105 protein-coding genes, 1 tRNA gene, 1 other RNA gene and 1 riboswitch (2 of these 108 running past the window's edge) are annotated in these 115343 nt (G+C 46.8%); of the genes, 49 read left to right on the forward strand and 58 right to left on the reverse strand.

The window, feature by feature from the left end; all coding sequences use genetic code 11:
• The 4 genes from ASJ33_RS01555 to ASJ33_RS01575 all read left to right on the forward strand — a co-directional run.
• Window positions 1-379, forward strand: the final stretch of a protein-coding gene (locus ASJ33_RS01555) for a hypothetical protein (protein WP_072555556.1). 431 nt of this gene lie to the left of the window's left edge; 379 of the gene's 810 nt are visible here — the last part of the coding sequence; its start codon lies off the left edge, out of view; it ends in the stop codon at window positions 377-379.
• Window positions 380-940: 561 nt separating this feature from the next.
• Window positions 941-1456: a hypothetical protein gene (locus tag ASJ33_RS01560; protein WP_236886615.1), complete on the forward strand. Its 516-nt coding sequence runs from the start codon at window positions 941-943 to the stop codon at window positions 1454-1456.
• A gap of 420 nt (window positions 1457-1876) precedes the next feature.
• Window positions 1877-2437, forward strand: a complete 561-nt coding sequence (locus tag ASJ33_RS01565) for a hypothetical protein (RefSeq protein WP_041330534.1) — start codon at window positions 1877-1879, stop codon at window positions 2435-2437.
• 681 nt (window positions 2438-3118) lie between these two features.
• Complete coding sequence (locus ASJ33_RS01575) at window positions 3119-3913, forward strand: IS1595 family transposase (RefSeq protein WP_158407976.1); 795 nt, start codon at window positions 3119-3121, stop codon at window positions 3911-3913.
• A 1312-nt stretch (window positions 3914-5225) separates the two neighbouring features.
• Here the strand turns inward: ASJ33_RS01575 and ASJ33_RS01595 are convergent.
• Genes ASJ33_RS01595 through ASJ33_RS01605 form a run of 3 tightly spaced genes read right to left on the reverse strand, consistent with a single transcriptional unit; the run spans window position 5226 to window position 8229 of the window.
• On the reverse strand, window positions 5226-5906 hold the full coding sequence (locus tag ASJ33_RS01595) for a response regulator transcription factor (protein ID WP_012881514.1): 681 nt from the start codon (window positions 5904-5906) through the stop codon (window positions 5226-5228).
• Window positions 5907-5909: 3 nt separating this feature from the next.
• Complete coding sequence (locus tag ASJ33_RS01600) at window positions 5910-7679, reverse strand: sensor histidine kinase (RefSeq protein WP_148311289.1); 1770 nt, start codon at window positions 7677-7679, stop codon at window positions 5910-5912.
• Complete coding sequence (locus ASJ33_RS01605) at window positions 7663-8229, reverse strand: hypothetical protein (protein ID WP_236886616.1); 567 nt, start codon at window positions 8227-8229, stop codon at window positions 7663-7665. Before ASJ33_RS01605 ends, ASJ33_RS01600 begins: the two co-directional genes overlap by 17 nt.
• A 272-nt stretch (window positions 8230-8501) precedes the next feature.
• On the opposite strand from ASJ33_RS01605, the gene ASJ33_RS01610 reads away from it, so the two are divergent.
• From ASJ33_RS01610 to ASJ33_RS01625, 4 genes are all read left to right on the forward strand, one after another.
• A complete protein-coding gene (locus tag ASJ33_RS01610) occupies window positions 8502-9869 on the forward strand; it encodes a reductive dehalogenase (protein WP_041330544.1) in 1368 nt (455 codons plus the stop codon).
• Between the two features lie 49 nt (window positions 9870-9918).
• Window positions 9919-10206, forward strand: coding sequence for a hypothetical protein (locus tag ASJ33_RS01615; RefSeq protein WP_041330546.1), 288 nt, complete (start codon window positions 9919-9921; stop codon window positions 10204-10206).
• A 454-nt stretch (window positions 10207-10660) separates the two neighbouring features.
• Window positions 10661-12346 (forward strand): DEAD/DEAH box helicase, encoded by a 1686-nt coding sequence (locus tag ASJ33_RS01620; protein ID WP_023651847.1) that lies wholly within the window; start codon window positions 10661-10663, stop codon window positions 12344-12346.
• A 166-nt stretch (window positions 12347-12512) separates the two neighbouring features.
• Window positions 12513-13475 carry a TerC family protein gene (locus tag ASJ33_RS01625; protein ID WP_023651848.1) on the forward strand — a complete coding sequence of 321 codons (963 nt, stop codon included), beginning with the start codon at window positions 12513-12515 and terminating at the stop codon, window positions 13473-13475.
• A gap of 161 nt (window positions 13476-13636) precedes the next feature.
• On the opposite strand, the gene ASJ33_RS01630 is transcribed toward ASJ33_RS01625, so the two are convergent.
• The 3 genes from ASJ33_RS01630 to fdnG form a co-directional block, all read right to left on the reverse strand.
• Window positions 13637-14485: a formate dehydrogenase accessory protein FdhE gene (locus tag ASJ33_RS01630; protein ID WP_041330548.1), complete on the reverse strand. Its 849-nt coding sequence runs from the start codon at window positions 14483-14485 to the stop codon at window positions 13637-13639.
• Complete coding sequence (gene nrfD, locus ASJ33_RS01635) at window positions 14486-15697, reverse strand: NrfD/PsrC family molybdoenzyme membrane anchor subunit (protein ID WP_023651850.1); 1212 nt, start codon at window positions 15695-15697, stop codon at window positions 14486-14488. It lies immediately after the preceding gene.
• An 87-nt stretch (window positions 15698-15784) separates the two neighbouring features.
• Entirely contained in the window at window positions 15785-18766 is a 2982-nt protein-coding gene (fdnG, locus tag ASJ33_RS01640; RefSeq protein ID WP_041330550.1) for a formate dehydrogenase-N subunit alpha, read from the reverse strand.
• Between the two features lie 379 nt (window positions 18767-19145).
• On the opposite strand from fdnG, the gene rsmD reads away from it, so the two are divergent.
• The 3 genes from rsmD (at window position 19146) to ASJ33_RS01655 (ending at window position 20518) form a co-directional block, all read left to right on the forward strand.
• Window positions 19146-19724, forward strand: a complete 579-nt coding sequence (gene rsmD, locus ASJ33_RS01645; protein WP_012881524.1) for a 16S rRNA (guanine(966)-N(2))-methyltransferase RsmD — start codon at window positions 19146-19148, stop codon at window positions 19722-19724.
• On the forward strand, window positions 19696-20175 hold the full coding sequence (coaD, locus tag ASJ33_RS01650; protein ID WP_041330552.1) for a pantetheine-phosphate adenylyltransferase: 480 nt from the start codon (window positions 19696-19698) through the stop codon (window positions 20173-20175). The genes rsmD and coaD overlap by 29 nt, the downstream gene beginning before the upstream one ends.
• Window positions 20176-20263: 88 nt before the next feature.
• On the forward strand, window positions 20264-20518 hold the full coding sequence (locus ASJ33_RS01655; protein ID WP_012881526.1) for a YfhL family 4Fe-4S dicluster ferredoxin: 255 nt from the start codon (window positions 20264-20266) through the stop codon (window positions 20516-20518).
• A 108-nt stretch (window positions 20519-20626) separates the two neighbouring features.
• Here the strand turns inward: ASJ33_RS01655 and ASJ33_RS01660 are convergent, their stop codons facing one another.
• From ASJ33_RS01660 to leuS, 3 genes are all read right to left on the reverse strand, one after another.
• On the reverse strand, window positions 20627-21115 hold the full coding sequence (locus ASJ33_RS01660; RefSeq protein ID WP_041330554.1) for a CvpA family protein: 489 nt from the start codon (window positions 21113-21115) through the stop codon (window positions 20627-20629).
• 96 nt (window positions 21116-21211) lie between these two features.
• Entirely contained in the window at window positions 21212-22015 is an 804-nt protein-coding gene (gene proC, locus ASJ33_RS01665) for a pyrroline-5-carboxylate reductase (RefSeq protein WP_023651855.1), read from the reverse strand.
• Window position 22016: 1 nt separating this feature from the next.
• Window positions 22017-24458 carry a leucine--tRNA ligase gene (gene leuS / locus ASJ33_RS01670; RefSeq protein ID WP_023651856.1) on the reverse strand — a complete coding sequence of 814 codons (2442 nt, stop codon included), beginning with the start codon at window positions 24456-24458 and terminating at the stop codon, window positions 22017-22019.
• Window positions 24459-24637: 179 nt separating this feature from the next.
• Here leuS and ASJ33_RS01675 point away from each other — a divergent pair, with 179 nt between their 5' ends.
• The 6 genes from ASJ33_RS01675 to ASJ33_RS01700 all read left to right on the forward strand — a co-directional run bounded on the left by ASJ33_RS01675 (window position 24638) and on the right by ASJ33_RS01700 (window position 28983).
• Window positions 24638-25945 (forward strand): NAD(P)/FAD-dependent oxidoreductase, encoded by a 1308-nt coding sequence (locus ASJ33_RS01675; RefSeq protein WP_023651857.1) that lies wholly within the window; start codon window positions 24638-24640, stop codon window positions 25943-25945.
• Between the two features lie 6 nt (window positions 25946-25951).
• Window positions 25952-26482 (forward strand): GrpB family protein, encoded by a 531-nt coding sequence (locus ASJ33_RS01680; protein WP_023651858.1) that lies wholly within the window; start codon window positions 25952-25954, stop codon window positions 26480-26482.
• Between the two features lie 241 nt (window positions 26483-26723).
• On the forward strand, window positions 26724-27026 hold the full coding sequence (locus tag ASJ33_RS01685; RefSeq protein ID WP_012881532.1) for a DUF2769 domain-containing protein: 303 nt from the start codon (window positions 26724-26726) through the stop codon (window positions 27024-27026).
• 179 nt (window positions 27027-27205) lie between these two features.
• Window positions 27206-27481 carry a glutaredoxin family protein gene (locus ASJ33_RS01690; RefSeq protein ID WP_012881533.1) on the forward strand — a complete coding sequence of 92 codons (276 nt, stop codon included), beginning with the start codon at window positions 27206-27208 and terminating at the stop codon, window positions 27479-27481.
• The gene (locus tag ASJ33_RS01695) at window positions 27478-27984 is read left to right on the forward strand and encodes a ferredoxin-thioredoxin reductase catalytic domain-containing protein (RefSeq protein ID WP_041330555.1); all 507 of its coding nucleotides are present in this window, start codon (window positions 27478-27480) and stop codon (window positions 27982-27984) included. The genes ASJ33_RS01690 and ASJ33_RS01695 overlap by 4 nt, the downstream gene beginning before the upstream one ends.
• A gap of 87 nt (window positions 27985-28071) precedes the next feature.
• Complete coding sequence (locus tag ASJ33_RS01700; protein ID WP_023651860.1) at window positions 28072-28983, forward strand: DUF1616 domain-containing protein; 912 nt, start codon at window positions 28072-28074, stop codon at window positions 28981-28983.
• A gap of 12 nt (window positions 28984-28995) precedes the next feature.
• On the opposite strand, the gene ASJ33_RS01705 is transcribed toward ASJ33_RS01700, so the two are convergent.
• Window positions 28996-30003 (reverse strand): glycosyltransferase family 4 protein, encoded by a 1008-nt coding sequence (locus ASJ33_RS01705; protein WP_023651861.1) that lies wholly within the window; start codon window positions 30001-30003, stop codon window positions 28996-28998.
• Between the two features lie 201 nt (window positions 30004-30204).
• Between ASJ33_RS01705 and ASJ33_RS01710 the strand changes: the two genes are divergently transcribed.
• From ASJ33_RS01710 to ASJ33_RS01720, 3 genes are all read left to right on the forward strand, one after another.
• Window positions 30205-31041, forward strand: a complete 837-nt coding sequence (locus ASJ33_RS01710) for an HAD-IIIA family hydrolase (RefSeq protein WP_236886617.1) — start codon at window positions 30205-30207, stop codon at window positions 31039-31041.
• Window positions 31042-31126: 85 nt separating this feature from the next.
• Entirely contained in the window at window positions 31127-31954 is an 828-nt protein-coding gene (locus tag ASJ33_RS01715; protein ID WP_236886618.1) for a PIG-L deacetylase family protein, read from the forward strand.
• A gap of 250 nt (window positions 31955-32204) precedes the next feature.
• Complete coding sequence (locus ASJ33_RS01720) at window positions 32205-33179, forward strand: aldo/keto reductase (RefSeq protein WP_023651863.1); 975 nt, start codon at window positions 32205-32207, stop codon at window positions 33177-33179.
• Here the strand turns inward: ASJ33_RS01720 and ASJ33_RS01725 are convergent.
• Window positions 33176-33529, reverse strand: coding sequence for a DUF134 domain-containing protein (locus tag ASJ33_RS01725; protein WP_023651864.1), 354 nt, complete (start codon window positions 33527-33529; stop codon window positions 33176-33178). The two genes, ASJ33_RS01720 and ASJ33_RS01725, sit on opposite strands and share 4 nt — an antisense overlap.
• Before the next feature lie 151 nt (window positions 33530-33680).
• Here ASJ33_RS01725 and ASJ33_RS01730 point away from each other — a divergent pair, with 151 nt between their 5' ends.
• Window positions 33681-34175 carry a HEAT repeat domain-containing protein gene (locus ASJ33_RS01730; RefSeq protein WP_023651865.1) on the forward strand — a complete coding sequence of 165 codons (495 nt, stop codon included), beginning with the start codon at window positions 33681-33683 and terminating at the stop codon, window positions 34173-34175.
• Window positions 34176-34630: 455 nt separating this feature from the next.
• Window positions 34631-36823: a lysine 2,3-aminomutase gene (gene ablA / locus ASJ33_RS01735; protein WP_023651866.1), complete on the forward strand. Its 2193-nt coding sequence runs from the start codon at window positions 34631-34633 to the stop codon at window positions 36821-36823.
• Between the two features lie 80 nt (window positions 36824-36903).
• Here ablA and ASJ33_RS01740 read toward each other — a convergent pair whose 3' ends face one another.
• The gene (locus ASJ33_RS01740) at window positions 36904-38184 is read right to left on the reverse strand and encodes a serpin family protein (protein WP_041330560.1); all 1281 of its coding nucleotides are present in this window, start codon (window positions 38182-38184) and stop codon (window positions 36904-36906) included.
• A gap of 195 nt (window positions 38185-38379) precedes the next feature.
• On the opposite strand from ASJ33_RS01740, the gene trhA reads away from it, so the two are divergent.
• A complete protein-coding gene (gene trhA, locus ASJ33_RS01745; RefSeq protein ID WP_236886619.1) occupies window positions 38380-38958 on the forward strand; it encodes a PAQR family membrane homeostasis protein TrhA in 579 nt (192 codons plus the stop codon).
• Here trhA and ASJ33_RS01750 read toward each other — a convergent pair.
• From ASJ33_RS01750 to ASJ33_RS01775, 6 genes are all read right to left on the reverse strand, one after another.
• Entirely contained in the window at window positions 38955-40946 is a 1992-nt protein-coding gene (locus tag ASJ33_RS01750; protein ID WP_023651869.1) for an ABC-F family ATP-binding cassette domain-containing protein, read from the reverse strand. The two genes, trhA and ASJ33_RS01750, sit on opposite strands and share 4 nt — an antisense overlap.
• A 131-nt stretch (window positions 40947-41077) precedes the next feature.
• A complete protein-coding gene (locus ASJ33_RS01755; RefSeq protein ID WP_023651870.1) occupies window positions 41078-41944 on the reverse strand; it encodes a DUF6612 family protein in 867 nt (288 codons plus the stop codon).
• 93 nt (window positions 41945-42037) lie between these two features.
• Window positions 42038-43222: an NAD(P)/FAD-dependent oxidoreductase gene (locus tag ASJ33_RS01760; RefSeq protein ID WP_041330562.1), complete on the reverse strand. Its 1185-nt coding sequence runs from the start codon at window positions 43220-43222 to the stop codon at window positions 42038-42040.
• Window positions 43223-43419: 197 nt separating this feature from the next.
• A complete protein-coding gene (locus tag ASJ33_RS08615) occupies window positions 43420-43836 on the reverse strand; it encodes a zinc ribbon domain-containing protein (protein WP_335582862.1) in 417 nt (138 codons plus the stop codon).
• Window positions 43778-43957, reverse strand: a complete 180-nt coding sequence (locus tag ASJ33_RS01770) for a zinc-ribbon domain-containing protein (protein ID WP_023651874.1) — start codon at window positions 43955-43957, stop codon at window positions 43778-43780. Before ASJ33_RS01770 ends, ASJ33_RS08615 begins: the two co-directional genes overlap by 59 nt.
• A 159-nt stretch (window positions 43958-44116) precedes the next feature.
• Window positions 44117-44440: a zinc-ribbon domain and TM2 domain-containing protein gene (locus ASJ33_RS01775; RefSeq protein ID WP_023651876.1), complete on the reverse strand. Its 324-nt coding sequence runs from the start codon at window positions 44438-44440 to the stop codon at window positions 44117-44119.
• 346 nt (window positions 44441-44786) lie between these two features.
• Window positions 44787-44871: riboswitch (cyclic di-GMP riboswitch) on the forward strand.
• A gap of 106 nt (window positions 44872-44977) precedes the next feature.
• Between ASJ33_RS01775 and ASJ33_RS01780 the strand changes: the two genes are divergently transcribed.
• Window positions 44978-46939, forward strand: coding sequence for a DUF7507 domain-containing protein (locus ASJ33_RS01780; protein ID WP_023651878.1), 1962 nt, complete (start codon window positions 44978-44980; stop codon window positions 46937-46939).
• A gap of 741 nt (window positions 46940-47680) precedes the next feature.
• On the opposite strand, the gene ASJ33_RS01785 is transcribed toward ASJ33_RS01780, so the two are convergent.
• The 6 genes from ASJ33_RS01785 to ASJ33_RS01815 all read right to left on the reverse strand — a co-directional run bounded on the left by ASJ33_RS01785 (window position 47681) and on the right by ASJ33_RS01815 (window position 54961).
• Window positions 47681-48154, reverse strand: a complete 474-nt coding sequence (locus tag ASJ33_RS01785; protein ID WP_148311290.1) for a hypothetical protein — start codon at window positions 48152-48154, stop codon at window positions 47681-47683.
• 76 nt (window positions 48155-48230) lie between these two features.
• A complete protein-coding gene (locus tag ASJ33_RS01790) occupies window positions 48231-49427 on the reverse strand; it encodes a 4Fe-4S binding protein (protein ID WP_041330571.1) in 1197 nt (398 codons plus the stop codon).
• Window positions 49428-49489: 62 nt separating this feature from the next.
• Entirely contained in the window at window positions 49490-49780 is a 291-nt protein-coding gene (locus ASJ33_RS01795) for a hypothetical protein (RefSeq protein ID WP_041330573.1), read from the reverse strand.
• Window positions 49781-49810: 30 nt separating this feature from the next.
• On the reverse strand, window positions 49811-51373 hold the full coding sequence (locus tag ASJ33_RS01800; protein ID WP_052465191.1) for a reductive dehalogenase: 1563 nt from the start codon (window positions 51371-51373) through the stop codon (window positions 49811-49813).
• 1663 nt (window positions 51374-53036) lie between these two features.
• Complete coding sequence (locus ASJ33_RS01810) at window positions 53037-53708, reverse strand: response regulator transcription factor (protein ID WP_041330576.1); 672 nt, start codon at window positions 53706-53708, stop codon at window positions 53037-53039.
• An 8-nt stretch (window positions 53709-53716) separates the two neighbouring features.
• Window positions 53717-54961, reverse strand: coding sequence for a PAS domain-containing sensor histidine kinase (locus tag ASJ33_RS01815; RefSeq protein ID WP_072555569.1), 1245 nt, complete (start codon window positions 54959-54961; stop codon window positions 53717-53719).
• A 391-nt stretch (window positions 54962-55352) separates the two neighbouring features.
• Here ASJ33_RS01815 and ASJ33_RS01820 point away from each other — a divergent pair, with 391 nt between their 5' ends.
• Window positions 55353-55946, forward strand: a complete 594-nt coding sequence (locus ASJ33_RS01820; protein WP_041330578.1) for a YkgJ family cysteine cluster protein — start codon at window positions 55353-55355, stop codon at window positions 55944-55946.
• Window positions 55947-56275: 329 nt separating this feature from the next.
• On the opposite strand, the gene ASJ33_RS01825 is transcribed toward ASJ33_RS01820, so the two are convergent.
• Entirely contained in the window at window positions 56276-56923 is a 648-nt protein-coding gene (locus tag ASJ33_RS01825; RefSeq protein WP_236886621.1) for a response regulator transcription factor, read from the reverse strand.
• A 26-nt stretch (window positions 56924-56949) separates the two neighbouring features.
• A complete protein-coding gene (locus tag ASJ33_RS01830) occupies window positions 56950-58152 on the reverse strand; it encodes a PAS domain-containing sensor histidine kinase (RefSeq protein ID WP_041330582.1) in 1203 nt (400 codons plus the stop codon).
• 414 nt (window positions 58153-58566) lie between these two features.
• Between ASJ33_RS01830 and ASJ33_RS01835 the strand changes: the two genes are divergently transcribed.
• Both ASJ33_RS01835 and ASJ33_RS01840 read left to right on the forward strand, forming a co-directional pair.
• A complete protein-coding gene (locus tag ASJ33_RS01835) occupies window positions 58567-60093 on the forward strand; it encodes a reductive dehalogenase (RefSeq protein ID WP_041330584.1) in 1527 nt (508 codons plus the stop codon).
• A gap of 33 nt (window positions 60094-60126) precedes the next feature.
• On the forward strand, window positions 60127-60399 hold the full coding sequence (locus ASJ33_RS01840) for a hypothetical protein (RefSeq protein WP_041330586.1): 273 nt from the start codon (window positions 60127-60129) through the stop codon (window positions 60397-60399).
• Window positions 60400-60894: 495 nt separating this feature from the next.
• Here ASJ33_RS01840 and ASJ33_RS01845 read toward each other — a convergent pair.
• The 6 genes from ASJ33_RS01845 to ASJ33_RS01870 all read right to left on the reverse strand — a co-directional run bounded on the left by ASJ33_RS01845 (window position 60895) and on the right by ASJ33_RS01870 (window position 65916).
• Window positions 60895-60970 (reverse strand) — tRNA-Ala (locus ASJ33_RS01845).
• 35 nt (window positions 60971-61005) lie between these two features.
• Window positions 61006-61833 carry a patatin family protein gene (locus tag ASJ33_RS01850; RefSeq protein WP_023651896.1) on the reverse strand — a complete coding sequence of 276 codons (828 nt, stop codon included), beginning with the start codon at window positions 61831-61833 and terminating at the stop codon, window positions 61006-61008.
• Window positions 61811-62446: a GNAT family N-acetyltransferase gene (locus ASJ33_RS01855; RefSeq protein ID WP_041330587.1), complete on the reverse strand. Its 636-nt coding sequence runs from the start codon at window positions 62444-62446 to the stop codon at window positions 61811-61813. The genes ASJ33_RS01850 and ASJ33_RS01855 overlap by 23 nt, the downstream gene beginning before the upstream one ends.
• 4 nt (window positions 62447-62450) lie before the next feature.
• A complete protein-coding gene (locus ASJ33_RS01860; RefSeq protein WP_041330588.1) occupies window positions 62451-64043 on the reverse strand; it encodes a helicase HerA domain-containing protein in 1593 nt (530 codons plus the stop codon).
• On the reverse strand, window positions 64040-64639 hold the full coding sequence (locus ASJ33_RS01865; protein ID WP_041330589.1) for a hypothetical protein: 600 nt from the start codon (window positions 64637-64639) through the stop codon (window positions 64040-64042). The genes ASJ33_RS01860 and ASJ33_RS01865 overlap by 4 nt, the downstream gene beginning before the upstream one ends.
• Before the next feature lie 71 nt (window positions 64640-64710).
• Window positions 64711-65916 carry a DNA double-strand break repair nuclease NurA gene (locus ASJ33_RS01870; RefSeq protein ID WP_041330591.1) on the reverse strand — a complete coding sequence of 402 codons (1206 nt, stop codon included), beginning with the start codon at window positions 65914-65916 and terminating at the stop codon, window positions 64711-64713.
• A gap of 126 nt (window positions 65917-66042) precedes the next feature.
• On the opposite strand from ASJ33_RS01870, the gene ASJ33_RS01875 reads away from it, so the two are divergent.
• Window positions 66043-66666, forward strand: coding sequence for a LysE family transporter (locus tag ASJ33_RS01875; protein ID WP_041330592.1), 624 nt, complete (start codon window positions 66043-66045; stop codon window positions 66664-66666).
• Between the two features lie 26 nt (window positions 66667-66692).
• Entirely contained in the window at window positions 66693-67718 is a 1026-nt protein-coding gene (locus ASJ33_RS01880) for a histone deacetylase (protein WP_023651902.1), read from the forward strand.
• Here ASJ33_RS01880 and ASJ33_RS01885 read toward each other — a convergent pair.
• The 8 genes from ASJ33_RS01885 to trmD form a co-directional block, all read right to left on the reverse strand.
• Complete coding sequence (locus ASJ33_RS01885) at window positions 67692-68627, reverse strand: cation diffusion facilitator family transporter (RefSeq protein WP_041330593.1); 936 nt, start codon at window positions 68625-68627, stop codon at window positions 67692-67694. The two genes, ASJ33_RS01880 and ASJ33_RS01885, sit on opposite strands and share 27 nt — an antisense overlap.
• Window positions 68628-68645: 18 nt before the next feature.
• Window positions 68646-69554: a protein translocase subunit SecF gene (gene secF / locus ASJ33_RS01890; protein WP_012881611.1), complete on the reverse strand. Its 909-nt coding sequence runs from the start codon at window positions 69552-69554 to the stop codon at window positions 68646-68648.
• Complete coding sequence (secD, locus tag ASJ33_RS01895) at window positions 69547-70896, reverse strand: protein translocase subunit SecD (protein ID WP_041330595.1); 1350 nt, start codon at window positions 70894-70896, stop codon at window positions 69547-69549. Before secD ends, secF begins: the two co-directional genes overlap by 8 nt.
• 13 nt (window positions 70897-70909) lie before the next feature.
• Window positions 70910-72415: an HD domain-containing protein gene (locus ASJ33_RS01900; protein ID WP_041330596.1), complete on the reverse strand. Its 1506-nt coding sequence runs from the start codon at window positions 72413-72415 to the stop codon at window positions 70910-70912.
• Between the two features lie 146 nt (window positions 72416-72561).
• Window positions 72562-72963 (reverse strand): helix-turn-helix domain-containing protein, encoded by a 402-nt coding sequence (locus ASJ33_RS01905; RefSeq protein ID WP_012881614.1) that lies wholly within the window; start codon window positions 72961-72963, stop codon window positions 72562-72564.
• Window positions 72964-73220: 257 nt separating this feature from the next.
• Window positions 73221-75668, reverse strand: a complete 2448-nt coding sequence (priA, locus tag ASJ33_RS01910) for a primosomal protein N' (protein WP_041330597.1) — start codon at window positions 75666-75668, stop codon at window positions 73221-73223.
• Between the two features lie 22 nt (window positions 75669-75690).
• Window positions 75691-76101, reverse strand: a complete 411-nt coding sequence (gene rplS, locus ASJ33_RS01915; protein WP_012881616.1) for a 50S ribosomal protein L19 — start codon at window positions 76099-76101, stop codon at window positions 75691-75693.
• Window positions 76102-76224: 123 nt separating this feature from the next.
• Window positions 76225-76971, reverse strand: coding sequence for a tRNA (guanosine(37)-N1)-methyltransferase TrmD (gene trmD, locus ASJ33_RS01920; RefSeq protein WP_012881617.1), 747 nt, complete (start codon window positions 76969-76971; stop codon window positions 76225-76227).
• Between the two features lie 182 nt (window positions 76972-77153).
• On the opposite strand from trmD, the gene mraZ reads away from it, so the two are divergent.
• From mraZ to ASJ33_RS01960, 8 genes are all read left to right on the forward strand, one after another.
• Window positions 77154-77582 carry a division/cell wall cluster transcriptional repressor MraZ gene (mraZ, locus tag ASJ33_RS01925; RefSeq protein ID WP_012881618.1) on the forward strand — a complete coding sequence of 143 codons (429 nt, stop codon included), beginning with the start codon at window positions 77154-77156 and terminating at the stop codon, window positions 77580-77582.
• A gap of 6 nt (window positions 77583-77588) precedes the next feature.
• A complete protein-coding gene (gene rsmH, locus ASJ33_RS01930; RefSeq protein WP_023651907.1) occupies window positions 77589-78638 on the forward strand; it encodes a 16S rRNA (cytosine(1402)-N(4))-methyltransferase RsmH in 1050 nt (349 codons plus the stop codon).
• Between the two features lie 70 nt (window positions 78639-78708).
• Window positions 78709-79935 (forward strand): cell division protein FtsA, encoded by a 1227-nt coding sequence (gene ftsA, locus ASJ33_RS01935; RefSeq protein ID WP_041330600.1) that lies wholly within the window; start codon window positions 78709-78711, stop codon window positions 79933-79935.
• Window positions 79936-79975: 40 nt separating this feature from the next.
• The gene (gene ftsZ, locus ASJ33_RS01940) at window positions 79976-81106 is read left to right on the forward strand and encodes a cell division protein FtsZ (protein ID WP_012881621.1); all 1131 of its coding nucleotides are present in this window, start codon (window positions 79976-79978) and stop codon (window positions 81104-81106) included.
• A gap of 146 nt (window positions 81107-81252) precedes the next feature.
• On the forward strand, window positions 81253-81780 hold the full coding sequence (gene nrdR / locus ASJ33_RS01945) for a transcriptional regulator NrdR (RefSeq protein ID WP_012881622.1): 528 nt from the start codon (window positions 81253-81255) through the stop codon (window positions 81778-81780).
• A gap of 316 nt (window positions 81781-82096) precedes the next feature.
• Window positions 82097-84382 (forward strand): vitamin B12-dependent ribonucleotide reductase, encoded by a 2286-nt coding sequence (locus ASJ33_RS01950; RefSeq protein ID WP_072555836.1) that lies wholly within the window; start codon window positions 82097-82099, stop codon window positions 84380-84382.
• Between the two features lie 229 nt (window positions 84383-84611).
• Complete coding sequence (locus ASJ33_RS01955; protein ID WP_012881624.1) at window positions 84612-85196, forward strand: NYN domain-containing protein; 585 nt, start codon at window positions 84612-84614, stop codon at window positions 85194-85196.
• Window positions 85165-86799, forward strand: a complete 1635-nt coding sequence (locus tag ASJ33_RS01960; protein ID WP_041330602.1) for a radical SAM protein — start codon at window positions 85165-85167, stop codon at window positions 86797-86799. The genes ASJ33_RS01955 and ASJ33_RS01960 overlap by 32 nt, the downstream gene beginning before the upstream one ends.
• A gap of 48 nt (window positions 86800-86847) precedes the next feature.
• On the opposite strand, the gene ASJ33_RS01965 is transcribed toward ASJ33_RS01960, so the two are convergent.
• The 3 genes from ASJ33_RS01965 to ASJ33_RS01975 all read right to left on the reverse strand — a co-directional run bounded on the left by ASJ33_RS01965 (window position 86848) and on the right by ASJ33_RS01975 (window position 89440).
• On the reverse strand, window positions 86848-87297 hold the full coding sequence (locus tag ASJ33_RS01965; protein WP_023651912.1) for a GatB/YqeY domain-containing protein: 450 nt from the start codon (window positions 87295-87297) through the stop codon (window positions 86848-86850).
• 1 nt (window position 87298) lies between these two features.
• The gene (gene rpsU / locus ASJ33_RS01970; RefSeq protein WP_010936130.1) at window positions 87299-87493 is read right to left on the reverse strand and encodes a 30S ribosomal protein S21; all 195 of its coding nucleotides are present in this window, start codon (window positions 87491-87493) and stop codon (window positions 87299-87301) included.
• Window positions 87494-87667: 174 nt separating this feature from the next.
• Window positions 87668-89440: an IPT/TIG domain-containing protein gene (locus tag ASJ33_RS01975; RefSeq protein ID WP_023651913.1), complete on the reverse strand. Its 1773-nt coding sequence runs from the start codon at window positions 89438-89440 to the stop codon at window positions 87668-87670.
• A 207-nt stretch (window positions 89441-89647) separates the two neighbouring features.
• On the opposite strand from ASJ33_RS01975, the gene ASJ33_RS01980 reads away from it, so the two are divergent.
• The 4 genes from ASJ33_RS01980 (at window position 89648) to ASJ33_RS01990 (ending at window position 92301) form a co-directional block, all read left to right on the forward strand.
• Window positions 89648-89989 (forward strand): hypothetical protein, encoded by a 342-nt coding sequence (locus ASJ33_RS01980; RefSeq protein WP_041330603.1) that lies wholly within the window; start codon window positions 89648-89650, stop codon window positions 89987-89989.
• Complete coding sequence (locus ASJ33_RS08460) at window positions 89973-90539, forward strand: phage portal protein (protein ID WP_172812213.1); 567 nt, start codon at window positions 89973-89975, stop codon at window positions 90537-90539. Before ASJ33_RS01980 ends, ASJ33_RS08460 begins: the two co-directional genes overlap by 17 nt.
• Before the next feature lie 93 nt (window positions 90540-90632).
• On the forward strand, window positions 90633-92078 hold the full coding sequence (locus tag ASJ33_RS08465; RefSeq protein WP_236886623.1) for a hypothetical protein: 1446 nt from the start codon (window positions 90633-90635) through the stop codon (window positions 92076-92078).
• 10 nt (window positions 92079-92088) lie between these two features.
• Window positions 92089-92301 carry a hypothetical protein gene (locus ASJ33_RS01990; RefSeq protein WP_023651915.1) on the forward strand — a complete coding sequence of 71 codons (213 nt, stop codon included), beginning with the start codon at window positions 92089-92091 and terminating at the stop codon, window positions 92299-92301.
• A gap of 106 nt (window positions 92302-92407) precedes the next feature.
• Here ASJ33_RS01990 and ASJ33_RS01995 read toward each other — a convergent pair whose 3' ends face one another.
• Together ASJ33_RS01995 and ASJ33_RS02000 are read right to left on the reverse strand one after the other, a co-directional pair.
• Window positions 92408-93781 carry a hypothetical protein gene (locus ASJ33_RS01995; protein WP_023651916.1) on the reverse strand — a complete coding sequence of 458 codons (1374 nt, stop codon included), beginning with the start codon at window positions 93779-93781 and terminating at the stop codon, window positions 92408-92410.
• Window positions 93771-94133 (reverse strand): hypothetical protein, encoded by a 363-nt coding sequence (locus ASJ33_RS02000; RefSeq protein WP_023651917.1) that lies wholly within the window; start codon window positions 94131-94133, stop codon window positions 93771-93773. The genes ASJ33_RS01995 and ASJ33_RS02000 overlap by 11 nt, the downstream gene beginning before the upstream one ends.
• Window positions 94134-94240: 107 nt before the next feature.
• Here ASJ33_RS02000 and ASJ33_RS02005 point away from each other — a divergent pair, with 107 nt between their 5' ends.
• From ASJ33_RS02005 to rnpB, 3 genes are all read left to right on the forward strand, one after another.
• Window positions 94241-94936, forward strand: coding sequence for a zinc ribbon domain-containing protein (locus tag ASJ33_RS02005; protein WP_023651918.1), 696 nt, complete (start codon window positions 94241-94243; stop codon window positions 94934-94936).
• Window positions 94937-95014: 78 nt separating this feature from the next.
• Complete coding sequence (locus ASJ33_RS02010) at window positions 95015-95359, forward strand: ribonuclease HI family protein (RefSeq protein WP_231854745.1); 345 nt, start codon at window positions 95015-95017, stop codon at window positions 95357-95359.
• 93 nt (window positions 95360-95452) lie between these two features.
• Window positions 95453-95807, forward strand: an RNA gene (gene rnpB / locus ASJ33_RS02015) — RNase P RNA component class A.
• A 68-nt stretch (window positions 95808-95875) separates the two neighbouring features.
• On the opposite strand, the gene ASJ33_RS02020 is transcribed toward rnpB, so the two are convergent.
• A complete protein-coding gene (locus ASJ33_RS02020; protein WP_052465192.1) occupies window positions 95876-96454 on the reverse strand; it encodes a DUF4328 domain-containing protein in 579 nt (192 codons plus the stop codon).
• Window positions 96455-96822: 368 nt separating this feature from the next.
• On the opposite strand from ASJ33_RS02020, the gene ASJ33_RS02025 reads away from it, so the two are divergent.
• The 5 genes from ASJ33_RS02025 (at window position 96823) to ASJ33_RS02045 (ending at window position 102610) form a co-directional block, all read left to right on the forward strand.
• Window positions 96823-97065 (forward strand): hypothetical protein, encoded by a 243-nt coding sequence (locus ASJ33_RS02025; RefSeq protein WP_236886624.1) that lies wholly within the window; start codon window positions 96823-96825, stop codon window positions 97063-97065.
• Between the two features lie 97 nt (window positions 97066-97162).
• A complete protein-coding gene (locus tag ASJ33_RS02030) occupies window positions 97163-98296 on the forward strand; it encodes a S41 family peptidase (protein ID WP_041330606.1) in 1134 nt (377 codons plus the stop codon).
• A 116-nt stretch (window positions 98297-98412) separates the two neighbouring features.
• The gene (pheS, locus tag ASJ33_RS02035) at window positions 98413-99453 is read left to right on the forward strand and encodes a phenylalanine--tRNA ligase subunit alpha (protein ID WP_023651924.1); all 1041 of its coding nucleotides are present in this window, start codon (window positions 98413-98415) and stop codon (window positions 99451-99453) included.
• 1 nt (window position 99454) lies between these two features.
• Complete coding sequence (pheT, locus tag ASJ33_RS02040) at window positions 99455-101884, forward strand: phenylalanine--tRNA ligase subunit beta (RefSeq protein WP_041330608.1); 2430 nt, start codon at window positions 99455-99457, stop codon at window positions 101882-101884.
• 90 nt (window positions 101885-101974) lie between these two features.
• On the forward strand, window positions 101975-102610 hold the full coding sequence (locus ASJ33_RS02045) for an inorganic diphosphatase (RefSeq protein WP_012881645.1): 636 nt from the start codon (window positions 101975-101977) through the stop codon (window positions 102608-102610).
• A gap of 65 nt (window positions 102611-102675) precedes the next feature.
• On the opposite strand, the gene ASJ33_RS02050 is transcribed toward ASJ33_RS02045, so the two are convergent.
• From ASJ33_RS02050 to purL, 12 genes are all read right to left on the reverse strand, one after another.
• Complete coding sequence (locus ASJ33_RS02050; RefSeq protein WP_041330609.1) at window positions 102676-104385, reverse strand: proline--tRNA ligase; 1710 nt, start codon at window positions 104383-104385, stop codon at window positions 102676-102678.
• 90 nt (window positions 104386-104475) lie between these two features.
• Window positions 104476-105522, reverse strand: coding sequence for a flavodoxin-dependent (E)-4-hydroxy-3-methylbut-2-enyl-diphosphate synthase (gene ispG / locus ASJ33_RS02055; protein ID WP_041330610.1), 1047 nt, complete (start codon window positions 105520-105522; stop codon window positions 104476-104478).
• 36 nt (window positions 105523-105558) lie between these two features.
• On the reverse strand, window positions 105559-106596 hold the full coding sequence (locus ASJ33_RS02060; protein WP_041330612.1) for a M50 family metallopeptidase: 1038 nt from the start codon (window positions 106594-106596) through the stop codon (window positions 105559-105561).
• Complete coding sequence (locus tag ASJ33_RS02065; RefSeq protein WP_041330613.1) at window positions 106597-107730, reverse strand: 1-deoxy-D-xylulose-5-phosphate reductoisomerase; 1134 nt, start codon at window positions 107728-107730, stop codon at window positions 106597-106599.
• A complete protein-coding gene (locus tag ASJ33_RS02070; RefSeq protein WP_012881650.1) occupies window positions 107715-108518 on the reverse strand; it encodes a phosphatidate cytidylyltransferase in 804 nt (267 codons plus the stop codon). Before ASJ33_RS02070 ends, ASJ33_RS02065 begins: the two co-directional genes overlap by 16 nt.
• A gap of 3 nt (window positions 108519-108521) precedes the next feature.
• Window positions 108522-109232 carry an isoprenyl transferase gene (locus tag ASJ33_RS02075; RefSeq protein WP_023651930.1) on the reverse strand — a complete coding sequence of 237 codons (711 nt, stop codon included), beginning with the start codon at window positions 109230-109232 and terminating at the stop codon, window positions 108522-108524.
• 65 nt (window positions 109233-109297) lie between these two features.
• The gene (gene frr, locus ASJ33_RS02080; RefSeq protein ID WP_023651931.1) at window positions 109298-109855 is read right to left on the reverse strand and encodes a ribosome recycling factor; all 558 of its coding nucleotides are present in this window, start codon (window positions 109853-109855) and stop codon (window positions 109298-109300) included.
• Window position 109856: 1 nt separating this feature from the next.
• The gene (pyrH, locus tag ASJ33_RS02085; RefSeq protein WP_012881653.1) at window positions 109857-110582 is read right to left on the reverse strand and encodes a UMP kinase; all 726 of its coding nucleotides are present in this window, start codon (window positions 110580-110582) and stop codon (window positions 109857-109859) included.
• 14 nt (window positions 110583-110596) lie between these two features.
• Window positions 110597-111100 (reverse strand): translation elongation factor Ts, encoded by a 504-nt coding sequence (gene tsf / locus ASJ33_RS02090; RefSeq protein WP_012881654.1) that lies wholly within the window; start codon window positions 111098-111100, stop codon window positions 110597-110599.
• A 24-nt stretch (window positions 111101-111124) separates the two neighbouring features.
• A complete protein-coding gene (rpsB, locus tag ASJ33_RS02095) occupies window positions 111125-111862 on the reverse strand; it encodes a 30S ribosomal protein S2 (protein ID WP_012881655.1) in 738 nt (245 codons plus the stop codon).
• 185 nt (window positions 111863-112047) lie between these two features.
• Window positions 112048-112815, reverse strand: a complete 768-nt coding sequence (gene purQ, locus ASJ33_RS02100; protein WP_023651932.1) for a phosphoribosylformylglycinamidine synthase I — start codon at window positions 112813-112815, stop codon at window positions 112048-112050.
• A gap of 6 nt (window positions 112816-112821) precedes the next feature.
• A protein-coding gene (purL, locus tag ASJ33_RS02105) for a phosphoribosylformylglycinamidine synthase subunit PurL (protein WP_041330614.1) crosses the window boundary here: on the reverse strand, window positions 112822-115343 show its 3' portion. It continues 340 nt past the right edge of the window; 2522 of the gene's 2862 nt are visible here — the last part of the coding sequence; its start codon lies off the right edge, out of view; the stop codon is at window positions 112822-112824.

The raw sequence follows: 115343 nt of genomic DNA on the forward strand, positions 1-115343 counted from the left end.
TCAAAAAGTATGGGCGCAGAGAGCAAAGCAAGGATTAAGTTCTTCTGAGCTCCAAAAACTTATCATAAAACAGGAAGGACGCTGCGCATTATCTGGTGCACTGATGATATTCGACAAAACCTGGGGAACCCCCAAAATAAACGGACAGGGATGTCATCCCCTATATGCAGCTGTTGACCATATCTCCCCGGGCAACAGGGAGCACGGGCATCAACTTGTTTGTTACGATCTCAATGATCTCAAAGGACATCTCCCCAAAAAAGTATTCACTGAACTACAAAATACGTCTGCTTGGAAAGATCTAATGCAACAATGGAGATCCCAATCTGAAAATGACCCTACGAATATTGCTGCTTTCAAGGCTTTGTTGAAAGACTGACACCAACTCATGAGCCATTATATTGATGTTAACTTTTCAGATTGACGATAAATTCGAAGGTTTTAGTTCTGCGTATTGTACAGTACCGCCCACCATTTTTTAAACGTAAAACAGCCTCCATGATTTAGGTTCATGGAGGCTGTTTTTATTGGTGGCACTAATTTGGCACTAAACTTTTTCTGCCGGTCGCTTTTTAGTCAGTCAGAATAATATCAATGCATCAGGAATTTGGGCGAAGTGCTTTTATCGGCAATATTTATGTAGACAGCTGCTATTTTTGGTCCAAATGGTTTAAAGTGTGCCAAATGCAGAGTAAACTATGACTAAGCATATTTGCGTAATATAGTACCAATATAGTCCATAATGGGATATAAATATCTGATACTTGCGTTATTATGTATTATTATGGCTATGTGTAGATTACGTAAATTGAAGTCAGAAACAACAGAGTCCGGAGAAAAGGTAGTAAAATCCTATACAATGCATATAATACTTGTCTTAAAACGTTAAGGGCGCTTTTTATTATGAAATAATGCCCAATTGATTTGTGGATAAAGCTTTATGAGATTAAAACTTAAAGACTTATTAGATAGCTATCTTGCATATATGGTTGAAGATGACATTAAACTTACAACCAAAACTATGTATGATTACAAAGAGGAGATAGTTGCCCTCTCTATAATGCCTTTTATCATGTTTGTGGCTTCTATTATTCTGGCAATTCGGTTAAGATCATTTTATGAGCTGGATTTTTTCCTATGTATATTGGTTATATTGTTATATGTGATTCTGGATTTATTAACATTATTGATTGCTATTAGGTTCTTTGAAAAACGCAAGACTGTAAAAAAGAGCAAAAAAGATATACCTTACGGATATATACCTGGAGGATACATAGTAGCCTTTTATGTGGCAATATATATTTTTAACGAGATTAATAGCCAGAATTATACACTAATACTTCTACTGTTCTTTACTTCCATGGCAGCACTAAGTAATATCGTATTATTGATCCTCAAATATAGATATTACAGTGCACGGGTGAAATCAGGGGAATTGATGATACGCTTAAAGTAAAATAATACGCTAATAGAGATGCATAATAATTATACTGAAGACTTGACCCAGTAGAAAGTTGCCCAAGAGGTTATCTAATACCAGAGCAACAAACTGAGCATTGCTATTCGTTATTTATATAAACTCAGCGTGTGTTGCCCTAAAGATTTAGGGCACTATTCTAGTGTATGAGTTTGCCGACTGTGATAGCTATTATCAATACGTGCTTATTTTTCAACCAGTGTTCTTTTCCCGTCCAAAACAATATCGTTAAACTTACTGGTGGCAACTTGTTGTAAGCTATGGGTTGCATGGCTATAAGTATCTAGGGTTATCCGGGTTGATTTTTGGGCTATTTATTGGCAAAAGTGGTTCTTATTTGTATACTGATATACATTATAAGATATTTCGCAGAATACGATAAATGCTTAGGGGTGGATTATGAAAACCCAATATTATAAAAATTTTCTTGAACAAAAGGGTGTAATTTTTGAAGAAGGGTTATCAGAAGAAGAGACAGTTCTAATAGAGCAGAAATACGATTTTAAATTTCCGCCGGATTTGAGGGAATTCCTGTCTCTTGGTTTGCCGGTTTCAGATGATTTTATAAATTGGCGGTCTGATTCTGAAAAAAGTATTAGAGGTAAGTTAGACTGGCCTTATGATAGCATGTGTTTTGATGTGGAGAATGATGAATTCTGGCTGCCGGAATGGGGTAAAAAACCGCAATCACATGAAAAAGCATGTGAAATTGTTAAAAAAGCACTGGATAAGATGCCTAAGTTGATTCCGATTTGTTCTCATCGTTATATACCAGACACGCCTTGCGAGGCAGGTAATCCGGTGTTTTCGGTATATCAGACAGATATTATTTATTACGGTAGAAATCTGGGAGATTATTTGGAGATTGAATTTGATAGGTCCCGTAAATGGGACCTTCAAACCGGTTATATAAAACAGATTGAGTTTTGGTCAGAATTTGCCGAAGGTTATATACTTTAGCTATTGAATGGTCTTATTTGTCATTAACCTTTCACTAGATAATCTTGGGTAGTTTGTTTAAATAGTAAAACAATATGATAGCCATAACTGGTTTTATAGCATTTGCAGCAATTAATATATGAGGGTGTTGAGAGGCTATTTCACATAGAGCATTTTTATATTCCGGGTCTTATAGGTCCATAGAGGGGAGTATATTATGAGCCCAATTGGTGGAATTATTTTCGGTTGTTTGGGTATCCTATGTGTCGTATATAGGCTAAAGAATCCAAAGAGCACTCAGGCTTTAGACGAAGAAAAACCCTTGCTGTACGTTTTAGCTTTTGGAATAATTATTTATATAATTGGGCAAGTATTAGATATTATAGTATAGATGCAGGTTAAATATGAAAACAAAAACTTTACATTTTTACACCAAGATGTTTTATTGGTTAGTGCTAGCTTGTATTCCGGTAGTTTTTAGCGCGCTGTTTTTACTTTACCAAATCAGAGGTTTCCCCATCCTGAAACTTGATGACAATGTCCAGTCAACTTTCATTTTAATAACAAATATATTTATAGGTAATTATCCCTTGACAACAGGTAGTATATATGATAAGATTGTCTTACACATAAAGGAGCAAGGCAATGGAAAAATATACTACTAAAGATTTTGAACGTGACTTTCCCAGCGATGATGCTTGTATGGATTGGCTCTTTAATATACGCTATCCCGAAGGCGTGTATTGTCCTAAATGCGATAAGGTAACCAAGCATCATAGGATTAAAGCCCGCTCCAGCTATTCCTGTGATATTTGCGGTAGCCAAGTTTACCCCACTGCTGGCACTATTTTTCATAAATCCAGCACTCCGCTTAAAGTTTGGTTTCAGGTCATGTACCGTATGGCTTCTACCAGATGCGGTATTTCCGCTAAGCAAATCCAGCGTGAAACTGGTGTTACCTATAAAACAGCGTGGCGTATGTTTAAACAAATCCGCTCTCTGCTTGATGAAAACTGTGGAACAGTAAAGGGTGAAGTAGAGGCTGACGAAACTTATATAGGCGGTAAACACTCTGGCACTCGTGGACGTGGTGCGGAAGGTAAAACTCCTGTAATCGGCATCGCACAAAGACATGGCAAGATTATTGCCAGTGTATCCCCCGATGTATCCAGCAAGGCCATCACACCATTTATAGCTCAAAACGTGGCCCTTGAAAGCACTATCTATACTGATGAGTTCAGAAGCTACAATAACGTGTCTAAACTCGGCTATAAACATCGTGTTGTCAACCATGGCAGAGAGCAGTGGGTTGATGGATTGGCTCATACCAATACAATTGAGGGTTTCTGGTCGCTTATGAAGCGTGGCATTGATGGTGTTTATCACGCTGTCAGCCCTAAGTACCTTCAATCCTATGTGAATGAGTACTCTTTTCGCTATAATCATCGGAACGATGAGACTCCGATGTTCCAGTCTTTTCTAGAGAAGCTGGTTTGATAGGTTGAGAGGACTTATATAATAAGTCAAAGAATTCCTCTCGTGTTACCGTATTCTCAATTGTCTCTTTCTCGGTTCTCTTCGTTTGTGTATCCAGTTTTTTCTTTTCCATTGTGAACCTCTCTGCTTAAACGTTCTTCTATTTAAAGATTCAAGAGATATACGAATCTCATTCATTAATTTGTAAATCTCTTTCAGTTCGTTTTTATGTTCTTTTCTCTCTTTTTTCTCTGCTCTTATGGTTAGTATTTCACTTATAATAAAGATTATCATTACAAGAATTGAAATTAGCATAGGTATCCACGCCTCTCCCAATTCGCTAGAGATAGCATTACACCATCCGTTACTGGATTGTTTATACCAGATAGATTGAATATGAGCGAATAAGATGTTGAGAGCGAAGACAAGAGCAATAAGCCGTAATATTGATTGCAATATTTTAAGCATCGCCACCAGTATAACAGACTTTTATTTAGCTTACTACCTGTTAAAAGGGTATAGTTACCTATTTATATTCATGTTTCTTATTACAGCCGAAAGAATACCTAATATTCTGGTTAAAATGAACCTTGATAATACCAATGATAAATCTATATATACCGCATTCCTGTTTAGGTTAGCTTTGGTTATAACTTTAATACTGCTGGGATTTATGCAAGCAGCAAGCCGTGATACATTCATCTTAACAGTAGGTCCTTTGGTATTTGGTCCCCTGATACTTCTGTATTTTTGGCCTACTGCTAGGAATTGGGAGAAACTAAAACGAGAATTAGTAAAATAGAGCTTTAGGTTTGCTAGTCATAAAAAATTAATTGGAAGTGTATGGGTAAATATCAAGCCTAGAGTAATTTAAACTGTCATGCGGGAATTCTTCGATCCAGCCCGTATTCAAGGCAAAAAACAAGTTATTATTGTCGCCAGTGAGATCGGTGCTCGGTTAGGCAGAAAAGACAGATATCCGGCAATTTGTAACGCATTAAAAGATCCTTCGGGGGATCTTCAGAGGAAGGCCAATATTTCTGTGAACAATCTCCCCCAATAAGAACTGGGCGAAGTGGTTGAAGCCGCAGCTGGCTAATAATGAACAGGGATAGATGTGGAATACATGTAACTATAAAATACCAAGGCCAAAATAAGAACTTGAATGAGATTAGATATGAAAACTAGAAGAAAATTACCTGTTTATAAAATGATGACATTTTTCTTGAGCATATATCCAATTCCCTGTTTACTGGTATATGAACGTGTGGGAAGAACCGGTTAAGGAGCAGATTTTTGGCTGAGCAAGGGTGACAGCTCAGCCCTTCGGAAGTTATTCGGTAAAAGACAACCGGTATCCTATCCCGGCTTCGTTTTTAATAATGCAACCGGTCTTAAGGTTTTTTTCTATCTTGATACGCAAACGGGATACATAAACCCGTATACTTTCATCTGAACCTGGGTAGGCATGTCCCCACAGTGTATCCGATATGTCACGGTAGTCTACTATCTGTCCATTTTTCTGCAGCAGCAGGCTCATAATCATGGTTTCCACTCTGGTCAGTAGTGCCTTGTCATTTCGGAAAGTAAGTTCGTGTTTGGCGCAATCTATGGTAAGGTCACCGCATTTGATTATAGCCGTGTTTTGGCTGGTATTTTTGGATAGGGCTTTTTTGACTCTGGCCAGAAATTCGAGGTGGCGGAACGGTTTGATAATGTATTCGTCAGCCCCTTGTTCCAGAGCTTTTAATACATTTTCTTCGTCTTCACAGGCTGTGACCACAATAATGGGTGCACCGGTGATGGGGCGTATCTCATCCAGAACTTTCAGCCCGTTCATATCCGGCAGCCCCAAATCCAGCAGTATCAGGTCTGCTTTGTCGGAGTTTATGCTTTCCAATGCTTCATAGCCGGTATGGCAGATGGTGATTTTGGCGTCATGATAAGACAGCCTTAAAATAGAGCTTATGGTTGAAGCGGCGGCATCATTGTCCTCAACTAGTAGAATGTTCATTCGCTATCCTGAAGCATGATTTTCTTTTTGAGACAGACCTTTAACCGGTATGGTAAAAGAGAATTCACTGCCTTTGGGTTTTGCCGGATTATAGATAATACTGCCTCCATGGGCCTCAACATAAAGTTTGGCAATAGGCAGGCCTAATCCGAGTCCGCTGAGGTTATGCCCGCCGCTGAGTTTGCCGTATTCTGTAAATAGGTCAGGAATCAGGCAGGCAGGTACACCCGCCCCGCTGTCGCTTACGCTAAAGCGCAGAAATCCATTTTCTATCCAGGCGGAAACCAATACACTGTCATCCTGTTTGGTATATTTCAGGGCGTTGTCTATCAGGTTGGTCAGTATCTGCAGCAAACGCTCTTTGTCACAGTATATTTCGGAGTTAGGTGTTTCATTGCCGAAGACCAGGCTTTTATGCTGTTTTAGAAAAATAGGCATATAACGCAGCTGCAACTCGTCCATGATATCCTCAATGGAGTAGTTAGCCATTTTCAGTTTCAGCATGCCTATTTTACCGCGCTCAAGTTCAATCAAATCGTGAATTCGGCTGTTCAAGGTTTCTGCTCCTTCGCGGATACTGCTGGCCAGATTATAAAGTTCAGTGCCTTTCTCAGAGACATTTACCAATGCGTCACTGGCAGCAAGCAGAGGGGTGAGGGGGGTTCTTATTTCATGTACCAGAGCCTTAAGGTGGGCCTGCCTTTTCTTGGTTTCGTCCTGCAGGGCCTGCCTCAGCAGGCATTCTTTAGTATAGCTTTCAGCTATGGATTTTTCAGAGATTTTCACCTCGGTGATATCTTCCATCCGCCCGCAGATATTGGATATAGAGCAATTATCGTCATAAGACACCCACAGGGTTTCTTTTATCCAGGTGGATTTATTATTCTGGATAATTTCATATTCGGTGGTCAAGGACGAACGGTTAGCAAAGCGTTTGCATTTATCCAGATACAACCCTCGGTGTTTTAGCAGGGAATCAAAATCTTTTACCTGAAAATTGATATCTGCTTGGCGGTTTACAATAAGCTGCAGCAGCCTTTGGCATATCTGGTTGGGAGTTGCCAGAGCAACATAGGGGCTGAATATTATTTTGTCATGTTTGTCCAGAATATACAGGTATTCATCTGAGTTGTGGAAAGAGAACGGGAAAATCAGCTGGCGGGAGGTTTCGTCTTCTTCTTCACTGGCAAGCTGTATTTTGGCATAGGCCTGGTCCAGTTTATCTTCCAAGAAGTGGGGTTGGGGGTGCAGTACCTCAACCGAATACTCGAGTGCAGTGTTGTTCTTAAGGTTGTTTACATAACTGGCAGCTTTTTCTTCTTCGCCGTTTTCCAGAATAAATGTTATCGGGGCAGGGTAGATGCCTGCTTTCACCGGTTGCATAACTTCTAGTGCGGGCATACTGTGCCAGCAGGACATGGTGGTGGGATTGCGGAAAATATGTCCCTGTTCTACACGCTCATGGTAGATGGCGGTGCCTATGGCTGCTTCGTAACAGTTATCTAGCTCTACCACAGATAATCTTTCGGCATAGTGGTTTTTAAGCTCGGTGATAGATTCATTGCACATACCGTAGTTTAAAATGCAGTATCCGTTTTCCAGGATTGCCCGTTCAATATAATAGGATAGCATCTCTATTTTTACGCTGTAGAAGCAGGAGTTGGTTATGGGGTAAATGCGGACGTCCAGATTCCTGTGCAGAGCCCAGTTTTTAACAAAGTTGCTCATGCTTACGCAAGTCACTACCCCAACCTTGTTATTTTCGGTTTTCATTTGACAAGTCCTCGCTAAGTTTGCAGATAAGCTCACGGAATGATTCGGGGAAAGAACAGAAAGAGAGCCTCTGTTTATTCTGATTTTGATATACAAATGGTACACCCCCGGTGATGACATTCAGGCCGGCGGCTTCAAAACAGGGTTTCAGTTTGGCCAGTTTATCAATGTGGTGAAACAGGGTCAGGCTGATAACCACTGTGGGGAAAATCCGGTTTGCTATTTTGCTGATGGTTTGTTCATCAAGCCCCAGCACCACCGGCGTAAACCCATTCAGTTTCAGATATGCTTCAAGCAGGCTGATACCCGGCGGGATAAAGGAGACAGGGTTGAATATGGCTACGGGGGCACAATTGCGGGTTATGGTTTGGGCTTTTTCAGCTTTATTATGGATTATCCCGATAAGTCTGCGGATATCATTGTGGTGGATAAGCCCTTGCCTGTAGTCATCAAACATCTGGTCAACCAGATCAATCAGCTTCACTGTCTCCGAAGGAAGGATACCGCGAATGGCTTTTTCAAGTTCAGCAGATTGGCTTCTGGTAATCATACTGGTTTCTGACAGTAAATTCTGATGTACCATGATTTTATTTTATATCTATTAATGGGGTAATACAATTGACACCCGAATGTTTAAACGGGGTGTAACAGAACTGATACGGGGTATTACTGATTAGTATCCACTAGTTATTGAGTGTTAGCTAAGTTATGTAATACCATACGGGTAATACCCGCTGCAGATAAAGGCTGATGCGCGCAATTTGCCTGGATATCTGTGGTGAAATGAAATCTATTAGGAAAGGTAAATAAAAAGGTCAGGACATGGATGAAAAAATAAACCGTCGTGATTTTGTAAAAGGTGCGGGCCTCGCATCTGCCGCCACCGTTGCTACTATCATGGCAACAGCTTCAACCGTATCCGCTGAGGATCTGGTTCATCCTGGCGGCAAAGCTATGGATGAAATGGGAAGTGCCTCCCTTACCCGAGACCTGCCGACAAGTTTTTACAAAAGGATTGAAAACAAGGACGGCTATATAGGCACTACCAGGGTTATTGCCCCTACTCAAAGACTTGATGCCCGCGAACATGGTTTTTCCCAGATAGTCAGGCGCGGCTCAACCGGTGACTGGTCAGGTGAACCCGGAGACTGGGGGCCGGTATTGTTGGCCGCTGTTCAGGAAAAAAAGAAACACGCAGCTGAAATTACCCCTCTGGAAGCGGCTGATTATACTTGGAGTAATGCTTTCCAGATTGCTATGGACAGATGGCATATTACCCTTGAGCCGGGCCGGTATCAGCAGGCACCTATAGCCGCCACTAAGGTTGAGCTTTCTCCCGAAGAAATGACAGCCCGCATAAAGAAAATCTGCCGCTGGTTTGGCTGTGAGCAGGTGGGTATCTGCGAAGTAACTGAAGATATGAAACCTTTCTTCTACAGCGTTGGCAGAACCAAGGGTACTTATACCACCGGACATGCAAATTATGTAGATGAGGGCCGTGAAATACCCTGGCCGTATCCCTACAAATACTGCATTGTCATGGCTGACAAATGTGATACCGATACTCTAAGTGCTATGACCGGACCTCTGGTTGAGGCCAGTGCCAAAATAGCCTGTTCCCAATCGGACTTTGCTCCCCATTATCTGGAATCCATAATCCGCTCACTGGGACATGATGCTAAGGCCAATATCTTTAGCGATACTGATATTATGGATACCCCCTTTGCGGTCAAAGCCGGTCTGGGTGAATTGGGCAGGAGTGGCCTGGTGATTTCACCCTGGGGCGCCCAGATGAGAATCATGGAAGTCTTTACAAACTTGCCGCTGGTTCCGGATAAGCCCATAGATTTTGGTCTTCAGGAATTCTGCAAGGTCTGCAAGAAGTGTGCTGACAATTGTCCTGCCAGTGCTATTTCCATGGATGACGAACCCAGCGAAGTGGATACGGTAGTCAAGTCTATCCGCTGGTTCCAGGATGGCAAAAAATGTTTGTCCCAAAGGTTGGCTTATGGCTGTTCCAAGTGCCAGAGCGTCTGCCCCTGGTCTAAACCTGACACCCTGATTCACGAAATAGGGCGTATGGTAGGCCAGAACCCGGCCTTTGCCCCGTTCCTGGTTAAGCTGGATGATTTCTTCTATAACCGCTATCCCGAAGGGCATGAAACCGGTGAATGGGCTCCCTGGAGATAGACACGGGGTCTTTCTGAATATCAAGGTACTTTAAAAAGGAGTTGGAGATATGACAGCAATTATCTTTTTGTTCGGCTTGCTTGTCGGTATATTTGGCAACTGGCTGTGGCATGCCGCCAAGGAACATAATATAAAACTTATCTGGATAGATTACCTGATGATGGCTTTGTTTGTTTTGCTGGCTGGCAGCGGTATCGTCTTTGTTAATACATTTAACGAAGAATCGGTGGCCAGTGCCGCCCGCAGTTCCGGTCTGATATTCGGCTTACTGGCGTTGCTGGTGCTGGGTATAACCTGGCAGCTTATCTGGCGGCGTAACCGCAAATCAGGCATTTAAACCACTTAGTAAGTGCTAAGTAAAGAAAGGCAGGGGGCTGTATGGCCTTCTGCCTTTCCTTTTGTATTTGGCAGGTAAACTCCAATCCAGTTTGAACGGTCAATGGGGTAAATTTGACATAAAACCCCGTATGATATATTCTTAGTGGACTGCATAAGCAGGGCAACACAGATAAGAAAATACAGTAATTCGGGTTTGGCCCCAGTCTCACATAGGCCTGGCCCGGGCAGGGAAAAATCCCAGGGCTGGGTAGCTTTTCAACCGTCCTTCTAGAAGGACCGGCGTATCTACCCCCAGGTAATTACTTGCACTCCTATCTTCTGCATCCTTTTTAGAACAGGGCAGGATAATGATGGGATATAAGATTTCCTATCTGGACAACAGTGAGAAATTAGCGGTTGTCTGACTGCCGGCAGAAGAAAAATATGAGTGCCAAGCACTCAACAGGAGTTGTATGTCTTTCGAATCTTTCAATTTTGCTCCGGCTGTTATGGCTGGAGTAAGAGCCTGCGGCTATAAAGAGCCCACTCCTATTCAGGCTCAGGCTATTCCCCCCATTATGGAAGGGCACGATGTTATTGGTCTGGCTCAAACAGGTACAGGTAAAACCGCTGCTTATGCTCTGCCCATTATTCAGAAAATGCTTTCCACTCCCAGGGGACGGGTACGCACCCTTGTTATTGCACCGACCCGGGAACTGGCTTGCCAGATTTCCGATAGTTTCCGTTCACTTGGTCAGCGCGCCCGTATTCGGGAGTGCTCCATTTACGGCGGTGTAAATATGGACCAGCAAATCCGCCGCTTAAGGAGCGGGGTGGATGTAGTGGTTGCTTGTCCCGGCAGGCTTCTGGACCATATATGGCGGGGTACTATTGATGTTTGCGGGGTTGAAACCCTGATTATAGACGAAGCTGACCGCATGTTTGATATGGGTTTCCAGCCGGATATCCAGAGCATTTTAAAATGCCTGGTTCAGCCTCATCAAACTCTTTTATTTTCGGCAACCATGCCGCCGGAGGTCCGTAAGCTTACTCAGGAAAGTCAAACCAATCCGGTGACTATACAGGTTGGGACTCAGGCTCCGGCAAGCAGTGTCAGCCATAGCGTTTATCCGGTGAAAAGCCACCAGAAAACCCCTTTGCTGATTGAAATACTGAAAACAACGGAAACTAAGTCTGTCCTGATATTTGCCCGAACCAAGTACGGGGCAGAAAATCTGGCTGACGAAATATCTAAAGCCGGTTTTACTACCGCTTCGCTTCAGGGTAATCTTTCCCAGAACCGCCGTCATGCCGTTATGGAAGGATTCCGCCGCGGAAATTTCAAAATTCTGGTAGCTACTGATATTGCCGCCAGAGGCTTGGATATTGACCATATTTCCCATGTGATAAACTACGATATGCCGGATACTCCTGAAGATTATACTCACCGTATCGGGCGGACAGGGCGTTTTGACCGCACCGGTCAGGCCCTCAGTTTGGTAACCGGACGTGATGGCGATATGGTAAGGGATATTCAAAGGCTCTTAAGCAGCCCTATTCAGCGTCTTCGGGTTGACGGGTTTGATTATGCGACTACCCGCAATGATGGACAACACCAGTCACAACGCAGGGATTTTGCCCCCCGCCGCGGTTATTCAAGTGGCGGTTACAATCACCCTGAAATGTCTGTAAATGAGGCTTTGCAAACGGATACCCCGGCTGAGATGCCGCTAAGCCCTGCCAGACCCTATAATGCAGGTTTCAGACCGGGCCGCCCCTCAAATTCTGCTCCCCGTTTCCGCAGGGAGGGTAACTTAGCACCCCGTATACAGAGGCAGTCTTCTTTTGAGGATAGCCCTGCGCCGGCACCCAGACCTGAAGCCCGGTTTAATGACCGTCCCTCTTATAGAAAAGAGAATAGCTTTCCTGTTTCCGAACAAGTGCGTCCTGCTTTCAAAAAGGAAACCGGGTTTACTCCCCGTGAGCATAACCCGGCTGATTTTGAAAATCACGAACAGCCTTCAGGCAGGCGTCCTGCCCGGTTTAACGGCAAGGTTTCTTTTGCAGATCGCCCTGCCCGTCCGGGGAATAAAGTGGGGAAACCTCCCTTCTTTAAACGGTCAAGGAAACCCGTTTCAGAGAATAACGAAACTTACTAGAACTGAAAAGGGGAGCGTCAAAAGCGCTCCCCTTCAGCTTTTTAAGGTATTTGACGGGTCTTATGGCGGGTGTTATATTAGCCTGATTAAGATGGTATATAGACACAGGTTCTTCATTCCGTAATTTCTTTTGGAGTAACGGTATTTGGTTTAAAGGAGTATTGCCTTGTCTTTGACTGTTTTGTGGGTAATATTTGCTGTAATGGTGCTTTGTATGCTGGCGCTGGATTTGGGTGTTTTTCACCGCCGCGCCCATGAAGTAAAGACTAAAGAAGCTCTTATCTGGAGTGGTGTCTGGATTTTACTGGCCCTGATATTCGGCGGGCTTGTGTATTTCAGTTTGGGCAATGAAATAGGGCTTAATTATCTAAGCGGGTATATTATTGAGTTGTCCCTTTCGGTTGATAACCTGTTTGTATTCATCATGATATTCTCTTATTTCTGTATCAAAAGGGAGTATCAGCACAAGGTTCTGTTCTGGGGTATTCTGGGGGCTATTATTATGCGGGCGGTTTTTATAGCGGCCGGCATTACCCTTATAGAAAACCTCAGCTGGGTGCTGTATATATTCGGGGCTTTCCTGATTTATACCGGTATACGTATGGTGAAAGACCAGAATAAAGAGATACACCCTGATAAAAATCCTCTGGTAAATTTTGTCTGCCGTATTTTGCCCATGACCAACAAACTCCATGGTGACCATTTCTTTATAAAAGAAAACGGCAGAAAACTGGCTACCCCCTTGATTCTGGTGCTGGTTACAATAGAGGCTATGGATTTGGTTTTTGCTATAGATTCCATACCTGCGGTTATGGCCATTACTTTAGACCCGTTTATTGTCTTTACGTCTAACATCTTTGCCGTGATGGGGCTGAGGGCTATGTATATGGCACTTTCAGGGGTAATTCAGAAACTGCATTATTTGCATTATGGTTTGGCGGCTATACTGTCTTTCCTGGGTATAAAAATGCTGATAAGTGATTTTGTTCATCTGCCGGTGGCGCTTTCCTTAAGTGTGGTGGCGGTTATACTGGCGATATCAATTGCGGCGTCACTCCTCAGGCCGCCTAAGGAAATAAAGCCGGTTGAAGTGCCTCAACCGGAGTGTCCGGTAGATGAGGGGAAATAAGTAAATAACGGGGGGCGGAAGCCCCCTTTCTTTTTTCGGTATTATCTTCCCCTGTGTGCTTTTCCAGTAAATTTCGCCTTATTAAAATGGCATAACTATGCGCTTTGGGGGATTTAGACATTCCGTATTGGCAGGGCAGGGAAGGGGGCTTAAAAGGGGTTCTAGCCGGGCTGGTAGCCCTCGTTCTGGGCGATGTTATCCAGATGGATGGAAACAGCGTCTTCAACTTCAGGCAGACACTCGCGTCCCAGCCGCCGTTCATCAGTGGTCTTGATGTATGACTTACACTTTTCGCAGACATCCACCCGCTGGTAAGGGAACACTGCAGAGTAGAAATGACGGAGCTTTTCGGCATTGGCATTGGAACAATAGGCGCATTTTATCCGGCGGTAATTCCATTGGATGTGGCAGAGTGAGCAGAACAGGCGGCGGGCACCGTTGTCCTTATCCAGCCGGGAGTAGCGGGGGCTTGAGCCGCAGAAGGGGCAGGTATTTTTATCCCAGCCTAGCAGATCTACCTGCGGTTGATAGTATTTGGCTTGGGCCGCTGAAAAAGGAGAAACCAAATTGGTCACAAAGAAGAGCAGCGTTTCGGGATTGAAGCTGGTTTTTTGGGCAAATTCAGCCAGATAGTCCAGATTATCCGCGAGTATGGCGGAAATAAAGCCGGATAATCCTTCAGGATGGCTTTCTATCAGCTTAAGCAGGGCTGGAGCGGGGAATTTCTCTCCGGCTGTTTGGGTAAAGGCCTGTCCCAGTTTAAGGCCTGTCTGGTGAAAAAGTTCGGCCGGGGGGCTAAGCGGAATACCTTTCAGTATATATTCGCCGGATGCCAGCTTGGCTATGGCATCTTCCTCTGAAATAAGGGGAGCCGGCTCCTCTTGCGAGGAAGCCGACTCCTGAATTGCAAAAACCTTCTGGTACAGGGCAAGTATGGTTTCCAGTTCCGGCTGAGCGGCCCTGTATCTTTCAATTTCCGAATTGATACGCTCCAGCCGATTAGTATTCATTTAGTTTGCCGGTATAACCTCAGGTGCTTTCTTGACCTGTTCGGGGGTAAGCCCCTTCATGTGGTCAGAATAAAGCGGCAGGTATTTGGCACACAGGCGGAATACATACATAGCCCCGGCAATAAGACCGAAGGTGAAGACGAATTCCAGTATGTGCGGGAAATAACTGCCTTCGCGGTTGGGAGCCTGAGAGATAACCAGGGTATTTATGCGGTTTAAGACCACACCCATAATTATCAAACCGGTTGCCCAGAGAAGGCCGGTGCGTGAAGTGCGGACCTTCTTTATGAAGAGCAGTATCATGGGCAGCAACATGCCGATACCTACTTCAGCTACCCAGAGTACGGTATACCAGTCACCGTTAAGGCCGGTGGCCAGGTTTCCGGTGATAGCGTAGTCAACGCCGCGGGCTGCCAGATAAACTAGCAGAATCCAGGCGATAACCAGCCCCAGTTTGGAAAGTATATCCATACGCAGGGTCATCTTCCAGGAGCGTGACAGTATAATGGAGAAGTAAGTGAGAACTGACAAACCCAGAGCCATGGCGGATACCAGGAACAGGTGACCCATCAGCGGGCCGTGCCAGAGGGGCTGCTGAGCCGGGTTAATCAGGAACAGGGCACCCAGTGAAGACTGGTGGAGGAAGGAGAGCATAATGCCGAAGATAACCAGCGGGATAATAAAGGCATGCTGCAGGTTACCCAGCTTCTTCCAGCCAATACGTTCAAAAATATTGTTGGAGAATTCGAGATAGAGTACGGTCAGGTACATCATAACGCACCAGCCTACTTCAAACATGATGGACTCATGGTTCCACATCCAGATAGGATGAACAATCCGTATGGAGCGGGCAAGGTCAATCATGATGCCGATAGCGCCGATGGTGTAACACAATGCACCAATGAGAATAGCCGGCCGTACCAGGGGGCGGAATTTCTCAAAACCGAATATGTATACAATGGCAGCCATGGTAAAACCACCGGCCGCCGAGGCGATATATGCGCCTACGTCAAAGGCAACCCAAAGACCCCAGGGCCAGTTATCTGAAAGGTTGGTGATGGGACCCAGACCATAAGCCAGTTTCAACCCGGCCACGGTTAAGGCACCCAGACCAAGGATAATCTGGAGGAGTCCCCATTTGCCGAATAAAGGCACGTTGGGGTTGCCGGTCTGTTCGAGCTTGTTTACCCAGCCCTTGATGGCACTGAACATGCTCTAAAGCCCTCCCTTCCTGGAAGGAGAAATCCCTTCCGTATATGCGAGTTCGCCGTTTAATTTAGCATTCAGATACTTCATGGCTTAGTCCTCAAGTACCGTGTAGCGTCCGGTAATGGTAGGTACGGTACCGTCGGCTTCTTTTTCAACCTTGACCAGGAACGCCTTGAACTCAGGGGTGGATGAGTTGGAGTCTGCGGTGTTCGGGGCAAGTGTGTTGGCACTGTCACCCTGTGCAATTCCCATAAAGCCCCAGTGATAGGGGATAGCTACCTGATGAACAGTTTTGCCGCCAATGCTGAAGGATTTAAGTCGTTTGGTGACAGCCGCAGCTACTGATACGCTGCCTCTGGCTGAGGTGAGTTTTACAATATCACCGGCCTTGATACCCTTTTCGCTGGCCAGCTGTTCGGATATTTCCACATAAGCGGCCGGGGCAAGTTCCACCAGGAAAGGCATATTGCGGGTTAACTGGCCGCCCAGACTATGCTCTACGGTGCGAATGGTGGTACAGATAACCGGATATTCACCGGCACTGCCCTTAGTGTCGCCCTCGAAGATCATAGCAGTTGGGTTATTCTGGGTGCCAGACAGAGCATTGTCCACCGGGCTTTCCCATGGTTCATAATGTTCGGGCATAGGGCCGTCAACCATAGCGGCAAAGAGCTGGGCGGTATTACCGCTTGTGCCTTTGAAGGGTAGTTCACCGCTCTGATTAACCGGGCCTACTTTACCGTCAACTGCGTCACCGGTCCAACCCATACCGTTCCAGCTGACAACGGGCTTAGCCGCATTGAAGGGCTGGCCGCTCAGGTCAACTGAAGCGCGGTTGTTCAGGATACGTACATTCATCGGCCAGCTCCAGGCCCAGCCGGCATGGAAAGCACCGGTCTGTTCACGCCGTGCCATCTTGTTGCCGCTATCTGTAAAGCTGCCGATATAAAGATTATTGCCGCAGGCAACAGTTCCATCTGACTTCAGGTCTTCAGGGCTGTCAATCTGCTGCATGGAGGATACTTGATAACCGTTCATCTCTTTGGCTACGTCAGCCGCAGAGGGATTGGTGCTGTAAGTCCAGCTGAGTTTAGTAACAGCCTCTGCATTCAGAGCGCTTTCACCCTGATAAAGGGACTGAAGGCGGCTGAGCAGTGAGCTGATAATCTCAAGCTCGGATTTGGCTTCACCGACGGCATTTACGGCCTTGTTTCGCCACTGTACCCAGCGGTCGGCATTGGTTACACTGCCTTCTTTTTCGTAAGAGCAGGCAGTGGGCAGCAGGAAGACCTCGGTCTGTGAACTGATGCCTTCTTTCTTCCAGAAAGCAGCAGTTTCAGATTCAAACATGTCTGTCACTACCAGCCAGTCCAGTTTGGCCAAAGCCTGAATAGCCTGACCGGCAGCAGAACTTTCAACCACCGGGTTTGCACCCCAGGCAAAAGCGCCCTTTATCTTGCCGGCAGCCATCTGCTTGATAGCGTTTACGTAAGAATAATTGGTATTTAAATCTGTCTTGGGCAGGAAGCTGAAACCAAAGCCATTTGAGCTGGAGGCATTAGAGCCGTACCAGGCCTTCAAAAGGCTGGCTGCGTTCTGCTCGCTGGATTTAGCGGCAAAAGCAGCAAAATTGGTGTCATCTTCGGTGGGGGCAGATAAATAACCGGGCAGTTTGTTCCAGGAAACACCGTTGTCAGCAGCACCCTGTACGTTAGATTCGCCGCCCAGGGCGAATAAACCGCCGCCGGATACGCCGATATTGCCCAGCAGCATTTGAAGTATGGCATAAGCCCGGACTGTCTGAGCGCCGGAAGTGTGCTGGGTGGAGCTCATGGCGTAGATAATAGCGCCGGCCTTGTCTGCTTTGCCGGTTGCGGCAAAAGAGGCACAGACCTTTGCAAAATCAGCCTGAGAGCAGCCACAGGTTGCGGCCACCATTTCCGGGGTATAACGGGCATATTGCTTCTTCAAAAGCTGGAAGACACAATTGGGGTTGGTCAGGGTTTTGTCTATTACCGGCTCACCGTTGCTGGCTTTGGCAAAACTCCAGTTTGACTGGTCGTAAGAATGGCTGGCGGAGTTGTAACCGGTAAACATACCGTCCAAATCGGCCGGGCCCTTGAAGTTGGAATTTACTACCATGCCGGCAGTGGTGTACTCGGTAATATAAGTCAGGTTGTAATTTGCGGGGTGGGCTTCAATGTCAGCAATGACATACTTGATAAGACCGCCGGTAAAGGCAATCTCCGAACCGGAGCGGGCGGCAACGAATGTGCCGGCCTTGGCCGCAGTCCGGGTCAGGCGGCAGTCAACGCTGATAAGCTCTGCCCCTTTTCCCATGGCTTCACCCAGATGGGAGAAACAGGCAGGGTAGTTTTCAGCCGGGTTACCGCCCATGTCCAAAATAACGTTGGCATTTGAAACATCGGTCCAGCTGTTGTTCATGGCGTTTTGTCCGAACGAAGCAGCCAGAGCTTCCATTCCGGAAGCGGTGCTCAGTCTGGCCTGGCTGTCCAGGTAGACAATGCCCAGGGCGCGAAGCATCTTGGACAGCAGATAACATTCTTCGTTGTCCAGAGTAGCTCCGCCCAGGGAGGCTATTGCCTCGGTGCGGTTGACAGTCTTGCCTGCAGCATTTTTAGCCACAAACCCGCTGTCGCGACTGGTTTTTACCTTTTTGGCAATTTCACCAATTGCCCAATCCCAGCTTTTTTCTTCCCAATCATTCGCACCGGCGGCACGGTAAAGTACCTTTTCCAAACGGTGTTTATTATTGTGAAGTTGAATCAGCGAAGCACCTTTGGAGCAGGCACTTCCCCGATTTACTGGATTATCAGGATCACCTTCCATATTGGTGAGGTTGCCGGCCGAATCGGTATAGCAGATAAATCCGCAACCGCTGGCGTCAAAGGGACAAATGGTGGTGGTTTCTTTTACCCACCGGGGGCGCGTGTCAACCATCTTGGGCTCAACACCCTTGATGGGTCCACGGAAAAGACCAGCTGTGGCAAAGAGACCCGCGGTCCCTCCGCTGATCTTGAGGAAATCTCGCCTACTAAACTGAGACCTCATCACTACCTCCTTACTAAAGGCTCTGGAGACACAATTTGTTAATATGATATACCAAGTAGTTGTTTAAACGCAAGTTAAAATCACGAATAACTTATATCCAAAGTACTAGTGCCGGGATTTAGTCTGGAATAAATATTTTGAGATTGTTTTTTTAGCTGGGAAAACTCTGAAAATCACCTGCATTCAGGCTGAAAATGATGGAAGATATTTAAAAAAGTTTCAAATTTCTTTGGACAACCGGCATAGTCCTAAGCCTGTCAGGCCGGATTATGCTGCAGATGTTTTCAAAGTCAGCGTTTTTGCCGGAATATCTGCCCGGAACAGGATTTACACCCTTTTTAACTTGATTTGGAGTTTATATTCCGCTATTTTTTAAAGCATGAGAATTATTGCCGGAGATGCCAAAGGTAAAAACATTATCGTGCCCCAGCGGAAAGCCACTCGTCCGGCTACCGAGTTGGTCAGAGGAGCTATGATGTCCATGCTGGAGGCAATTGCTGAAGACTGGAGCGAGGTGCTGGATATTTATTCCGGCAGCGGCTCTCTGGGTCTGGAGGCACTTTCCCGCGGGGCAGGGCATGTAGATTTTGTTGAGCACGAGCGCTGTTGTTGTGATATAATAAAACAAAATTTGGAAACCATTGGCTGTGCAAGCCAGGCTCACGTTTATTGTTTGGATGTGCCCAAGGCAATAGCCTTCCTGAAAAAACAATATGACGTAATACTGGCAGACCCGCCGTACCGCAACCAGCAGATTGGCGAGGTACTGGAGAAGCTGGGGAATTCAGGGCTTATCGGTGAAAGCACAGTCATGGCGGTGACCCATTCTGCCCATCTAACCCTTGCCGAACGTTATGGGCGGCTTAAGATGTTAAAAGAACATCGCCATGGGGATAGCCTTATCGCTATATACAGAAAGGATAGCAGTTTTGATAGCCATTTACCCGGGCCGGTTTGACCCGGTAACCCTCGGCCATTTGAGCGTCGCCAGGCGCGCCTCTGGCTTTTGTGACCGGCTGATTATTGCTGTCTTTGATAACCCTGCCAAACCGGGGCTTTTTACTGCCGCCGAGAGGGTAGATTTCATCAAACAATCCGTTAAAGACATTCCTAATGTAGAGGTGTGCTCTTTCCGTGGTCTTATGGTCAGTTTCGCCCGTAAGACGGGTGCTTCGCTTATAATCCGCGGTCTCAGGGTTGGGGCTGATTTTGAGCGTGAGATGGAAATGTATGTTATGAACCGCCGCCTTGATGAGGGGATTGAGCTTTGTTGTCTTTTCTCTGAGCCTCAGTACCAGTATCTCAGTGCCTCCCTTATAAAGGAAATAGTGATGCTGGGCGGGGACTCAAGCGGGCTAATATCGGAACATGTGGCAGCAGCTTTAAAAATCAAGTTAGCGCCTGCCTAGTGTGGTATAATCAATTAATTATTTTACAGGAGGGTGTATCGCCAGAAGAAGTTTTGCTTAAGACAGATTTTGGAGGTAGAAGGAATTTATGTCGTTCAAGATAACAGATGACTGTATCAGTTGTGGAGCTTGTGAACCGGAATGCCCCAACAAGGCTATTTCGGAAGGCGAGACTATTTACATTATTGATCCTGAAAAGTGTTCTGAGTGCGTGGGTGCTTTTGAAACCCCTCAGTGCGTTGAAATCTGCCCGGTAGACTCCTGTGTGAAATGCTGCAATGAATCTCACGAAGAGTTGCTGGCAAAATGGCAGAAACTGCACCCCGGCGAAAGCCCCAAGTAAAAATAAAAAATTTTAAGGCGATCTGGATAGATTGTTTTAAATAAAACAGTAAATGCCTTAAGAGCCATCTGGGTTACGGCGGTTTAGTGTGAAGGTTTTGTATTTGCTTTAGTTGAAAAAGTCACGGATTACTCCGAACTCATCCGGTAAAAGCGACAGAATCAGCGGAAACTTGTCAAGAAGTATCTGGGCTACGGCAGAATCGGTAATGACCGAAGCGGAGCCAAAGAACTTAACCCAGATGGCCAGCAGGGCGGCAGTAAAAATGCTGGACACCAGCAAACCGAATATTGCACCCCCCAGCCGATTTACCCAGTTAAGGAAAGTCGGCTTTATTATGGTATCAAGCAGCTTGGCAATGATGGTGGTTGTTACCCAGATAGCCATAAGTACCAGCAGGAAAGCGATTATATTTGCCCACTCCGGGCTGGATATAAAACTGAGCCATTCGGCAACTGTAGGGTAGAAGCGGCCTGCCAGTATAATACCTATTATCAGCCCCACCAGATGCAGGAAATTGAGTATCAGGCCGGTAAAAAAGCCGCTTACGGTTTGAGCGCCCAGTGCTATCAGTAAAACTATATCTAACCAGTTCATGGCTTTGATTAAAGCATATCCGCAGGGATAAACGCAATAGCCGGATTGGCCGGGATTTGCCAGCTGTATTTAAACAGGTCTTGAACTAAGGGCAGCTTAACCCTTACCCAGCTCTACCGAACGGTCAAAAGCCGCTTTTGCAGCCTTAATTACGGTTGTTTCCAGTCCTGCTTCCTCAAATACCTTTATAGCTTCGGCGGTAGTGCCGCCGGGAGAGGTTACGTTTTTGCGGAGCTGGGCTAGCGGCAGGCCGGATTTCCCGGCATAAACAGCCGAACCGGCGGCTGTCTGGGATACCAGTATAGAGGCTTCCTCAGGGGTAAAACCCATTTCCAGGGCTGCTTTTTCTAAACTTTCCATAAACAGGAAGAAATAAGCCGGGCCTGAACCTGAGATGGCGGTAGCCGCATCCAGCATGGTTTCTTTGCCGGTATATATTTCTTTGCCCATGGCGGAAAGTATGCTTTTAGCTTGTTCTTTCTGGGCGGGGCTTACCGCCGGCAGGGCAGTCCAGATGCTCATGCCCATGCCTATCATAGCCGGGGTATTGGGCATAACCCGTACTACGGCTTTGTGCCCAAGCCCGCTGGACAGTTTACTTAGAGTTGCCCCGGCAATAATGGATATCACCAGCTGTGTCTCTGCCAGTTTGCCTTTCAGTCCGGCGCTCAGTTCGGCCAGGTTCTGGGGTTTTATAGCCAGCAGAACTACTTCGGCGTTTTTTATGGCCTCCGGATTTGCGGCGGTGGTCTTTATGCCATAGGTATTTTCAAGGAAAGCGCGGCGTTCGGCTTTAATCTCACTTACGGTAATATCCTGCGGCGGGCAGATATTTTTCCTGATAAGGGCACCCAAAATGGCCTCGCCCATATTCCCCCCGCCGATAAATGCTATTTTCATATTATTTCACCACAATATTTACTAATTTGCCGGGTACATATATGACAGACGCCGGGGTTTTGCCCTGAAGATGGGGCTTGACTCTGGCGCTGTTTAAGGCAGTTTCCTTAGCTTCGTCCTCCGAGATACCGGCCGGCATTTCCAGCCTTTCGCGGAGTTTGCCGTTTACCTGGATAATCAGGGTAATTACTTCGTCTTTGGCCAGTTCTTCGTCCCACTTAGGCCAGCTCTGGTTGTGAATGGAATATTCCATGCCTAGATTTGTCCAGAGTTCCTCGGCAATATGGGGGGCAACCGGGGCAAGCATAAGGGCAAAAGTTTTAAGGCTGTTTTGCCAGCTTTCTGCCGAAATGGCGGCAGCCTCTTTAAACTTGGCCAGGCTGTTTGAAAGCTCCATCAGGGCGGCCACTACCGTATTGAAACGCAGCCGTTCAATATCCATAGTTATTTTTTTGATAGTCTGGTGGAGGGTGCGCTTAAGTTCGCGTTCCGCTTCAGCCGAGGCGGTGTTTGGGGTGTATTCCTCTGTAAACAAATTCCAGACCCGGTTCAGCCAGCGGCTCATGCCCGAAAGGCCGGAATCATTCCATTCCCCGCCCTGATCCCACGGGCCCACAAACATCAGGTAAGCCCTGACGGCGTCTGTGCCTACCTCTGCCACCAAATTATCCGGGGTAACTACATTCCCCTTGGATTTGCTCATTTTCTGGTGGTTGCTGACGATAATGCCCTGATTAAAAAGCTTTTTAAAAGGTTCGCCGAAGTCTATTATTCCCATATCCCGCAGGGCTTTGGTGAAGAAACGGGAATAAAAAAGGTGCATAACGGCGTGTTCGGCACCGCCGGTATAAAGGTCTACCGGCATCCAGTACCGCAGTTTTTCCGGGTCAAACGGCCCTTTGTCATAACCGGGGCTGGTATAACGCAGGAAATACCACGAAGAACACATGAAGGTATCCATGGTATCTGTTTCGCGTTTGGCCTTACCCCCGCAGACCGGGCAAGTGGTATTTACAAAGCCTTCATTATATTTCAGGGGGGATTCGCCCCCGCTGCGGAACTCTACATCTTCCGGCAGAAGCACCGGCAGGTCCTTTTCGGGTACGGGTACAATGCCGCACTTTTCGCAGTAGACCATGGGTATGGGGGCGCCCCAGTAACGCTGGCGGGAAATAAGCCAGTCGCGCAGTTTGTAGTTTACGGTTTTTTTGCCCCAGCCGTGTTCCGCCAGATAGTCACATACCTTTTCTTTGCCTTCGGTATTGGGCAGGCCGTTAAACGGGCCGGAATTCTGCATAACCCCTTCATTTATATAAGCGGTTTCAAGGGGCTGGCCGTCATAATCCGGTGGGGCAATTACAGTTATAACCGGCAAATGGTATTTTTGGGCAAAGACAAAATCACGCTCGTCATGGGCGGGCACGCCCATAACCGCCCCGGTGCCGTAACTCTGGAGAACATAATCACCAATCCAGACGGGTACTTTATGGCCGTTTACCCGGTTGGTCACGTATGCACCGGTAAAAACGCCGTCCTTTTCCCTTTCGGTGGAAAGGCGCTCAATCTCGGTGCAGGCGCGGGATTTCTTTATATATTCATCCACCGCCGCTTTGTTTTCGGGGGTGGTAATCTTTTCAACCAGAGGGTGTTCGGGTGCCAGTACCATAAAGGTCACCCCGTAAATAGTGTCAGGGCGGGTGGTAAAGACCTTTATCTCATGTTCGGGCGTAGCCGGGCAGTCCAGGGAAAAGGATACTTCCGCCCCGTAGCTTTTGCCCACCCAGTTTCTCTGCATAGCGGTTATTTTTTCCGGCCAGTCCAGGCCGTCATGGTCTTTAAGTTCATCAGCATAGTTGGTAATGCGGAAAAACCACTGTTCAAGGTCACGGCGGGTGGTGGGGGTTTCACATCTCCAGCAGGTGCCGTCTACCACCTGTTCGTTGGCCAGCACCGCCTGACAACTGGGACACCAGTTTACCGGAGCTTTGGCGCGGTAAGCCAGCCCGGCTTCATACAGCTTTAAGAAGAACCACTGAGTCCACTTGTAGTATTCGGGCAGGCAGGTTATAACCTCTCTGTCCCAGTCAAACATAGCACCGATAGTTTTAAGCTGGCGGCGCATATTTTCCACATTGTTCAGCGTCCAGATACGGGGGTGAATATGGTGTTTGATGGCGGCGTTTTCCGCCGGCAGGCCGAAAGAGTCAAAACCCACCGGGCGCATTACATTAAAGCCGTTTAAGCGTTTGTATCTGGCAAAACAGTCTGCCGGGACTTCGGCATACCAGTGGCCTATATGGAGGTTGCCAGAAGTATAAGGGAACATGGTAAGGGAGTACCATTTGGGTTTGGGGCTGTCTTCACCGGCGTGGTAAAGGCGGTCTGCCGCCCATTTATCCTGCCACTTTTTTTCTGTTTCCTGCGGATTATATTTTTCGGCCATTTCTGTTTTCCTATCTGAAATATCAGATTATATTACCCCGTACTGCCGGTGCTTTCAAGTTTGGGGCGGCTTTTCGGGGCTATTTCTATATTGGGCAGGAATTGGGTAAAATGAAGCAGACCTGAAAATGTGCTATATATAAATAGAAAGGCTGGCCGTAAGTGGCCGGTGGTTTTTTAATGACAGCTAAAGAGATTGTGGTAATAGGTGCGGGGGCGGGCGGGCTTATGGCGGCAGGCCGGGCGGCTGAGTGCGGCGGCAAAGTAATCCTGCTGGAAAAGACCGAACAGCCGGGCAAGAAAATGCTTATTTCGGGGCAGGGCAGGTGCAATATTTCCAACAGCCGGGATATTGCCGAATTTATCACCGCTTTCGGTCCTAACGGGCGGTTTTTATACAGCGCCTTCAGCCGTTTTTTCCGTCAGGAGCTGGTAGATTTGCTGGCACGTTATGGGGTGGAAACCAAAACCGAACGGGGCGGGCGGCTTTTCCCTGTTTCGGATAAAGCTCATGATGTGGTGGCAGCCTTAACTGAATATGCTTCAGGCGCGGCCTTGGTAAGCGGGCAAAAGGTCAGCCAGATACTGGTGAGCGAGGGGCGGGTAGTGGGGGTCAAAACTGAAAAGGAGACCTTCAGGGCGGATGCGGCGGTGATTGCCACCGGGGGTGCATCCTATCCCGGTACCGGCTCTTCGGGAGACGGTTTCCGTTTGGCGGAAGCGCTGGGGCATACTATTGTGAAACTACGTCCGGCTCTGGTGCCTCTGGTGGTGAAAGAGATAGATTTGGCAAAGAGCATGCAGGGGGTGGCCCTGAAAAATATCCGCCTGACGGCCTACCGCTGTGAAGCGGATAAAATACCTGCGGATCTGACCCTGCAGGACTGGGGGCGGGGTATTGCTGGCAAAAAACCGCCCAAAGCGGTGATTGAAAGCCGCATGGGTGAGCTTATGATTACCCACTTCGGGCTGGGCGGGCCTTTGACCATGCTGATGGGGCTGCCGGTTGCCGAGGCACTGGAGCAAGGGGCGGTGAGTGTGGCCATAGATTTGAAACCGGCACTGTCGCTGGATAAACTGCGTCTTCGCCTCCAGCGGGACTTTGATACTTTCGGCAAACGCAGTTTTCAAAACCTGCTCTCAGAGCTTTTGCCCCAGAAGATGATAAGGCCGTTTGTAGACCTGACTGGCATAGACCCGTTCAAATGCGGCGGCCAGATAACGGCGGCTGAACGCGAAGTTATCTTGGCAAACCTGAAATGCCTGCGGTTCAATATTACTTCCACGTTGCCCCTGAGTGCGGCGGTGGTGACTGCCGGCGGGGTAGACCTGAAGGAGATAAATCCGCGGACTATGGAGTCTAAACTGATAAGTGGGCTTTATTTCTGCGGGGAGGTTATGGATATAGATGCGGATACCGGCGGTTATAACCTTCAGGCGGCTTTTTCCACCGGCTATCTGGCAGGTGAATCAGCGGCGGGGGCTTGAGTATAAATGGTCAGACGGGTGATAGTAGAGAAATACAACCCACGTTGGATAACGCAGTATGAAGCCGAAGCCGAAAGGTTAAGAAAGCTGCTCTCCGATAATTTGCTTGAGATACATCATATAGGTTCAACAGCCATACCCGGGCTTAGTGCCAAACCCATTATTGATATTATGCCGGTGGTCAGGGATATTTTAGCAGTGGACCTGCTTCAGAAAACCTTTGAGCAGGCAGGATATCTGTATTTCGGCGAATACGGCATTCCGGGCAGGCGTTTTCTGGTTAGAGGTACTGCCGAAATGCGGCTTGCCCAGGTGCATATATTCGGGATATCTTCCCCTGATATAAAAAGGCATCTTGCTTTCCGTGATTATCTGCGCGTGCATCCGGAGGCAGCAGCGGAATATTCTTCCCTTAAAACAAGTCTGGCGGAAAAGTTTCCTCTGGATATAGATGCTTATATTGGCGGTAAGTCCGGGTTTGTAAAGGACCTGGAAGCAAAGGCCTTGAAATGGTACCGCCAAAACCCGCAGCACTAGGTTTTATTTTTTAAGTCACTTAGCGTCTCTTGTCTTAAAAGTATATACATATTTCCGCGAGTCCGTTGATGGCCTTTTCAGGCAGCAAAATGCCTAAATACTTTTGTAATAAATACGTACACTTACTAATATCGCCGTAAACTGATAAAACGCATAATAAATATCCGGTGCCATTTCCATGGGGTTTCTGAGACGGAAATTTTCCGCACATATTGTCCCCAGTGCTGCCGGGAGGAACGTAATGAGCATACAAATGCCTTTTAATCAGGATACTATAAACAAGTGCGTCTGCCACAAGTGCCCCGTACAGAACCAGAGTGAATGCGTTCGTGACCAGATGTCAGTACTGAAAAGCAGCCTCAATGAAATTCCTCTAAACCCTCAAAAAATCCCCAAGGCGTATTGCGTCAGCGGAAAATCCCTCTGCAAAGGGGTTAACCGCACTAAACCCTGTATCTGCGGCAGCTGTGAAGTGTATGCAATGTATCATCTGTCCGAAGGAGAACCGGGCGGGTTTTACTGCTTTGAAGGCAAATCCGCTTAGATAAATACATAGTTATAGTTACTTGACCCTTTGCAACTCTGTTTTACTTCATTTAATCTAGTAGTAATATATTCTTATCCAGACATAATGACTCACCGCCAAAGGGATAGCCGCCGCTTTGAGCGGCCGGTTTTTATTATAATCGCAGTATCAGTATGAAAGGGAGGGCTTTGCCATATATGGAAAAGATAACGGGTAGGAACGCCGGGGAGATTAAGCTCTATGCTCTAAGCACTTGCGGCTGGTGCCGTTTAACCCGCCAGCTTCTGGCTGAACTGGGGGTAGCTTATGAATTTGAATATGTGGATTTGCTTACGGGAGATGAACGGGCAAAAGCCTTAAAAGCTTTGGCCGCACTTAATCCGTCCAGTTCATTTCCTACTATGGTTATCCGGGGAAACAAAGTGATTATAGGTTATAAAGAGGCTGAAATAAGGGAGGTGCTGAAAGCATGAGCCCGAAAATACCTAAACCGGCTGAAGATGCAGTAGTTTTGCAGGCACGTCTCAAGCGTGAGGCTGAGGCTTCTGGTTACCACCTTAACCCAAACGGTGATTTTGTAAAGATGCTTGCGGAAGGTTTGCTTGCTAACCGCAGGCGTTATGGTTATCCTTCTTGTCCCTGCCGTCTGGCAGAAGGCGACAAAGAGGCGGATAGGGATATTCTTTGTCCGTGTGATTACCGTGATGCAGACTTAAGTGAATTCGGCAGCTGCTACTGTGCCCTGTATGTAAACAGCCGGATTGCAAAGGGGGAAAAACAGCCTCAGCCTGTACCTGAACGCCGCCATCTGCCCAATCCTGCGCCGAAGGCAAAATCTGTCGAAACATCTTTCGGGCTGACTTACCCTGTCTGGCGTTGCCGGGTATGCGGTTACTTGTGCGGGCGTGACGAAGCACCGGACGAATGCCCCATTTGCAGGGCTGGCAAAGAGCGGTTTGAGCTGTTTATACATTAAAACCCAAAAGTCCATAAGGCTTGCCTGAGAGTGCCACTTGGGCTATCATAGTGTCTGGCAGTGAGTATATGAGGCTGGTCTTTTGGGATGAATTTTTTACGCCGTTATGATTTTTATCTGCTGATACTGTTTATAGGGTTAGGGGTGCTGGCCTTTAACGGTGGCTGGGTACTGCCTTTGCGGCTGTTATTTGGCCTGCCGCTGGTCCTGATAGTGCCGGGTTATGCCCTGGCATCAGTCCTGTACCCCTCTAAGCTTAGCCTCAGCCGCTCCTCACGGCTTATGGTTAGTCTGGCACTCAGTCTATCAGTCTCCATGCTGGCAGGGCTGGTTTTAAACTATACGGTTGGGCTGGGGCAGGAGAGTGTTCTGTGTACTCTTTGCAGTTTAAGCCTTATATTTTGTCTTGCGGCCATTGGCAGAAGGCAACGTTTGCCGCCTGACGAAAGACCCGGTCTGATACTAATCCCTCCTGACACTAAAAAACAGGTCTCCGGAAATACCTCCCAGGTTTTCTTGAATATGCTTCTGGCAGTTTGCCTGCTGGGAGTGGGCGGATTTGCCGTAAAACAACTGGTACAAGTTTATTCGCCGGCGGAGTTTACTCAGTTTTATATGCTGGGTATAGATGATACTGCCGAAAACTTTCCAAGTATGTTTTTTCTGGATAACGGGCAGGTGACTGAAGTGCAGTATGGCAACCGGCCTGCGGTAGAGGCTGTTTCTGCCTGCCTGAAGCTGGTCATCTCCAATAGCGGCCAGTTTGACATAGTTTATAGGGTGGAAGCTCTACTTAACGGCCATCTGCACAAGTTTTCCTTTGGCGATGGCACAGAATTTGACGGTTTTATAGACGTGCCTGCGAGTGTTGTTAATTCACTTGAGCTCTATTTTGCCCCGATTGAACCGGGTGATAACCAGTTACTGGAAATTTGGCTTTATTCGGGTGACACCCCGGTATTCTCCCAGCCTCTTAAACTTGTCTTCAGTACGGACTAAAGCGGTTTTTGCTCAGGCCAAAAGCTTTGCATATATCTCTTTGAGGCTGGTTATTACCAGAGGCCAATTGCAGGCGGATACCTTGGGCCGGGTATTAGGCGGCGGGTTTTTTATATGAGCCTGAAAAGCTTTTAGAAATTCAAAATCATCTTTTGCATAGTACAATCCCTCTCCTTCAGTGAATACTTCAGGCAGAGCACCGAATGGGGTAGTTATAACCGGCAGATTGGAGGACATAGCTTCCAGTACTGAAAGAGGCATTTCGCTGGAAAAAATCTGGTGGTTGGTATCTTCTTCCAAGAGCATGGGGTATATGTAACAGTCTGCCAGAGCGTACCAGTCAGCAATATTGGGGCGGAAACTGGTCAGAATCATGCAGCTGCTTTTTCTCAGATTTTCCAGCAGGGTGCGGTTAAAAATACCCGGATTTGAAACGGCCATTATTACCTGTGTATCCGGGTTTTGCATACGTCTTAGCAGGTCCACTCCCCGCCCTGACCGTATCGGCCCTACGTGAAGCAGAAGCAGTTTGTTTTGGGGCAGGCAATACTGGCGGCGAAGCTCAGCTTTGATTTCAGGTGAAACCGGCTGAAAAACAGTCATATCCACCCCGTTCGGTAAAATGACAGTCTCTATTCCGGACTCTTTGAAAAAAGCGGCACATTTTTGGGATAAGCAGATTGCCAGATCCGGTTTTATATACGGAAGCATGTTTTTTACGGTACGGGTCTTGGCTGGCTGTTGGGCGGAAATGACTGTTTTAGCTCGCGGAGCGGACAGTTTGGCCAGTTGCAGGCGGAAAAGTTCAGCCGAATCCGGTTTACCCAGCAGGTGAATTATATCCGGCTGGAAACGGCGGATGCGGTTCAGGCTTCTGGGGCGGGTAAAGTGTTCCTTGTGGCAGAGTAGAAGCGATATATCCTTTTCTTTGGAAAGAAAATCAGCCAGCTGGGCCGCCATTTTATATATACTGCGGTCAGGGCAAACCTTGAAATCACCTATCAGACAGATTTTTATCATATTATGCTCTGGAATATCCGAAATCTAGTGTAAGCTACTCCCGCCTGTTCGTCAAAACATTTTTATATAGCAGCTGAGGTGGCTACGGATTGCCAAATATGCCAAATGACCATGACAATGTGTAATAATATGGCAAAAACTATTGACAAATGGCAAGATACGGGCTTATCATAGTGACAATAAGCGAAAAACAGGGTATAAATGAACCAAAAGGCTGTATTTATTGACCGGGACGGCACAATTGTAGAGGATGTGCCGTATTGCAATTCCCCCAGAAAAATACGTTTGCTGAACGGGGCGGGTAAAGCTATTAAAAGATTAAATGACCAGGGCTATCTGGTCATTTTGATTACAAACCAGTCCGGGGTTGCCAGAGGTTATTTTTCTGAAGAGACTTTAGGCGAAATTCATAACAAGTTAAGAGAAGAATTGGATTGTTTCGGTGCTCATCTGGATGATATTTTTTATTGCCCTCATCATCCTTCAGAGGGTTGCACCTGCCGTAAACCGTCAACAGGTCTTATTGAAAGGGCAATTGAAAAACATGGCATCAATAACAATCTCTCATATTTTATAGGTGACCGGCTGATAGATATGCAGGCAGCAAACCGAACAGGCTGTAAAGCAGTGCTGGTGCCTTATGCCCCCCCAGAAACAGATTATTTTAAATCAGATGTTACTCCTGACAGCCGCCCCTCTTTTCTGGCTGGTGATTTTACTGCCGCAGTAGATTGGATACTGGCAGATGCTGCGGGTGAAGCAGCCGTTTCGGTAATTATACCCACCCTTAACGAAGAGCATAATATTTGCTGTGTTTTGCCCCGCTTGCGGCGTGTCCCCGGTATTAGCGAGGTTATTTTGGTAGACGGTAAATCTACTGACCGGACTGTTGAAAATGCCCTGAGGCTATGGCCGGAAATAAAGGTTATTAACCAGCCCGGTCGGGGTAAAGGTAATGCTATGAGGGTGGGTTTTGTTAAAAATATATGCCACAAAGTCTCCAAACTAATGACAATAGACAGACTACAAGACATATAATAGCAAAAAAAATGCCAAAAGGCTATAAGTTGTCTAATTAGTTTATCAAGGCATTCGGCAGGGTGACGGATATTGCCACTTGTACTTGGCGGATATATTTTCTAAACTGATACAGATGGACCCCATTAAAAAGAACAGGATAGGCCTGCTTTTTAGCCTGATAGTTATCTGTCTGGCCGGGGTATCCTTTTTCTTCTGGGCTGTGCCGGAAGTACTTGGTCAGCAATATATCAAACTCCTTGACTGTCTGCCGTTACCACAGGCGGGAGAACGGATACTTGTATTTTCCCCCCACCCGGATGATGAGACTATTGCGCTGGGCGGATATATTGCCAGTGCTTGTCAGGCTGGTGCGGAGGTAGAAATTGTACTGGTTACTGACGGCAGCAAATATACTCCTCGGGAGACCCGCTATGCGGAATTTGAACACGCCTGCCATCTTTTGGGGGTTAGCGAAGATAATCTGGTGTTTCTGGGTTTTAAAGATGGCAGTTTGAATTCATTATCGCTTAACAGTCTGGCTGCTTCATTTGGGAATTTGATAAACAGTTTTCAGCCGGATATCGTGTTTTATCCCCACCACAAGGATGCCCATGCTGACCATGCGGCTGTAAGCAGAGCAGTCGGTCAGTATCTTAAAACTATTCCCGGTATACAGAGGTATGAATATCTGGTGCATTACCGGATATTATTCCCTCAGCCGCGGATTTTTAACCAGAACTTGTATCTGCTGCCGCCGCTTACACTGGTAAATGAAGACCAGAATTGGCTTCGCTTTGACCTTTCTGAAGCCCAATTGGAGCAAAAAATAGCAGCCATGAGTGCTTATGAGAGCCAGCTGAAAAACCCGTTTTTAAATCCCCTTATGCAGAGTTTTATCCGCCAGAATGAGCTGGTTTGTCTGCCAAATTGAATAGCTCGAGTGATGTTTTCGTTTAATACCAAAAATTGCATAAGGTTTTTGCGGCCCGGACTGTTTATGCCCCTCGTGGCCGGGCAGATTACCGGAATAGCGTCTTTATGCGGGTGTTAGCGGGTGTTTCCCCTCTAGATGATACTAAGGTGTCTAGAAATGGATTGTGAGGCTTGCCTTTAGTAATGTTGAAAGCTAACATTTAGGTGTATTTTCTGCAGTAAAAAAATTATCGGGAGCGGCCGGATATATGAACGATATTTTAGATAAAAAGTGGTCTTATCGTGAACTTGGCAAAACAGGCATAGGGCTCAGCCCCATAGGTTTGGGTGGCTGGCAGTTTTCCCGCGGCAAGGGGGCGGCTATCGGTGTCTGGGGTATGCTAAACCAAACTAAAGTAAATGAGATTGTGCTTAATTCACTTACCGGCGGCATAAACTGGTTTGATACCGCTGAAGCTTACGGTATGGGGCAAAGCGAAGAGTCTCTGGCCGAAGCTTTGAAGCAGGCGGGTATCCGGCCGGGGGAATGTTTTATAGCTACCAAATGGCAGCCTACCATGCGCTCGGCCTCTTCTTTGAAGACCCTTTTGCCCATACGTGAGGGTTTTCTAAGCCCGTATAAGGTAGATTTGTATCAGGTGCATTTCCCGGGGCTTTTTGCCTCCATTGATACCCAGATGGATAACATGGCCGCTTTGTATAAAGAAGGCCGGATACGGGCTATAGGCGTCAGCAACTTTAATGCTTCTCAGATGCGTATTGCCCAGAAACGTTTAAACAAACACGGGCTGTCACTGGCTTCAAATCAGGTCAAGTATAATCTGCTGGACCGGCAGATTGAGACAAACGGGGTGCTAGAGACCGCCCGCGAACTGGGTATCAGTCTGATTGCTTATTCTCCGCTGGGTATGGGCATTCTCTCCGGTAAATACCAGCGCAATCCGGAGTATTTGGAGCAGGTGCCTTTTATCCGCCGCAAAGCTATCCGCCGCGGGTTGGAAAAGAGTATGCCGGTTATAGCCAAGCTTTCGGAAATAGCTGTCAGATACCATGCGGATATAGCTCAGGCGGCTTTGGCATGGGTAATTTACGGGCAGGGTGACACTGTTTTCGCTTTAGCCGGGGCCAGTACTCCGGTGCAGGCACGGGAAAACCTGAAGGCTTTGGATATAAAGCTGACCACAGCCGAAATCGCCGAACTAAACAGCATATCCCATTTTTAGGGTTCTTTCGGCGGGTCTGGCTGGCAAGTGGGTGTTTGCCTCTGACAGCAGGGGCGGGCATCTATCTCAAAAACCCCTCCCTCTATCCGTAGTGCCTTGCCATTTAGCAGGGCGTCGGCTACTTTGTATCTGGCGGAGTAGAGCATCCGCTGGAAAGTGGGCCTGGAAATATTCATCTGCTGGGCAGCCTCGGTCTGTTCAAGTCCCAGCAGGTCTTTCAGCCGCAGGGCCTCAGCTTCTTCAGTGGACAGCTGGTTTTCCTCAAGCATACTCAGAGGTATGCCGGCAGGTTTGTAATAAGCTACTTTGGGTATTTCACTTATGCGGCGGCATTTATATGGTCGGGGCATGGTGTTTACCTTTCAGTTTCTTTGCCACTTGGCTTCAGAATAGCCTGTACTTTTATTTGTGTCAATATTTTTCTGCGGGTGTTATTACGTATCGTTACTAATAGACCTTATGCCTGTTTTGGATTAGACTCAAAAAAGGAGGATAAAGCAGATGACAGATACCAAGTTTATTGCGCAGCAGCTAGAGCTTTTAAAAGATCCGAATGGGCTGGTACGCCAGTCCGCCCGTCTGGCACTCGAAGATTTGGGTAAAGCAAGCGTGCCGTATCTGGTAGCAAAGCTGGATGAGAATAAGGGTGAAGCGTTGTGGGAAAGTGTTAAGGCCCTTAGCCGTATCGGGGATGCCTCTTCTGCCGGGGCTTTGGTAAAGCTTCTCTCCCATGAAGTATCTGATATACGTTGGCTGGCATCTTTGGGTCTGATAAAGATAGGTAAAGAGGGGGTAAAGCCGCTTCTGCGGGCGCTTAGTTTGTCAGATGCCCGTTCCCCTTTCCTAAGGGAAGAAGCTCACCATGTGCTTACAGGGCTGAGGGATAAGGAGCTTAAGAGCAATCTTTCCGGGGTTATAAGTGCTTTGGAGAGCAATTCCCCACGGTCTGCTGTGCCGGTAGCCGCTGAGGAAGCACTTATAAAGCTTAAACTTTAGGGGCGGGCTTTCGGGCAGAACTAAATATAAGCATTTAGAAGTAACTAAACTAAACTACAGCAATTTATGGCAAGTTATGGTCAAAAAATAAGCTGTATTTACTTAAAACAAATCAGTATCTCTCTATTATACCTCTGTAGCTTGACTGCGGGGGTATAATAGGGGTACAATACACTTGATATCAAGGACACGAGGAGGTATTTGTCATTCCAAAGTGAGAAAATATACTTAAATATAGTCTTGGTGACCCGTTTTATAACGGGTTTTATCCCCGGCCCTTTCCGCTGTTTTTAATCTTCCGGTTGTTTCCTTCTCAGTTGTTTTGTGTCATTCCGGGTATGTGCTAGTCTTAGCGTAGTTTCAAACCTCTTTATTCAAGCTGTCAGCTTGTCCAGCCGTGTTTTCTTAATTCAGCTTTTGGGTTGGGGTGTATCCCGCACAAAGGAAGGATTAACATGGTTTTAACACATATTGAAGAAAAGATGCCTCAGACCTCTTTGCCGGAGCATGATTACCGCCTGATGGCCCACAAGATAGGCTCTGACTACAGTGAGGAAGAGTGGGGGAACTGGAAATGGCATGTTTCCCATACTATTAAGGACTTGGCCACCGTTGAAAAACTGCTGGGGGTAAAATTTTCAGCTGAGAAACGCCGCAGTCTGGAAGATACTATCCGCAATTTCCCCATGAGTATTACCCCGTATTACTTTTCCCTGATTGACACTAAAAATTTTGAAAATGACCCGGTTTTTATTCAGTCTGTACCCAGTGCCGCCGAGCTTAATTTCAGCTGCCATGATAAAGAAGACCCTTTGGCTGAAGATGTGGATAGCCCCACCCCCAGCATTACCCACCGCTATCCTGACAGGGTGCTGTTTCATGTCTCAAACCGCTGTGCCATGTACTGCCGCCACTGTACCCGCAAACGTAAAGTGGGGGATGTTGACAAGACCCTGTCCCGTGATGACCTGGTAAAGGGTTTGGAATATATTAAAAATACCCGCCAGGTGCGGGATGTGCTGCTATCCGGGGGTGACCCCCTGCTGCTTTCAGACAGTATGCTTGAGTGGCTGCTGTCTGAGCTGAAGGCCATACCCCATGTTCAGGTAATACGCATTGGCACGCGGGTGCCGGTGGTACTGCCCCAGCGGATTACCCCCCATCTGGTAAAAATTATTAAAAAATACCACCCTGTCTGGGTAAATACCCACTTCAACCACCCCAGAGAGATTACTGCTACCTCTATCCGGGCGCTTCGCCTGTTGGCGGATGCCGGTATCCCGCTGGGTAATCAGACCGTCCTTCTGGCCAAAGTAAATGACTGCCCGCGGGTTATGAAGGCTCTGGTGCACAAGCTGGTGGAAAACAGGGTGAGGCCTTATTACCTGTATCAGTGTGACCCGGCGCAGGGGCTTTCCCATTTCCGCACTTCCATAGGCAAGGGGATAGAGATTATTGAAAATCTTATCGGGCACACCAGTGGTTTCGCTGTGCCTACATATGTAATAGATGCCCCCAACGGCGGCGGCAAGATACCCATTATGCCGAATTACCTGATATCCCAGTCTTCCAGCAAGGTTATATTGCGTAATTACGAAGGGATTATAACCGCCTATTACCAGCCGGAAGATTATCACCCGCCCAAGTGCGGTCAGGACTGTTCGGCCTGTAACCTTGAGCTTGATTTAAACGGTGCGGCCGAAGGGTCACTGGTGGGCATTGCCCGTTTGCTGTCTAATCACGAGGATACAGATTATTTAGTTCCCACCGAGTGTGACCGGATGAACCGCCGCAAGAGCGGCTATGACCAGATAGTCACTCTGGGTACGTCTCTGATTCAGCACGGCAAAAACAGTGACCGTATTTATCTGATGAGGCTGGCTGCCGAGGAAACCGCTACCCTGCTGCCTGAAATGCAATCACTGGCCGCTGAAAACGGCTATACCAAGCTGTTTGCCAAAGTACCCGGTGATGTTAAAACCCTGTTTGAGGCAGACGGTTTTGAAACCGAAGCGGTTATTCCCTGTTTTTACGGCGGGACTAAAGCCGGTTATTTTATGGGCAAATTTATAGATAAGGGCAGGAAAACAGAGGAAAATGCCGAATTGCTGGAAGATGTGCTGAAGGTGGCCCATTCCAAAGCCGGTAAGGCACTTTCGTTTAAACTGCCTAAGGGATACACCCTTCGTAAATGCACTGCTGACGATACTGCAGCCATGGCCGAGGTGTTTTCCACTGTATTTGCCTCATATCCGTTTCCCATTTACGAACCGGAATATATCAGCCGCACCATGACCGAGAGTATAACCTATTATGGTATCTGGCACGGGCAGAAACTGGCGGCGCTGGCTTCGGCTGAGCAATATCCGCTGGAAGGCCATGTGGAACTGACAGATTTTGCTACTCTGCCGGATTACCGCCGCCGCAAGCTGGCGGGTATCTTGCTGCATACTATGGAAACCGAAATGAAACAAAAAGGTTTCAGGGTAAGCTATACGTCTGCGGTGGCAGAGTCTTACGGTATGAATATAAGCTTTGCCAGACAGGGGTATGAGTTTGCCGGCCGGCTTAAGAATAATACCCAGATAAACGGCGGCCTGAAAAGCATGAATATCTGGTACAAATGCCTGAAGAAACAGACTAAATAAGCCGGATTTTTGTGGCATTATAAAAGAAAGCGGACACCTCTGAAAGATGTCCGCTCTTTTTCTTACAGACGTGTATTATTTCAGGCGGTGGGGTCTATTACCCGTCCGGTAAAGAGGGTAGTGCCGGTAGCCATATCTACTATACAGAAGATAAAAGCCCGGTCAATAGACAGGGTAACAAGCTCGGTCGGGGCGGAAGTCAGGTTCATGCTTACGGCTGTTGCCGCGGCCGCTTCAGTGCCGTCTTCGCTTACAGATATAAATGACTTGTGGAATACATCACCTATCATAAGGTTATATCCGCCGTCCATCTTGGAGAAATCTGCCTGGCTGCCAAAGGCAGTGGGCATACCCAGGGAAGACAAAGCGTCTTTAAGGGTAAACTTTGATTCAAAGCTGAACTTGGGCAGGGACAGGTTTATCTGGTTGGACTGGATAGAAGAAAGTATCTTTGCCAGCATCTGTCCGGAAAGGGCATCTTCCACCTGGGCAAATTTGCCTTCATCCGGCAGGATAATTACCATTGAGAGCCCGTTTCCGGCATAAGCCAGCTCTACAGCCTGAAAATCATCTCCGCTGTAATAGCCGTGGTTTTCAATCTGGCGCAGCATCTGCACATTTACGCTGGTACCGTTTTGCAGGTAGAAAAGGCCGCTTTGAGTATTTTCTTCATCAAAGGGTGCTGCCCAGGCGGCATTAAAGTAGATAGCATTGGTCAGCACCAGACGGGTGGTTGCATCTATGCCATCAGCCGGGATAAGGTCTTTGATTTTGTCTTTGGTTGCGTCTGATACCCAGTCATTTATGACCTTGCGGGCTTCTTCGGAATTAGCGGCAAAGTCCAGCACCCTAAGACCTGCCCCGTAATTCTGGGCCAGTGTATCCAGAAAATCTGACAGGAAGGTGTAGTCTTTCTGCCCCCAGATGGCATTTACCAGCTTGAGTTCAAAAGTGCCTTCATCTGCTTCCTTGGCCTGAGCCTCTCTTTTATTCAGTTCCTGGTCAATAAAGTTAAAAAAGGCATGCAAATCAGCATCCGGCAGCAGGTAATTAAGGGTGTTTTGCATCTCGGTTTTGGTGGCGGTATCTGCCCCGGCATAGGTCATGGCCAGAGCAATGGAAATGCTGAACGGGGAGTAAAAGAAGTTGCCTTCCACGGTGCCTTTCAGGTAGCGGTACAGTTTAAAGGCTAAATCATTATTGGCTTGGACTTGGGTGTTTAAACTTTGCTGGCTGACATTCGGACTTAAGATCCGGTCTTTGTCAGATTTCAGTTCTTCAGCCGAAACACCGCCCGCACAGGCGGTAAAGGTGAATAAACTGACTACGGCCAGCAGCGAAAGCGCAAGTTTGGTTTTCATGCTTGTAGCTCCTTGTTTTGTCTGCAAGTATTAAAACGCACAGGGGTTAAAAAGGATAGCATAGGATAAAAATGCCCGTAGACCATTCCAGCCCAAAGGTTTATAATTGTAGTTTCTTTCAGGAGGACCGATATAAATATACGCAAGGCGGAGCGCTTTTCTTCATTTTCTCATCTGGCAGGGGCGGTGGGGGGTGTGCTGGCACTGATAGTGCTGGTCATACTTAGCTGGGGGAACTGGGATATCATGGCGGTCTCAGTCATTTATGCGCTGGCTGTTATCAGCCTGTTTTCTTTCAGTACTATTTACCACGCCCTGAAAAAACAGGAAAATGAAATAAATGTCTGGCGCAAGCTTGACCATATAGCCATATTTATAATGATAGCCGGTACTTATACCCCCATGGCTTATATCTATCTGGACGGGGGCTGGCGGCTGGGTATGCTTATTGCCACCTGGGCTTTTGTGCTTATAGGTGTCTTCCAGAAGGTATTTTTCTTGAATGCCCCCCGCTGGCTCTCACCGGTAACCTATCTGGGTATGGGCTGGATGGCGGTTTTCCCTTTAAGAGAGTTCTGGCTGAATATGCCGCCTCTGGTGTTCTGGCTGATTGCTGCCGGCGGTTTGGCCTACAGCATAGGGGCGGTTATTTACGGTATTAAAAAACCAAACCCGGTGCCGGGAGTATTCGGCTTCCATGAGATATTCCATGCCCTTATACTCTTGGGCTGGGCGTTTCATCTGGCGGCGGTTATACTGGCTATCTTAGCCTAATTATCCAGTGCCTTCAGGGCATCTTCCAGTTTCTGTTTGAGGGTATCATTCTGCTGGCAGAGCCTTAGCCATTTATCACCCAGAGTGACCAGCTGCTCCTTGCAGTTTTTATATTCCGCTGATGCATCGGCCGCTTTTTGGCCGCTGCGGTATAAATCAGGGTCGGCAAGCAGGATTTCCAGTTCCTGTTTGCGTTGTTCCAGATTTGTTATTTCAGCCTCTGTGTCGGATATTTCCTTCTTCAAAGCCCCGGTTTCTTTATAATGCTGGTTTCTTATCTGCCCTTCCAGAGTTTTGCGCTGTTTCTGGGAAAGTGTGGCCGGAACGGGGGAGGGGCGGTGAGAAATAACCGGTGCAGGGTTTTTAGACACTTCCCCTTCAAAAGGGTTGGCGGCGGCAAATTCCAGATAGGCATCATAATCGCCTTCAAAAACCCTGATTTTGCCGTTACGTACTTCAATAATCTTGTTAGCTACTTCGCGGATAAGGGTGCGGTCATGGGTGATAAAACACAGAGTGCCTTTGTATGCCTGAAGGGCGTCTGCCAGTATTTCGCGGGCGGGTATGTCCAGATGATTGGTTGGTTCGTCCATTAGTACCAGATTGGCGGGCTTAAGCAGCATTTTGGCAATGGCCAAGCGGGTTTTTTCACCCCCGGACAGCACCGATATCCTCTTTTTTACATCATCCCCGCTGAAGAGAAATGCCCCTAGCATACCCCGCAGCTGCTGTTCGGGGGCATCCGGTAAAATAGTTTCCAACTCCTCTATCAGGTTATTGGCAGGGCTTAGCGACTCTACATAATACTGGGCAAAATAGGCGGTATTTACGTTTGCTCCCAGATTACGGTAACCCGAATCAAACGGCATAACCCCGGCCAGTATCTTAAGGAGGGTGGTTTTGCCGGCACCGTTAGGGCCTACCAGAGCGGCCTTGTCACCCCGGGCAAGCACCAGTTCCAGCCCCTGGTAGATAACCAGGTCACCGTAAGACTTGGTGAGGTTTCTTAGTTTTATAACATCATGCCCGCTGCGTTCGGGTTCTGGGAAATTAAAGTGTATTTTTTTGGTCTGGCGGGGGATAGCTACCGCAGACAGCTTATCCAGCTTTTTTATACGGCTTTGCACTTGGCTGGCTTTGGTGGCTTTGTAACGGAAGCGCTCTATAAACTTGGTTTCTTTATCAATAAGTTCCTGCTGGCGGCGGGCCTGGCTTTCCAGCTGGTTCAGGCGGAGTTCGCGTTCCCGCAGGTAGCTGTCATAATTACCGGAATAAAGGCGGGCTTTTTGGTCTTCCAGTGACAGTATCTTGGTAGCGATGGAGTTTAAAAATGCCCGGTCATGGCTGGTAAAGAGCACCGAGCCGCTATACTGTTTGAGATAGCTTTCAAACCAGCGGGTGGACTCTAAGTCAAGGTGATTGGTAGGTTCGTCCAGTATGAGTATATCCGGGCTGAGGAAAAGGAGTTTGGCCAGTTCAGCCCGCATCAGCCAGCCGCCGGAAAACTCATGCAGGGGGCGGTCAAAATCTACCGGTTTGAAACCCAGCCCGGCCAGTATCAGCTTGGCTTCCTGTTCGGCATTATAACCACCCAGAGCCTCAAATGAGTGCTGAAGCTCCCCCAGCTCGTTCATCAGGCGGTTATTTTCAGAGCCGTCTTTTTCCTCGGCCAGTTCCCCCTGAAGCAGGGAAATTTTGTGTGAAAGTGAGCTAAGGCGGTCAGAGGCACTGGAGACAGCTTTAAGAAGGGGCTGTTTGGAGCTGGGCTTGATATCCTGTTCCAGATAACCCACCGTAGTGCCGCGGCGGAGGATAATTTTACCTTCGTCCGCTTCCAGCCTGCCGGCAATCATTTCAAAAAGGGTGGTCTTGCCGCTGCCGTTTGGCCCAAGCAGAGCCAGACGGTCTCTTGCACCTATATTCAGGTTTACGCCGGTGTAAAGGCTGCGTACCCCGAAGGATTTGGAAAGATTTTGGATATTTAGCATCTTAGTTTTGTACAATCGCCATTATACAGTAAGAAACCCCCGCCGCCAAAGGAGGCATTTTCTGACACAAAAATAGGGGAAGGTTTTAAAGCCTCCCCCTTGGTTTTACCTGCCGAAAGGTTTCAGAAAATTTAGCCTAACTGAATGGCGTTAACCGCATCAGGTGGCAGGGTAATAGTGACCGGCTGGTTAATATTAGTAATAGTAGTAGACATAACAAGAGACATAGTCTGGGCTTCTGTGATTATATCCATGGTCATATTCATCTTTATTACAAATGAAGTATCTTTGGCAACCCAGGCAGTCATTTTGATATTTTTCAGGTTGTCAGCGGGGTTGGTTATGCTTGACGGGTCATCTACAGCTTGCTGTTCATTCAGATATTGTATCAGTTCTTCCAGGTCAGGGGTGATGGTCACTTTCCAGCAGCTTACTCCGTTTATTGTTTCAGACCCGTCTATGGTAATGGTTGATTTGGAGAACAGATAGTCATTTTGCTGGGATTGGGAATCCCAAGTTTGGCTTTGCATCTGGGCATCTATCAGCATTTTATACCAGGTATTAAGCTGCATGCCGGTGTCCTGGTCACTATTGGTAATCCTGAAATACTGGAGACTGCCAATCATATAGGTCTCCAATTCCATAGTGCTTGCCAAATCCCCGGACATAATTACGCTGCTTGTTAGGTAAGCTCTCTTGTTGCCAAGGTCTTCTTTGCCATTTGCGGTCATAACTGTTTTGATATTCATACCGGAGACCTGCATAGTCATGTCAATCATGCTGGTCATATCAAAGCTGGTTATATTGGGAGAAGCTGCCAGTATGGAAGCAATCAGCTGTGAGCCGGTAGGGGTGGTGGGGGTTTCAGATGCAGGGGGATTATTGTTATTGGTGTCTGGTGAGTCAGTGTCATCAGTAGCGCTTGAACAGCCGCCCAAAGCCAGTGAGAACAGCATGAGCAGGCTGAGTAGGGTAGCCAAAAATTTGCCGGATTTCATCTGTTTCTGCCTTTCCCGTTTACCCTTATAGTAAACTGTATGACTATATAGGACATAATGATAAATGCGGGTAATAAATAAGTCAATAGATTTTTAATTTAAACCGGCTATGTAGCCTGAAGCCCAGGCCCAGCCCAGATTATAGCCGCCGCGTACCCCGTTTACGTCCAGTACCTCACCCGCCAGATACAGCCCTTTAACCAGTTTTGATTCCAGTGTTTGAGGGTCTATCTCCCCGGTGTCTATGCCGCCGGCAGTAAATTCGGCCTCATTCCAGCCGCGGGTACCAGAAACCTCAAACCGCCAGTTTTTTAGTTTGGCAGCGGCTTTGGCGGGATTGTTTTTTTCAAACAGCTGTTTAAACGCCAAGCAGAGCTTGTTGGGAAGTATGCCGGTCAGCATTTCCTCCGGGCTTTGCCCTGTTTTTTGGCGGTTTAAAAGCTCTGTTTCCAGCTGTTTTTGTTTCATGAAGGGTATCAGGTCTGTTTCAATGGAGACATCTTTTATATCCATGCGGTTTATGGCCAGTGAAATCTCCTGGCTTATGTCCAGTATCAGGCTGCCTGACAGGCCGTATTTGGTAAAGAGCAATTCACCGTCAACCGGAGTGCCCGCTTTACCTCTGATACGGCTTTGAGCGCGAGCAATTATGCGTTGTCCCTGAAGCAGGTGGCAGAAGGGGTCTTTGACTACCAAGGGTACGGTACTGGGTACAGGTTTGATAATATGATGTCCCAGTGAAGCTGCCAGTTTATAGCCGCTTCCATCTGAACCGAAAGACGGGTAGGTGCAGCCTCCCCCGGTCAGGATAAGGCTTGGCCCTGTCTGCTGTCTGCCATCTGCCGCTTGCAGGCTGAACCCGTTTTGAGTTTTGCGGATAGACAGGCAGTCAAAGCCGTACTCCACTTTTACCCCCAGACGCTGTATTTCCATTTCCAGTACTTTCAGTACCGAAGCAGCCTGGTTGGTAAACGGAAAGATGCGGCCGTCCTGTGAATAATAGTGAAGCCCCAGTTCAGAAAAGAAATTTAGTATCTCGTTCCGCCCGAAGCGGCTGAAAACGGAATTTACCAAAGGTCTGGCTTCGGGGTTATAAAAGCTGGAATCCAGCTGTTCGTTAAGCAGATTGCAGCGTCCATTGCCGCTGGCAAGTATTTTTTTGCCTAGCTGGGCAGTTTTTTCAAGGATAATTACCGGTTCACCACGGCGGGCTTTACTGATGGCGGCTGTCATGCCGGCAGCACCTCCGCCAATAATCAAGGTTGTTGTCTGGGGCATTTTTAAAGAAGCCTCTCTAATATTTGTCATCCGGGGTAGTTCAGGTTTAGCTTATTATACACCAAAGGCCGGACTTAACTTTTGGCGGAGTGAGTGATTGATTCTCAAGTATATCCGTTTGATAGGGGTGTGAGGCGGGTTCACACCGCACTAGGTAAAATGGGTAATGCTTGTGAATATATAACGGCAGAGACAGCTTATCCGACAGATATTTTCTGCCCGCAGTTCGGGCAGAATACTGCCTCTGCTGCCAACTCACTACCGCATTTGGTACAGTACCGCCCGTTTGTACTTGACAAACCTGTATGCGGGGAACAGGATTTCGCTAAAGGAGCAGGTTTTGTCGGGTTTTTAGTGTAGTTTCTTATAAGCAGAAATGACCCTAAAAGCATAATCAGAGATGGAAGTCCGGTGGCAAAGAAAAACATCAAGGCTGCTTTTGACTCGTTCTCATTCAGACAGTTGATGAGGTTTTGGGCTGAAAAAACAAGCAGGGGCAATCCCCAGAACCCCAGCAATATACCCAAAATCAGCCTGACCATAATTCCAACCCTCTTAGGGTTTTTCAGGATTGCACAGTTTCTTTGTACCGCAAACCGGGCAAAACTCGGCATCTGCTGCCAGTTTCTGTCCGCACCGGGTGCAATACTGAACCCCTTTGTTTATTTCAGTTATACCCAGCGGCTGATTTCTAGCATGTTTTTTATCCAGCTTGTTAAATAATTTTATCAGCACCTATATAAGGGTTGCGGAGATCGCTATGAGCATGATAATTATTATTAATTCCATCGGTCATATCTTGGGCATGGCACTTCCTTTCTGTATAAAGAGCGGCTATACCGTATGTGGTAAATTAATTCGGTTTGTTATATAGTCGTAAAATTTGTGTATGTATCAATCTCTCAGGGGTATACCCTTGGCATCCTTCTCAAATGAACCGGTAAGTATAAGAATACCTTCAATAAAGCCCCAGATAGAGCCTATACCCAAGGTAACAATGCTGACAATGATTTGGGCTATACCTATACCCACGAAACCCAGATAGAATCTGTGTACGCCGATGCTTCCCAGAAACACCCCCAGCAAACCGGCTGCAATTCGAGATTTGCGTTCAGGGTATTCCGCTGCGGTCATTTTACCGGTGTGGATATGGTTGCCGCAGGCAGGGCAAAAGGATACGCTTTCATCTACTTGTTTGCCGCAGTTGGAACAGTACATGTTTTTCGCCTTTATATTTTTATTGTAAACATTATAAACTCGGCGATATGTATTAACAAGTACACAAAAGATAATAAAACGGCAAAATATTTGGTTTGTGCCAGCAGGTATTCTGTTTGAATTTGCCCTGAAGATTCTGCTTATGCAGTTAACTGCTTTTATACCTAAGCTGTACTATACCAACCCGGGTATTATAAGTGTTTATGGTATCCGGTTAAATCATTAACAAGGGCTATGGGCAAAGATTTGGCAGGATATAACAGTGATAAAGTATAGTAATTAAAATATAGTATTAGTTATATTGACTTTGCATCTATTACAGGCCAATAATGGTAGTGGAGTAAGCAAAATTAAGGGAAGCGTTGAGCCGCTACCCATATTTGGTTCACTCGGATAGCGGGGAGCTAATAGTGAAACCGGCCCTTTAGGGGTCGGTTTTATTTTTTGGGAATTTTGCGGATTCCAAAAGGAGGTGTAGTGGATGAGTGAGGTTGCAGGGAGTATCTGGACAGCAATTTAAAGGAGGGAGAGCATATTATGAGAAGAGCACTATCGATATTGCTTTCACTTTCAATTCTGGTAAGCTTGGGGTTGTTTTCCGCTGTACCCGTCAGTGCGGCAATAGTGAATGTCTCTATAAGTAGCGGCACTTCAACTGAAATAGTAGGCGTATACAATAAAGCCGGAGGGGGATCGGTATACGTTGACCTAAGCACTTCACCTCTCAGTGCTGTGCTTGCTCAGGAACCTAAACCATATCCTACCGGCTATGTGACCGAACCGCCTGATATTTTGGGTTCAGTATGGGATACCGGGACCGGCCTGTATTTTCAATCTACCAATCCCGGGGCTGACTGGATATGGGAAACCCAGAGAGCTGAAGGCCCAAGCAGTTATGATGTCAGCAACCCTCTGTATGATGCCGCCGCTTATACCAATGGACGGGTAGTGGTATTTGAGCAGCACTTTACCCTTGACGGCACACCCCAGGCAGGTACTTTGCATATAGCGGCAGACAACTGCTGGGAAGTATTTATTAACGGCGTTTTTCTGGCACGCTCGTCTACTGCCAAAGTAGCTGGATGGGAGCTGACTAACCTGCATGAATCCTATGTGGCTACAACCGGGTGGCAGGCGGTAGGGCATATTGCGGTGCCGGATACCATGCTGGTAACTGGTGAAAATACCATTACAATTCTGGCGGCAAATGAATATTTCTGGTCAGACGACGGCAACAGCCCGTCTCCTGCCCTCAGACTTAGCCCATATTATCAATATAATCCGGGAGCATTAATCTTTAAACTAGATGTGGGCTATGAAGAATTTGTAGCCGACCCGGGTATCCAGGTAGAGAAAGCGGGTTTACCCGTTTCCGCTACTGAAAACACAACCATAGATTATACCTATACTGTTACCAATACCGGCAATGTGCCGCTTTCATCTGTGGCTGTAGTTGATAATCTGGTCTCTCCTGTTACCTACCAGAGCGGTGATGAAAATACTGATGGCCTGCTGGACTTGACCGAGATATGGATATTTACCGGCAGCTATCTGGTACCATGGTTTACTGCCGGGCCGGTAGATAATACCGCAACGGCTGAGGGATATTGGGATACCACTAAAGTTACTGACGAAGATACCTTTAGTGTTCCTATACTGCATACGCCGAATATAGAGGTGGATAAGACCGGACCGGCTAATGCAGGTTATTTTGAGCAACTGGATGCCGATTATACCTATACCCTGACAAATATCGGCAACTGTTCGCTGGATGTTGATCTGACCGATGACCAAATTGCCGGGTTGTTATTTACCGGCGGTGATACTAACGGCAACGGGTATCTGGAACCGGGTGAAATATGGACATTCATCGGTTCAGACCTGATTGTTTGTGAAGGTATTACGGAATTATTCTTTACCAATATAGCTACTGCAATCGGTACTGATGCCACTGGTGCAACTGACAGGGATACCGATGATTGGACGGTGACTATTTTCCAGTGGCAGCCGCGTACTATCGGCTATTGGGGAAACTGGGATAACCACTGGTCAATCGGTTGTATTACGGATATTGTTAACCGAGTAAACGCGGATTCCGCCTATTTCAGCACCTTAACCGCAGAGCAGATAAATATCCTGTTATTGTCAGCTGACCAAAAAGGTAAAATGACTCAAGATAAGGCTCGCATTTTGGTGCAAAAGCAGCTTTTGGCTGCCTGGCTGAGTGTTGAGTCATACATAGGTGCTACCGATGGTGATTCAGAAACCTGCGGTACACTTGATGCGGCTATGAGGCCGGGTGCAACAGTGTATCTGAGTAAATTTGCCGGTGCGGAGGCCCTTTTTGGGGCATCCAGTCTTACTGTAGCACAGGTACTGGCGGCAGTAGATGCTGGAATGAGCACCTGGACTCAGAATGAGCTGCTCATTGCCAAGGATGTACTGGATATGATGAACAATGCCGAGAATAACGGCTACTTCATGTTCATGGCACCCTGACGTAAATTTGGTGGTCTGATAAAACAAAATACAGGGCAGCAACTGCGTAGTTACTGCCCTGTATTCATTACACTTGCGGTTTTCTTAACGGGTATGCCACATCTAGATTAAACCATATTGATACCTTTGGTGGAGCTGAGGGGATTCGAACCCCTGACCTCCTCCTTGCAAAGTTGAAAAGTTTTATTTCGTATCTCCAGGGGTAGTTAAGTTTATGTTTATTATAACAAATTTACATTCGTATTATTTGGAAATTGTAGACGTCAGATTTCTAAGATGCCGAAAAGTTAAGGTCTTTTTGAAATTAAAATATGGCTAAAATCGGAAGTTATGGTTAATATACTTCCGAAAACAAAGTCAGGCTTTCAGCCTTGTAGAGTGGCAAATCATCTTTTTGTCCGGTATGGGTTAAATTATGCCATTGCTGCTACATTATTAAGCACCTCTTTGAACATTTGTTTCTCGGTCTACTCCAATCTAAATGTCTTACAGTGGCGATCAAGATCTGCATCATAAGTAAGCATCTGACAAAATACACTGAAATCTCTTTGCTAATGTTTGTTGAGTCGAGGGAGTTGACTGAGGTCTGAACAGTGGCTAGGGTTTATTGGAGTCGAGTGATTTAGTGTGTAAAATCTCATAGTATTTATAAAAGTGCGCTCATTTTAATTTTATAAAATAGGTTGTATTCTCGGGACAAGTGGTTTGGATTCTCAATCATCATAATTATTTACCTCTGTATTATATTATAATAAAATCTATTTTAGCTTTTTCGATTAAATCTGCATAAATTATGACTTGATAATTGCCAGGTCGGAAACTATTCTGAGGTTTTTTTAGTGATATCGAAAAAGGAACAGGTGTTCCCGGATATACAGATTGCCATTCATCTATTATTTTGGTTTCAAATATCCAGACAACAGATATTACGACTTCTTCGCAGCACCTTATTGGGAATTCTCCTACCCAGAACGTAAAGAGTATGGCTTTAGAGTCAGTGTTGAAAACTGTTGAAGGTTCGATAGGTAAACCATCATCATTTATTGCTGTACTGAGGGTAGCATCGATCTGTGTTTCCACTGCTGTATAGCAGGTAGTATCCTCAACTTTACTTTGTTTTGAGGAGCAACCCAATAATCCTCCTAAAAAAATGAATATAATTATAGAAAATACAGCATTAATTATTGCCATTCTATCTTGGATTAGATGTTTCATCTAGACAGTACCTCATAAGCTTTGCTAATGATAGTTACAATACAACATATAGTTGTTAATACTGTGAATATTAATATTATGTTCTTTGTTGAGTTGCTATGTGTTGTTTGAATATTCGTTGCCATAGTTTTTTACTGCCTCCACGTAATTGGATTGTTAAATCAAGAATTGCTCCTACAGGGCAAGCATAAAGACACCAAAAATTGTGAATGATAGTAGCGGCTATTATCGTTACCATAACTAGCATCCACGAGAAAGCTGATCCACTAAATGGGAATAAGGTATTCCATGGCTCAAAGACAGTCACGGAAGGATTCTGAAGTAATAAAGCTAAGAAGATTGATAACCAGAGGAGCCAATACCTTAATGACCTAAGTCTTTTTGACCATTTAAGATCTGGACGGATTGAGATTTTAGTTATAAGGTGTAAACCTTCTTGGATTGCAGAGAATGGACAAAGCCAAAAGCAATAATAATTCTTACCAAACAAGATCGCTAGTATTAACACTCCAAACATCAACACATAAATCCATAAGCTACTTGTCCAATTTCCTACATTCCCTAGTAATAAAGCTGTAAAATTGGTTAGACTGAGTGGTATCACTAACCACATTCCTAATACACCTAGCCCAAATCCAAGCGTTAAGAATCGCAACCACGTGTAGTTTTTAAAGGAACGGATCGTACGTAAAAAGAAACTGGAAACTAGACCAGTCAGTACCATTACTTCAGATATGCCAAATTTTACAGGCATTACTGGTTCCGGATAAGGATGGCCCATTTGTTGGGATAGCAAAGCTCTTCCTAGACTCACTCCCTTTGCGACCCCTTTTGAAGATATGGTAGATCCAGAAACTGCATTAATATCTTGATCAATTATAAGTGGTTCTGTGTAATTTCTGCCAAGATATTGGTCAAAGTATTTTTTTTCATATAAACTATCAAACCAGGCTGCATCTTCGTTATAATTTGGGATAGATATATTCAGGATAACTCCGTCGGTAGACCAACCAAGAACAACTGTCATTGGTCCCCCATAGCCTTGGCTTTCAGTGATTGTGATATAGCCTACAATTGCTTCATTTTGAATAGCCGCATACAAATGGCCTGATCCCTGAATATCATCTAAACGCTGAAAAGAAGATGCACTAGGTTGTGCTTGTTTGAGATATGGTTCTTCATTGACATCATTAGTGACTATGCCTATTAAAGCAGCAATAATTAGACTAATAATGGCTACTAAAGGGACATATTTTATCCTAAAATTCAACATAAATCATGTATGCCTTTTTTGAGAGCTTGGCAGTCTCTGATCTGCCAAGCTCTCTGATCAGATTACTGAGAAGTGCTGTTGCCCATTTTGTTTCGGCGCCAAACTGATAGAAATGCGATTAATAAGAATATAATTCCCAAACCACCTATAACGAGTAGTCCCATAAAGGCAGCACTGGGTAATCCTTCCCAGAGCTCACCTAACGTATGTTGGTAGGAAGCACTGACTAAAGCTATCCCTATTCCACCAATGAGCCAATCATGCCACCTTACCGAGATATTACGCGAATTAAGCCACCAGATCAATCCTGTAAGGCCTGCTCCTAAGATAAATGCATAGATAACATCTAACATAACGAACTCCTTTTTTAAGTTTAGTATTCATCAAGTATATGGTTTACGGAATCTTGTCCCAATTGTAGTATCCAGCCCACCGTATGGTCTGATTTCATCCCACCATTCTTCAGGATCTTCAATATGACCATATCCGAAAATCTTTGCCATATTGAACATGAAACCATCAAGAATAGGGGCGTTAGCCATCGCAGCTCGTGCAAAATCATGTATCCATGAAGTAGAACCTTCACCAAATGGGCAATTGGACATACAATTATCGCAACCACCAACTGATAAACGATGTTGCATACATTGTTCAAGATGGATCATATATTTCTTGGCACCTGCGCAATTTGCTTGGTTGTGAAGTTCCCAAGTGGGTTCTTTATCCATAGACAGAGCTTGGTAAGGACAGGCTGTAGCGCATTTATTACAGGTATGACAGAAGCGGAAAATGCCTGAATCAATAGGCTTAGAAGGAGCGACTGGTAAGTCAGTGACAAATATTATGGTACTACGAATCATGGTGCCCCACTCTGGAATAATCATAGGGTTCATTCGATTAAGTTCACCCATTCCAGACCAAACACCCCATGGTGTCACTGGCCCTAGACCTCCAGTACCACCGGCAATACATCCATATCCTAATGTTTTCATAAATTTCTGAAAACGGCGCTGGACTATAGCCAAATTACCATAAGCTTGAGCTGTAGCAGCACGAGCTAAGAAATTACCGCGCTCCTTAATCGCAGCTGGGCCTCTCCTAGTTAGATTAGGGTCTTGTGCCACTGCGCAACATATTATGTTGGTATATTTATTTGGAATAACTTTTTTAAAATCAGTTGTATAAGGTTTATCTACATCTTCAAATTCTATATTCCGTGTTGGGCTTGCGGTACTGCCGAATAAGTATTTTGGTTCCATATACGTGCTACCAAATAACATAGCTCCACCAGGCCTGGATTGTCCAATGCGAGGATCTTTAGGATCATCAATTACTGGTCCCTCGTAGTCACGCCCACGGAGGTAGAAATACTTTCGGAAATTAGCATCAAATATTTGACTAAAGCCTACAATATTAGCTCCGTAGAGCCTTAGTGCGGCGGTAACAATTTTACTAGCTTCTTCAGGTGTCCCCTGCCACTTACTGCACCCCAATTGTTCTGGTGCTTTTGCAAAGGGATCTTCCTTGAAGTATTCTGGGAAATCTCCAGCCCCCGAAGACCACGCGAATTTAGATCCCTCATGCAAAGCAAAACTTTTTAAATCAAGTCCAGGTTCGCTACCATTCAGCAACTCTTTTTGCATGCTTGCTTGTTTTGTTTTTAGACGATCGACTTCGCTCTGGCCAATATATTTGTCTATTGTGCCATAAATGAGACGGGTAGGCATGTCAAAACGTTCAGTCAGGTCCCAATCAATTTCTACAGTGGGTTTGTCGGCTTCTTTAATCCACCATGGTTGTTTTACTTTCCAAGTAGAGGTGCTCATTACCTCATCCATGTCATGGAATATTGGGGTACTGGCAGCCACGGCTCCCAGGCCTGTTCCTGCCAGGCCAATCCCCTTCATGAAATCCCGGCGAGAAATCGTAGAATGTTGTATTCTCATTAATAATCTCCTTCTATTTGACATTCTGGGAATCTTATATCTGGCTTTTTAAGTGTCTATCACCTCCCTTATTTTTAAACATACCTATACCCAATTATCGGTATGACCTAACTATTGTATGCAACCATGGTTAATAAATAGTAAAATTAGTAAATAAATAGGTGTATACTAAGCATATTCTGGTAAATCTATTAGCATTTATGTGCAAAAACATAATCTAAGAAAGGTTTTTCACAGCCAGCTATAAGTTGATTGGTAAAATGTGTTGTATAATGCCAAATGGTTTCAATAGGTAAACCCCGTAAATTTAGTAGTAGGGTATAACCATTGAGAACCAAATTTAGATTCACGGAAGAGAGCGGTTTGAAACATTTGCGACATAGGACATATAATCCCGCAATATATAGAAAGAACTCTCATGCACTTTTTGCCTGCAGCCAGATTTCAGGCATTAGCCTGCACAAACAAACAGAGGAACAAAAGACCCAGAATCTGGATTGCCAGAAACTTTACAAGAAATATAAAGCTATATTTGAATGCAGTGGAGACCCCATTGTTATAGCTGAAATAAAGGGTACTGATTCTCGTGGTAAAATAAATTGTTGAGGTCAATGAAGCACCCATTAACATTTCCGATACTCCCAAAATGAACTACTTTCACATGACACTTCTTTTCTTCACCCCGAAGAAGAAGTAAACACATGCACTCGTATTAAGTCCAATTTAAAATACTCTGTTTTATCTATCAGGCTTGATCTAATATCAGAACATCTATTGTCAAACTAATTATGTATTACATCTAAATAATTCCTGATTTTCTATTGATGAATATCTGAAGAATCAAATATTTTTCATTGATATTAAGCCTAGCTCACTTAATAAAGCCAACACCAGAAGTTGCACAATTGAATCATCACTAGACCAATGTTGTGTTTATTCCCTGCCACGGATAAAGAAATATTTACGTTGCATATAGTAATCTTGATTGAAAAACCTGTATACTTCTCAGTATTTCAATCTACATATTCTAATAATAGTAATTATTACACTCTATTTATCGCATATGCGATACAATCTATATGCAATTAGTCTTCTTTTAACTACCGCACTAGTGAACAGAAAGTTTTAATTCTTTTACCTGCACCAAACTCAAGTAATACTGAATATAATTTCAGAATTGTGTAGATGATTTAAATGAAATTGGATGGTAACACTTAAAATGTTTTGGTCGAAACCGCTACAAAATACAGTGGTAAGCACAATTATTTAGATGGGGCGGTTTATATGTATTTCTATCCATTAGGAATATAGGAAACACGGTTTATTATTCCTTAAAACGAGTCTCATTCCATATTGTATTGAGGAAGGATAAAGAGTCAGCCGGTTTACCCCCGTTGTATTGTCAAGATTTATACGTATAAGTTATTAGATTTTTGAATGTAAACCATGTATATAACTTTGACAATCATATTTGATAATAACAAGTGAAAATCAGCTGTAACCTGAGGATAAATTGAGTTTGAATTCATTCAAATCTAGGTTTACAGAACTTAATAAAAAGGGTGTTTATTATTAGGTCATTTAGAACAAGCGATTATTCATACACATAAAAACATATCAATTACATCAATATATCGGTTTTTGTTTTAAATGACCATTGAAGTTAAGGATTTCTTAGGAAGTATCCTAGCCCAGAACGATTTACTATTACTGATGAAATATTCGTTGTTTTTTCTATTTTGGTCCTTAGATACTGGATATGCACTTTTAATTTTTTAATATTCTCTTCATTATCTTCTCCCCACAAACACTCTGTAAGTTGGGTATATGTGGCTGTATTGGGTGCAACCATAATAAGTTTTTCAAATATCAAACTTTCATAAATGCTAAGATTAATCTTCTGATCTTTTATGTGGATGGTTCTCTGTGTCTTATCAAAACTTATATTTCCAAAATTGAAGTTGTCGATAGCCTTCTTACGAACTAATGCTTTAATTCGAGCAATTAATTCCATTTTGCGGGGTGGTTTACTTATAAAATCATTCGCTCCTAATTCTAAGGCTTTCACAACATCTAATTCGTCTGTACGAGCAGTAATTACTAATATAGGGATATCTGTAAAATAACGTATATCTTTGATCACTTCGAATCCACTTATATCAGGTAAACCAATATCTAATATAATAATCTCTGGTTGTATTTTTTCCACATTCTGAATACCCTGCTCACCGCTTTCGGCTATGGTAATTTCCGCACCAGGCCAACTAAGCTTAAAAATAGAAAAAAATACGTCAGCAATCTTAATATCATCTTCGATAATGAGGATTTTATCCATGCTTCTCCTTATTGTGTGTTACAAATTGGTAGCACAATTGTAAATTTACTGCCCCAACCTAATATACTCTCTGCTTTAATCTCGCCGTTGTGGAGTTCCACTATTTTTTTTGCCAGTGATAAACCAAGACCCAATCCATCAGACTTGGTTAACACATATGGTTTAAATAATTTCTGAAGATCTTCATCTGAAATTCCCATGCCGTTATCCATTACATCTATGATTATCTCATTGTCATTAGTTGTACAAATGAGAATAATTTGCCCTCTTTGAGGGCTAAAAGTTATCGAATTATTAAGGAGATTTATCAGTACCTGTTTTAATCTGTAGGCATCAGCAAATATCAGAGGTAAATCCGGACTGAAAAATAATTTTAAGGTTAAATGCTTATAATTCAAATTGGGGTAAAACAACCCAGACAATTCATTAACTAATTCATCCAGATATATCCATGAACGCGTTATCTTTAATATACCTACTTCCCCTTTAGCCATATCATACAGTTCATTTATTCTTGCAAGTAATTCCATACTGGCAATATTAATATTATTAGCCATCTTCTTTAGTTCGCCATCTAGATTATCTTCCAAAACCTCGCTGTTAAGCACAATAGGGGTAAGCGGCGTTTTTAATTCGTGTACCAGCGCTTTATAGAATTCAGTACGTTGCCGGATTTGGTTTTCAAGCTCTTGACGAAGATTCTGTTCTGCCAGATGAAGATTACGTGATCTTTTTTCAAAAGTTTTTCTTTCAGATATGTCTCTGATAACCGCAATAGCTATAGGTGGTTCATCAATGGCAATCAGGGTAGAGTGTATTTCTACATCTACTATACGGCCATCTTTGCATTTGTGCCTCGCCTCAAAAAAGACATGGTGATTTTTCATTAATTCCTGTCCTACCCAAGGTAACAAAGTGTTTACTTCTTCTTCGGGGTGAAGAAAAGAAGTGTCATGTGAAAGTAGTTCACTTCTGGAGTATCCGAAATGTTTAATGGCTGCTTCATTGACCTCAACAATTACTCTACCACGAGAATCAGTACCCTTTATTTCAGCTATAACAATGGGGTCTCCACTGCATTCAAATATAGCTTTATATTTCTTGTAAAGTTTCTGGCGATCCAGATTCTGGGTCTTTTGTTCCTCTGTTTGTTTGTGCAGGCTAATGCCTGAAATCTGGCTGCAGGCAAAAAGTGCATGAGAGTTCTTTCTATATATTGCGGGATTATATGTCCTATGTCGCAAATGTTTCAAACCGCTCTCTTCCGTGAATCTAAATTTGGTTCTCAATGGTTATACCCTACTACTAAATTTACGGGGTTTACCTATTGAAACCATTTGGCATTATACAACACATTTTACCAATCAACTTATAGCTGGCTGTGAAAAACCTTTCTTAGATTATGTTTTTGCACATAAATGCTAATAGATTTACCAGAATATGCTTAGTATACACCTATTTATTTACTAATTTTACTATTTATTAACCATGGTTGCATACAATAGTTAGGTCATACCGATAATTGGGTATAGGTATGTTTAAAAATAAGGGAGGTGATAGACACTTAAAAAGCCAGATATAAGATTCCCAGAATGTCAAAACAGGCAACTGAAGTTACTTGAATAGAATGGAGGTGTATAGTGCATGGATACTCTAAAACCATTCGCTCAATCATTTACGCCTACCGAGATCTCATCTTACAAGTTACTTACAGCCGATTATGATAATTATTGTCAAGATCAAATGTCTACACACTGTATGGCTGTAAAATTCAATTTTAAAACTTGTCAGCGTTGTGGATATTGTTGCCTTTGTTATCCTTGTATTCCCAGACCTGATGAAATTAAACCAGCCTCGCTATATTTAAAAATTACTGTTTCTGAATTGATTAACGAATTTATGGTAGTCGATACTGCTGATTGTTGTACCTTCTTTCTACGATGGGCAAAAGAGGGGCAAGAAGATATCACGGGTGCTCGCATTCCTCCGTGGAGAATATATGACCGTGGTTATTGTATTCTGTTTGATAAAGTGACACAAGGATGTCGTATTTATCCTGTCCGCCCATTGGAAGCCAGAACTATTAAGTGTTGGGATTCCAATGCAAGAAAAGATAAAAAACTCTGGGGTATGAACGCATGGGGACAAGGCGATATTTATAAGTTTTTACCTGATTTTAATCCCAAATATTTCAGGAAAAGTAGAGTAAATCTCAGTCTACCACATTTACGGTTGTAACACCCAATATAGCTAATATAACATGATAAAATAGGCTAGCAGGAACTGCATAGGGAATTAGGGTAATATTTATATATAGAAGTTCTGCCTATTGTTACCCATAGTCATTAAAATTGAAGCTAAGTGGGGCTAAGGTGTTAGTAGGTAGAACTCTGAAGGAATTTAATTTAACTTTCACACTCCCCATTTAGTGAACAGGGAATTAACACAAATTTAGTGAAATTATTGACTATGTACATAACCTTTGAGGTAGCTTTTAATATTGAGGAAGAGTAAAAATAAATAACTTATATTGAAGAAAAACTACTTATTTCTGCCTAGACTTGTGATTATTTGGCTAGGTAATAGCCCTGACCTGGTTTATTCAAAATGTATCTTGGATTCGAGGGATCATCTTCTAATTTTACCCTGAGATGGTATATGTGTACCTTAATAGTTTTAATCAAATCTAGGAAAACTCCATCTGCTACCGTTTCTGATATCTTCTCATATGAGACTATCCTAGGTGCAGAGATTATAAGTTCTCTTAAGATCTGAGTTTCGATAGGAGTTAATGGGATCTCTTTTCCACTTAACAAAACAATACGTTTTAATAAATTCAGGCTGAACGGTCCCCACTTTAAAAATAGTTCTTTGTCCTCACCCACAGATCTTCTTAATAAGGATCTTATGCGTGCAGTTAATTCAAGTTGACGGAACGGTTTTGTAACATATTCATTTGCCCCTAGCTCTAGTGCTTTAACGATGTTAGATTCCTCTGCTTTTATAGTCAAGACAATAATAGGTACTTCTGAGAATAATCTAATTAAACGGATTATTTCAAACCCATCTAGATCTGGCAATCCAAGGTCCAATACTATGAGATCTGGTGTCTTTTCCTCTAATATGTCTAATCCCTCTGAGCCATATGGAGTGTTTAGAATTTGGGCTTCGGGCAAACCTATTTGTAGAGCAAAACGTATTGCATCGGTCACCATCTGGTCATCTTCTATAACTAATATCCTCATATGCGTGTGAGAGATAAAGGTAAGAATAATGTAAATTTGCTACCTACGCCAGGTTTACTTTCGACTGTGATTTCACCATGGTGCAGATTAATAATCATTTTTGATAATGCGAGGCCAACTCCCAGACCTGTTCTCCCATGCTTATCGTGAGAGGCATACAGTTTAAAGAGATCTTGTAATTCTTCCTGACTCATTCCTAGTCCATTATCTTCAACAGAGATAAAGATAATTTGGTCTTGGTCTTTTTGTTGGTAAATCCGTAATTCTATCCGACCTCTGACCGGTGTGTATTTTGCAGCATTGTTTAGGAGGTTTATGATTACCTGCTTTATACGTTCTCTGTCTACATATACATCGGGCAAATTATTGGGGCAATCCACTGTAAAGGATTGTGAGTTAGTAACAAAAAGCTGAGACGTAAGTTTGGTTATCTCTTTGATAAGTAATTTTACATTGACTGATGAATATTCCAGTTTTAATATCCCGATCTCTCCTTTGGCAATATCCAGCAATTCATCAATTCTTCTATCTAGGTCATAGGTTCCTTTAAGTAATGATGAAGCACAAACGGATAATTTCCTATCCATAAAGTTTTGGGAACAAAATACTTCAGCAGTCGATATCATCAGCGTTATCGGGTTTTTTAATTCGTGAACTAAAAAACGGGTAAACTTAATCCTCTGCTCAATCTCAAATTCCAATCTTTCCCTTAGGCACTTTTCCCTGCTATAAGATTCAACTAAAAGCTGCTCGTTTCGTTTCCTATCAGTAATGTCTCGTATGACCGCTATAACATAATTTTCGCCACATACTCTAATGAGCTGACTATTTGTTTCAACAAGAATGAGGGTTCCCTTTTTAGTCGTAATAGATAGCTCACGAGTTATTTTTTGTCCATTAGTCTCTAAAGATTCAAGTATTTCCCTAACCTTTGGAGTAGTCTCCGGTGTGTCTATTAAGGATGAACTTTTACCTAGTAATGATTGACGGTTATATCCCAAATGTCGACAAGTAGCCTCGTTAACTTCACTAATAATTACCGGGGCATTTATACTAGTGACCTTAAAGAGAATGACAGCATCAGTAGTCTGATTAAATAGTGTAAAATATTTTTTATATTGTTTACGTAAAAAACGGTTTTCTCCATTTAATTTAGCGATATGTTTTTTTAGTATATAGTTTTCTCCGCTAATGTCCATTTATAATCCCAACATTTCCTTGTTTTTTTATGTCTGTTGTTGGTGAGATTAGTATTAAAAACTTATATGTTTTCAGAAATTATATAACAAATTTAGCTAAGAACTACGTCAAGTTAAGATATATTAACCGCTTAGATCTAATAATATTTTTTATATCTATGTTTGTTATGACCTATTTTAGTACTGTTGGTAATTGTTTTGACAGTGTAGTTATGGTTAGTAAAAAGAAACCAAAATCTAACAATAACTTAAATTACTTTACCAAAATCTTTGCTGCCCGATGTTATTTTATTATCTAGCTTAGAAATTAGCGTAGATCTAAGCTGAATAATAAAAGGAGGTATCCCTAATAAGCAAAGAAAAACTTGAGATAGCCAAAATATAATTTTTCAGAATAGGAAAGGAAAATGATCTATGTCTGTATTTCATTCAATCGTTTCGCGACGGGATTTTATGAAAAGTTTAGGCTTTGCTGGTGCCGGACTTGGTGCACTAACTGCCTCAGCACCAATATTTCACGACTTGGATGAAGTTGAATCTTCGGCGTGGGGAAATTGGAAACGACCGTGGTGGGTCAAAGAAAGAGAATTTGGTAATCCTACAGTAGAACTGGATTGGAAAGCTATGCAGCGATTTAATTTGTTAAATCAGCTTTGGCTACCCAATACGATTTCCAAATACCTTGGCTTAGAGAAAACTCTGGAAATCTATGCTGCGAATAGTGCGGACCTAATTAACGGTATCAAAAACAATGTGCCTGGTAAAACACTTAGGGATGTTTCACTATATACTGCAGCTTCAACGTATTTTTCCTCTCAGATGCCGGGACAAGCAATGAAATCATGGTTGGGGCCACAGAAAACTGAGGTTTATGGTATTTCTTCTACACCTGAGGAATTGGGAGTACCCAGATGGGAAGGTACTCCAGAAGAAAATTTAAAAATGCTCCGTGCTGCGATGAGATTTTTTGGAGCATCTCAAATAGGTGTTGTTGCTCTAGATGATAATGAGCGAAAGATTATTTCTGTTCGTGACCCGGGTGATATGTTCAATTTTGATTATCTTACACAAACTCCACCTGATACCGATGCCAAATGGTTTGTGTTTGAGGATGTTGATAAAGGATACGAGGGTAGCAATAAATATGTATTGCCTAATAAACCGCTTTGGACTGTTTCTATCGCAATACAGATGTCTAAAGAGTTATTCCGTGACGGAACTGGTGCATTAAGGCAAGCAGCTAATATTAGCCGTTATCGTATTCACGCCATGCTACAATTTTTAACCCAAAATTTTTTAAGAGGAATTGGATACCAAGGATTTGGGTATCCTATTAGTGCTACAGGAGCATTACCGGCGCAAGCTTGTTCAATTCTATCAGGGCTATCGGAAATGGGGCGCAATAATAACTATTGCATTAGTCCAGAATTTGGCCCGATATGTGGTTACTTCAGTTTAATTACTGATTTGCCTTTAGCTCCAACGCCACCAATTGATTCAGGAATATTTAGGTTCTGTCATACATGTAATAAGTGCGCTGAGATATGCCCATCTCAAGCCATATCTTATGATTCTGAGCCAACATGGGAGATCAAACCATCAGAAATTGCACCAGATGTTGAACCAATGTGGACAACTCCTGGTAAAAAGACATTCCATACTGATTCACCTAAATGTGCCACCTTTTTCCACTCAAATCACGGCTATTGTGGCAGGTGTATGGGCAATTGTGTATTCAATACTAATACAAGTGCAATGGTGCATGACATAGTGAAAGCAACAGTAAGTTCTACCAGCTTGTTTAATGGGTTCCTTTGGAATGCTGATAAGGCATTTGGTTATGGTTTAACCCCGGATGAAGAAAAAGAAGATTGGTGGAATCATTCTCTTCCATTATACGGCCAAGATGGCACTATAGGAGCATCTAACGGAGGATACTAGGGAGAGTTACAACATACTAATGGAGGAAAAAATATGTGGTTCATAGCGGGTTTAATGGTTGGTGCTATTCTTATAGCACTTATGTGGATTTTGAAGCGTAATAAAACCAAGATTACTTGGTATGAGTGGTTTCTGGGAGCTGTCGGTCTGGTTTTGTTACTTTTCACTGTTCAAAACTTTTTTGCTAGTCTAGCTGAGATGGAAGCCCAAGCGGCCTATATGTTCTTGTTGACTACTGGGTTACCGTCTGTTATTTTGCTTGCAGTTGTCTGGCAACTATTAGCCAGAAGAGCTAAACGGCCTTAGTTTAAGCAACTGAATATATTCATAAGGGGAGAAACTTGCCGGTTTCTCCCCTTATATTTTCCTGTCGTAATCATATATAGAGATGCGCTTATTATTGTATCCTCAGCCTTCAGCCTTGATATTTCTTCAGGAATTTTATTCGTAGTTTGAGTCCAGAGTGGTAGGTTGTATGGGTACAATACGTAAAACCAAGACGTTCGCGTAAGCCTTCAGCATAGCATAAGCCTAGCTCTAATCCCCACTAATTGATCCGGATTTTGGCAGTCACCAAAATAATTTAAACTTTTTCAATATTTTTATTAATTTCCACTCATGTAGTCCTGATTAAAAATTTGGTGATGCGGAATAAAGGGTCAGCATATTCATATTCCGAAAGGAAAGCTGTCTCTAAGTTGTATTGCTTGCAAACGGTTTTGTCTTCTCGTCCAATAAGGCCTCCAGAATTTCCATCACGTTTGGAAAATCGGGCTTTTGTATTTGAGATAGGACATCGGATGGTGGAGCTGAGGGGATTCGAACCCCTGACCTCCTCCTTGCAAAGGAGGCGCTCTCCCGACTAAGCTACAGCCCCACGGAGCACCATTATACCAAGTTTAAGTGAAAGTGTTAAATCGGCGGGGAATAGTTGTATTTTTGAAGCAGCAGATGTTTTAAATGGGGTATGGCATCAGTTGCTCCCAGTTCTCCGCGGAGGACGATTTCCGGCGCTTTCAGAAAATCACCCGGTCCTATTCCGGAAAGGTCAGGTTCAATAGCAATATCGGCTGCCTGAAGATTTTCCTGAGCCATATGTATTGACATGATGTTAACTATCTGGAAGGCTGTATCAAAGATGGATGGTTCGGAATCTTTGTTCGGTTTTATATAATCATGGTGGTAAATAGCATTTACCGCAATTACAAAATCCGCTCCCATGTTTCGTACCACCCGAGCCGGAATAGGGGTGATAATACCTCCATCTACCAGAAAACGGTTTTTGTTTTTTACTGGGCGGAATATTATAGGCAAAGACATGCTGGCAATTACCCCGTCAATGACAGGCCCTTCATTAAAGAGTACTTCTTGTCCGGTTTTAACGTCTGCAGCTACGCAGGCAAAGGGCTTCTTAAGTTCAGAAAAGGTGACGTCTCCGATAAGCTCTTTGAGATAGCTTTTTATCTTTCGGGATGATAAAAAGCCGGCTCTGGGCGCTGCCAGGTCAAAAAGAGGCATAAGTTGTTTCCAGCTCAGGTTACTTACGATTTCTTTCATTTCCTGCGGCTTGTGACCGCTGGCATATAATGCGCCTATAATAGCACCCATGCTGGTTCCTGTGACTAAATCCAGCGGGACGCCTTCTTTTTCAAGTACTTCAAGCACACCGATATGAATAATACCTCTGGCGGCACCTCCGCCCAGAGCAATGCCGATTTTAGGCAGTTTGGATTTGGGCATTAATAACCTCCTCAGATTGGGGGGTATAACGCTCAGGGTTTTCTTCCCATTCCTGTCTTAGCAGGGACATAAACCAGACATCTATCCATGTCCCCCTGACCAGTATATCTCTCCGCAATGTTCCGTCAAGCTGGAAGCCGTTTTTCTCCAGAGTGCGGCGTGATGGTTCGTTCCCCTTAAAAATACCGCCGAAAACACGCTCTGCGTTAAGATGCTTAAAAGCAAAATGGATACTTAAACGTACGGCTTCGGTCATATAACCTTTGGTCCAATATTTGCGTCCCAGCCAGTATCCGATAAGCGCCTGCTCTTTATAGCCGATAAGTCTGAAAGCCAGACTGCCTATCAGGCCGGGTTTATCCACTCTTTCAATGGCAAAGGAGTAGCGGCGTCCTGTTTCAAAATCAGATGTTTCCTCCTGGTATGCCAGGCGGAGTTCATTTATGGTTTTGGGGCCGTCCCACACCAGATATCGGATTATTTCAGGGTCTTTTATCAGGTTGAACGCGGTGTAAGCATCGGCGGCTTGAATTATCCGCAGTCTGAGGCTCTGGCTTTCTAAAATCGCTTGTTTGAACCCTTGTCCGGTTGTGGCCTCAAATATATTCGGCATATATCTAGAAAAGTTCCTCTATCTCTTCGGTGCTGACTTTTTTACGGCTGACTTCGTTGTAAATAGACTGGTCATACTCACGGGGGACAAAGGCTACCGGCATGGGTACGGCCGCACCGAATATAAGTGCCTGCTGGCGTGAAGCCAGTTTGGCCAGTACGCCTTTGAGTTCGTTTTTGCCGGAGATTCCTGAGAGTACGGCGTCTATATCTTTTTCATTGTCCAGCAGGGCGGTTATTTTAGTGCCCAGCTGAGACATAACCTCTGTATCTATGCCCGAAGGCCGCTGGTCTATAATAAGCAGGGTGACATTGTACTTGCGCATTTCACGGGCAATAGTGCCGAAGATGGTGCGGGAAGCAACTTCCGGGTTCAAAAATTTGTGGGCTTCCTCTATGGTGATAACCAGCGGGGTGGGTTTGGCGGCGTCTTCGGCCATGGCCTGTTCCATGCGGTCACGGTAGCTGGTATATATGCGGCGGGTGAGCAGATTGGCCACCAGTATGTAGGCGGTGATATCTGTATACCGCCCGAACTCCAGTACTACATTTATATTCCGGTTCAAGTACTCAAGCACCCGGTCTACTGCTTTGACCGGGGCGTTTTCCACGATAAAGGGCAGGCGGGTAAGGGTGTTTAAGCCCCGTTTCAGGTTTTGGAAGGTGCTTTCATGGATGCTTAAACTGTCCAGCAGTTTTTTATCATCTTCTTCATCACCGATATTATTGGCTTCTTTTATCCAGTTCTTCTTAAAATATTTGCGTAACTGGTAAACGGCTTCTACTGCCTGTTCGGTCAGGTTCAGGGTCTGGCGGAGCAGGCTGATATCTTCCGGTTCTATTTCGTCATAGCCTATCTTTACCTCAAAGTCCACGCTGACCTTGCGTTTGCGGGAGCTTTCCCCGTCTAAGGTGAATACGGCTACCCTGTCCGGAAAGAGCTGTTTTAAGGCTTTGACTTTATGTTTTTTCTCACTGGTGCCTTCCCAGCCGTATTCGGAGTGCATATCAAACACCAGATTTACGCAAGAGCCTTTCTGGAGCATACCCACCAGCAGGGTGCGGGTGAGGAAGGTTTTGCCGGTGCCGCTTTTACCGAAGATGCCGTTTGAACGTTTGACCAGTTCGGGCAGGTTCAGGCAGAGGCGGGTTTCCATATCCAGCGGGTTGCCCACGTAAAAATGGGAGGCATCTTCCTTGCCAAAGACCATTTCTATATCTTCGTTGGAGGCAATATCTACCGGGGCATAGTGGCTGGGTATGGTCTTGACCGGCTGAGGGCCGTCCAGAAGGCTTTTTTCGTCATTTCCCAGTACCAGATAGGGTATCACCTTGAGGTCTCCGTAAGCGGCTGTACCGCTGAGTATTTCAGCCAGAAATTTTTCGTCTGCGGCCGGGGGTGTAAGGGTAAGACGCTGGTCAGTTACTCCCAGAGAAACATCGGTTATCATACCCAGAAAACGTTTGGTTTTGCCCTGTATAGTTACATAACGGCCAACCGCCATGTCTTCCACCAGAGCTTCGCCATCCAGGCGGACATCTATTCCGCCGGAGAGTGAACCCCCTATTACAATACCCAGTTTGTTTTCGCTTGTCATAGCTGTATCCTCTCCAGGATTACTTTAAGCCGCTGGTACTGGCCGGGCAGAATTCTGGCCAGCTCTTTGCCTGCTTTTACTAAAAAGGCCTGTTTGTCAGGTGCGGCGGCGGCAAGCTGACGCAGGCAGGCGGCGGTGACTTCGTCTGCCGGTACGGGCAGTTCGGAGTTTACCAGTATGTTTAAAAAGCCGAACGAACGGCTGAATTCGGCGGTTTCTTGGGGGGTGCAAGTTTCGGCAAAACTGTGGATATGGGCAGGGCGGGGCGGCAGGTAGTGGCAGATTTGCCCCTGTCCCCGGTAACCCAGTATCAGGCAGGAAAATTCACTCCGTAGGAGTTTGCTTAGCTGGGGGCTTTGGGCATATATATCTTCTTCGTTTGCGGCGTCCTGTCCGCGGGCAATGGGCTTCCTGCCCGGCTCTATGGATGAGGTGGTGGCATGATAGACGGCGGCATAAATGGTATTTTCGCCTTCGCCGGTTTTTACCAGCGCCCCCAGAGCAGGTGTGTTATATAGCTGGTAAGACTGGGCGGTAAAGTCAGTGGTGCTGGTATCTATAACCTCGCCGATGCGGTTTGTATTTAGGTTGTCCAATTTTTTTACCCCCTGCGGTTAATGGTGTATTTAAATCTGTTAAACAGACTGGCGGTGTTAGTTTACATAAACTATACCCAGCGGGTTTTCTTGCTAAGGCTTTTGGCGGAACTGCTGGGGTTTATCTTGCTTGCGGTCAGCATTTCTTCTACCAGTTGGTTGAAAATACGCCTGTCCTGACCGCTGACTACTGCCTGTTCGTGGGCTTCGGAAAGGGAGACGGGGTAGCCATGCCCCAAGCGGCATTGTTCCAGTATCAGGCTGTGGCTTAAGCTTAACAGCTCTTCAGAGCGGGCAGTCCAGCCGGGCAGTTCCACCCGGGCTATTTCTTCACTGGTTTTCAAGTAGTAAAAATATACCCTGTGTTCCCCGTAATATTTTTCCAGTATGGAAGATGAGCTGGCAAACAGGGCGGAGCGTTCACCCGGTTTCAGTATGCGTTCAAACAGCATGCTGTCCGTGACGCCGGAAAGTATGTCACAAGGGCGTTTGCCGTTTGGCAGCTGGTCACACCGGCTGGTGCAGTCTGCCGGTTCGTACGGGCAGTAAAGCAGGCGGAGGGTATTGACTACGTCTGTGCTTCCGGGGTAACTGATATAGCTGGCTAAAGCCACCTGTCTGTCTTTGGTGTTCAGGTTTTGTATTTTGCCTAAATATTTCAGGTAACCGTTTACCAGCAGGTCTTCAACCACGTATTCGGGAAACTCTTTGGAAAGGAGTGACCAGAGTATCAAAGTGCCGTCTGCCAAAGCCAAAGTGGGCAGATTGGGGGAGGCGGCATCTGCCATTTCAGCCAGATGGCGGGTTTCTTCTACGCTTCTTTTTATTCCCAGCAGAGTGCCTTCCACCGCTGTTTCCTTGTTGCCGCAGGAGATTACCATATCTTCGGGGCGGGCATACAGAGCGGGCAGGCTTTCCAGACCGGCAGACGGGGATTGGCCGTACTCCAGCCAAACCCTGCCGATATTTATCAGGTAACAGCGGCTAAGCTGGTGGCGGTCTACATCTATTTGCGAACCGTCTGTGGCCAGTATGCGGTAGCTTTGGGGCAAGGCAGGCGGCGGGTGAGTGGCGTCCGGTATTTCTTCCGGGTGTGCCAAAAGAAAAGTGGTCTTGCTGTGTTCTGCCTTGTCCAGCAAACGCCGGTATTCAGCCGGAGTGCGTTTCATGCCGTTCAGACCGGCCTCAAGGTGTTTTTGATGTTCCAGATCACGGCCTTTTAAGTCTGAGACCATGCTCTGTATCTGAAGGGCGGTTTTGTCCAGGTTTAAAGACAATACCGGTTGTCTCCTTGTTTCTGCATTTGCTTCAGTATAAAACAAGATATGTATTCCCACAAGCAATAAATGGCATTTACGCTATGGTGCTTTCAGGTTTTTGCCCCTAACGGGAGAAGTGTTATAATGATTTTCATGTTAGCCACTCTTCTTAGTGTTACGGTTATATCTTTTTCAGGTGTGCTGATGCCCGGCCCCATGTTTGCCCTGACTCTCTCCCGAAGCTATCACACACCTTGGGCAGGTGCCCAGATTGTACTGGGGCATGTGCTGGTGGAACTGCCTATTATTCTGCTCATTTATTTCGGTTTTGCCGGTTTTTTTGAGATTATCTGGGTGCAGATACTGCTCAGTCTGGCAGGCGGAATTATGATTATTTATATGGGGCTGGGTATGATAAAGGCCCGCCGTGAAGCCGCTCAGGATAAGGCTAATTTTAAATATAATACAGTGGTGTCAGGTGCGGCCATGAGCGCCCTGAACCCGTTTTTTCTGGTCTGGTGGGCAACTGTAGGGGCGATGCTGGTTATGAAGGTATCGGACTATGGGCTGGGGGGGCTGGGGGCTTTGGCGGCTACCCACTGGCTGGTGGATTTAGCCTGGCTTTGCCTGGTTTCATTTATTGTGTACCGCACCCATCATTTGTGGGGGAGCAGGGTGCGGGAGATAGTTTTTATAGGCTGCGGGTTATTGCTTGCGGCATTCGGAGTATATTTTATAATTTCCGGGCTGCAGCTGTGGCTTTCGTAATATTCTGAACCGGAGAAGGTACTCTTATGGCTGTAGGTCTGGTTTATAACCATATATATTTAAACCATGAAACAGGTACCCATGTGGAAAATCCTGACCGCTTGCTGGCGATTATGGAATATATAAACACTCATGGGCTGAAAGACCGTCTGGTGCATATCGAGCCGAAACGGGTGGGGTTGCGTGAACTTGAAAGCTTTCATAAGCGCAGTTATATCAGCCGGGTGGAGGAAGTGGGTTTCAGCGGGGGCGGCTGGCTGGATCAGGATACGGTGATTTCGGTGGATAGTTACGAAGCAGCTTTGTACGCTGTAGGCGGGGTGATTGAAGGGGTGGACAAGGTGCTTTCAGGTGAACTGGAGAGTGTCTTTGTGCTGTGCCGCCCGCCTGGTCATCATGCCTTGCCAGAGGCTTCCATGGGTTTCTGTGTTTTCAATAATGTGGCTTTGGGAGCTTTACATGCTCTGAATAAACATAAACTCAAGCGGGTGGCGGTAGTGGATTTTGATGTCCACCATGGCAATGGTATTCAGCATGTCTGCCTGAATGACCCGCGTGTGACCTATATTTCTACTCACCAGATTCACCATTTCCCCTTTACGGGCGATAGCCGTGAAGATGGTCCTTTCCAGAATATTTTAAACATTCCGTTACCTGAAGGATGCGGAGACAGCCATTACCAGAAGGCCTTTGACGAAGTGATTTGCCCGTATCTTCGGAAATTTGCTCCTGAGCTGATACTTGTGTGTGCTGGCTATGATGCCCACTTTGCCGATGATATGGGTGAAATGTGTCTTTCCCAGAAGGGTTTTGCAGGTATAACCCGTTCCTTGAAGAAAACGGCGGAGGAAGTCTGCCGGGGGAAACTGGTATTCAGTCTGGAGGGCGGTTACCACTATCTGGGTTTGGCAGAAGGAGTGGGGGCTACCCTCTCAGTCTTGTTAAATGAATCCGTACCTCCTCCAAATACCAAAGCCCCCGAAGGGGCTGCGGATAAGCCTGATATCAGTGGGCTGATTCTGGAGTTACGGAGTATTTGCGGGATTAGCTAAATCTGACGGACGTTTCTTACAGCTCATCTGGCATTCCGGGCAGTTTTCCTCGGTGCATGGTTCTACGTGTATAGTTACGTAGTCTATTTTTAGTTTATCTTTCAGGTCTTTTTCCAAATGGTCACATATGGCGTGAGATTTTTCCACCGAAAGCGTTTTGGGCATAACCAGATGCAAATCTACATAACGGTAACTGCCGGCTTTGCGGGTACGCAGGTTATGAAACTCTACCAGCTTTGAGGTATGTTCATTTATCAGTGAGGTGATAGCATCTAACTCTTCTTTAGGCAGGCGGGCATCCACCAGTGCCCCGAAAGATTTGTTGAGGATATCCCAGGCGGCTTTGATGATGAGCAGTGCCACCAGCAAGGCTACGATGGGGTCAAGTATGCTCCAACCGGTCAATTTTACCAGTATAAGACCCAGAAGTACTCCGGCTGAGGTGATTACGTCGGTGGTAAGGTGGGCGGCATCTGCCTCCAGAGCAACTGAATCAGTCTCGTGGGCTATCTTTTTCAGATAGCGCGAAACCAGAGTGTTGGCAATTACGGATATTCCCATGATTACCACACCCCATTCCAGCATTTCCGGGGCAGAGCCTTCTATAAGTCTGTTTACTGCTTCGTAAATAATCCATATAGCGGCTATAAAGATAAGCACGGCCTCTACTGTGCCGCTTACATTTTCCCATTTGCCATGTCCATAAGGATGGTTAATATCTGCCGGCTTGTCAGAGGCCCTGACCCCGAAAAAAGCAATAACTGCGGCTACCAGGTCAAGAGTACTGTGAATAGCCTCTGCCAAAATGCTCACGGAGCCGGTAATAAAACCGACCACTGTCTTCATAACTATAAGCGTTGAGTTGGAAGCTATCGAAAATGAAGCCGCTCTGGTTTTTCTAGTAGCCATTATCTTTCCTTGCATCGTTCAGTTAAGCTTTTTAAAGGGTTTTAATAATTTGCCCCAGTCACCGTTTTCCCAGGTAACCAGCAGGGAAGGGGCGACAAAAAGAGAATCATAAGTACCGGCAATAAGGCCGATAAGCATTACGATACTAAGGTTCTGGATGGATGCACCTAGGAAAAGCATAAGGGCTACCACGGTAATAATAACTGTAAAGCTGGAATTGATGGAACGGACTATAGTTTCCATAATACTCTGGTTTACTATCACCTCAAAGCTGGGGTGAATGCCTTTGAGCTGGTTTTCCCGTATGCGGTCAAAGACTACCACAGTGTTGTTGATACTGTAACCGATAACGGCCATAATGCCGATAACAAACATAAGGTTTATTTCCCAGCCGAATATACCGGCCAGTAGGGCGAAGATGCCCAGCACCACCAGTGCGTCATGGAAAAGGGCGATGACTGCGCAGGTGCCGTAATGGAAGGGTTTGGGCATACGGCGGAAGGCCCAGGTGACATACAGCAGAATGCCTACCAGTGCCGCCCCGACAGCTATCAGGGCCATTTGGGTGGTTTGTTTGGCAATCAGGGGGTCTACATTTTCAAAACCACGTTCGGTCAGGTTGCCGAATGTTTCCTCTAAGGAAGTTTCCAAGGAGACTTTCTGGCTGACATCAAGTTCGGTGGTGCGGATAAGATAGTCTCCGTCACCGGTTATCTGAACAATAGCTTCATTGTGTCCCAGACTTCTAAGCTCCTGAGTTAGTTCATCAATACTGATGGTCTGGTCAAATTTGACGGTCAGTATTGATCCGCTGGAAAAGTCTATGCCGGGTTTCAGCCCGAATATCAGCAGCGAGGCCAAACCGGCCAATATTATCAGGGCAGATATAAATATAAACAGGGGTCTGTGCTGTATTATTTTATTCATTTTTGCCTCTTGTCTGGGTTGTGAATAGAGCAAGCTTTTTACCTGTTTTAGTACCTACAAAAAGCCTGAGCAATGTGCGGGTAACAAAAATGGCGGTGAACATGCTGACGGCTACACCTAAAAACAGGGTTACGGCGAAGCCTTTAACCGGTGCACCGGCTGCAATAGTACCGCCCACCCAGAACAGAATGCCGCAGGCAATAAAGGTGGTAACGTTGGAGTCCCAGATGGCAGACCAGGCACGAGAGAATCCGGCTTCTACCGCCGCCCCCAGTGTCTTGCCAGTCAGCAGCTCCTCTTTCAAACGGGCAAATATAAGGATATTGGCATCTACCGCCATACCTGCCGATACTATGAAACCGCCGATACCCGCCAAAGTAAGAGTAACAGGTACCAGCTTGAAGAGAGCTAGTACGATAACTCCGTAGAAAACGAGAGCGATACTGGCAAGAAGACCGGGCAAACGGTAAAAAGCTATCATAAATATCATAACCAGAATTATGCCTACCAGGCCGGCTTTTACTGCCAGGTCCACAAAGTTTTGACCTAAGGTAGGTGAAACGGTTTGCTCGTATATCGGTTCAAGTGGTACTGGCAGACGGCCTGCGTTCAGCTGGTTGGAAAGCATTTCTGCTTCGTTGTAGCTTAAGCCTTCTATAACGCCGCTGGTTTCAATAACGTTGTTAATAACAGGTGCAATCGGTATTCCGTTATCACCGGAAAGGGCTTCGTCACCTTCAAAAATACCCAACTGCTGGTTCAGGAGACGGGTGGTAATTTCTTTGGATAACTGGGCGCCGATGTCATCCCATTCAAATACCAGCAGTATATTGCCGTACTGGTCCCGGTTGACATAAGTGCTGTCTTTAAAGTAGGCACTGGTCAGGGCGTACTCAACTCCGTCAATTGTAGCGGTGGACGGTTTCCATTTGCCCAGACTGTTTTCCCATTTATAGTCTTCACCGTCAGCCGCCAGTTCGCCAAATTCCAGCAGGGCGGTACGGCCGATACGGGCTTTTTGTTCGTCTGTAATATCCAGCCCCGGCAGTTCAACCACTATACGGTCATCTCCCTGGCGCTGGATTGATGCTTCGGTTACACCTAATGGATTTATGCGGTTGGAGATAACTTCAACCACTCCGTCCATTACCCCATCAATATTGCTTTCGTCTACGTTGGACAGGTCAGCCTGATATACCATGTGCAGGCCTCCCTTTAAGTCCAGACCGAACAGGATTCCCTTGCCCAGAAGTGCGCCCTTGTCTGTTGGCAGCACTATGGTAAAGGCAAGGATCATGGCGGCCAGTATGGCCAAAAACACGAGCCCGTTTTTCCTTCGCATAATTCTCCCCAAGCTAATTTAGATTATTTTCAGGCTTGCTCCCAAGCCTTTGGCTGATAAATTTAAAGGCCTCCTGGCGGTTTTTTATTTCACCGGCCGCCTGGGCCTCGGCAATTTCACCAAGCAGGGTTCTTATCCGGGGGCCTGGCCTGAGCGAAAAATGTTCTATCAGGTCGGTACCGGTTACCAGACGTTTCGGAGTAAGTCTGGTCTGCTGTTTTTTCTGCTCTGATAAAATGTGCGCTACTATATTAACATGTTCTTGCCAATTTGCCACCATCAAATTCGGCCCGTCTGTTGCCAAATGGTCTGCCAGACTCAGGTAAAGGGTGGCGGCGGCAGCTTCCGAAAGGTCACGGAAATAGCGGTAAACAGCTTTTGGAGAAGGCAGCTGACCATCAGGATTCATTTGCACCGGGCGCAGGTGGTAGCAGACCATTTTTTCTACTAGTAAAATTTCCTTTTTTGAAAAACGCAGGCGGGTGAGTATTTGACTGCTTAAGCGGCTGCCTTCCAGCGGGTGTCCGGTAAAACGTATCCGCCCGTCAGGGTCCGTGCTGCGTGTCTGGGGTTTGGCGATATCGTGCAGCAGGGCGGCCAGTTTGGTTAAGGTGCGGATACTGGAAGTGCCGCTTATTTTCCCGGCAAAATATTTTTCGAAGCCGCTTTCACGGTAGATTTCGGTGATGATTTCAGGGTTCTGGTAAGGCCAGACAGACCTGCCCAGTATGGCATCAAGTGCATAAATGGTTTTTATGGAGTGTTCCAGCACATCCCAGGTGTGTTCATAGGGCTGAGGGTGGCGGTAGCAGGGAGCAAGCTCCGGAAATATGTTTAGCAGCAGTCCCAGCTCAAGGCACTTTTCCCAGATGCCGGGCTGGCTGGTTTCAAGGAGTTTCAGCAGTTCTTCCCGAACCCTTTCGCCGGCAACGGTTGATATAAGGGCGGCGTGGGCGGCGATAAGGCTTTGGGTTTGCCCGTCAAGTGCAAAGCCAAGTTCGGCTGATAAGCGGATAGCCCTTAGCAGCCTAATAGGGTCAGCACTGAATACATCTGCTGAGGTTACCCGTATAACCCGGTTTTCAATATCCGGTAGCCCCTGCGTGGGGTCAATTATGGCCTGTATCGGCAGGTTGCCCTGATGTACAGCAGACAAGGGTGCGGCCATGGCGTTAAGTTTGAAATCACGCCGGGTGAGGTTGGCAGTGATATCTGCTGTGCCGGAGATATCCAGCTGAAAAGCGGGCAGGATTACTCTAAAGACGTCATTCTCGGCATCCAGCACCACCTGAGTGGCTTTGAAATAACCGGAGATTTTGGCAGAAGCGGCTTGTCCGCTGCCAGTGATGCACAGGTCAATATCGGCAGTGGGTTTTTTAAGTACCAGATTACGCAAAAAACCGCCTACCAGATAGACTTCGCTAGCTTCTTCTGAAAATAAACGGCGGAGGTCTTCAAGCAGGGCGGCGGTTTTTTTATCAATACGGAGCAGCAGGTTTTTATTCGTCACGGCCTTCACCCAAAAATCTACTAAACTATACTCCGAACGTATCTTCAATATCAAGAAAATTACGTTTGGATAGCTTCGGGTTACAAACGTTCAGAACATACCTATATTACTGCTGCCAGACAAGGCGGCATCTGAAGGTAAGTAATATTTACTTGCTAGGTCATGGATTTGGATATGCTTTTCAGCATGGCCAGAATAGCAATAACCGCTCTTTGCAGCTCAATGGGCTCTTGTGCCAGCACTTTAGCTACATAAGGGTCAAGTTGTCTGGGGGTAGAGGTATATTCCGCTTCTATCTCCGAGATACTGTCCTTCTGGGGGGTAAGATATCCGGCCAGAGTGAATAATTCATCTTCTTCAAAACCCAAGGGATGAGCAATTCTTTTGAGTATTCTGGCAGACGGAAATCGTTCGCCGCGCTCAATACGCCCCAGGTGGGAAGGAGAGACGTTGGTCTTGGCGGCCAATTCTTGCAGGGTAAGCGGTATTTTTACCCTTTGCTGACGGATTATCTCTCCAAGGTCTGCCCAGCCATTTGATGATGTGGCTTTACTCATGATCTTCCTGCCTTAGATATAATTCGGGTAAGGACTGAATATGATAAAGATACAATAGTATTATACGATAACGCTAACTCATATGCCAGATGTCAATTTATGAGCTTTGTACAATGTATACCACCCAAAAGCAAGTGTCAAAATATGTGTTATTGGGAAGCTTGAATTATACAAATGGAATATAGATTAGTATTATATTTCAGGTCTATTCTGAATAAAAATAGTGCTTTGTATTATGACTATAGTACTTAAATGGTTTAGCACAAGCCATATGGGTCAAGGTCAATACTCCAGCCCTGTCCAAAACTGATATTCCGAAGGAAATCTGCCGGGTTTGGTGAGCGCAGTATTAGTTGGTACCTATAGCGTCCCCGCAGACGTTGGATGAAAGCGGGAGCCGGCCCTAAAATTTCCAGACTGCCTGAACCGCCTGCATCAGCTTTTTCCCGGAGGGTTTCAGCCATAACTTCAGCCTGTTGCCGGCAAAAGTCATGGTTTAAATGGCTGAAAACAATGCAGGCTAATTTCCGGAAAGGAGGGTTATTCAGTTCCCGGCGGTAGGTTATCTCCTTGGCATAAAAACCCTGATAATCATGGCAAACTGCTGCCTGAATGGCGTAGTTTTCGGGCGTATAGGTCTGGATAATCACTTTCCCTCCTGATATACCCCGGCCTGCCCGTCCGGCTACCTGTGCCAGCAGCTGGAATGTGCGTTCGCCTGCCCTGAAATCAGGCAAGTTCAGACTGATATCCGCGTTTATTACTCCTACCAGAGTAACTGCAGGCAGGTCAAGCCCTTTGGCTACCATCTGGGTGCCGATAAGTATATCTGCCTGATGGCGGCTGAACGTATCCATTATCTGCTGGTGTTTATTTTTGCCTCTGGTTACGTCACTATCCCAGCGCAGCAGTCTTGCCTGTGGAAAAGCCAGTCTTGTTTCTTCCTCCAGTTTCTGGGTGCCTATACCAAGGTATTTAATCCTGCGGCTGCTGCATTTTGGGCAGGTAAGAGGGTTGGAGTATTGCCTGCCGCACTGATGACAGACCAGATTTTCCTGGTCTGGGTGATATGTGAGCGGAGCATCACAGCTTTTGCACATGGCTACATAACCGCAATCACGGCACTGGATAAAACTGGCACCGCCCCGGCGGTTTATGAATAAAATGGCCTGCTCATGGTTTGCCAGTACTTTTTCAATGGAGGCGTGCAGGTTGCGGGAAAAAATGCTACGGTTGCCCTCGGAGAGTTCGGTGCGCATATCTACCAGCTCGGTTTTTGGCAGGGAAGCGCCTCTATAGGGGGTCAGGCGTTCGGGCAGTTCCAGAAGCTGGTAAATGCCGTGTTTGGCTTTGAAATAGCTGTCAATATCCGGAGTGGCACTGCCAAGTACCACTACAGCACCGTACTCTTCAGCCATTTTATTAGCAACGGTGCGGGTATGATAACGCGGCTGCGGGTCCTGCTGTTTATATGTCCATTCATGCTCTTCGTCTATGATGATAATGCCGGGTTTGTCCAGAGGGGCAAAAAGGGCGCTTCTGGGGCCGATTACGATATCTGCCTGATCGTTTTTTATCCTTTGCCATTCGTCAAACTGTTCACCCGGACTGAGGCGGCTGTGCAGCACGGCTATTTTGCCGGGGAAACGCCCTGCAAAACGGGCAATAGTCTGGGGGGTAAGGGATATTTCGGGTACCAGTACAATACCCTTTCTGCCCAGACGCAGGGTTTCAGCCAGTGACTGCAGATATATTTCGGTTTTACCGCTGCCGGTTATGCCATGAAGTAAAAATGTTCGGGGATTCGGGTCATTTTCAGGCAGGGTATTCAGGGAATGGGTGATGGCCTGCAAACACTTTGCCTGAGGAGGGCTTAGCTCAAGGTGCAGCATGGGGGTTATTTGACTGTAATCTATGGGCTGGCGGAATACCTGATGTTCTTCGGTACTTACCAGCCCCTTTTGTTCAAGAGCCTTTAAGACGGCCGAATTATTTTTAAAGAGCAGGTTCAGCTGGCTCTTGGCAATGCCTAGCGGATTTTTCCGCAGGCACTCAAAAATATCTGTCTGGCGGGGGGATAACTTAGGGAGATTCTGGTTTTTAATAAATGCCAATGCCTGCCCGCTCAGGCGGAAGTGTTTTTCAAATTTGGTTTGTACCCTTGCAGGGCTTATCCGGTAGGTGCGTTTTACCAGCCCCTGATTTATAAGTTTGATTAGGGCGTTTTGGGTGGTTTTCTTGCCGAATATTTTTTCCAGTTCACTCTGGGGAGTAACATCTCCGGCTTTTAGCCGGTCAAATATTTTTTGCATATTTGGGCTTAAGGTTTCAGACGGGTTTTTTGCTGTAGCTGGCGGGATGGTCTCCAGGCTGATATAGGCCAGGCTTTGGCGTTCAAAAGACGGCGGCAGCATGAGGGCTACTGCTTCGTAAATACTGCATAAATAGGTTTGGCTTATCCACTTGGCTAACTTCAGCTGGTGAAAAGAAAGAAGCGGCGTATCAGAGATAACGCCGCAGATTTCACGTGTTTGCCCGAATGCCGGCTGGTCAGTTATTTCAAGGACTATGCCCTGAACTATTTTAGGTCCGAAAGGAGCCCAGACCGCCTGGCCGGGTTTTATTTCTAACCCCAATGGTATGGAGTAGGAAAAACTGCCCGGTCTAAGTACCGGAGTGTTTACGGCCAGTTCGGCAAAAGCCAATCCATATACCCCCTAAGAGAGCTTAAGAGGGTGTTTGTTTAACTTCTTTGATGCGGGCAGCTTTCCCGGAAAGCTTGCGCAGGTAGAACAGGCGGGCACGGCGTACTTTACCCTTCTTCATAATCTCAACCTTGGTAACGTTGGGTGAGAGGAAGGGGAAGGTGCGTTCAACACCTACGCCGTAGCTTATGCGTCGAACGGTGAAATTGCCGCCGTCAGCGGCCTGTTTTATTTTAAGGACTACACCCTGAAACATCTGAATACGTTCTTTGTCGCCTTCTTTAATGCGGGCGTGTACTTTTATGGTATCACCGGGGCCGAAACTCGGCAGAACTTTTCCCTCTGCGGTATTTTCTACAGCAACTGTTTCTTCAGCTGCGGTTTCTTCTTCATTGGTTTCAGGGGTTTCCTGATTATTCATAGTCTCTTCCATGGCGGTAAAAACTCCTTTAAATATCAACGGAATATTAAAACACAAACCCAATTCATAATCAAGTGCGCGGGTTTGGCAGAGGGGATGCGGGGTGTTTGCATACCTTATATATAATACCGGGTTTTAATCTTTGGGGTTTTCTTCGGCCAGTATTTCGTCCATCAGCTTGCGGTCTGTTTTGGAGAGGGTTATTTTTTCAAGCATATCCGGGCGTCTTTTCAAAGTACGCCGCAGAGATTCTTTACGACGCCAGCGGTCTATCCGGGCATGATTGCCTGAAAGAAGTACCTCCGGTATACCCCAGCCCCTGAATACCGGGGGACGGGTGTAGTGGGGGTGTTCCAGCAGGCCATTTGAGTGGGAGTCTTCTTCTGAGGAGTCTTCTGAACCAAGTACGCCGGGTATCAGGCGGGAAACCGTATCTATAACTACCATGGCGGCCAGTTCCCCGCCGGTCAGCACAAAATCACCTATGCTTATTTCGTCTGTGGCCAGATGTTCCCGCACCCGCTCGTCAAAGCCTTCGTAATGGCCGCAGATTATAATCAGCCGCTGGTTGCCTGCCAGTTCGCGGGCGACAGATTGGTTAAAGGTGCGTCCCTGCGGGGAAAGGAGAATTACCGGGGCAGGGGTAGGATCTTTTTCCATGACCGCCTCTACTGCCTCAAACAAAGGTTCGGGCTTAAGCAGCATGCCGGCACCGCCGCCATAGGGGGAATCATCTACCGCATGGTGCTTGTCATGGCTGAAATCCCTGAAGTTATGTATTTCTAACCTTACCAGATTTTTGTCTGCTGCCCGCTTGAAAATACTCTCTTCAAAAGGGGACTGAAACATCTCCGGAAAAAGGGTTAATACATCTATTTTCAAGCTTTTCTCTCCTATTTTTACCCCTTGACGCTGTTCTATTTTAGCATACCCTTTTGGCCAGACCCAAAAGCCAAAAAGGTATACAAAAATATATTTTTAAAGGCTTGACAATAGGGGTGTTCGCTTATAGAATGGGAAAAAGTGGGGTAATGTGGTAAGTCGGGGAGAGAGTATCTAAGAAGATGTTTTTTGGAGAATTTGAGTACAAGCTGGACGAAAAGGGGCGTTTCCCTTTGCCTCCCGCCATCAGGCCCAGCCTGAAGGACGGCTTGATACTTGCACCCGGCACCGGTGAGAAATGCATTTACGCTTACCCCCTGTGCGAATGGAAAAAACTGGCTGAAAGCCTGAAGAGTACTACAGTTGCTCCCAGCAAGATGCGCCGCTTAAACAGGGCTCTTTTCGCTTTGGCTTTTGATGTTAATCTGGATGCCCAAGGACGTCTAACCCTGCCTGCACCCTTGAAAAACTATGCTGGGGTTAATATAGAGGTTATTGTGGCAGGTGTCAACAATTATTTAGAAATTTGGGATAAAGAGACCTGGGAATCTGAAAAGAAGGCCAGCCAGGAGCAGGCATGGCAGATAATAGAAACGCTTGAGGGGAATTAAACAGAAGTGACTGAGTATCCTCATATACCGGTTATGCTGGAAGAGTCTATACAGGGGTTGGGGGTTATACCCGGCGGCCGTTATGTGGACTGCACTTTGGGGGCAGGTGGTCACTCCGAGGCTATTTTGGAGCACAGTTACCCTGGCGGACAGCTTTTGTCTATAGATACAGATCCCAAGGCTATAGCTTTGGCTGCTGAGCGCCTGAAAGGTTTCGGCAGTTCGGTTTTACTGGTAAATGATAACTTTGCAAATTTGAAAGATATATGCCAGCGGTACGAATATATGCCGGTGCATGGCATTTTGTTTGATTTAGGTCTTTCCTCCATGCAGCTTGACAGAGAGGAATCCGGGTTCAGTTTTCAAACTGAAGCTCCTCTGGATATGCGTTTTTCACCCGGTCAGGAACTCTCGGCGGCGGATATCGTTAATACTTATGACCTTGCAGAGCTTTCAGATTTGATTTGGAAGTACGGTGAAGAGCCTTTCAGCCGGCGGATTGCCCGGGCTATTTTAGAGAAAAGGCCGTTTAAAACAACTACCGAATTGGCGTCTGTTATTGAAAAAGCGGTTGGGGGGCGTCACGGGCGGATTCATCCTGCCACCCGGACTTTCCAGGCTTTGCGGATAGCGGTAAACGAGGAGCTTTCGCACCTTGAGAGCGCTCTTGCACAGGCCCAAAGCCTTTTGGGACATGGCGGGCGGCTGGTAGTGATAAGCTACCATTCGCTTGAGGACCGCATTGTAAAACAATATTTTCAGAAAGAAGCCAAGGGCTGTATCTGCCCGGATGATATACCCCAGTGTGTTTGTGATCACCAGCCTTCGCTGAGAATAATAAACCGCCGGGTGATTACTCCGTCGGATGAAGAAATATCCCGAAACCCGCGCAGCCGGAGCGCCAAGATGCGGGTAGCGGAACGGATTATAGAACCCGGTGATGGGCGTTTTTTTTCCAGCCGGGCAGATGAATTAGTTAATCATGTCAGCGAAACTGGCTCTGTTCGGCACGGACAGGCTAAACATAAGGGGGTGGTCCAGAGGGGAGGCAGCTGATGTGCGGAAAGGACTAATGTTCCCGTAAGGGATTTTTGAGATACACGGTTTTGCAAATGGAGGGAGATATATGAAAAACAGAATCGTTACAGCGATTGATGTCGGCACTACCAAGATCTGTACTATAATTGCCGAAGTAAATCCTGTGGGCGGTGTCAACGTAGTTGGTGTTGGCATAGGTCCTTCGCAGGGTTTACATAAAGGTCTGGTAGTAAACATCAATGACGCACGGGAGTCCATCAGGGAGTCTATCCGTAAGGCGGAGCAGGCTTCCGGATACAAGGTTGAGTCCGCCTATGTAGGCGTAACCGGACGCCACGTGGCCTCTATGAACAACAGGGGTGTGGTGGCTATTACCAGGAATGACCGCCTGGTAAGAAGTGATGACCTGAAGCGGGTTATGGCTACCGCTCAGAATATCAGCGTCCCCAATGACCGCAAACTGCTCCACGTTATTCCCAGAACCTATGCAGTAGACGGCCAATCCGGGGTAAAAAACCCGGTAGGTATGCATGGTTTCAGGCTGGATGTGGAAACACATATTATTACTGCGGCCGCTACCTCGGTACAGAATCTGGTAAAATGCATTCGGGGGCTGGGCATTGATATTGATGACCTGGTACTTGAACCTATTGCTTCCAGTGAAGCTGTACTGACTGATGACGAAAAGCAGGTGGGTGTTATCCTGGCCGATATCGGCGGCGGCACCACTGATATCTGCGTCTTCAAAGATGGTAGTATCTGGCACACAGCTATTATCCCGGTGGCTGGTTATCAGCTGACACGTGATGTGGCTATTGGCCTGGGCCTTCCTTTTGATGTTGCCGAGGAAATGAAGAAACGCTACGGCAGCGTCCTGCCCGTATATGAAACTAAAATGGAATCTCCCAGCCCTATCTGTGAAGATGGCCATGGCGTTTCTTATCAGGACCTTTGTGACATCATCCGCGCCCGGGTTGAGGAAGTTCTCCGCCTTATTATGCTGGAAATACCGAACTCTGATTATGACAGCCTGGTACCGGCAGGGCTGGTACTTACCGGCGGCAGCTCTAATCTGGCGGGTATGGAAACTCTGGGACGGGATATCCTGCGCATACCGGTAAGGGTAGGAAACCCTGACAAAGTATACGGCATTATAGATTCACTTCATGACCCGGCTTATGCCACCGGTGTAGGCCTTCTCATCTGGGGTGCCAAACACCAGCCGGTCAAAAAATCCTGGCTGGATAATCTCGGCTTTTTCGGCCGAATGCGTAACTTGCTCAAGGGTTTTGCCGGTCTGTTCGGGACTAATTAGGTAAAGTAAATATTTAGAGTGATATAAGGAGAATATAAAAATGGCTAAAACAAGTTTCGTTCCCAATCCCGCCAGAATTAAAGTATTCGGCTGTGGCGGCGGCGGTTGCAATGCTGTTACCCGCATGGTCCGTGAAGAAATACAGGGTGTTGAGTTTATTGCTATCAACACTGATGCCCAGGCTTTGGCTATCACTGAAGCTCCTATCCGCCTCCAGATAGGCGAAAGAGTTACCCGCGGTTTGGGTGCCGGCGGCGACCATAACATGGGTCAGAAGGCGGCCGAAGAGAGCCGTGATGAAATCCGTGAGATAGTTAACGGGGCGGATATGGTCTTTGTAACTGCCGGCATGGGCGGCGGTACCGGCACAGGTTCTGCTCCCATTGTAGCCGAAGAGTCCAAGAAAAGCGGCGCTTTGACTATTGCCGTTGTTACCAAGCCCTTCACTTTTGAAGGTGCTCACCGTGCCTCTACCGCCAAAGAAGGCATTAATCGCCTGCTGGGCAAGGTAGATACCCTGATTATTATCCCTAATGACCGTTTGCTGGATTTGTGCGACCAGAAGACCGGCGTTGATGCTGCCTTCAAAATGGCTGATGATGTACTGCGCCATGGCGTACAGGCTATTTCCGAGGTAATCACCGTTCCCGGTTTGATCAACCTGGACTTTGCTGATGTGCGTGCCGTTATGCGGGATGCCGGCCCGGCCTGGATGTCTATCGGTTATGGTTCCGGCAAAAACAGGGCTTCAGATGCTGCCAAGAGCGCTCTGGCCAGCCCCTTGCTGGATGTTTCCATCACCGGCTCCAAGGGTGTTCTTTTCAATATAGTGGGCGGTCCTGACCTGAGCCTTATGGAAGTTAACGAAGCAGCGGATGTTATTAAGCAGGCAGTTGATCCTGACGCCAACATCATTTTCGGTGTGGCTTCAGACTCATCCATGGGTTCAAATGTAAAGATAACCCTGATTGCTACCGGTTTTGTTTCCAAGATTGGTATGGCCGAAGAAGAGGGTGATGATGCCATTACCCGCCAGCTGAAAGGTATCAAGACCGAAGACGAGCTGGATGTACCTTCCTTCCTGCGGAGACCGTTATTCAATCGGGCTCGCCCGGTTGCACCGCCGGTGGATACCCGCTCTAACAAGCCCTCTTCCAGGATTTCCTGGTAAGTCTGGTATAGATAATATAGCAGGGCTGCAGTTTATAAACTGCAGCCCTGTTTCTTTGTAAAAAATAGGACTATATACGTATTGACTACCACTATCCCTTGTGTTAATCTATCTGCGCAACACAATATACAGTGTTGGAGGGCGTAGTGGATTGTCCTTATTGCAGTCACCCTGATTCCAAGGTGATAGATTCCAGAGATGTAGATGACGGGGTCCGCCGAAGACGTGAATGTGTGGTTTGCGGGCAGCGCTTTACTACTTATGAACGTTTTCAGCCGGCCGGTCTTTTTGTAGTTAAGAAAGATCAGCGCCGTGAAGAGTTTAACAAAGAAAAATTGCTGAGCGGTCTCAGACGTGCTTGTGAAAAACGCCCCTTGCCAGCCGGAGCGGTGGATAAAATAGCTGGTGATATAGAAGCTGAAATTTACAATATGGGCAAGGCCGAAATACCCAGTACCCTTTTGGGGGATATGGTTATGGAAAAGCTTAAGGCACTGGATAATATTGCCTATGTGCGTTTTGCCAGTGTTTATCGTGAGTTTACCGATATTACCCAGCTTAAAAAAGTAGTAGATAATTTGGTAAACGGACAGGACGAGGGCATACATAAAGGGCAGCTTAGCCTGTTGCCTGAAGATAAGATTTCCCCCAAGACCAGATATCAGAGGAGATGACATGGTAAATCACGTAAGCGGTAAGAAACCAACTCCGGTTAATCGCAACCGCGTGGCCCGCGCTATGTTTGTAGCCGCAGCCTCAATGGGTATTTCCGATAGAGTCCAGATAGAAACGCTTATCAGCCAGCTTATAAAGAAGCTGGAAAAACCGGTAGGTTTACCTGGTATGGAAGATTTGCTGCCCAGTGATTTAAAAGCACCTGCGGTACTGGCCACAGATGATGAGATAGATATAATGGTCAAAGAGGTGCTGGAGGAAGGCAACAAGGACAAACAGACCCAAATTAATATCCAAGCCAAGGAGGAAGAACCTATGCCGGTAAAAGTACAAGTTAAATCTGAAATTATGGCTGATGCCAAAGCTGAAGGGCTGAAGCTTACAGATAATGCCGTGTGCGTGCTGGAACGCCGCTATCTGAAAAAAGACAAGCAGGGGAAGCCCACCGAAACTGTGGAAGATATGTTCCGCAGGGTGGCCCGTACTATTGCCATGGGGGAGCTTATTTATAACCCCAAGGCAGACGTAAGAAGCCGTGAGGACGAGTTTTATAACCTGATGACCCGTCTGGAGTTTTTGCCCAATTCTCCCACCTTGATGAATGCCGGGCGTGAGCTGGGGCAGCTTTCGGCCTGTTTCGTTCTGCCGGTAGATGATTCCATTGAGTCTATTTTTGATGCCGTAAAGCATACCGCTATGATACATAAAAGCGGCGGCGGCACCGGCTTTTCATTTTCCCGCCTGCGTCCCGAACAGGACCGGGTGGGTACTACCGGAGGGGTTGCCAGCGGGCCTGTGTCCTTTATGCGCGCCTTTGATGTGGCAACTGATGTTATCAAGCAGGGCGGCACCAGACGGGGCGCCAATATGGCTATATTGAGTATTGACCACCCTGATATCATGAAGTTTATCCATGCCAAAGATAAGGCCGGGGTGCTGACTAACTTTAATTTGTCGGTGGCTATTACCGATAAATTTATGCAGGCGGTGAAAGACGGGGTTGATTATGATTTGCTTAATCCCCACAATGGTGAGGTTGTTTCCCGTCTGAATGCTACCGAAGTGTTTAACAAGATTGTTCACATGGCCTGGAAGACGGGTGACCCCGGTATTGTGTTTATAGACCGCATAAATGCTTATAATCCCACTCCCCAGTTGGGGCGGATTGAAAGCACCAATCCCTGCGGTGAACAGCCGCTGCTGCCTTATGAATCATGCAATCTGGGGTCTATAAACCTGTCACGCATGGTGACTGTAAGCGGCGGTAAAAGTACGGTTGATTATAAGAAACTCAGCCGGGTGATAAAGAGTGCGGTTCGTTTCCTGGATAATGTCATAGACGTAAATAAATTTCCTCTGCCACAGATTGAAGAGATGACCAAGAAAAGCCGTAAGATTGGCCTGGGAGTTATGGGTTTTGCAGATATGCTTTTAGAACTGGGCATACCTTACAATTCGGAAAACTCTATCAAGCTGGCAGAGGAAATAATGTGCTTTGTAAATGACGAAGCACACAAATTCTCTTCAGAGCTGGCAGTGGAGAGGGGTGTGTTCCCTGCTTACCGCGGAAGTATCTATGAGAAGAGCGGCCGCCCCATGCGGAATGCTTCCTGCACTACTATTGCACCCACCGGTACTTTGTCTATTATAGCCGGCTGTTCTTCGGGTATTGAACCCCATTTTGCCCTGTGTTTCACCCGCAATATACTGGACGGCACCAAGATGATAGAGGTTAACCCGTATTTTGAGCGGGCTGCTAAAGAAGGCGGATACTATTCCGAGGAGCTTATCAAATCTCTGGCTGAAGGAGCGCATTTGGATGAGGCTGATGTGCCAGATGAGGCTAAAGAACTGTTCGTAACTGCTCACCAGATTGTACCGGAATGGCATGTGCGTATACAGGCTGCCTTCCAGAAATGCACTGATAATGCCGTTTCCAAGACAGTCAATTTTTCACGTGATGCTGGTGAATGTGATGTAGCCGATGTCTACAAGATGGCTCATGCCCGTAACCTCAAGGGTATTACTATCTACCGTGATGGCAGCCGCGAAGATCAGCCTATGTCTACCGGCAAGGCCGAAAATAAAATTGAGACCCCGGCGGCGGTTGTTAACCCGAATTTGATGCCCCGCAAACGTTCCAAAGTAACCCAGGGTATCACCGAAAGGGTTACTACAGGTTGCGGATATATCTATGTTACTGTAAACTCTGACGAGCATGGAATTTGTGAGGTGTTTTCCTCACTGGGCAAAGCTGGAGGTTGTGCCTCTGCCCAGCTGGAATCCACCTGCCGGCTTATTTCGCTGGCACTGCGCTCAGGTATGGAAGTGGCTTCGGTAGTAAAACAGCTTAGAGGTATCCGTTGCCCGTCTATTGCCTGGGATGAAAGTAAAGCTGTGTTAAGCTGTGCCGATGCTATTGCCAGTGTGCTGGAAAAACATGTAGACGGTTATACCAAGCCGGTGGCAGGTTCGGCAAAAACTGTAAGTGCAAACGCTCTGGTAAGGAATATAGCCGGGCAGTGCCCCGAATGCGGCAGCATTTTGGTCTATCAGGAGGGGTGCTTTATCTGCCCTGGTTGTGGTTATACTAAATGCTAAAAAATAATGGAGGATATAAAATGGAAAATATTAAGGATATGCTGGCTCTGGTACTGGTTGCCGCTGGATTTATGTATCTTATGATAATCACTGTGGCTGGTCTGCTGGCTTAGCTGTATCCTAGTTAGTTTTGGTATTAAAACACCTCTCCTGCCTTAAAAACAGGATAGGTGTTTTTTTATCTTAAATAATATATTATAGAATCAAGTCTGTATGTGGGTGGTGATTGATGACGGATACGCTTGAAAGGGTGATGATATTTATAGATGGCAGCAATATGTATCACTATCTCAAATCTCATTTTCAAAGAACAGACATAGATTTTGGTTGTTTTTGCTCTAAAATTGCCGGACGTAGGCGGCTGGTGCGTATTTACTATTATAATGCTGAGGTAGGCCGTAAGGAAGAACCGGAACGTTTTAATGACCAGAGGAAGTTTTTTACCAGTTTGGAAAAGATATCTTATATGGAGCTCCGGCTGGGTAGGCTGGTATATTCCGGGTGGCCTTCTACTCCTCCGTATGAAAAAGGGGTTGATGTGCTGTTGTCTACTGATATGCTGAGCCACGGATTCAAGAATAACTTTGATACAGCTATACTGGTGGCAGGCGACAGTGATTTTGTGAGTGCCCTTCAGGCAGTTAAGGATAATGGCAAAAATGTGGAGGTAGCACTTTTCGGCAAGGAAAGAACCTCTATGGAGCTTCGTAAAGTAGCAGACAAAATTATCGCTGTGGACGGGCGTCTGCTGCGTAACTGCTGGAAACAGCAAAGAAACAACTATGGCACGCAAAGACCGCCTCAAGAATCGTAAAGAACTTTCACGCACCCGGGTTTCTTATGCCTCCTCAGAGAGGGTAGCCGGTGAAAGCGGAGTTGTTATAAAGGATTGGGGTGGCAGATTACCTCTGGCAGTTGCTTATCCCAACTCTTACTATGTGGGTATGTCAAATTTGGGGCTTCATACCCTTTACCGTTTAATAAATAACTATCCTCAATATCTGGCGGAGAGGTTTTTCTGGGAAGGCGGTGCCGCCAAAGGCCGCCCGACCTTAAGTGTGGAATCACGCCGCCCGTTTACTGATTATGTATCTATTTTGTTTACCCTTTCCTACGAACTGGATTTTCTGAATATACCCTCCATGCTGGCTGATTGCGGTATGCCGCTCTATGCACGTGAAAGGGACGAGACTTTTCCGCTGGTTATCGGCGGGGGTGCCTGCATAATGTCTAACCCGGCGCCGGCAGCTGATTTTTTTGATGTGTTTTGCATAGGTGAGGCCGAGGCTATTCTGCCTGAGTTGTTGCCTGTGCTTGCCGAAATGGCAGGTGAACCTAAAAGACTGGTTCTGGAACGTCTGGCAAGAATATCCGGTTTATATGTGCCGTCTCTACCTCCGGAAAAACCGGTGGAAAGAGTATTTCCAGCTGAACTTACTCAAGGGGTAGGAACGGCAGTTTTCAGCAAGGCAACCGAACTGGGAGAGATGTACCTGATGGAAGTAGAACGCGGCTGCGGACATCAGTGCCGGTTTTGTCTGGTGGCGGGAGTGTTTTGTCCTTTGCGTTACCACCCTTTGGAGTTACTTTTGAAACAGGCTGAAGAAGGTATGCTTGAGCGTAAGAGGATAGGTTTGGTAGGGCCGGTAGTGAGTGATCACCCTCAGGTGGCGGAGTTGATTTCCCGTTTGCGGGGTATGGGTGTCGGTTTAAGCATAAGTTCACTTCGGATAAAGCCATTGTCTGAAAAAATGCTTACCGAACTGGCACTTTCGGGTGTTTCCAGTCTGGCTATGGCACCGGAGGCCGGTTCTGAAAGGCTGCGGAGGATTATCCGCAAAGGGATAACCGAAGATGACATAATGCGGGCAGCTGCTTTGGTTGCAGAACAAGGTTTCCGCCAGTTGAAGTTTTATTTTATGCTGGGGCTGCCGGGTGAGACTGACGAAGATATAGAAGAAATGATAAACCTGGCTGAAAAAGCCCAGCAGGTTATGTCTGCTGCGGGGCGGGGAGTAAGATTAAGCCTGAATATTGCCCCCTTTGTACCCAAACCTTTTACCCCTTTTCAGTGGCTGGGTATGGAAGATGCGGCTCAGATAAAAAGGCGGTTGGATATAATACGTCTCCGTCTGGAAGGGCAGGGGATAGAGGTTCGGGCTGAAAGCCCGGAAATGTCCCAGATACAGGCGGTGCTTTCCCGGGGTGATGTTAGTCTTTCAAAACTGCTGGCGGCTGCGGGGGGTGACTCTCTGGCCTGCTGGAAGCGGGCAGCTAAGTCACTTGAGGTGGACAGCCCATCTTTGGCTAAAACAAGGTTTGATTTGGCAGATAAACTGCCCTGGTATATGCTGGAAAACCCGAAACAGAGACAAAAACTGGAAACTGAGTATAAAGCGGCGTTTAAGGAAATATAAAAGGGAGACTTTTAAAAGTCTCCCTTTTTAGTTTAGAGGGTATTAAGTTTAATTATTCAGAAGTGCGGTTACTACGGCATTTACCATCTGGCCGTCCGCTTTGCCTTTTACCAGCGGCATTAGCTTGCCCATTACTTTCCCCTTGTCCTGAGGGGTGCTGGCACCTGTTTCCGAAATTACCTTTTTAATAATCAGGGTTAGTTCGGCTTCGTCCATCTGTTCCGGCATATAGGATTGGAGTATTTCCATTTCCTGCTGTTCTTTTTCAACCAGCTCAGGCCGTTTTGCCTGCTTGTATGCCTCTATGCTTTCACGCCTTTGCTTTATCTCCTTGGCTATTACGCCGATGATTTCCTCATCTGTAAAGGTTTTCTGCTTGGCTATTTCAGCATAACTGATGGCTGAAACCAGCATCCGGAGAACATTACACTTCAGTTTTTCGCCTTGTCGCAGAGAAAGCTTGACCTCTTCGCCCAGCTTTTCTTTCAAATTCGGCATTTTAGGTGGCCTTTCTGGCGGCTTTTATTGCCAAACGCCTTTTTGCGGCGTCCTTACGCTTGCGGCGGGTCGGGGGGCGTTCAAAGCGAGTTCGGCGACGTGCTTCGGAAAGTATGCCGTCCTGCTGTACCTTGCGGTTAAAACGTTTGAGCATGCTCTCAAAGCTCTCGTTATTTTCGGGTCTAACGTCTGCCATTTGAATATCACCCCCTCACTTTGAAAAAAATGACCTGGAGAATCATTGTACTTGGATGGAGTGTTTAAGTCAAGATGTTCAAGCTATGCGGATTTGGAAAATACTGAGGCAAAGAAGAAGCCCTCTCCTTTCAGGGAGAGGGCTTCTAATACAAATGCTTAAGTCAGGGATTATTTAGTAGTCAGCGTTGCGGCGGCCGAGCCAGAAGCCCAAAGCCAGCAGCAAGAGACCACCGATACCTATCAGGACATAGGTAGCCCAAGCGGGAAGGTCCAAGCTGAAGCCGACGGTGAAATTGCCGGCGCCGGTATATGCACTTGAGTTTCCAGCACCGTCAACAGCTTTGACTCTCCACCAGTAGGGGCTGTCTGAAGAAACGCTCTCCAGTTTTTGAGCATCGGTCATGGTGTAGGTGGATTCGGTGAGATCCTTTATCTGATAAAGGATAGTGGTAAAGTTCTGGTCAGCGGCAATTTCCAGTACATAGGTAACACCGCTGGGATCAGTTACATCTTCCCAGTCAAAAACAACGGGTTGTTTAGCTTTAAGCCCCATTTCTGGGGTAAGAGGGGCGGGAGTGGCCGGAGCAGTACCTTCAACAAAGAAAGTGAAGGTCTTACTGGTAGTGCCGGAGATAACGGTAATGGTGTGAGGTCCGGCAGTGGCGGCGGGGATTTTGAATTTCAGGCTGAAATCCCCGTTGGAATCAACCACGGGACTGGGAGTTACAGTAATTTGGGCACTGTCAAAGGTAACCAGTACGGTATCATTGGCCTTAAGCCCCGAACCTGTTATGGTAATTTCCTGTCCCACGTTTCCGGGGGTGGATGCATTGTTGGTGGGGGACATGGTGATATTGGTTGTAACTGTCAGGGTGGCGGTGGAAGTAACACTGCCGTCAGTGGCGGAGATAGTGTAAGCCCCCGCCTGAACACCGGGTATTACAAAAGTAGTGGTAAAAGTACCGCTAGACAGGGTTACGGTAACGCTCTGACCGAAGTAGGTCAGGGTAATGGTGCCGGTGGTGTTAAAACCGCTGCCCTTTACGGTAACGCTGGTGCCCACATTGCCGGAGGTGGGAGTTAAGGTGATTTTCTGGGCTATATCAAAGGTGACTTGAGCATTGTTGTTCCAGGCATCATTAACTTTCAGGGTGTGCGAACCACGGGTGAGTGCGGGTATTTCGTAAGTGGCGGTGAAACTTCCGTTTGAACCTACGGATACGCCGGCATTAACAGCAGTACCTGAGTCTATAGCTATCTGAACAGCTCCGTCGTAAAAACCGGTGCCGGTTACGGTTATGGTGTCACCTACACCGGGATTAGCAGATGAAAGGGTTATCTTGGGATTAACAATGAAGTTAACCGGTGCACTGCCGGTTGCGCCGCCGTCATTGGCGGTTATGCTCAGGGTACCCTTTTTGGCAGCCGGGATGGTAATAGTGGTGGATATAGCCCCGCTGCTGTTAGAAGAGGTGGTGGCAAAGGGAGCGGTGATGCCGGCCAGGTAGAAACTCACGGTGGCACTGGGGGTAAACCCGCTGCCGGTTACGGCTACACTGTCACCGACATAACCGGTGCCGCTAGCCAGAGTTATGCTGGGGGTAATGGTAAATGTCTGCGATGCGGCACTGTCGCCTCCGGTGAAGAGGAAAGATACAGTGTAAGTACCCCTGGTAAGATTGGTGGGTACGGTAAAGCTTCCGCTGACTACACCGCCGCTGCCTACGGTGGCAGTGCTTATATTAGCGCCATTGAACAAAATGTATACGAGTGAACCTGACGTGGCAACAGAGGTGCCTGTAACGCTTACCAGTGAACCGGCCGGGCCGGAAGTGGGGGAGAGAGTGAGAGTGGCTGCCGAAACCGGAGCAAGCGGTAAGGCCGCAATCAACAAGGCCAGGGTGGAAAACACCCCTAATACGCGAAGTAAAAATTTGTGTTTCATTATCTGAGTTCTTTCAAGCCTCCTTATTTGAAAATAACATACCCTCTAAACTTGGGGCAATTATACCACAGAAGCCCTCCTATTCAAATAATTTGCAAGCTGATTATATCTATTTATTAAAACGACAAAAAGGTCTTGAAGATATTAGAACATATGTGCTAAATTTAACCACGCTAAGCGCAGATTTTGCTGAAAAGGATTGGAGAGATGACGCTATTAGACAATGATTTGAAAACGGAAGAAACGGATTTGCTGCCTGAACTTACCTCTTACCCTGACCAGGGTTGTGAGTTTTCAAAAACCTGTTTGGACTGTCCTTTGCCGGTGTGTGTCTTTGACCAGCCGCGCGGCCGCCAGAGATGGTTGAAAAGGCAAAGGGATAAGGAAATAGTAAGCCTGTTTCAGGGCGGGCAGGACGAGAGGGAACTGGCAGACAGGTTTCGCCTTAGTATCCGTACTATCCAGAGGGTGCTTAAGAAGAGTCTGGCCGGGGTAAATATAAATAGAAAAACGGAGGTTTTAGAAAATAGTAATGGTACAGACTTTTAACCCGAATGAACTGAAAAGCCGTGATTTGGACAGGTTAAAAAGGTATGTAAATCTGCTGGATTTTTATCAGGGTAAACAGTGGGATGGCCACCCGTCCCGAAATGAAAAGCAGCTTACCTTCAACTATGCCAGAGTGGTAGTGGACAAGCTGTGCTCATATCTGATGAGCGGAATTAACTTTGGGGCGGAAGCTTTGAATGAAGAAGATATTGAGAAAGCGGTGACTGCCCGCTCTATGCTTAACGAAGTTTACCAGCAGAATAATCTGGAACAGCTGGACCTTGAGACTGAGATAGACTGCGCGGTGCTGGGAGACGGCTGTTTCAAGGTTATCTGGGATGCAGCTTCGGGCAGGGTGAGGGTAAGTGCGCCTGATATACAGGGTATTTACGCCTGGTGGTCACCGGATGATATGTCCCGCATCTACCGGGTGGCTTCCCGTTATGCCTTAAACAGTGAAGAAGCGGAGGTGAGCTACGGGCTGGAGCTTCCGTCCAGACAGTCATTCCTGACAGAGGTCTGGACAGAAGAAACCTTTGAACTCTGGTAGGATGAAAAGCTGCTTGAGAGCAAACCTAATCCTTACGGCTTTATCCCGTTTGTTATTTACCCTAATCTGCGTGAACCCAAGCGTTTCTGGGGGGTGTCTGATCTGGATGAGATTATGGAACCCCAGCGTGAGCTTAACCGCGCCTTAAGCCAGCTTTCCCGTATTCTGGAACTTTCGGGTAACCCGATTGCGGTGCTTGAAAATGTGGAACAGTCTGAGGATATTGCGGTGCGGCCGGGGGCGGTCTGGAATCTGCCCGAAGATACCCGCGCTTACCTTTTAGACCTGCTTCGAGGGCTTTACAGCTACAGTGCGGTCTCTATGGACTGTCCGGATGTATTTAGGGTGTGTTATCTGGAAAATTATACCGGAAATGTGGCAGATAAACGGGCATTTCTGAGCCATCTGGTAGCGGATAACAGTTTTAGCGATAACATCTGGTGTGAAAGCGTGCCTACCAGCATGAACAGCGAATTTGGCTTCGCGATGGAACATGACGGTCAATACGTATATCTGGCAGGAGTAAACCGTATTTACCGTGCCAAAATTGTCCAGAACAGCCTGGAAATAGGGGCGGATATACTGCGGTTGGAATTTGTTTGCGGCAGCCTGAAAGGGAGTTTGGCGGCAGAGCTGGATAATTCAAGCGGCCGTTATAACTCAGCTGGCAGCGGCGAACTGGATATGCTCTCACCTGGCAGTGAAATTGAATTTGCCCCTGGTTATGAAACCGTAAATGGGGCTGAACACGGTCCGGGGCAGTTATATATTATCCAGAGTCTGGAAAGGCGTATTTCAGAAGGCAAATCCAGCCTGCTGATACGGGCTGAAGACTCTTTTTGCCGTTTGAAAAGGTGGCGGGCAACCAACCAGATGCGCTGGAATCGGAGCTCCTCTCAGCTTTCAGTCAGAGGAATACTGGGTTATGTGTTAAGCAAAGCGGGTATCCGCATGGACGTGCTGAGTGCATCCGCCCAGCTGGATAATTTCTACCCTGATTTTACTATACATGTGGGTGATGACGGGTTTGGACTTTTGGATAAACTGCTTAGTTTTGTGCCTGATTTGGTGTTTCTACAGGGGCACTGTGTTTATTCACTTTATCCGCAGGAAGCAGATAGTCCGGTTTACAGTTACGGGTTTAATCATCCGGTATATAGCGGGATTTACGCAGATACTTTTAATGAAGTAAATAGAGTGGTGTTGGAAGGGATGGACTCTTCTTCCCATCTGTTTATGGTGCAAGGGTTTCTTTGGGATGAGATTTACCAGAATCATGACCTGACTCTAAGGCTCTATGACCGGAATATAAATACTTTGGCCCAGGCAGAAGAGAGACTGGACAGCTGTTTCAGAAAGGCGGTTTTAAAACAGCAAATGGGGCAGATAGTTGTGCCTATAAATTGCGGGCAGCAGCTTTTTGATGTGGTAAATATAAATCAGTTGGAAACGTTTGTCCGCCGTATAAACGGCATCCGTATGGTTTACGAGCCGGGCAAAGGTATATACCGGCAGGAATTAAGTTTGGGTAGGGTATAAGGAGATATAAATGGAGATTAAACGGGCAGTACTCAAAGGATTTAATTCTGCAGCTTATACCGCCTCTATCCAGCTGGCGGGTGATTATAAGTCTATGTTGGAAGAGGTGAAGGTTGCTAAAAATATCCCTTCGGTTGAAATGCTGGCCGGGCGGAACTTGGGGGTCTGGTTTCTTGATGACCATAATACCAAAGATATTCTGGTGATAGCGGTGTATTTATAACCGGGGCAGGTATAGTCTAGCTTTAGTATATGTAATAAAGGTGCAAGCCATTTCCCCGGCTTGCACCTTTTATATTTATCGGGTAAGAGCAGATGGCAGGGTGATATCAGTTTGAGCCTTTGGCACTTCTGGGGGAATAGGCTTCGGCTGCCTCCAGGCAGAGCGCCAGACTCATCAGGTAGTCATCGTGCCCGCGGGTGGTTTCTACGTAAAAATTCATCTGCTGGCTTTGGCGGTAGTCTGCCCGTGCTAGCTCCATTTCCTGCCAGAACAGGGCATATTCGGCACTGCCATTGGATGCATACATCTTCAACCTACCTGAATTTACAGCCGAAAGCAAATTAAAGCCCAGCCGTGATTTTGAAGACGGCTGAAAGGCAAACGGCAGAATACGACTGCCCAGTGATTCCCTCAGGAAGGAAGCTACCGGCTGTCCCAACCCGGTGGCATCTACTGCCACTTTGCGGCATTTCCAGACCTTGCCCAGCAGTTCCACCAGTTTTTCATAGAGCAAAGCATGGCGCGCCCCCTGCCAGCTGTAATGGCAGACCAGCTTTAGTTGAGGCAGATTACAGCGCTCTTTGGCAAATGTATAATCCAGCTCTGCAATTGTAAGCACGCTTGAATCCCGCCGCAGGTTTACAGTTGCAGGTAAATCACCATCTATTTGCCCATCTTCACCTGCCAGGTCCAGCCCGGCTACATATACCTTGCCATTTTCGGGGTAGATTTGGCAGGGGTGGCGGCCTTTAAGCAAATCAAGCTGTTCGCTGCTGAACATGCCCCCGCCGCCGCTTACCGGAAGCAAGCGGTACTGGGTAAGGAACAGGGGGTGATTTTCTCCCAGCCGGTCTTTTTCAGACAGGGCATATGCCAGATAAGCCGGGTTGTGGGCGGCAACTTTTTCCCAGTCATAGCGGAAATGCCGTTTAAGTCCGTCTTTTTGTTCTTTTTCTATATTCTGCCTTTTTATCTCTTCCAGCAGGCTGGTGTTGTCCCAGGTAGTGCCGTAAAGAACAGTGGTAACATTGGTGGTGGCACCCATGGGTTTAAATTCCTTGGTGTACTTCTCCTGGTTTACGTCCTGGGCTTCATCTACCTCAAGCAACAGGTGGGCGGTATTGCCCACCACATTGGCACTGGGTTCGGCAGAAAGAAAAACCGCTCTGGCCTGATTAAGCCTGATAATATACCCGCCCTCGGTATGGTATATGTCTCCAAAACCGGCCTCGTTCAGGCGGTCTTTCAGTCTCATCATGGAGATATTCAGCTGGGGTTTGAAGGTAGGGGCGCATTTAACCAGATTTTTGGGCTCAAACATGAAAAGAGTCAGCAGCAAAAGTTCCAGTTGGGACGAAAGTTCATTTTTTCCGCCCTGCCGGGCTATTTCCACGCTGAAGGTTTGTCCCTGCCGGTTAAATATACTCTGCAATACTGCCCTGGCAATATCCTGCTGGTAGGGGCGAAGTCTATTTATCAAAGGTCGCCTTTATAATGCCCAGCGGTACCGCTACATCCCTGAGGACATTGAAAATAGCTTCCCTTAACCCGCCCTTGTCCTGCCGGCTGATATTGTAACGGGCGGAAAGCAGGCGTGACAAGGTGGTAACGGCCTGCATGAGCAGTTTTAAGTTATCAGGGTCATAGCGGAGGATAGATTTTATTTTTACCCGCAGCAGGGCAATTTCTTCGTCAATGCCTTCCGCCAGGGTGGCCTGCTCATAGTCCTCCAGTTCATCGGTATCCAGTACGCGTGAATAGAAGCCGTGTTTGCGGGCATTCTGGTTGCCGTAGGGAGCGCCTTTTTTTCTTTCAACAAACTCTTGTGTCATAGTGGTGAAATAATAGCACAAATGTTCTAATATCGGCTATAATTATCTGTCACTCCTTAGATAGTTATTGCCAAAGTGCTATACAGGACTTACAATAGTGGGCAAGTATGCAACTAGCAAAAGAGCTTTTTCAATTGCAAGAACTGGAGCTGGATTTGGAGTCTCACCTAATGCAGGCTTCCAAATTACGGGCAATCCTGCAGGATGATTCCGCCCTCAAGCAGGCTGAAAATGTTTTGGCTGAAGCGGCCGCTCTCCTGAAAGAACAGCAGGCTGCCTTGCGTGAACTTGAAAGCCAGTCTGCTGATTTGGATGCCAAAATAAACGAAGTTAAGAAAAGCCTCTATTCAGGGCGTATCAGCAATCCTAAAGAGCTTTCCAATCTTAGTAGAGAACAGGAAAGCTTGGAGGCAAAACGTACTCAGGTAGATGACCAGGCACTTGAGGGTATGGATAGGCTTGAAGAACTGCAGACAAATTGCAATCAGATAATGGAAAATCTGGTTGCTGTACGCGCTCTCTGGCAGCAAAGCCAGACACAAAATACCCAAGCTCTTGAACTGACCCTTTCCGAGATAGAAAAGCTCAAAAACGAACTGCATGAATTCCTTACCCGTTTTGACCAGTCAGATTTAGCTCTTTTCCAAACTCTGCGTAAAAGCAAGGGCAGAGCCGTTTCAAAAGTGGAACAGGGAAATTGCCGCGGCTGCGGTTTGAAACTTACGGCTGCTTGGATTCAGCGTGCCAGAGCCGGTACTCTGGTGCAGTGCAGCGGCTGCCAGCGCATACTATATCTGGACTGAAAGAAAGGTATCTGAAAGATTAGCAAAATCATTATAAACACAGACGGGGCATCAAGGGGTAATCCCGGCCCGGCTTCCATTGGAGTAACCCTCAAAGACGAAAAATATAATCTGGTTGCCTGTATATCCAAGGCTATCGGCAATACCACCAACAATCAGGCCGAATATCAGGCCCTATTGGCCGGGCTGGAAAAGGCCTTTTCTCTGGGCGCAAAGGAACTGGAAATACGTTCGGACTCCGAGCTTCTGGTAAAACAGATAAAAGGTGAATACCGCATGAAGAATGAGGGGCTTAAACCCTTATTCAGCAAGGCGGTTTCCTTGCTGGGGCGGTTTGAGAGCTACCACATAAAGTATATACCCCGCGCCCAAAACTCCGAGGCGGATGCTCTGGCAAACAAGGCACTTGACGGCGGGAATTAAGAATTAGCTCAAACTAAGGGAGTAACTCCCCCTTGTTATTTGCATAGAATCTGTTTGTGCGGGTGGGGTATATCTCTGCTATACTAAGCTTGCCAAGCAGACCGGATGGCTGCCCGCTTTTATGGCGGGAGGAAAGTCCGAGCTCCTCCAGACAGGATGCTGGGTAACACCCAGGGGGGGCGACCCTACGGAAAGTGCAACAGAAACATACCGCCTGTGCAAACAGGTAAGGGCGAAATGGTGAGGTAAGAGCTCACCGGCAGTCCGGGTGACCGGCTGGCCGGGTAAACCCCGTCCGGAGCAAGGCCAAATAGGGGAACTTAAGGCAGTCTGGCCTGTTCCCGGGTTGGCCGCATGAACCAGCTGGTAACAGCTGGTCTAGATAGATGGTCATCGCCCTTGCCTTCGGGTAAGGGTACAGAACTCGGCTTACAGGTCTGCTTGGCTTAAATCTTATTAGTAAACCACTCCTTTTTAAGGGGTGGTTTTGTTATTTAAAAACTATCCAGGCCGGATTCAGCTGGTATATTTAAGCCGGGTGTTTAGATAGTAGAGCAGCAAAAGGCTGCTTTCGCTTGCAGCCATTACCGTCATTGCCGTAAACAGGTTGGTTACGTATTCTCTGGCCGGAGCTGAGTCAGGCAGTACAAGAGATAATACCTGGGGTAAAATAAAAAAGGTAACTGCCAGCAGACAGAGTATCCACCAGATTTTAAGCAGCAAATTTATTTTATATTCAGGCAGGGCGTTTTGGGCTTCGGGTGGCAGTTTGCTTAGCTGCCATGTTTCGGCAGTAAACAGCAGCGGAAATACCATATTTACCGCGGGTATCAAAAATCCTGGAAATGCCCGTCTGGATCTGTATCTAGGGGTGATAAGGTACAGGTTTACATAATAGGCGTGGCTCAGATGTAGGTAAAATATACCGCATACAAAGCTGGCGGCCAGCAGTATGTCTAAGCCCGCAATAGTCCGGTCTATGCCTTCTTCACAGAGATGCACATGTAACGGAATAATAATATCAGCCGGGCTGATATTATCCAGATAGCTGCTCAGGTTTGCCTGCTGGATAGGCAAAGATATGCCGCCTAACATAGATAACCCCAGCAGCACCGGTAAGACCCAAACCCGTACTTTCAGCCGGGAGTTCTTTTTGTCTTGAGCAGTAATCAGCAGGGTAGGGCCTGTTTATTTGGAAATATATATATAAATGTACGATAAAAAGACAAATATAGCAATCAATGTCAACTATTATAGGTTATGGCTGGGGCAGATGGTTTTCTTTAATAATAAAATCAGGCACTCTTGATGCTTCAAACAGGCTGGCTTTCAAGGCTTAACAGGCGCAAAATACAAAGATATCAGCCATTATTGAGGTTAGCCAAGGGGTTTGACTGGTTATAAATTATCCCCCGCAACTCTTCTCAGGCGGTTTGCTGCTTTCTAGGTGGTGCTGGGTTATAATGTGTGCAGTTATGGAAGACCTGAATGTTTCTGCTCTGGATTTTGTCAGTTTCTGTCACCGCCGCTGCGGGCAGGAATGGCCTGAACTTTATGATGAAATGTGCCGGGTAGCCGGGAGACGGCTCTACCGGGGAATGGGTTATTACGAACTGAATAACTTGGGCATTCCGCTGGACCTGGCTAATCTGGACAGTACGCTGGCGCTGGTAGACCAATATAAATCAAACCAGAAGTGTTCTTAGCGGCACTTTATATCAAGCGTTATCCGCAGGCACGGAAGTACTACTTCCGTGCTTTTTGTTTTATGATTAGCACAGGATATTTTACAGGGAGACGTCTATGACTTTAAGAATAAAAGTATTGCTGGGTACTATTTTGGCCATGGTCGGTTTGCTCAGTTCTTTTGCATTGGGTTATCTAAGCGGCGGAACAGTCGTTTTGAACAGTGATGAGAACTTATCCAGTATTGTCACTGCCTGGCAGATTATCACTACCGAATATGTAGAGCCGGATATTATTGACCAGGCGGCTCTGGCTGAAGCAGCTATAAAGGGCATGATGGATGAACTTAATGACCCTCATTCCGTTTATCTGAATGCCGAAGATTATCAGGCCAGTATGGAGTATGATGACGGGCGTTATGTAGGCATAGGTGCTACTGTTCAGATAGAAGACGGGGTGATTATCCTGATTCCTTACGAGGGTTCACCGGCAGCTTTGGCTGGTATACAGGCCGGAGATATTTTACGGGAGGTTGACGGGCAGTCAGTTGCCGGGTTCAGCTTGGCAGACCTGTCCCCGCTGGTAAGGGGAGAGAAGGGAACAACGATAACCTTGCTGGTGGAAAGAAATACCTCTGCCCAGTCGTTGCTGTTTGAAGTGACCCGTGATGAAATCCTGATTCCCAGTGTCACCTCCGAAATGATGGACGATATCGCTTATATCCGTATCAGCCGCTTCAGCGAAAGGACCGATGAGGAACTGGAGCAGGTGCTTAAAAATCTGGGCAGTGCCGCAGGTATTGTGCTGGATTTACGGGGTAATCCCGGCGGTTTAGTAAGCTCGGTTATAAACGTAGCCAGCCGCTTTGTAAACAGCGGGGTGGTTTTGACTACTGTGGACAATGAAGGAAACTCCTCTGAGTATAGTGTAGTGCCTAAAACGGTAACTACCAGTTTGCCCATGGTAGTTTTGGTAGACCAGTACAGCGCCAGCGGCTCGGAAGCCCTTTCCGGTGCTTTGCAGGACTATGGACGGGCAACTATTGCGGGCAAGACTACTTATGGCAAGGGCAGTGTAAACCGTACTTTTGATGTGACCGATAACACTGGTATTTATCTGACTATAGGCCGCTGGTATACACCTAACGGGCGGATGATAGAGGGTCAGGGTATTACCCCGGATATAGAACTGGAACTAACCGGTGATGAAGCTATAAGCTGGGCGTTGGGTTTTCTGCATGGGGAAGCTTAAATAGTCTGAATACGAACGGCAAGATGAAGGCGAAGCTGACATAATGTTAGTTTGTGTTGACCATTCAAAGCTAATAGCATATAATTTTTATAAAAATTTTGATGTGAAGCTGGGCTATGGAAGAAATTAAAAATATCACCGAAATTACCCGAAGTGCCCTTGCCGAACTGGAAGCCATAACGGAACTTAAAGACCTTGAAGCGTGGCGTGTCCGGTATCTGGGCAAGAAAAGCCTGCTGACCGGGGCACTCCGAAATCTGGCCAGTTTGCCCATAGAAGAACGCAAAGCGGCCGGAGCAGCAGCCAATGAAGCCAAGACCGCGCTCGAAGCTGCTTTTTCAGAGAAAGAGCAGCTATCTAAAGAAAAACAGTTTGCCAGCCGCAGTGAGGGGCTGGATATTACTTTGCCCGGCAGACCCTGGCCTATCGGCCGGATACACCCCTTGACCCAGGTTACCAATGAGGTTACCAGTATTTTCGCTACTTTGGGTTTTTCCGTACTGGAAGGACCGGAAATAGAAGATGACTATCATAATTTTGAGGCTCTTAATATTCCGGAAGACCACCCTGCCAGAGAAAATATGCAGACCTTCTGGATAGACCGGCCTAATGAAGACGGCAGGCTGGATACTTTGCTTCGCACCCATACCTCTCCCATGCAGGTGCGCTATATGGAGAAAAACAAACCTCCCATACGGATAGTAGTTCCGGGCAAGGTTTACAGGTATGAAGCTACCGATGCCACTCATATACCAATGTTTACCCAGGTGGAAGGGCTGGTGGTGGACGAAGGCATTTCCATGGCTCACCTAAAAGGCACTTTGATGGAGTTTTGCCGCCGCTTTTTCGGGGCTAACCGCAAGGTGCGTTTCCGCTGTGACTACTTCCCCTTTGTAGAGCCGGGCGTGGAGGTAGCGGTAAGCTGTACCTGCGGGGGCAAAAAAGAATGCAGCGTCTGCCATGGCTCCGGCTGGCTGGAAATACTGGGGGCGGGCATGGTACACCCCAGGGTGCTGGAGAGGGTAGGTATAGATTCGGAAAAATATACCGGCTTTGCTTTTGGCATGGGGCTGGAAAGATTGCCCATGCTGAGATACGGGATTGATGATATCCGTCTGTTCTACTCTAACGATACTAGATTCTTGAGGCAGTTTTAATATGAAAATACCTTTGAAGTGGCTTAAAGAATATCTTCCCGCGGATATGACGCCTGCCGAGCTGGCCGAACGGATGACTATGGCTGGTACTGAAGTTACAGTACTGAATTCCCATAAAGACAAATGGCCGAACGTATATGTAGGCCAGATAATGGAAGTAAACCGCCACCCCAATGCCGACCGTCTGGTATTGGTTAAGGTGGATTGGGGGCAGGGGCAGGAAACAGTGGTTACCGGCGCACCTAACTGCAAAGCCGGTGACAAGGTCGTTTTTGCCCGTACCGGGGCAGTCCTGATAGATGGCCACAACGGCAAAGAAATGGTACTTAAGCCGGCTGTTTTGCGGGGGGTGGAATCCTGCGGAATGGTTTGTTCCGAAAGGGAATTGGGACTGTCTGACGAGCATGAGGGTATTTTGATACTGCCGGCGGATGCTCCGGCGGGTATGCTGGCCAGCGAATATCTGGGTGAGATAATACTTGACCTTGAGCTTACACCTAACCGGGGTGATTTGATGTGTGTAACCGGTGTGGCCAGAGAACTGGGCGCTTTAATAGACCGTTTGCCTTCTATCAGCACCCCGGATTTCAAGGCCACCGGTAAGGATATCAAGGACAAAATAAATATAGAGATAAAAAACACTAAACTCTGCACCCGTTATACCGCCAGCCTGATAGAGGGAATAAAAATCGGCGAATCACCGGACTGGCTTAAAGAGCGGCTGATTGCCTGCGGTATGCGCCCTATAAACAACGTGGTAGATGCTGCCAATTACGTTATGCTGGAATTCGGCCAGCCCCTGCACTCCTTTGATTATGACCAGATTAAGTCAAAACACATTATCGTCCGCCCCGCAGCGGAGGGTGAGGTTTTAACCACTCTGGACGGGGTTGAACGCAAACTCAGCCCGGATATGCTCCTTATTACCGAACCGGACAGGATAATTGCCCTGGCCGGGGTAATGGGCGGTGAAAATACCGAGGTAACTGAAAAGACTGTAAATATACTGCTGGAGTCGGCCACCTTTGACAAACAAAGTATTCGCCGTACCGCCAGAGCTTTAAAACTTCAGAGTGAGGCTTCAGCCCGTTTTGAAAAGGGGCTTAGCTTTGAACTTGCGCCTATTGCCCTGAAACGTGCCACTCAGCTAATACTGGAAATAGCTGGCGGACAGGCGGCTTCGGGATTTATAGATGTTATGCCGGTTAATAAAGAGAAGAAGAGCATTGTGCTTTCACTGTCAAAGGTTAATCAGGTATTGGGATATGATAGAGAACAGCCTGATACTCATAAAATAGCCAAAAGGCTGGGCTTTGTCTGGATACCCGAATATATCCCCGGTATGGAAGAATTCGGTTATGGCTCAACTGATGACAAGGTGCGCATTTATCCGGGATACTGGCGGATGGACATCGAAACCGATATTGATATGATTGAAGAAGTAGCCAGAATAGCCGGCTATGATACAATACCCAGCCTGTCTCTTGATAAGGCTATTCCCAAAATAGAAATTCCCCCCCTGCCCGGAATGAAACGTTTTCTAAGGCAGATACTTTCGGGGTACGGTTTTCAGGAGCTCATTTCATACTCATTCACCAGCCGCGAAATGCTTTCGCGTGTTTCTTTAGAGGCTGAGTCCGAATGTCTGGCTATCAGCAACCCCATGAGCAGTGAGCAGGAGGTTATGCGCACTAGTTTGCGTCCCAGCCTGTATGCTTCTTTAGCGGCAAACCGCCGTTTTGAAAAAGATGGCCTCAGGCTTTACGAGCTTGGGCGTGTATATCTGCCGAAAGAGAATAATAAACAGGAAGAACCCGAAATGCTGTGTGCCGTTTTAGCGGGCAGTTCATCTGAATCATGGTGGCAGAGAAATACCTCCAACTTTGATTTTTTTGATGTTAAAGGCATTGTGGAAGCAATAATTAGCCGTTTGGGACTTTCGGCTGATTTTGTTATATCTGACGAACCGGGTTTAACCCGCGGGTATCAGGCAAGCGTTCGGGTTGGAGATATGCCGGTGGGTGTACTGGGGCAGGTGAATCCCCAGATTACGGATAAATTTGACTTAACAGAACCGGTATATATGTTTGAAATTAACCTGTCAAAGCTTGTGACCAGGGCCACGGCTCGCCGCAAATTCAGCCCGATCAATCGTTTTCCGGCAGTTGAACGTGATTTGGCTTTGGTGATTGACAGAAGCATTACCAATCTGCAGGTTATTAATATAATTTCCGAATATGATCTGGTAAAAAATGTAGAACTGTTCGATATGTACCAGGGTAAACAGGTAGCTGAAAATAAAAAATCACTGGCTTACCATCTTGTCTTCCAGTCAGATACCCACACGCTGAAAGATGCGGAAGTGGATGGGGTAATGAGCCAGATACTTAGACGGCTGAATACTGAAACCGGAGCAGTTTTGCGTTCCTGAGGGTGTTTGTCTGTATATTAAAAGGGGCTTTTTAAAAAGCCCCTTTTGGTTTTTTAAGCCTGAATAAGGTATTATAAGTACGGAGGAAAAATGTTAAGCGATAGTTCAAAGAAAATTAAAAAAGAAGTTGAAGCCATAAACTCTGACTTTAAGACGATAGTGGGTTGTGGCGAGTCAAAATGCCCTAAACTGAAAAGATTGAAACTGGCAAGTACCCCGGATATTACCCTGACGGTTATGATAGAAATACCCAAGGGTAGCCGAAATAAATATGAATATGATAAAGAACGCAAGATAATCAAGTTTGACCGCATGCTTTTCTCGGCTGTTCATTATCCCAGTGATTACGGTTTTATCGTAGATACTTTGGCCGAAGACGGTGATCCCCTTGATGCCTTGGTTTTAGTTTGGGAACCTACTTTCCCCGGCTGCATGATAGAAACCAAGCCGGTAGGTCTTTTTAAAATGTATGATGAAAAAGGCCCTGACGCAAAGCTGCTCTGCGTGCCTATCGGAGACCCGCACTTTAACTTTATCCGTGACCTTTCGGATGTCCCGCCCCATCTGCTGAAGGAAATATTCCATTTCTTTAATATCTATAAAGAGCTGGAATCAAAGAAAACGGGCGTAGAAGGCTGGGAGGACCGGGAGTCAGCCATTAAGACTTACTGGGAGTCTCACCAGAGATATCTGGATGCACTTAAAGACAAGAAAAAAGAGAAATAAAAAAAGGGGCTTTTAAGCCCCTTAAATTTTTATCTTTTGCCCAAATTCCTGATGGTAAAAGCCGGCTATAGGTTGCTCTCGGATTTGATGGTGGCGATTACCTTCTCCACTACATTATCCAGCGGAACCAGCTCGGATTCTTTGTTCCGGCGGAGCTTGAGTTCCACCCCGCCTTTATCCAGATTGCGGGGGCTTATAGTCAGCCTCAGAGGGATACCTAAGAGGTCTGCATCGTTAAATTTGACCCCGGCTGTAAGTTCGCGGTCATCAAACAGTACTTCCACCCCTTGGGCTTCCAGTTCGGCATACATCTTTTCAGCCGCCTGGCTGACTGCCGGTTTATCCAGGAAAAGCCCGCAGATATATACCTGATACGGGGCAATAGGCATCGGCCAGATAATGCCTTTTTCGTCATGGTTTTGCTCTATAGCGGCGGCCAGCAGCCGTCCTACCCCCATGCCGTAGCACCCCATTATTATCGGGTGGCTGATGCCCTCGGCATCTGTGAAGTTTGCCCCGAAACGTTCTGAAAGGAATGTTCCCAGTTTAAAAATATGCCCCACTTCCACCCCCCGTTTGGAGGCAAAAGTGCCGTCACAGAAGGGGCAGGCAGCACCTTCGGCCGCCAGGGCAATATCCGCCATTTTATCTGCCTTGAAATCCCGCCCGAAGTTGACGTTTTTCAGGTGAAAGCCGTCTTTGTTAGCCCCGGCTACAAAGTTAGAGCCGTTTTCAGCAGAGTCATCAGCCACTATCAGGCTATTTTTCAGCCCCACGGGTGATGCAAATCCGGCTGCTATCCCGGCGGCTTTTACTTCGCTGTCTTCCGCAAGACGCAAATCATTGCACTTCAGCAGATTTTTCAGCTTTATTTCGTTTATATCCAAATCTCCCCGTATAACCGCCATCACAAACTTTCCGTCTGCCATGTAAAAGACTGCTTTGAGGGTATTTTCCGGTTTGAGCGAAAGAAAAGCGGCTACCTCTGAAATAGTCTTCTGGCCGGGGGTGGCTACTTCTTCTAAGTCTTTCGGGGGTTCTTTGGGCAGGGTTTTCTTTTTGAACACTGCTTTTTCGGCATTGGCGGCATAATTGCACTTCGGGCAGTAGATGATACTGTCTTCGCCGCTTTCGGCCACAATCATAAATTCGTGTGAGGCCTTTCCGCCTATAGCTCCGCTGTCTGCATCTATTACCATAGATTCCAGACCACAGCGGCGGTATACGCTTTCATAGGCCTGTTTCATGGTCTGGTAGCTTTCGTCCAACCCTTCGGGGCTGGCATCAAAACTATACATATCTTTCATAATAAATTCGCGTACCCGTATCAATCCGCCGCGGGGGCGTGGCTCATCACGGAATTTGGTCTGTATCTGGTAAAGCCGCTGGGGCAGGTCACGGTAACTCTGGATATAGCGGCTGGCAAGGTCGGTTATGACCTCCTCGTGGGTAGGGCCAAGCACCAGATTACGGTCTTTGCGGTCTTTCAAATGGAAAAGGGTCTGCCCGAAGGGGGCTTCGCGTCCGCTTTGCTGCCATATTTCCACCGGCTGAAGTACCGGCATGGCCAGTTCCTGACAGCCTGATTTATTCATTTCCTGCCGGATAATGTTTTCAATTTTCTGTATAGACCGCCAGGCCAGAGGCATAAACGAATACACTCCGGCGGTCAGCTGGGCTATCATACCCGAACGCAGCAGCAGCTGGTGGCTTATAGTTTCGGCATCTGACGGGATTTCACGCTGGGTCTTGCCAAATAACCTGGAATAACGCATATTAAAAGCTCCTTGTAAATAACGGCTTGCCAAGAAGGATTATACCCTAAAATCATCTGCCAAAGAAGCCTGAAAGCGGGGGCGTATAAACTACAGAGAAGCTATTTCCCGCAGCAGGGCATTTACCAGTTCATCTTCGGGAAAGGAGGCTATCTTTTCACCCTTGCGGAATAGCAGCCCCTGTCCTCTGCCGCAGGCTATGCCCAAATCAGCCTCTTTGGCTTCGCCGGGGCCGTTTACGGCACAGCCCATTACGGCCACCCGTATAGGTTTGTCTACTTTGTTCAAGGCTTCCTGTACCCTGGCGGCAATACCCACAATATCCACTTCGGTCCGGGAGCAGGTGGGGCAGCTGACCAGCACCGGGCCGCGCTGCCTTAGGTTCAGGCTTTTCAGTATTTCATAAGCGGCAAATACTTCTTCCTGGGGTGGGGAGGTCAGGGAAACACGGATAGTATCCCCGATACCCATATACAGCAAGTTGCCTATGCCCACCGCACTCCGCACCAGACCGGTTTTGGGGGTGCCTGTTTCGGTAATGCCCACGTGAAGCGGGTATGGTATAAGAGGGGCTATCTGGCGGTAGGCTTCAACAGTGGTAGGCACGTCAAAAGCCTTCAGTGAAACCTTAATCAGGCTGAAATCCAGGGCTTCCAGTATCTTTATGTGACCCATGGCGGCTTTGACCATCTTTTGGGCAGTGGTGAGCTCTGGGGGCAGGTCTTTGGGCAGGCTGCCGGCGTTTACCCCGATACGGATTGGGATTTCCCGTTCTTTTGCCGCCCTGACCACCGCTTTAACCCGTTCCGGGTCACCGATATTGCCGGGATTAAGCCTGAGGCCGTCTGCCCCGGCTGAGAGTGCTGCCAGTGCCAGGCGATAATCAAAATGAATATCCGCCACAATAGGTATTCTGACTTCTTTGCGGATAGATTTCAGGGCAGTGGCGGCTTCCATATCCGGTATAGCCAGCCGGATTATTTCACAGCCGCATTCTTCCAGCTCTTTTATCTGGGAAATTGTAGCCGGGATATTGCGGGTATCTGTTTTGGTCATGGACTGGACTGATACCGGGGCATTCCCCCCTATAGTCACATTACCCAGCCGTATTTCAGTACTTTTACGCCGCATAATCATATTTTAAAAGCCTCTTCATAGAGAGTATATCAGAAACTAGCCTTGGATAATGCGTATAATATCCTGAAAGGTTACCGCCAGCATAAGCCCTATCAGCAGGAAAAACCCGGTCATATGGATAAGGTTTTCCACTCTGGGAGAGATGCGTCTGCCGCCCCGTATCCACTCAATAAATACAAACAATATCCGTCCGCCGTCAAGGGCGGGCAGGGGCAGCAAATTGATAATAGCCAGATTCAGGCTGAGAAACGCTGTAAACTCCAGCAGAGGGCCAATCCCGGCACGTGCCACATCCCCAGTCATCTGGGCAAGACCCACCGGCCCGACTACGTCAAAGGGTACACTGCCCATGATAAGGCCCAGTATGGAGTTTTTAAAAAGCACCAGGGTTTCAAAATTTTGCTGTATAGACAGGGGAATGGAATCCAGAACAGACTCGCTTTCGCTTATTATCTGGTAGTCCAGAGTTTGCAGTGAAATACCCACCGGGCCTTCACCGGCCGGCGGCTGCCAGCGGGGAGACAAACTGACAGTACTTTGGGTCTGGTCAGCATGGAGTATGGTTATTTCTATGGTTTGCCCCAGATTCAGCTGGGAAATACGGGAAAATTCGGAGGTGTTTCTTATTTCAGTGCCGTTTACACTCAAAATAGTATCACCCGCTACCAGCCCGGCTAAAGCGGCAGGTGAATCCGGCACTACTTCTTCCACGTTTACCCTACCCACCAGCACGTCATGCGGCACCATCAGGGCAAAGGCAAACAGGACAATGGGTAAAACAGCGTTTACCAAAGCTCCGGCACTGAAAAAGAGCAGACGCTTACCGGCACTTTTTGAGGAAAGGCCTTTATTATTTACGGGGTCGTCCTCTACTTTTACAAAACCGCCCAGCGGCAGCCAGTTAAGGCTGTACTCAGTCTGTCCGAATTTGCGGCCGAATATTTTAGGCGGATAGCCAAACCCGAATTCCTCCACCTTTACCCCTATAGCTTTGGCGGAAAAGAAATGGCCAAGCTCATGGGAGATAACTACTATGGAAAATATAATCAGAAAAGAAACAATGGTTAACAGCATTTATAATTTACCTGCCAGTTCGGTTACTTTGCGGCGTGCCCAGGCATCTGCGGCCAGAATATCATCCAGAGACGGGCTGGCAACAGACTGATGGGCATCCAGTACTTTGGCTATCAGTTCGGGTATCTGCCCGAAGCTTATTTGTCCCTTCAGGAACATCTCAACAGCCACTTCGTCTGCGGCGCACAGTGCTGCCGGATACGTTTTCCCCTCTTCTCCGGCGGATATAGCCAAACCTAAGCAGGGGAATCTGGTCATGTCAGGCATTTCAAAGTCCAGCTTGCCCACTTCTGCCCAGTTAAGGCGGGGTAGGGTGTGATTGGTCATTCTTTCCGGGTAGGTTAGAGCATACTGAATAGGGAAGCGCATATCCGGTCGTGACAACTGGGCTTTAAGGCTGCCGTCTGCAAACTCCACCATAGAGTGGATAATGCTCTGCGGGTGGATAACCACCTGAATATTCCGTACTGGCATATCGAACAGCCAGCGGGCTTCTATTATCTCCAGTCCTTTGTTCATTAGGCTGGCTGAGTCTATGGTAACCTTAACCCCCATTTTCCACGAGGGATGCCTGAGTGCCTGTTCGGGGGTGACTTTATCTATTTCGTCTTTAGTTAAGGAACGGAAAGGCCCGCCTGAGGCGGTCAGGATAATCCGGGCGGGGGGCGTGACCTCGCCTGATAAACACTGCCAGATAGCGCTATGTTCACTGTCTACCGGCAGTATTTTAGCTTTGTTTTCCCGTGCGGTGGCGGTTACTATCTCTCCGGCGGAAACGAGGGATTCCTTGTTGGCCAAAGCTATTACCTTGCCGGTTCTGGCGGCGGCAAGCACCGGCTGTAAACCGGTACTGCCGGGTGCGGCCACTACTATTACGTCTGCTTCAGGCAGGGAGGCCATTTCCTCCATGGGGATAAAACGGGCGGTACAGGCATTAGTATCATGGCAGTTTTGGCAGTAGATGTATTCAGGGCGGAATTCGCTCGCCTGTTCTTTCAGCAGGTTTATGTTTGAGCCGCCGGCCAGCCCCAGCACCTTAAATCGGTCTGGCAACGAACGGATAACTTCCAGAGTCTGGCGGCCGATAGAACCGGTAGACCCCAGTATGACGATTTTCTTTATTGAATGAACCATATTACGTAGTAGTATACCACTATACCGGTAAAAAGCAGGCTGTCCAGGCGGTCCATTATTCCGCCGTGTCCGGGTATCAGATTCCCGGAATCCTTGCAGTGCATATTGCGCTTAAACAGGGATTCAGCAATATCACCGGTTTGTCCGGCTACGCTGACCAAAAGACCTATCAGCATGGATATAAACATACTTATAGGTAGTCCCAGCAAGTCAGCAAAGATCGGAGCTACTATAATGCTGAACACCGCACCGCCTATAGCCCCTTGCCAGCTTTTGTTGGGGCTTATGGAAGGTGCCATTTTTTGCTTGCCGAAACGGCTGCCAATGAAAAAGGCCATGGTATCAGTGGCGGAAGTGAGTATCAGCGTCCAGAGCACCCATTCACGTCCCATAGGCAATTCGCGCAGGGCTACCCAGAAACTGGAGAGCAGACCGATATAGATTACCCCGGATAGTGTCCAAGCCCAGCGGGGAAAGGCGTCTGTGCGGTCTTTAAGTGTCAGCAGGTATATGAGTGAGGTCAGGCTGAAAGAGCCCAGCAGAAATGGCAAAATGCCTTCTATCTGCAGGTGAGGGCTGATTACGATAAGCATACCCCAGAAGATACCCAGCGCCTTGAACGGCTGGGACTTAAGGTATACGGTTACGGCATTGTAAAATTCATTTAAAGCCAGGGCTACTACTACTGCCATAGCCAGCGTAAGCCAGGCTATAGGCTGGTCAATCCAGATAACTGCTAAGGCAATAATGGCCAGCAGGCAGCCGCTTAAAACTCGTTTTTTAAGCATGATTTACAAACCACCGAAACGTCTCTGTCGCTGATTAAAGGCAGAGATAGCTTTATCAATTTCTTTTTCGCCGAAATCCGGCCACATTACTTCTGAAAAATACAGCTCGCTGTAGGCAGATTGCCAAATGAGAAAATTGGAAAGCCGTATTTCGCCGCCGGTGCGGATAACTAAATCAGCTTCCGGAATGTCTGCGGTGTACAGGTAGCGGGCAAATACATCTTCGGTTATTTTATCAACAGCTATTCCGTCTTTAACCAGACCTTTTACCGCCTGAATGATTTCATCACGCCCGCCGTAGTCAAATGCCAGACAGAGTGTCAGGCCGGTATTTTGGCTGGTGGCTGAGAGCACACCCTCCAGTTTATGCCTGAGTATTGCGGGCAGTTTATCCAGATGCCCCAGATGCCGTAAGCGGACATTATTTTCCACCAGCTCCGGAATATAAGATGACATAACGTCATTTACCAGCCCGAAAAGTCCTTTTATTTCAGCATCGGGGCGTTTCCAGTTCTCGGTGGAAAAGCTGTATAGGGTGACATATTTGATCCCCAGTGAGTTCAAGTGGCGGATAACCAGTCTGGCATTTTCAAGACCGGCTTTATGTCCGTCTATGCGGCTAAGGCCGCGGCGTTCTGCCCAGCGGCCGTTTCCGTCCATTATTATTGCGATGTGGTTTGGAGGGGTATTATTTATTGTAACTGTTGTGTCCAAGATAAAAACCTCTACCGCAACAGGGGGTTGCCGGACTATCCTTGAGTTTGCCGGGGAATGAAAGGCTAAACTTGCTTTAATTCAGTTTCTTTATCAGCACCCAGCTTGTCGGCCTTGGCAATAAAGCTGTCCGTGATCTTCTGAAGCTGGTCAGAGCCACGTTTCAGGTCGTCCTGAGAGATTTCCTTGGCTTTTTCCAGTTTCTTCATTTCATCCATAGCATCACGGCGGACGTTTCTCATAGCTATTTTGTCTTCTTCCAGCCGCTTATTAACCATTTTAATCATTTCCTGGCGGCGTTCTTCAGACAGGGGAGGAATATTCAGGCGGATAATATTGCCGTCGTTGTTGGGCATAAGGCCCAAATCAGATTTCATAATAGCTTTTTCAATAGCTGAAAGGCAGCTCTTGTCCCATGGCTGGATAGTAATATAACGGGGGTCAGGGGCAGAGATGCCGGCCAGATGATTGATAGGGGTGGGTACGCCTGCGTACTCTACTCTGATATGCTCAACCAGAGCCGGTGACGAACGCCCGGTGCGTATGCCGGAGAGTTCCTGCGAGAGCACATCAAGTGAAGCAGCCATCTTTTTTTCAGATTTTTGTAAAATTTCATTTATCATACTAAGCCTCGCTGGATATTAATGTACCTATCGGCTGACCGGAAATGGCGCTAACCAGGCTTTCGGAGGACTGAAGGTCAAACACAATAATCGGCAATTTATTATCCAGACAAAGTGAAAGGGCCGTTGCATCCATAACCTGGAGGCGCTTGTTTATAGCTTCCATATGAGTAAGGTGCTGGAACAAGGTAGCTTCGGGGTGTTTTTTAGGGTCAGCGGTATAAACGCCGTCCACCTTATTTTTAGCCATAAGAAGCACACTGGCTTCTATTTCTATGGCACGTAAAGCGGCGGCGGTGTCGGTGGTCATATAGGGGTTGCCGGTGCCTCCGGCAAAGATAACTACCCGCCCTTTTTCCAGATGCCGTATAGCCCGCCTTCGGATATACGGCTCGGCTACCTGCTGGACAGCCAAGGCAGATTGGGTGCGGGTTACGATACCCTCACGTTCCAAGGCGTCCTGCAGGGTAAGGGCGTTTATAATAGTGGCCAGCATACCAGCATAATCGGCTGAAACCCGGTCAATGCCTTCTTTGGCAGCGGTTGCCCCCCGCCAAATATTGCCTCCCCCTACCACAATAGCCACTTCAACACCCATAAGACAGATATGCTTAATCTCCTGGGCAATGCTTCTTACGGTAGGGATATCAATACCGTATCCCGTGGCTCCTTTGAAAGCCTCTCCACTGAGTTTTAACAGGATACGTTTATATTTTATTTCAGCCATAAAAAATACCGGTACTAGCCTCCAAGCTCAAATCGGGCAAACCGCTTCAGGCGGATATTCTCTCCAACCTTGGCAACAGTTTCAATAATGAGACCGTTGATGGTTTTGGAGGGGTCTTTGATGTAAGGCTGAAGCAATAAACAGGCGTTTGCAGCTTCAACTTCACAGTCAGCCGGGCGGTCTTCTTCAGACAGGTAAAGCGGGCACATGGCCGCTACCTGCATGGCCAGATTGTGGGCCAGTTCCTTAAAGGCATCAGTGCGGGCAACAAAGTCAGTTTCGCAGTTAAGCTCAACCAATGCACCAATCCGTCCCTGGGTGTGGATATATGATTCCACTATGCCCTGGACAGTTTCTCGTTCAGCCTTTTTGGCGGCTTTTACCAGGCCTTTCTCCCGGAGAATCTCCTGGGCTTTTTCAACATTGCCATTTGCATCCACCAGAGCGTTGCGGCACTCCATAACGCCTGCGCCGCATTTCTCGCGGAGCTCTTTTATCTGTTCAGCATTGATAGCCAATTTATTAACTCCAGTGTTTATTATTTAACCGGCAGTTTCAGCCTGAGCTTCACCGGTGGTTTCAACTTCGGTAACCTTCAAAGCATTCTGGGCTTCGATAACGGAATCAGCCATTTTGGAGCAAATGAGTTTGATAGCCCGCATAGCGTCATCATTAGAAGGGATGGGGTAGTCAACTTCGTCGGGGTTGCAGTTGGTATCAACCATAGCCACCAGAGGAACGCCCATACGTTTGGCTTCAGCCATAGCAATCTTTTCTTTAGTGGGGTCTACCACAAAGATTACATCCGGTAAGCGGGTCATTTCTTTGAAGCCGCCCATAGTGCGGTTCAGACGGGCAATTTCCTCAGCCAGTTTCTGAGCTTCTTTTTTGGGCAGACGGTTAAAATCACCCCTGGCCTGCTGGTCTTCCAGCCGTACCAGATAATCAATCCGTGACTGAATGGAGTGGAAATTGGTTAAAATACCACCTGTCCAGCGCTGATTGATAAAATACATGCCGCATCTCTTGGCTTCTTCAGCCAAAATTTCCTGGGCCTGTTTTTTGGTACCAACAAAAAGAACCTTACCGCCATCACTGACAACCTGGTTAATGTAATTACAGGCTTTGTCCAGCATGACCACGGTCTTTTCAAGGTCAATAATGTGAATACCGTTGCGTTTGGTGAAGATATATTTCTTCATCCGCGGATGCCAGCGGCTGGTCTGGTGACCAAAATGCGCCCCGGCTTCCAGAAGCTCTTTGATGTTTGTAGTTGGCAAGCTCTATCCCCTCCTAGTTAGTTAAAAAACCATTTAATAGCTATATTTACATGATGATAACACAGAAGTATAACACAAGCCTAATTAGCCAGCAACACCGCTTTCGCTAATCAGGCATTTAAAAGCTGTGCCTGATGTAATGTATTTATTACAAAAAATAAATAAAACGGCTATATTTTGCGGCTTTAGACTTGGCGTACCCACTTTACGGCATTGGTAAATATTTTCAGCCCGTCGCCTTCTTTTTTCAAACCTTCCGCCGGCCAGCGCGGGTGCTGGCTGCCCCGGACAAAACGCTCAGGATGGGGCATGAGGGCAAATATCCGCCCGCTTTCGTCTGCTATGCCGGCAATATCCATCAGGGTGCCGGCCGGATTAGCCGGGTAGGGGGCGTTGCGTTTGCCGGCTTTGTCGGTATAGTAAACCACCGAATTCAGCTTGTTTATTACTTCAGGGCTGCCCAGCAGTTTGCCTTCGCCGTGGGCTACCGGCAGATACAGGCGGTCTATACCCTGGGTGAACACGCAGGTGGAAAAAGGATTTACCGAAAGGTATGTCCAGCGGCACTCAAAACGGCCTGAGTTGTTGTCTGTCAGGGTTATTTTCTGCCCGTCTTTCATGGGGCCCGGCAGTATACCGGTCTTGACCAGTGCCTGAAAGCCGTTGCAGATACCTATAATAAGCCCGCCGCTTTCGTGAAAACGGTTTATTTTTTCACCCAGTTTCAGGCGCACTTCATTAGCCAGTACCCGTCCCGCCCCCAGGTCATCACCATAACCGAAGCCGCCGGGAAAAGCCATTATCTGAAATTCGGCTAAGCGTGAAGGCTTTGCCAGAAGTTCGTTTATATGTACCATCTCTGTCTCGGAACCGGCCAGCTCAAAGGCATAAGATGTTTCAGCATCACAGTTAGTACCGGGTGTGCGGAGTATCAGGGTTTTTACTTTACTCATTTCTACCTACCAGCGCATTGGCCTTTGCCAGGCCTCTTTCAGTTCGCTAACCGGAGTGTTCAAAAGAATATCAGTGCCGTTACACCCGGTTATGTACAACCGGTTTTCAGCAGTAACCTCTCCAATCAGCCCGAAGTCACTCGCCTGCATCAGCTTTTCAAATTCGGCCTTATGTTCGGGGGATACTTCTGCCAGAAAACGGCTGTTAGACTCTGAAAAGAGTATATAATCTTCCCGCGCTATCTTTTCAGAAAGAGGTACATCTGCCAGACGTATGTTTGCACCCAGTTTGCCGCTGAACGCCATTTCAGCCGCCGCAATTCCCAGCCCGCCTTCGGATAGGTCATGGCAGGCAGCTACCAGCCCTTTGGCGGTAGCGGAAGAAAGGGCCTGCATATTTTCTTTGGCGCGCTTGGCATTTACGGCAGGAGCACGGTTACCTATGAATCCATGGTTTTTGAAGTAATGGGAGCCGCCCAGTTCTTCGGCGGTTTTCCCCACAATATAAATAAGGTTTCCGGATTTTTTAAAATCCATACTGACGGCCTTATCACCGTCTTCCATTACCCCTATGGCGGAAATAAGCAGGGTGTGGGGAATGGTAATCAGTTTATCTTCATAACGGAATTCGTTATTCAGGCTGTCTTTGCCCGAAATAAAGGGGGTTTCAAAGACCAGGGAAAGGTCATGGCAGGCCTGACAGGCGCGCACCAAATCCCCCAGGCTTTCAGGACGGCTGGCGTTGCCCCAGCTGAAGTTATCCAGCAGGGCTACCCTATCAAGGTTGCCGCCTACCGCAATAATCTGCCTTAGGGCTTCGTCTATAGCGGATGCGGCCATATTATAGGCATCTACGTCAGCGTAGCTGGGGTTAATGCCGTTTGATATTACTACCGCTTTCTTTGAGCCAAGCACCGGGCGGATAACGGCGGCATCACCCGGCCCGTCATTTTCAGCCCCAGCCATGGCCTTAAGGACACTTCCGCCCTGAACTTCATGGTCATACTGGCGGATTATCCACTCCCGGCTGCACACATTCCAGTGGGAAAGTATATTTTTAAGCTCGGTTTCAATATCTTTCGGGCAGTCAAAATTAGCTTCGGGGTGGTGGTGTTTATGGCGGGTGGCACTTAACTCCAGTTGCGGCCGCCCGTGATGCAGGAAGTCCATCTGCAAATCAGCCACTGGATTGTCTTCGTAAAAAAGCTTGAGGCGGCGGTCACTGCTGAATTCGCCTATGACCGATGCTTCTACCCCTTCGCTTTCAAAGAGTGACATAATCTCACCCAGTTTTTCTTTTTTAACTGCCAGCAGCATCCGTTCCTGGCTTTCGGATATCCATATTTCAGAGTAAGTTAGGCCGGAGTACTTCAAGGGTACTTTATCCAGATAGACTTTTACCCCGGTAGATTCGGCCATTTCACCTATGGCAGAGCTTAAACCCCCGCCGCCGCAGTCTGTAATTCGTACAAACAGCTCACGGTCACGGGCGGCAAGCAGGGTATCTAGCATGCGCTTTTCCACAATGGGGTTGCCTATCTGGACGGCGGTAAAAGACAGCTCGGTTGAGCGGTCATTCAGTTCTCCGGAGGCAAAGGTCACACCGTGTATGCCGTCACGGCCGGTACGCCCGCCAATCAGCACCACCAAATCACCTGCAGACTGCTTGCCCGGCAGGGCATATTTTTTGGGTATAAGGCCTATAGTACCGCAGTAAACCAGCGGGTTTGCGGTATAGCGTTCATCAAAAATGACAGCCCCGTTAACCGTGGGTATGCCCATACGGTTGCCGTAATCTGCCACGCCGGAGCGCACTCCTTTGAAAACGCGGCGGGGATGTAGTACTCCCGGGGGGAGTTTATTTTCGGGTAGATCAGGCTGGCCGAAACAGAATACATCTGTGTTGGCAATGGGTTTGGCGGCAAGTCCCGTGCCCAGTATGTCACGGATTACCCCGCCAATGCCGGTGGCAGCACCGCCGTATGGCTCAACCGCTGACGGGTGATTATGGGTTTCAGCCTTAAAGCAGACTCCCCAGTTGTCATCAAACTCTATCACGCCGGAGTTATCTACAAAAACAGATAAGCACCAGGGTTTGTTAAGCTCAGCGGTGGCTTTGGCTATAGTCTGCTTCAGCAGGTTATTTATAATCTGGCCGTCATAATCCAGGGTGGCTTTAAAGGTTTTATGGCAGCAGTGTTCGCTCCATGTCTGGGCCAGGGTTTCCAGTTCGGCATCAGTGGGTGCCCGCCCCAATTTCAGGTAATGTTCATAAATAGCCGAAAGTTCCTGATGGCTCAGGCTGAACTCCTTGCCCAGTGAGGCCATGTTGTCTTTCAGCTTTTCGGCCAGCAGGTCAATTTTCCTCAGTTTAAAAGTATACTGCGGGTTAGGGGGGAAGGGGTTTGAACCGCTCTTAACCACGTGCTGGACGATGGGATTTATAAGCAGTTTATTGCCGATGGTTTTCAGTTCATCAGCCGAAATCTCCCCCTTAAGCAGGTAGCGTTTAGCTGTTCTGGCGGCAG

Source organism: Dehalococcoides mccartyi (assembly GCF_001889305.1).
GTDB classification, from domain to species: domain Bacteria; phylum Chloroflexota; class Dehalococcoidia; order Dehalococcoidales; family Dehalococcoidaceae; genus Dehalococcoides; species Dehalococcoides mccartyi_A.

Bases quoted from the DNA above. Each gene is read 5' to 3' on its own strand.
- ASJ33_RS01560 (WP_236886615.1), top strand. From the start codon at position 941: ATGAGATTAAAACTTAAAGACTTATTAGATAGCTATCTTGCATATATG.
- ASJ33_RS01565 (WP_041330534.1), top strand. From the start codon at position 1,877: ATGAAAACCCAATATTATAAAAATTTTCTTGAACAAAAGGGTGTAATT.
- ASJ33_RS01575 (WP_158407976.1), top strand. From the start codon at position 3,119: ATGGATTGGCTCTTTAATATACGCTATCCCGAAGGCGTGTATTGTCCT.
- ASJ33_RS01595 (WP_012881514.1), bottom strand. From the start codon at position 5,906: ATGAACATTCTACTAGTTGAGGACAATGATGCCGCCGCTTCAACCATA.
- ASJ33_RS01600 (WP_148311289.1), bottom strand. From the start codon at position 7,679: ATGAAAACCGAAAATAACAAGGTTGGGGTAGTGACTTGCGTAAGCATG.
- ASJ33_RS01605 (WP_236886616.1), bottom strand. From the start codon at position 8,229: ATGATTACCAGAAGCCAATCTGCTGAACTTGAAAAAGCCATTCGCGGT.
- ASJ33_RS01610 (WP_041330544.1), top strand. From the start codon at position 8,502: ATGGATGAAAAAATAAACCGTCGTGATTTTGTAAAAGGTGCGGGCCTC.
- ASJ33_RS01615 (WP_041330546.1), top strand. From the start codon at position 9,919: ATGACAGCAATTATCTTTTTGTTCGGCTTGCTTGTCGGTATATTTGGC.
- ASJ33_RS01620 (WP_023651847.1), top strand. From the start codon at position 10,661: ATGTCTTTCGAATCTTTCAATTTTGCTCCGGCTGTTATGGCTGGAGTA.
- ASJ33_RS01630 (WP_041330548.1), bottom strand. From the start codon at position 14,485: ATGAATACTAATCGGCTGGAGCGTATCAATTCGGAAATTGAAAGATAC.
- nrfD (WP_023651850.1), bottom strand. From the start codon at position 15,697: ATGTTCAGTGCCATCAAGGGCTGGGTAAACAAGCTCGAACAGACCGGC.
- fdnG (WP_041330550.1), bottom strand. From the start codon at position 18,766: ATGAGGTCTCAGTTTAGTAGGCGAGATTTCCTCAAGATCAGCGGAGGG.
- rsmD (WP_012881524.1), top strand. From the start codon at position 19,146: ATGAGAATTATTGCCGGAGATGCCAAAGGTAAAAACATTATCGTGCCC.
- ASJ33_RS01655 (WP_012881526.1), top strand. From the start codon at position 20,264: ATGTCGTTCAAGATAACAGATGACTGTATCAGTTGTGGAGCTTGTGAA.
- ASJ33_RS01660 (WP_041330554.1), bottom strand. From the start codon at position 21,115: ATGAACTGGTTAGATATAGTTTTACTGATAGCACTGGGCGCTCAAACC.
- proC (WP_023651855.1), bottom strand. From the start codon at position 22,015: ATGAAAATAGCATTTATCGGCGGGGGGAATATGGGCGAGGCCATTTTG.
- leuS (WP_023651856.1), bottom strand. From the start codon at position 24,458: ATGGCCGAAAAATATAATCCGCAGGAAACAGAAAAAAAGTGGCAGGAT.
- ASJ33_RS01675 (WP_023651857.1), top strand. From the start codon at position 24,638: ATGACAGCTAAAGAGATTGTGGTAATAGGTGCGGGGGCGGGCGGGCTT.
- ASJ33_RS01680 (WP_023651858.1), top strand. From the start codon at position 25,952: ATGGTCAGACGGGTGATAGTAGAGAAATACAACCCACGTTGGATAACG.
- ASJ33_RS01685 (WP_012881532.1), top strand. From the start codon at position 26,724: ATGAGCATACAAATGCCTTTTAATCAGGATACTATAAACAAGTGCGTC.
- ASJ33_RS01690 (WP_012881533.1), top strand. From the start codon at position 27,206: ATGGAAAAGATAACGGGTAGGAACGCCGGGGAGATTAAGCTCTATGCT.
- ASJ33_RS01695 (WP_041330555.1), top strand. From the start codon at position 27,478: ATGAGCCCGAAAATACCTAAACCGGCTGAAGATGCAGTAGTTTTGCAG.
- ASJ33_RS01700 (WP_023651860.1), top strand. From the start codon at position 28,072: ATGAATTTTTTACGCCGTTATGATTTTTATCTGCTGATACTGTTTATA.
- ASJ33_RS01705 (WP_023651861.1), bottom strand. From the start codon at position 30,003: ATGATAAAAATCTGTCTGATAGGTGATTTCAAGGTTTGCCCTGACCGC.
- ASJ33_RS01710 (WP_236886617.1), top strand. From the start codon at position 30,205: ATGAACCAAAAGGCTGTATTTATTGACCGGGACGGCACAATTGTAGAG.
- ASJ33_RS01720 (WP_023651863.1), top strand. From the start codon at position 32,205: ATGAACGATATTTTAGATAAAAAGTGGTCTTATCGTGAACTTGGCAAA.
- ASJ33_RS01725 (WP_023651864.1), bottom strand. From the start codon at position 33,529: ATGCCCCGACCATATAAATGCCGCCGCATAAGTGAAATACCCAAAGTA.
- ASJ33_RS01730 (WP_023651865.1), top strand. From the start codon at position 33,681: ATGACAGATACCAAGTTTATTGCGCAGCAGCTAGAGCTTTTAAAAGAT.
- ablA (WP_023651866.1), top strand. From the start codon at position 34,631: ATGGTTTTAACACATATTGAAGAAAAGATGCCTCAGACCTCTTTGCCG.
- ASJ33_RS01740 (WP_041330560.1), bottom strand. From the start codon at position 38,184: ATGAAAACCAAACTTGCGCTTTCGCTGCTGGCCGTAGTCAGTTTATTC.
- ASJ33_RS01750 (WP_023651869.1), bottom strand. From the start codon at position 40,946: ATGCTAAATATCCAAAATCTTTCCAAATCCTTCGGGGTACGCAGCCTT.
- ASJ33_RS01755 (WP_023651870.1), bottom strand. From the start codon at position 41,944: ATGAAATCCGGCAAATTTTTGGCTACCCTACTCAGCCTGCTCATGCTG.
- ASJ33_RS01760 (WP_041330562.1), bottom strand. From the start codon at position 43,222: ATGCCCCAGACAACAACCTTGATTATTGGCGGAGGTGCTGCCGGCATG.
- ASJ33_RS08615 (WP_335582862.1), bottom strand. From the start codon at position 43,836: ATGCCGAGTTTTGCCCGGTTTGCGGTACAAAGAAACTGTGCAATCCTG.
- ASJ33_RS01775 (WP_023651876.1), bottom strand. From the start codon at position 44,440: ATGTACTGTTCCAACTGCGGCAAACAAGTAGATGAAAGCGTATCCTTT.
- ASJ33_RS01780 (WP_023651878.1), top strand. From the start codon at position 44,978: ATGAGAAGAGCACTATCGATATTGCTTTCACTTTCAATTCTGGTAAGC.
- ASJ33_RS01785 (WP_148311290.1), bottom strand. From the start codon at position 48,154: ATGAAACATCTAATCCAAGATAGAATGGCAATAATTAATGCTGTATTT.
- ASJ33_RS01790 (WP_041330571.1), bottom strand. From the start codon at position 49,427: ATGTTGAATTTTAGGATAAAATATGTCCCTTTAGTAGCCATTATTAGT.
- ASJ33_RS01795 (WP_041330573.1), bottom strand. From the start codon at position 49,780: ATGTTAGATGTTATCTATGCATTTATCTTAGGAGCAGGCCTTACAGGA.
- ASJ33_RS01800 (WP_052465191.1), bottom strand. From the start codon at position 51,373: ATGAGAATACAACATTCTACGATTTCTCGCCGGGATTTCATGAAGGGG.
- ASJ33_RS01810 (WP_041330576.1), bottom strand. From the start codon at position 53,708: ATGGATAAAATCCTCATTATCGAAGATGATATTAAGATTGCTGACGTA.
- ASJ33_RS01820 (WP_041330578.1), top strand. From the start codon at position 55,353: ATGGATACTCTAAAACCATTCGCTCAATCATTTACGCCTACCGAGATC.
- ASJ33_RS01825 (WP_236886621.1), bottom strand. From the start codon at position 56,923: ATGGTGACCGATGCAATACGTTTTGCTCTACAAATAGGTTTGCCCGAA.
- ASJ33_RS01830 (WP_041330582.1), bottom strand. From the start codon at position 58,152: ATGGACATTAGCGGAGAAAACTATATACTAAAAAAACATATCGCTAAA.
- ASJ33_RS01835 (WP_041330584.1), top strand. From the start codon at position 58,567: ATGTCTGTATTTCATTCAATCGTTTCGCGACGGGATTTTATGAAAAGT.
- ASJ33_RS01840 (WP_041330586.1), top strand. From the start codon at position 60,127: ATGTGGTTCATAGCGGGTTTAATGGTTGGTGCTATTCTTATAGCACTT.
- ASJ33_RS01850 (WP_023651896.1), bottom strand. From the start codon at position 61,833: ATGCCCAAATCCAAACTGCCTAAAATCGGCATTGCTCTGGGCGGAGGT.
- ASJ33_RS01855 (WP_041330587.1), bottom strand. From the start codon at position 62,446: ATGCCGAATATATTTGAGGCCACAACCGGACAAGGGTTCAAACAAGCG.
- ASJ33_RS01860 (WP_041330588.1), bottom strand. From the start codon at position 64,043: ATGACAAGCGAAAACAAACTGGGTATTGTAATAGGGGGTTCACTCTCC.
- ASJ33_RS01875 (WP_041330592.1), top strand. From the start codon at position 66,043: ATGATTTTCATGTTAGCCACTCTTCTTAGTGTTACGGTTATATCTTTT.
- ASJ33_RS01880 (WP_023651902.1), top strand. From the start codon at position 66,693: ATGGCTGTAGGTCTGGTTTATAACCATATATATTTAAACCATGAAACA.
- ASJ33_RS01885 (WP_041330593.1), bottom strand. From the start codon at position 68,627: ATGGCTACTAGAAAAACCAGAGCGGCTTCATTTTCGATAGCTTCCAAC.
- secF (WP_012881611.1), bottom strand. From the start codon at position 69,554: ATGAATAAAATAATACAGCACAGACCCCTGTTTATATTTATATCTGCC.
- secD (WP_041330595.1), bottom strand. From the start codon at position 70,896: ATGCGAAGGAAAAACGGGCTCGTGTTTTTGGCCATACTGGCCGCCATG.
- ASJ33_RS01905 (WP_012881614.1), bottom strand. From the start codon at position 72,963: ATGAGTAAAGCCACATCATCAAATGGCTGGGCAGACCTTGGAGAGATA.
- rplS (WP_012881616.1), bottom strand. From the start codon at position 76,101: ATGGAAGAGACTATGAATAATCAGGAAACCCCTGAAACCAATGAAGAA.
- mraZ (WP_012881618.1), top strand. From the start codon at position 77,154: ATGTTTTTTGGAGAATTTGAGTACAAGCTGGACGAAAAGGGGCGTTTC.
- ftsA (WP_041330600.1), top strand. From the start codon at position 78,709: ATGAAAAACAGAATCGTTACAGCGATTGATGTCGGCACTACCAAGATC.
- ftsZ (WP_012881621.1), top strand. From the start codon at position 79,976: ATGGCTAAAACAAGTTTCGTTCCCAATCCCGCCAGAATTAAAGTATTC.
- ASJ33_RS01950 (WP_072555836.1), top strand. From the start codon at position 82,097: ATGCCGGTAAAAGTACAAGTTAAATCTGAAATTATGGCTGATGCCAAA.
- ASJ33_RS01955 (WP_012881624.1), top strand. From the start codon at position 84,612: ATGACGGATACGCTTGAAAGGGTGATGATATTTATAGATGGCAGCAAT.
- ASJ33_RS01960 (WP_041330602.1), top strand. From the start codon at position 85,165: ATGGCACGCAAAGACCGCCTCAAGAATCGTAAAGAACTTTCACGCACC.
- ASJ33_RS01965 (WP_023651912.1), bottom strand. From the start codon at position 87,297: ATGCCGAATTTGAAAGAAAAGCTGGGCGAAGAGGTCAAGCTTTCTCTG.
- rpsU (WP_010936130.1), bottom strand. From the start codon at position 87,493: ATGGCAGACGTTAGACCCGAAAATAACGAGAGCTTTGAGAGCATGCTC.
- ASJ33_RS01975 (WP_023651913.1), bottom strand. From the start codon at position 89,440: ATGAAACACAAATTTTTACTTCGCGTATTAGGGGTGTTTTCCACCCTG.
- ASJ33_RS01980 (WP_041330603.1), top strand. From the start codon at position 89,648: ATGACGCTATTAGACAATGATTTGAAAACGGAAGAAACGGATTTGCTG.
- ASJ33_RS08460 (WP_172812213.1), top strand. From the start codon at position 89,973: ATGGTACAGACTTTTAACCCGAATGAACTGAAAAGCCGTGATTTGGAC.
- ASJ33_RS01990 (WP_023651915.1), top strand. From the start codon at position 92,089: ATGGAGATTAAACGGGCAGTACTCAAAGGATTTAATTCTGCAGCTTAT.
- ASJ33_RS02000 (WP_023651917.1), bottom strand. From the start codon at position 94,133: ATGACACAAGAGTTTGTTGAAAGAAAAAAAGGCGCTCCCTACGGCAAC.
- ASJ33_RS02005 (WP_023651918.1), top strand. From the start codon at position 94,241: ATGCAACTAGCAAAAGAGCTTTTTCAATTGCAAGAACTGGAGCTGGAT.
- ASJ33_RS02020 (WP_052465192.1), bottom strand. From the start codon at position 96,454: ATGTTAGGCGGCATATCTTTGCCTATCCAGCAGGCAAACCTGAGCAGC.
- ASJ33_RS02025 (WP_236886624.1), top strand. From the start codon at position 96,823: ATGTGTGCAGTTATGGAAGACCTGAATGTTTCTGCTCTGGATTTTGTC.
- ASJ33_RS02030 (WP_041330606.1), top strand. From the start codon at position 97,163: ATGACTTTAAGAATAAAAGTATTGCTGGGTACTATTTTGGCCATGGTC.
- pheS (WP_023651924.1), top strand. From the start codon at position 98,413: ATGGAAGAAATTAAAAATATCACCGAAATTACCCGAAGTGCCCTTGCC.
- pheT (WP_041330608.1), top strand. From the start codon at position 99,455: ATGAAAATACCTTTGAAGTGGCTTAAAGAATATCTTCCCGCGGATATG.
- ASJ33_RS02045 (WP_012881645.1), top strand. From the start codon at position 101,975: ATGTTAAGCGATAGTTCAAAGAAAATTAAAAAAGAAGTTGAAGCCATA.
- ASJ33_RS02050 (WP_041330609.1), bottom strand. From the start codon at position 104,385: ATGCGTTATTCCAGGTTATTTGGCAAGACCCAGCGTGAAATCCCGTCA.
- ispG (WP_041330610.1), bottom strand. From the start codon at position 105,522: ATGATTATGCGGCGTAAAAGTACTGAAATACGGCTGGGTAATGTGACT.
- ASJ33_RS02060 (WP_041330612.1), bottom strand. From the start codon at position 106,596: ATGCTGTTAACCATTGTTTCTTTTCTGATTATATTTTCCATAGTAGTT.
- ASJ33_RS02065 (WP_041330613.1), bottom strand. From the start codon at position 107,730: ATGGTTCATTCAATAAAGAAAATCGTCATACTGGGGTCTACCGGTTCT.
- ASJ33_RS02070 (WP_012881650.1), bottom strand. From the start codon at position 108,518: ATGCTTAAAAAACGAGTTTTAAGCGGCTGCCTGCTGGCCATTATTGCC.
- frr (WP_023651931.1), bottom strand. From the start codon at position 109,855: ATGATAAATGAAATTTTACAAAAATCTGAAAAAAAGATGGCTGCTTCA.
- pyrH (WP_012881653.1), bottom strand. From the start codon at position 110,582: ATGGCTGAAATAAAATATAAACGTATCCTGTTAAAACTCAGTGGAGAG.
- purQ (WP_023651932.1), bottom strand. From the start codon at position 112,815: ATGAGTAAAGTAAAAACCCTGATACTCCGCACACCCGGTACTAACTGT.